This window comes from Natrarchaeobius chitinivorans (assembly GCF_003841505.1).
GTDB classification, from domain to species: Archaea; Halobacteriota; Halobacteria; order Halobacteriales; family Natrialbaceae; genus Natrarchaeobius; species Natrarchaeobius chitinivorans.
This window is the reverse complement of the sequence record NZ_REGA01000004.1, coordinates 168,685-281,556: the sequence shown is the minus strand read 5'-3', so window position 1 is coordinate 281,556 and position 112,872 is coordinate 168,685. Positions and strand designations below refer to the sequence as shown.

Below are 112,872 nucleotides of genomic sequence, written 5' to 3'. Positions count from 1 at the left end.
CGATGTCCCAGCAGTCAAGTGGCGGAGAGTTCTCGATCGACGAGAATAGCCCCTTTACGCTGCAGGCGGATTACGATAGCACGGATGCGGCTACCGTTGTAGAAAACCAGGATATTCTGCTCGATATCGTTGGAACACCGGACTCCCTCGAACGAGAGTACGTCGGTGTGTTCAACTCAGGAGGGACCGTTCCGCTGGTCTTCGACGAAGAGTTATCGAACCACGACGAAGACGACGATCTCGAGGTCGTGGTCGGGACGTTGGACCCGAACCAATCCTCGCTCGAGGGGGGTAACCTGATGGGATTGCTTGATGATCCAAACGAGTCGCTCAACGACAACGTGGATTTCACTGAGTCGCTGGACCTGAACGGGGACAACGTGGCTCACTACGACGACGCGGATACCGGACAGTACGTCGCGTTAGTCGTCGGGACCGCAGACGGGGACGACCTGAAACTCGAGGATGGCGACATTCACCCACCAGCCAGTGACGCGACCATTCACGGCGTCGATTCATTTGCCGTACAGGACCAACCATCCGACGTGACGGATTCCGGCACGGTTGAACCTGGCAACGACGCCGATTTCACTGCCGATACGGACATCACTGGTGACGTACACCACGCCATCGTTCTGTACGATAGTGAAACCTTCAGTGACCAGGAAACCACGATCGGGGTCGAGGGGACCGACATAGACGACATCGACTCTGATGATATCGAGATCTCGACGACGATCGAGGAGGTCAACGGCGTGGCTATCCTCGAGGACGACTTCGAGATCCTCGGCACCTCCGTTTCCGCTGACCAAGTCGATGGTTCGGTATCTCTCGAAGCCATCTTCTCGCTCGTCGCCGCCGAGCACAGTGACCTCGAGGACGTCGACTTCGATGCAGACGGCGTCACGCTCGACGCGTCGGCGACCGGTCTCGTGGGCGGCAGTGAGGAGACGATCACCGTCGAAACGCTCGGTGACTGGGACGACGGTGACTACCAGTGGATCCACTTCGCCACCAACGATGCAGGCGAGTTCGAGACGAGCGAAGGGACGATCACGCTCGAGACGGATACCGGGACTGCACCGTCCCCAAGCCCGTCGCCATCTCCACCATCGGATGACGACGATGATGATCCTGACGAGAAGGACGACGACCCTGACGAGAAGGACGACGATGACGACCCTGACGAGAAGGACGACGACCCCGACAAAACGGACGACGATCCAGCCACTGACGATGATGCACCGACCGACGACGAACCGACTGACGACGGCGAACCGGTCGCCGATGACGACGAACCCGTGACCGACGACGATGAGCCGACCGAAGACGACGACACCATCCCAGGATTCGGCGTGACCGCAGCGCTGGTCGCGTTCCTCTCCGTCGTCGTGTTCGGCATCCGCCGACTGGACTAAGCGGCGTTCGACGGTTCTGACCCGTTTTTCTACCGCTTTCTCGGAACGACCTTCGAACCAGCCCATGGGTAATTCTGTCGGACAGAACTATTCGACGGTCAGTCGCTCCTGCGGCCGTCTCCGATGGCGACGGCCGCGAATTCGCGATCAACGCCTCACCGACTGCCGTCCGACAGTATAAAAACGCTGCCCAAGAGGAGTTTCTCGGCAGACGATCAACGCGTGCCCACCGCGAGGTGTTTCGACGGACTGGCCGCTGGTATCCCGTGAAACCCATCCGTTGTGAGTTCGTGCGAGCGGAGGGAGCACCGCATTTGCGACCTCGAGGAGCGGACAAAACGCTTCGATAGCGAGCCTGTGGTATGGGCTCGTGTCCGTCGGTAGGATGTGCGCTTCGTCTTTCTACGAGAGGCTGAACCCGACACGAGACTGGCGAAACACCCGGTCGAACTCGATACCGGCCCCAGCAGTGACGACCAACCGCCCGTCTCACACGAACTGTCGTCGTTTTTCACCGGTGATCGCCACCCTGGGATCACCGATAACACGCGACACCAGTCCGTCTTAGAGGTACTCGAGAGGCGGTGTGCGACTGATCCGCCAGCCGGCGATCGCAGCTGCAACCGTACCGATGGCGATCGCGAGCACGATCGAGCCGGCGATGAGGCGTGGCTCGAGCTGGACCAGTCCGTCGAACCCAACCACGGCAACCGTCATCCGGTTGAGCAGAGAGACGCTGGGTGGGGTAAGAAGGCCGCCCAGGAGACCACCGATCACGCCGATCGCCAGCCCCTGCCCGACGACGGATAGCACCAGGAGACTCGAGGACAGCCCCTGGGCCCTGAGCACTGCGAACGCGTGTCGTTGCTGGTAGATGACGAGCGCAAGCAGATTGACCGTCAGGGCGATCCCCGCACCGATAGCGAGCACGACGAGCGTAAAGCCTGCAGCGAGGACCAGCACCTGTTCCTGTAACACCGCCTCGAGTTGTTCCTGATTCGATCGAATCTCGTACTCGGGGTACTGGGCTTGCAGGTCCCGCTGGACGGCGTCTAGATCCGCGTCGTCCTCGAGCGTGATCGTGATGAACGTTGCCGGTTCGGTCTGTGTCGATCCGGTCGCCTGGTGGAGTTCACTGAGTGGCATGACCACCGTCGGAGCCCCGAGCATTTGCTCGAACGTGGGCGAGATGCCGACTACGGTTACCTCGTTTTCCCTGGCAGCAGCGTAGGAGCCGCCAACGTAGAGCGTATCGCCGATTTCGACGTCGAGACGCTGTGCCGTTTCCCGATCGATCAACACCTCGCCCGTTCGCTCACCGTCGTACGTTCCGCCTGCGTAGTGTGGATCACCGCCGAACGACTCTCCGTCGATCACCTGAACACTCGAGCCGCTTGCGGGGGTCCCGCTTCCGACGAACGTCCGAAACTCCTCTTTGTCCTCCGTCGTGACGTACACCGTCTGGAAGGCGAGGGGAACCGCGTTGCGAACGCCGTCGTGTTGAGACACGTTCTCGGAGACGGAACGCGAATCGTACAACGTGTTCTGGAATCCGCCTCCACCGGTCGGCGTAAGCCGCGTCTCGCCGGCGGTCATCCACAGGTCGCGGTCTGCGGTGTCGAACTGCTGTTCCCCGGTCTCGATCACGCCGACGCCGGTTCCGACGAGCAGCGTCATCGCGAGAACCGCCAGGCTGATCCCGATAATCGCGAGGCCGAGTCGGAGCTTTTGATGGCGAAGCTGGGTGAACGTGATGGCGCCTGCGGTCCGGATGCGGGCGATCCATCGGCGGACCCAGCGTCCGATCTCGCTCACGACGGTACACCTCCGGTGACGCGGCGAGTGAGAACCAGGAGATACGGCATCGACAGAACGCCCATGAGCAGTGCCACGCCGACGCCGTAGGCGACGAAAAGCGGATGGGCTACTGCGATTGGCTCGGTCGTCAGCGTCTCCATTGCGACGGCGTTCGTAAGCCAGATCAATCCGAGGCCGCCAATCGAACCGACGAGACCCCCGATACCCGTCAGTAGGATCGTCTGGACACCGGTCAGTACCAGTTGACTTCGGGTCGTGATTCCGATCGCAGACATCGTTGCCAGTTGCGTGCGGTCCGCGACGATCTCCAGACCGGCCGTCGTCAACACGAACAGCGTGCCGATGACGAGCGCAACGACGAACGCCGCAAGCGACAGTGCAAGCGAGATGTCCGAATCGACGACCGACGTCGCAGTCATCTCACCGCGCGTGAGGACGTTCGACTCCGGATACACCCCCTCGAGCTCCGACTGAACCCCGGGTGTGGTGGCTCCGACGACGAACTGATCCGCCTGGTCGTACCCGTCCGCTCCAGTGAGTTCCTGAAGCTCGCTCAGCTGGACCAGCGCGATCGGGATATCAGCCCCGGCCGTCTCGCCGGCAGCAGTTTGTTCGACGGTAAACTCCGCGTTCGAGATCGTAATCCGGTCGCCGGGTTGACTCTCGAGTACGTTCGCCGCGCTCTGTGAGAGGACGACTTCTCCCGTCCGCTCACCCCCGGCGGTTCCGCCGTCGTAGTAGGGGTCATCGTTCGTGAGCCCCGCCGTCGAAACCCCTGCGACCTGATCGAGGCCGTCCGAGTTGATAACGCCGACGACGAGTACGAACTCGGTGTGATCGCCGTGTTCCGCCCGTAAAACCTCGGCCAGAATCGGAGACGAGAACGTCACGTCGTCGTGATCGCGAATTCGATCGTTGGTGTCGTGAACCGATCCAAACTGCGGCTGATCGGTTGCGACCAGCAGCGAGCGGTCACCGTCCGTGTCGGGGATGATCCAGTAATCGACGTCGTCGTCGTAAACGGTCGTGCTCGTCGCGAGCCCAACGCCGATCCCGGTGACGACGACCAGGAGGGCAATCGTCGCAGCGACACCGAGGACGGTAAACTGGATACGCTGCTGGTTCGTATCGGTCGCCCGGGAAAGGGTGCGTCGGACGCCGGTCGAGAGCAGTCCGCTCCACCGAGCGAGACGGTTTCGGAGGCTCATGCGTCGGCGCTGTCGACGATCGTTCCATCCTGTAACCGAACGATACGGTCAGCGATTGCCAGCGTTTCGCGGTCGTGGGAGGCGAGGACCACGGCCCGATCTTCTGCAACCCGCGTGAACTCCTCGAGCACCCGTCGTCCGGTTTCCGTATCGAGTTCTCCCGTCGGTTCGTCCGCCACCACGAGCGTTGGGTCGGTTACGAGCGCTCGCGCGATGGCGACACGCTGTTGTTCACCGCCGCTGAGTTCGCCGGGCCGGTGGGAGATCCGATCGCCGAGTCCAACCCGCTCGAGGAGCTCCGACGCACGCTGTCGGCGCTTCCGACGGCCCACTCCCAGTTCGACCAGCGGAAGCGCGACGTTTGCCCGGGCTGAAAGCGAGTCGAGGAGGTGAAACTGTTGAAAGACGATTCCGATCTCCTCGAGACGAAGCCGCGTTCGGCGTCGGTTCGACAGCGACGCGAGATCGGTATCCTGATACTGCACTGCGCCTTCGGTCGGGACCTCGAGGCCGGCCAGAAGGTGCAAGAGCGTCGATTTGCCGCTTCCGCTCGGACCGGCGAGCCCGACGATTTCACCGGGCCGAATGGTAAGCGAGACGTCAGACACCGCCTCGACTGTCGCCGGTTCGGAACGCCCGATCAATCGGCCGAACCGCCCCGGCTCTGATCCCCGGGTATAGACCTTCGTGACGCTGGCTGCGTTCACGACTGGAGGGACTGTCGTTCGTTGTTCGAGCGTGGGGACCGCCATGTGGATGCCAACTAATCTCTAGATAAGTAACTGTCTCGGTTTGCGGGGAGACCGAACGGAGTCACCCGTCGACGTCGACCCAGAGATGGACGGTGTACTCGGTGTCGTCCATCGACGGGTTTTCGGGGACGTCGCCGTCGGGAAACAGCAACCACACGACGCGCGTGTTTTCACCTGGTATCGTCGGTTCGAATTCGTGGCTGTGATGCCAGGATTCGTTGTGCTCGAGTCGCGTATTGAACCGGTCGAGTTCGTTTTGCTCGGTAACGACCGTCTCGTTTTCCTGTAGCGTTTCCGGATCGGTGGATGTTTCGTTCGGCACGAATTCGACGTGTTGCTCGAGGACGACGATCGTATACTCGACGGTTCGGTGTTCGTTGTTGTCGACACCGACGACGATTTCGGCCGAATCGCCGGCGGTGACTGACGTCGGATAGCCGTCTGCGACGAGGTCGCCGTCGTCGTCTTCGGTCAAGATATACACCGCTGAGAACTGTTCTCCCTGGGGCGGAACGACGACCGCGAACGTGACGGTGCCGACCGCCAGCAGAATCGAGAGGACGAGTACGACGTTTAGCAAGCCGTCTACCCGGGACTCGGGCTCGAGCATCTCGGATCGGCCCGTCTCGTACCACGCACGATACGGGACGGAAAATCGGTCCTCCGGTGGCAACTGCCACCGTCGTATCGCAGCGACGGCCGCTGTAAGGACGGTAAATCCAGTCGCGGCGATCATGATGGGCACGAGCCGAATTCCCCACGGTGTGAAATTGAGGACGAGACCGATCAGCGGAACGATCGCTATGCTGAGCCCGAACGACAGCGCAACCCGTTCGATTCCGTCGATGCCCTCCCGGACCGCCAGCTCCCCCTGTTCGACTAGACCTGCGTCTTCGGCCGTCTCCGAGTTCGCGTCTCCCCACCCGGATTCCGTTCCCCAGTCGTCGGTGGGCCGGTCTTCGGATTCGCCACCTTTAGTTTCACTTCGGTGGTCTGAACCGGCCGTCGGCGACTCACCGGCTTCGGGAAACAACGCGGCGATGAAAACGTAGCCAGGGACGAAGAGGACGAAAATCAACCCCAGAACGATACGTAACGGCGTCTCACGAACGATCGGTACGAACACGGCGATGTTGACCAGCAGCGTCACCGCGAGGACGCCCACGAGATCGGCTGGGAGAGCCCGAAGTGGCTCGGGGAGGAGCAATCGGAGTGACCGGCGGTCGACCATTCATCTACTGATGAGAACGACGGTACCAAAAGTCGGTCGGTGTGTTCGAGGCACTCGAGCGAACACGGGGTTTCCCGTCGTCGCCTCTCGGTTCGTCCGGATCAATCGTCCGTTGTTGCCGCAGGTTCTGAGTCGTCCTCGAACGAAACACTCTCCGGGAAACAGAGCCGGTGGGCCGCCTCGAGCACGGCTTTAGCCTCCTGGCGGGAGACCGAATCGGTAGTGAACGCTGCTCGTTCGTATGCCTCCATTACGGTTTGGAGCGACGTTGCATCGTCGACGTTCGCTCGGTACCGGTGATAGAACTCCCAGTGTGTCAACGCCGAGACGTGATCGGTCTCGAGAATCGATTGCTGTGCATCCCTCACTGCCGTATAACAGTTTCGTACAGCGGCATCCGTGCGATCATCGGTGAGCTGATCCGTCGCCCTTTCGAGCGTTGAATTGACGCGTGTCTGAGCGACCGCGGTCGAATCAGCGGGCGATGAAACCGCTGGATCCCGAAATCGGTCGCCCCGTTCGTCGGTCTCGTCTGGTTTCCGCCGCCGGATCCACCAGACGAGCCCCACAGCGAGGGCGAAAACGGTCCCCCCGAGTCCGACGAGAACCGGCGTTGACGGGAATTCCACCCCATCCTCGTCCGTGCCAGCTGGTGCAACCGTGGCTTCATCCCGAGCGTGGTCCAGATTCGTATCCGAGCCATCGTACGTTCCACTCACTGTCACCGACTGCGTGGGATCGGACGGAGAGACCGTCGTCGCGATCGCTCCGTCCTCGTCAGTGGACACCGTTTCACCGGTGATGCCATCGATCTCGAGGTCGATCGATTGCCCCTCGATTCCGACGCCGTCGGTAGTCACGAGGCGCCCATCGATTCGAATATCGGACTGGTTCGTCCACTCGGCTTCGAGGTCGAGTTCGGTTGCCGTCTCCTCGATCGTGACGGACCCATTGGCTGTGGCTGTCGACAGGGCTCGGTCTGTGGGTTCGAACGAAACGCTGACCGGTTGGTCCCCGTCGGGGACGGTTGCGGGGACGGCTATCTGCTTCGAGAACGAACCGTTTTCGACGGTCGTCGTCCCGACCGGTTCCCCACCGAGTCTGACCGTAACCGGGAGCTCGTCGACCGACTGATTCGCTGCAGTGGCCGTTCCTGACACCGAGAGCGTCTCGTTGTACGCAGCAGTCGACGTCTGCTCGGTGATCGCCACGTCGAGTTCCGTCTGCTCGAGTGAAATCGGTATCGACGTCTCCGTCCCGACGTAGCGTGTCTCGATGGCGGGCGTGTACTGGACGGACAGGGAATCCGCAGCGACGGGTTCGACCGTCGGTCGATACTCGAACGTAAACGTCCCGTTCTCGTACGTCTGAACTGGGACGGGGTGATCCTCGACCGTGATATTTAGTCCATCGTACGAGGGGGTCGAATCGTCAGCAGCACGTATCTCACCGCGAACGCGAAGTGGGTTCTCGAACGACGCCCTTTCGGTCGCTGGATCCAGTACCAGTTCAGTGTCAACGAACTGCTCCGATCGAACACCTGCTTGCTCCTCCTGAATGGCCGCTTTCGTATTGTCGATCGAATCGATCGTGTCCGTGTAGTCGGATCCCGTCTCTTCGGTGAGAAACTCGTACTGTTCGATGGCTCTCGTACTCGTCTCTTCGATTTCGCCGGTCAGTGATTCGAGTTCACGAGCGAGATCGTGTGCGCGTTCCGGTTCGCTTCCGTCTCGTGCCGTTTCGTACTCGCTTTTCGTTTCGTTGTACTGTCCGACGAGCGAAGTGAGCGTATCCTGTTCCTCGGCGGCCGTGAGATAGGCACTCCGTGTTTCCGAGTCGGGTTCGTCCTCGGTCGCGATATCGTCGATTCCGTCGGTATCACCGGTAATCTCGACGTACTGTTCGACGCGTTCGTAGTACTCGTCGTCGAGATACTCGCTCGCCATTTCGTACTCGCCTTCCTCGAGCGCGACTGAACTGTCACCGAGACGATTGTCGAGGTGTTCTGTAAGCCACTTTGCGAGTTCGTCATCGTCACCCGCAGAGCTGTACTCGTCCGGATTCTGATGTCGAGGCGTCACGTTTTCGGACGAATTATCGGCCTGCGCTAGAACGAGGCCCTCGGTGCTCGAGGTACTCACCGCCGGAACTGCGCCGGTAACACCGGCTAACAGAACGAATGAGACGACCAAAACGACGGTGATACACCGAACAACGACGTCGTTCACAGTTACTGATACGGGAGTCGAGACAAAAAACTGTCTGCCCGTCCCTGTCCTGATATGGATTGCTGTACCTGTGTACCGGAACGACCGGGCGCCGTCCCGCGGTCGCTCCGGTAATGACTCACAGCAGTCCGTATGAAGCGGGGTAACCAACAGGTTCAACACGGTACCGTGGTTCCACAGGAATATGCGCCCGACGCGCCGCACGTGGGGAGTGGGGTTGCTTGCGCTGTCCACCGCAGTCTTGGCAGTTGTGGTCTCTCACCCACTGCTGTTGGGCGCAACGGTGATGATCGGCGTCTGGATACTGGTTCGCCAGTACCGGTTTTACCAGGAGCTGTCCCGGATGTGCCGGACACTTACGTTCGAGCAAACGCCCGAACGGTCGGTACTTCGAACAGGGGAGACGACGACCGTCACTGTCAGGGCAGCGCTCGAGCCATCACAGCTTGCACTGACGTTCACCGCCGGATTGCCCACGGCGACTGTCAATCAGTCGGGCCCGTCGTCGACGGTCCTCGAACTCGAGCCGGAATCGACGGCTGGATCGAAGACGATCCGATTCGAGTGTCCCGTCGCCGGGCGTCATCAGTTCGACCGGGCGACAGTAACGGCAACCGACGGCTGGTTTCGTGAAACGCTCGACGTCGGACCGGCACCGACGATAACGGTCGACGCACGCGGACCGCGAGAGGTCCACGTCGGCTCCGGTGGTGACCGCGTTTCGATAGTTCAGGGCCAACACAGCAGTGACCAGTCCGGTTCGGGCCTGACGCCCGCAGAGCTGCGCGAATACGTCCCCGGAGATAACACCGATCGCATCGACTGGAAAGCAACAGCGCGATTGGCGACGCCACATATCCGCACGTACGAAGCGAACACGGATCGACCGACGATACTCGTCGTCGACCACCGGTCGACACTCGATACGGGACCCGCTGGCGAGACGAAACTCGATTACCTCCGTGACGTTGCGCTTTCGATCGTAGCGAGTGCTCGGCAACTCGACGACCCGGTCGGGCTAGTCGCGGTTGGAAACAGCGGAATTACGGTCCAAACGGATCTAACGACGGACCTGACGCAGTATCGACGGATCCGCCAGCAGCTCTTTGATCTCGAGGCGACCATCGAATCACCACCGGATCACGGCAGACGGAAACCCGGGCCGGGTACGGACACGTCCGAACCGCCCCGATCGACGACACAGACGCCAGTCGAGGGACCGAGACGATGGAAAAACGCACCTCCAACCAGGGCTCGAGTGGCCGTCCGCAAACTCGAACACGGCGACCGAGACGTGTTCAGTCGCACGCTCGGTCCGTTCTATCGACAGCGCCAGACGTACCAGACCCGATTAGAATCGGAGCCGTTACGCAGCGCGCTTCGAACGACGTTACGCACGCAACAACGCAAGCCGTGGACGATACTGTTCACCGACGACTCGGATCCCGTTGCACTCAGAGAAGCCGTTCAAATCGCCCGTACGAACGGGTCATACGTACTCGTATTGATTACGCCGTCGGTGCTGTTCGAACCGGGGTCACTGGCAACCGTAGAGGAGTCGTACGATCGATACGTTGCGTTCGAGGAACTCCGACGGGACCTCGATCGACTCGAGGGAGTCACGGCCCTGGAGGTCGCACCGAGAGAGCAACTGGCAACTGTACTTGCTGCTGGGCATACTCACTCCACAGCGATGCCAGGGAGTAGGTCTGATAAGCCAACAGGAGGTCGCTCTGATGAGCCAACGGAAGGTCGTTCTGATATACCGACAGGAGCTGATTCTAATGGGTGAGAAACTGAATCTACCGGATATCGCGCTCGAGACAGCGACGTACCACTGGATGGAGCTCGTGGCAGTTCCTGGCATCTGTCTCTGCTTCGGGCTCGTATTCGGGCCACTGGGCATTGTAGCCGGTGCGGTAGTGGCTGGTATGTGGGCTCTGTTCGGCGTCCCGTACGCGCTCGCTCTGGGCCACGTTTTCCTCGTCGCGTTGCTCCCGGGTACCGGAATAGGCTCTGAGATCGTTGCCATCGGAATCATCGAACTCGGATTTGGAACGTTGTTGCTTGGGAGCCTCCTGCGTCGCTCCGCGGAGTTGACTATCGGGTTCGTCGCCATCGGGAGCCTGATTGCACTGGGAGGTCTCGTCTGGGCGGTACAGTCACGGTCGCTTGGTCTTGGTGCTGGTGTGACCGTCGTCGTGCTTGCCGTCGCGAGTTACGGTATCCACCGGTACGAACTCGTTGCGCTTGGATTGGTATCTGAGACAGTAGCGCAATCACCATCGAATTCACCGACCTCGCCTCGAGATCCGAAATGAATACTGAAACACACACGTCACGTTCGGAGTCCGAAGATACCGGGTCCGTCTCGCCACAGAGCGCCGGTGTCGATGCAACGACACGGGCAAAACTACTCGAAGCCGAAAACCGTCGACTACGTGAAGAATATGCACGGGCTAAACGCTCGTCTTACCGCAAGACTGCGGTCGCTCTGGCGGTGGTCGGGTGTTTGGCTATCGGTGGCGGCGTACTCTTCGAATCCACTCGCACCGTGTTGGTCGTCCTCGGACTGACGGGCCTGTTCGGTGGCGTGCTTACGTATTACCTCACACCGGGTCAGTTCGTCGCCGCGGATATCGGTGAGCGACTGTATGCGACGTATGCGATAAACGGCGGTGCGATCTGTGAGGAACTCGGAGTCCAGGATGAGCGATTGTATATTCCCGCCGAAACCGGAGGCGCACAGCTGTATATCCCTGCGCACACGTCTGCTGACCAACTTGCCCCGGGTGAACTTCCCGACTCGTTACCGATGCCGTTCGTCCTCGACGACAGCGACCGAGGACTGGTGTTCGAACCGACCGGGTCGCTGCTACTCGAGGAGTTCGAACACGGCCTCCGTGGTGAACTCGGCTCTCATCCCCGAACGATTACGGCTCAGTTATGTGATGGACTCGTCGAACACCTGGAACTCGCCTCGAGTGCCGATCCGGACGTCGAACCTGCCGATGGCCGAGTCACGGTCGGAATCTCTGGAAGCGCTGTGGGGCCGCTCGATAGATTCGACCACCCGATCCCCTCGTTTGTCGCGACCGGACTCGCCGTCGGACTCGAGCGTCCAGTTCGAGTAGAAGTAACTCAGGGCGATCAGAGAAGTGACTGGCTTGTTACAGTCCACTTTCAGCCGAGAGGTGGCACAGATAAGGGTTCTCGAAAGGAAGAATAATCAATACGAGCATACTGTCTAAGTCTCTCTCTTTCGGTTGCGTTTTCGGTGAGGACTCGAGGTTCCGCGGCCACTTTAGTAGTGCATGGAATGCCCAATATAAGCCAGGCAGACTCCTGGAACTCGCATAAAATATAACAAATAAACCCGAACTTGTGAACGAATTCCTGCATATAGAGTATATTAGTGCCCTACCACCGACAACACGTTTGCGAGAATAAACGCGATTCGGGGGGTATTTGACTCAGTAACAATACTGGTGGCCATTATTTTGACCCAGCATCGGTCACAGCGACTCGTGACGGACTCACCGCGCTCCAACCGATTCGCGTTCTAAGGGGTTACTCGAGAGCAAAACTGTCGTTAGTCCCGATCAACTCAAACTCTATTCAACTGATTGGTTGGGGAAACTATCGGCTTTTATACTATTGGTTGCGAATATTGACCAGCAAATTGATCGTCCGCCTGAAGTGATCAATCAGTCGTGGGATGCTGAACGACGACTACCTCAAGAACATCGCCACCGGCGAGGTGCCCCTCTCGAGAAATCAGTGCTCGAGATCGGATTTGAACCGAAGGAAGACGGTCGCTCACTACGTTCGCGCTGCGACTTTCAGGGTTCAATTCCGTATCTTGCATTCTCCGCTCACGAAATTGTTCGCGGAGAATGCGCGGGACCGGATTTGAACCGCGAGGACATCGCTTCGCTCGTCCTCTGGGCTGCAAATCCGCTCCTGCTCTCTCGCTCACTCCGTTCGCTCGATGCGCGGGACCGGATTTGAACCGGCGGACCCCTACGGGACAGCGTCCTAAGCGCTGCGCCGTTTCCTGGCTTGGCTACCCGCGCTCACGTCCGGGTTTTATCGAATCGGGTAAGAACCTGTCGATCCGGATTACGGGGAATTGAGGAGAAAGCCCCGTGTTTTAGCGCGGGGATGAATCCGACACTACCTTTCACAAACCACCGACGATAGTACGGCCTGGTATTGCAGCAGATATTTAACCTATCTCGTCTTATTACATTTGTAATGGTCACGGTGACTGTCACCGCGAAGTTCCACAACCCATCCCTCTCACGGCGCAAAGAGTGGCAACACGCCTCTCGCCTCTACCGTGATACCAAACAGTTCTGTATTGATGGATGGGAAAACGGCGACTTCGACAAGTCCGTGACCACAGCCAGTATCGACAACGACCTCTACTCGGCTATTCAGAACCAAGCCATCCGAGAGGCGAAATCCGACCACACCAAGGACGGAGAGGTTCGATACCGAGAGAGTCAACCGTTCGCCATCAACAACCAGAACTGGGAAATCGACACCACCGAGAACGGCACGGTCGTCGTCGGTTTCCCGTGTGTCTCCCAATGGTGGTACACTCCGATAGAGGTGTACGACGACATTGCGGACCCTGTAGACCGACTGGTCAAAGGTGACGCCGACAAAACCCGTCTACAGGTCTACCGTCGGGGAGACGACTGGTACTGTACGTTCAACGTCGAGTACGACGCCGACACATCGGGCGAGACGCCCATCGGTGTCGATATTGGTGAACGCCACATCCTCGCTGCGACGGCCTATGGTGAGGACGAGTCAATGTTGGTGTCGGGTGGTGAGGCGAAGTACGTTCGACGTAAATATCGTTCCCTACGCGATTCGCTTTCAAAAGCGGGTGCGCTTCGTGCACGGAACCGTGTGGGTGACAAAGAACAGCGTCGAATCAAAGACCTGAATCACAAACTTTCCCGTCGCCTCATCACGTTCGCGGAACAGTTCGAGAATCCCGTCATTCGGATGGAAGACCTCGAAGGAATCCGCAAGAACAGTTCGTGGTCGGGAGTCCACTCGTGGCATTTCCACCAACTCCAACAGTTCATCACATACAAAGCCGAGCGCGCTGGTATTCGTGTCGAAAAAGTAGACGCCTACCACACCAGTCAGGAGTGTTCGGCCTGTGGTTCGATGGGAACCCGTGATGGGGACTACTTTTCGTGTCCGGAGTGTGGTCGTGGACGCCATGCTGACCTGAACGCTTCGGAGAATATCGCGCAACTGGAGGGAGAACCATGCACGGCGTAGCAGTTCGGCTGACGCGAACCGTGCTACCTCGCTGGTTGAACAGCCAGCCGTCGTTGACGCTCGCTGTATGCGGGGAGGAAGGCCCCATTGACAGGGCTGTACGCGCTGGAAAGCACACCGTTGGTCACAACCCGGTGGCGACCTTCGACGTTCCACGCGAAAGCGTACTTGAAAACCGAGGAAACGCGCAACCTGAATATCCCCTTCGGGGAATCCTCGCCCGTTAGGGCGGGGAGGATGTCAATCGTGTTTTACCGGCTCTTCGGGGGACCAGTCCGGTGGGACGATATACGTGACGTGTTCCGGATCTCGAAGTTGATGTAACTCAGCGGCCTGCTCGGCCAGCGAACGGTCCCGGTAGGGCATCTCGAGCCCGCAGCCGGTACAGACGAGTTTGCAGGTTGGTTCCTTCATGACGGACGCGGAAACCCGACGGGGGTGAAGGCGTCTGCTCGTCCTTGGCTAGGCTCCCGCTTTAGTAGTTATCTCCTAGCCCAGATCACCGAGAACAGCCACTCTGCCTATCAATTCGTAGCCGAACGTTGGCTCGAGTAGCGACCTATTGCTAATCCTCGTGGATATTACCCTCGGAAATCCGATCAGCACAGATCTGGACACGGGATTTATTTCCGGGGAGGCGAAACGGTTGGGCATGCACAGCGCTCGCGATCGGATCGAGTACGAGCCGTGGCTCGAGGAACTCGAGGGAGTAGCCGATCGCCTCGAGTTGTCGGGCGACGCGCGGTCGTGTGCGATCGATCTCTTTCTCGCCGACGTCCCCGAGGACGACCGATCGAAGCGGGCCGTCCTCGCGGCGAGCATCTACGCAGGCGCTCTGATTGCGGGAGACGGTCGAACTCAGGGGACGGTCGCCGACGCAGCGGAGGTCTCTCGGCTCTCGATCCAGACGCGGTGGAAAGACCTCCTCGAGGACGCCGGTCTCGAACCGCCGCGCTGGTAACTCGGTGACCGTTTCGTCGGGTCAGTCCACCGATTAGTCGATCTAACGGTGTATTATGCAATCAAAACTCAGCTCGGGAGTCGCCAGCTCACTCTCGGGTCATACGGTTTACTGTAAGTCATTTCCGGCGCAACCGCGACCTGGGCGACGGTTGCGCCGGTAAATCGTTACAGTAATCCGTATCAGGAATCGTCGTTCCCGCCCTCGAGAACGCGTCCGTGTTCGTCGATTTCCCCGCGAACGATTCGGGTACTCGAGATGATGTCACCGTCGTCGGCGCGGACGTGGGGAACGACGACGACCTCGAGCGGATCGTGGCCGCGCTCACGGCGGATCTCGTTGATTCGCTCGCCACCGTCGCGGGTTTCCGGCGAGACGACGAGGTAGTCGAACTGCGGTTCCGTCGCGATCCCGGTGGGCGCTTCGAGCGGCCTGATTTCGAACTCGCGACCGTACTCGGCGGCGATCGATTCGAGGGCGGACTCGAGGGCGTCCTTTCGCTCGTCGTAGCAGTTGACGTGTCGTTCGACGTGTCGCGTCTTCGGTGCGAGTTCGTCGCTCGTCAATCCGATCGTCACGTCACCCAGTTCGAACGCCCGTTCGAACAGCCGTCGGTGGCCGTCGTGAACGGGGTCGAACGTCCCACCAAGCGCGACGTCCATACCCCACCCCAATTGGGCAGTCCGTATAAAACGGTCGAATGCGTGGATGGCGATCCCCGCTCGAGCGGTCATAGTTCGACAATCGTCGAGTGTCACCTTCACATTGTTTTTAGTAATCGCCCGCTGTGTCCCCGGTATGGGATTAGACGAGGACGCACTGGAGTACCACCGGACGGACCCGCCAGGAAAGATCGAGATTTCGACGACGAAACCGACGAACACACAGCGCGATCTCTCACTGGCCTACTCGCCCGGGGTCGCGACCCCGTGTATGGAGATCGCAGCGGACGAAACCGATGCCTACACGTACACGGCAAAGGGGAATCTCGTCGGCGTCGTCTCGAACGGGTCCGCCGTACTGGGTCTCGGCGATATCGGCGCACAAGCATCGAAACCGGTAATGGAAGGAAAAGGGGTGCTGTTCAAGCGGTTCGCGGACATCGACGTCTTCGACATCGAACTCGACGAGGCCGACCCGGACAAACTCGTCGAGGCGGTGAAGATGATGGAACCGACGTTCGGCGGCGTCAACTTAGAGGACATCAAAGCGCCAGAGTGTTTCACCGTCGAAGAACGGTTGCGCGAGGAGATCGATATTCCCGTCTTTCACGACGACCAGCACGGAACCGCGATCATCTCCGGCGCGGCGCTTCTCAACGCGGCCGATATCGCGGGAAAAGATCTCGAGGACCTCGAAATCGTCTTCTCCGGCGCGGGTGCGAGTGCGATCGCGACGGCCCGGTTTTACGTTTCGCTCGGCTGCCGGTCCGAGAACATCACGATGTGTGACTCCTCGGGGATCATCACTGAAGCCCGGGCAAACGACGACGACGTCAACGAGTACAAACGCCAGTTCGCTCGGGACGTTCCGGAGGGTGACCTCGCGGACGCGATGGAGGGGGCGGACGTTTTCGTCGGCCTCTCCGTCGCCGGGGTCGTCTCCCAGGAGATGGTCCGGTCCATGGCCGGCGATCCGATCGTCTTCGCGATGGCCAACCCCGATCCGGAGATCAACTACGAGGAGGCCAAAGCGGCGCGCGAGGATACCGTCATCATGGCTACCGGCCGCTCCGATTACCCGAATCAGGTCAACAACGTCCTCGGTTTCCCGTTTATCTTCCGCGGTGCGCTCGACGTGCGCGCGACCGAGATCAACGAAGAGATGAAAGTCGCCTGTGCCCAGGCGCTTGCCGATCTCGCCCGGCAGGACGTCCCCGACGCGGTCGTCAAAGCCTACGGCGAGGATCCGATCCAGTACGGTCCCGACTACATCATTCCGAAACCGGTCGATCCGCGGGTTCTCTTTCGGGTCGCACCGTCGATTGCAGAGGCAGCCATGGAGTCCGGAGCGGCCAGAACCGAAATCGACCTCGAGGAGTACGAAGAGGAACTCGAGGCTCGGCTCGGCAAGTCCCGCGAGATGATGCGTGTCGTCCTCAACAAGGCAAAGAGCGATCCGAAGACGGTCGCGCTCGCGGAGGGAGAAAACGAGAAGATGATTCGGGCGGCCTACCAGATTCAAGAACAGGGGATCGCGACGCCGGTCCTCATCGGCGACGAGACCGAAATCCGGACGGCGGCCGCCAACCTCGGGCTGGATTTCGACCCGCAGGTTGCCGATCCCACTGTCGGTGATTACGAGGAGTACGCGGATCGGCTCCACGAACTCCGTCAACGAAAGGGGATCACCCGGACGGAGGCCGGGGAACTCGTCGAACGCGACTCGAATTACTTCGGGAGCGTAATGGTCGAACAGGGCGACGCAGACGCGCTTCTGACGGGTCTTTCCCACCACTATCCGTCGGCGCTTCGGCCGCCGCTGCAGGTGATCGGCACCGCCGACGACGTCGACTACGCGGCTGGGGTCTACATGCTGACGTTCAAAAACCGCGTGATCTTCATCGCCGACGCGACCGTCAACCAGACGCTCGACGAGGAGGTTCTCGCGGAGGTGACGAAACAGACCGGCAAACTCGCGCGGCGGTTCAACGTCGAACCGCGCGCCGCGTTGCTCTCGTACTCGAACTTCGGCAGCGTCGACAACGAGGGGACCCGGAAACCGCGCCGGGCAGCGCGGATGCTCCAGGACGACCCCGAGGTCGACTTTCCCGTCGACGGGGAGATGCAAGCCGACACCGCCGTCGTAGAAGACATCCTCGAGGGAACGTACGGCTTCTCGGAGCTCGAGGAGCCGGCGAACGTTCTCGTCTTTCCGAACCTCGAGTCGGGCAACATCGGCTACAAGCTGCTCCAGCGACTCGGCGGTGCGGACGCCATCGGCCCGATGCTCGTCGGCATGGACGAACCCGTCCACGTCCTCCAGCGGGGGGACGAGGTCAAAGATATCGTCAATTTGGCTGGCGTTGCGGTCGTCGACGCCCAAAAAGAGTAACGCGGTTCGGAGCGTACGCGGTTCGGAGCGAACGGAGTGAGCGAGAACCGCGGAACGGCGAACGGGGAACGCAGTGACCCGTGAGCGAACGGAGTGAGCGAGAACCGCGGAACGGCGAACGGGGAACGCAGTGACCCGTGAGCGAGCGAAGCGAGCGAGAACCGCGGAACAGCGAACGGGGAACGCAGTGACCCGTGAGCAAGCGGGAAACGCGAAACGCAAAAAGACGAACAGCGGCCTCGAGCCCACGAAACCCCCTGTCCAGTGTAGACGAGAGAGACGTCACTACCGACGCAGCGTCGAAAGAAATCGGCGTTGCTCGAGTCGTCGCGTCGCGACTTAGCCGAAGAGTTCGCCGAGGCCCTCGCCGCCGGCGTCGTCGTCTTCGTCGTCTTCGTCGTCGTCCGTCGTGTCCGGGACGTCGCTCGTCTCTTCTGCGTCCTCGTCGTCGCCACCGTCGTCAGCCGCTGCGGCGGCGCCGCCTGCGGCGGCTCCACCGGCGGGGACGGCTGCGGCCTCGGAGACCGCTTCGTCGATGTCGACGTCCTCGAGTGCGGCGACGAGCGCCTTGACTCGGGACTCTTCGACGTCGACGCCAGCGGCGTCGAGCACGTCGGTAAGGTTGTCTTCGTTGATCTCTTCGCCCGTTTCGTTCAGGATGAGTGCAGCGTAAACGTATTCCATTGTTGAATCCTCCGTTGATTATCCGAACATCGCGCCGAGGCCTTCCGCGCCGTCGCCGTCGTCTTCGTCATCGTCGTCGTCGGCGGCGTCGCCGGCCTCGGTTTCGTCTTGGTCGTCAGTCGATTCGTCTTCGTCCTCTCCCTCGTCGGCGTCGGCCGCCGCTGGCGCAGGTGCCTCGAGGTCCTGGAGCTCTTCGGGGAGTGCCTCCTCGTCGTCGATCTGGGCTGCCAGCGCACGCAGCTGTGCGTCGGCCTTGCTGACGAGGTCGGGCATGAGCTCTTCGTCTTCGATCGCGGCGTGGAGGCCGAGGCTCTTGGCCTCGCCCGTCGCCTTGGCGATGAGCGTCGGTGCCGTCGTCGCGGTCGGGAAGCTCGCGTTGACCGAGAGGTTCCGGGCGCGAGCGGCCGCCGTCGACACGTCGCTCTGGTAGGCATCGACGTCGATGTCGAGGTCCTCGGGATCGAAGAGGACGCCGTCTGCGACGACGGCGCGAAGGTCGAGTCCGACCTCCTTTGGCTCGATGCCGAGTTCGTTGAGGACGTTCGCCAGATCCGCAGAGACTTCCTCGCCGGCCTCCAGGACCGTCGAGTCCTCCATGACCTGAATCGAACCGTCCTCGATTCGCGCGTTGGCTCCGATGCCCTGGAGTTCGCCGACGAACGGCCCCGGGTCGACGCCCGTGTCACCCTCGGGGATGACGATGTCGTTGGGCGCGACTTCCCCCTCGTTGATCGGAGCGGGCGTCTTCGACGCCTCGAGTTCCTTGTAGAGGGTAAAGGGGTTGTCGTTCGTGGCGACCAGTCCGACCTGTCCCTCGACGTGGGTGACGAGGTCGTCGAGGCCGGCGTCCTCGAGTGCCCGGACCTGCAGCGTGTTGCGGCTCACTCGCACCACGGCGGTGCCGTGGAGTCCGCGACGCATGTCCTGAAGCTGTTTGCTCGGAATGCCGGTGATGCCGACGATGCCGACGCTCTCGTAGTCCTCGATGAGCTGCTCGAGTTCGCCGACTTCCTCTTTTTTCCACTGTGGGAGGTTCTCGGTCTTTCGCTCGGCTTCTGCGCTCACGTTAGACCACCTCCACGGACGGCCCCATCGTGGTCTTCACGTAGACCCCGTCGATGTTCTGTGGGCCTTTCTCGAGGTCGGCGTGCAGTCGACGCAGGATGACGTCGATGTTGTCGGCGATGTCCTCAGCGTCCATGTCCTCGGCACCGACGAGCGTGTGGAACGTTCGTCGGTCGCCGGAACGAAGCTGCACGGTACTTTTGAGTCGATTGACGGTCTCGACGACGTCGTCGTCGGGCGCGAGCGGGTCCGGCATCTTCCCCCGGGGACCGAGGATGGTACCCAGGTGCCGGGCGATATCTTGCATCATCGCCTCTTCGGCGATGAAGAAGTCCGTCTCGTCCGCCATATCCTTGGCGTCGTCGTCGTCCAGATCGGCCACGTCGTCCTCCGAGAGGACCTCGTCCGCCGCCTCCTCGGCGCGGACTGCGGTTTCGCCCTCGGCGATGACGACGATTCGCGTTTCCTGGCCGGTTCCGGACGGCAGGACGATAGACTCATCGACACGGTTCGACGGTTCGTTCAAATCAAGGTCGCGCAAGTTGATCGCGAGGTCGACCGTCTCGGTAAAGTTCCGGTCCGGTGAATCCTCGAGTGCGCGAGCCACTGCGGTTTCGATATCCTCTGCCATCGTTCACCTCCGTAGTACGCAGGTTTGCTCCTACGGGTCAGTGAAACAGGCAATGCCTGTCTCCATTGAGAGAAGTAGCATGGCGAACTTAAACCCGTCGAACCCGGCTCTCGTGTGCGTCCGGTTGTCGATCACTGATACGGTCTGCCCAAATGCAGTTCCGTTTTTCAGATCATCCTCGTGACCGAAAGTAATATCTTTGATGACAGTGTATCGTTCGTGTATGTGGCCAATAGATTTATATCCTATCACTGGGGCAACCGGTCTCGAGTTGACCGGAGAGTTCGCTCACGCGTGGGTACTCGAGTACTATCGCTCGCTCGCACCGATCGAGCGAGCGGGGATCCAGTTCGCTGCAACGCTCGTCTTCGCATCGGTGTTGCTCGGTACGCTCCAGGGACGCGGATCGCAAGCGGTCACCAAATCCCGCCGGAGTCCGATCATCTCGACCTGTATCGGGTTTCCGTCCCTGCTCGTCGTCCTCGCTCTCACGAGTACCGGCTACTTCATCGTGGGCTCGAGCCTCGGGACGTTTTTTGGCGTCATCCTCGTGACGGTCGGACTGGCGCTGCTTCCGACGTCCGCTGCGGTCGGAATCGTCGCGATGGGGCAGGCGATCACGGCCCGACTCGGACGGGACAAACGCTGGCTCGGCGTTTTCACTGGCAGTCTCGTCTTCGGCCTCGCCGGGCTGTCGGTTCCCGTGGCGCTCGCCGTCGCCGGGATCACGACGATGCTCGGACTGGGAACGGTTATCCGCCTTTTGATCGGACCAGGCGGAGCCACGAGCCCCGAAGAGCGAAGCGTCCCACCGGCGAACAAAATCTGAGACGAGTTCGATTGGCCACGGCACAACGGGTTTTTCTCTCGGCGTTGACGCCACCGTATGGTCTCCCTCGAGAATCGCCTCACACTCGAGTCACTGTCCCCGCTTCACTGGGTCGGGATCGGGTTGGCCGCCGTCACCGCGGGCGTTCACCTCGTTCTCGGGGTCGGGTTCTTGCCACACTGGATGGGACTCGCCTTCCTCGTCGCGACTGCCGGGTTCGTCCTCGGCATCGTGCTCGTCCTCGTCGACTACCGACGGCGGCTGCTCTACCTCCTCGGGATCCCGTTTACCGCCGGTCAGGTGATCCTCTGGTATGCGGTCAATCGACCCGAGGCCCTCGATGCGGTCTCGCCGGTCGAGATCGTCGACAAACTCGCACAACTCCTGTTGATCGTCGTACTCCTCGCACTCTCTCGCCGTGACTGACGAGTCGGTCGCGGTATCATCAGGGCGCGTCGGCTGGCGGTGGGGGTGGGCTACGGCTGCGCTCTGGATCGTCGCTTCTCTCGGGACGATCGCACTCGAGGTGGTGTGGTCGGGCGGCCCATCGCTTGCCTTTCTCGCCCTCGTCGGGTCCGCGCTCGTCCTCGAGTCGGTCCTCGTCTTTCTGACGATCGACCGAATACAGGAACGCGGTTCGCGGCCGTTTACACTCGCGACCGGGGTGACGCTCGGGCGCGGAGCGGCAGCCGCGGTACTCGCCGGGTTCGTGGTAGCGCCCTCGCCGACCGGCGTTCTCGCCTGGGTTCCGGCCCTCCTGTTCGCCGTTGCGGCCGCGCTCGACGCGGTCGATGGAATGGTCGCCCGTCGGCTGGACGAGGTGACGGACATCGGGGCTCGACTGGACGTGGAGATGGACGCCCTCGTCGTGCTGGTCGGCTCGCTCGTCGCCGTTGCGGGCGACGGGGCTGCGCTCGCGTTTCTCGCGGTCGGGATCGCACGGTACCTGTTCGTCGCCGGACTCTGGTGGCGGCGCAGACGTGGTCTGGTCGTTTCCGAACTCCCGTCGAACCGACTCCGCCGCCCGCTCGGTGCGCTCGTGATGGTCTGCATCTGGCTTGCAATCCTCCCCGTTCTGTCTGCGACCCTCACGCGCCCGCTCTCGATACTCGTGGCGGTACCGTTTCTCGCTAATTTCTGCTGGGACTGGCTCGCGGTGAGCGGTCGCCGGTGAGTGGCTCACGCCGGAGGTGGTCGATCGGGTGAAGAGCGAAGAAAGTCGTCAAAAAATATCACCGAGACCGTCCGTTCTCACCATCGATACCGACAGTTCTCAGGAACTGTCACTCGAGCGAACTGCCAAGTGGGCACTGATCGAACGGTTCACCGTGAGCGATCTCCGACCCGGGCCACCGACCGGCCGTGATCGTCGATGACGGCGAACGCGGCCGTCGACGGCCGGACGCTTTACTTTACGGATCCCTCTACCGTCGAGATTCGGTCTCGAGCGGTTCCGGAACCGGGCCCCGACGCGGTTCGCGTCCGAACGACGATCTCGGCGATCAGCGCCGGAACCGAAGGCATGATCTATCGCGGCGACGCCCCGGCCTCGCTCCCGGCCGACGAGTGTCTCGAGGCGTTCGACGAAGATCTCTCCTTCCCGCTGTCCTACGGCTACGCAGCGGTCGGAACGGTCACCGAGGTCGGTGAGAACGTCTCCGAATCGTGGCTGGATCGGCGCGTGTTCGCCTACAACCCCCACGAGAGTGACTTCCTCGCCCACCCGGAGGACCTGCTGGTCGTCCCCGACGACGTCTCGTCCCGCGAGGCTGCGCTGTTCGCGAACCTCGAAACTGCCGTCAACCTCGTCCTCGACGGCGGTGCGTTGCTCGGCGAGCGCGTCGTCGTCGTCGGACAGGGTGTCGTCGGTCTGTTGACGACCGCGCTGCTGTCCGAACTCCCCCTCGAGACGCTCGTGACGGTCGAACCCCGCGAAAACCGCCGTCGGCTCTCCGAGGCGGTCGGTGCCGACCGGACGATCGATCCGGCGGCGAAGTGTCCAGTCGAACGGCTCGAATCGATCCTCGGCGAGGACGCGCGTGCCGATCTAACCTACGAATTGTCGGGGAATCCGGACGCGCTCGACGACGCGATTGCGGTAACCGGGTTCGACGGTCGTGTTCTCGTCGGATCCTGGTACGGAACCGAACAGACCACGCTCGACCTCGGCGGGCGGTTCCACCGCGACCGGATCGAGATCGAGAGCACGCAGGTGAGCACGATCGATCCCGAGTTAGCCGGCCGCTGGTCCCGCGAGCGTCGCCATCGAACCGCCTGGAACTGGCTCCGGCGACTCGATCTCTCGGCGCTTTTCACGCACGAAATCCCGTTCGAAAATGCCGCTGATGCGTACGAACTGATAGAGGAGCGTCCCGAGGACGCGGTGCAGGTTCTGTTGGCATACGACTGATCCAGTCCGTCGACGGCCCCGCAGACGGAGTATCAGTACTCGCGACCGAACGGAGGTGTTTACCCGCCGTCCGTGGTACCGGCGCGCATGTACTCCGTCACCGTCTCGCAGTGCCTCGTGGCCCAGCATTACCTGACGGTTCCGGATCCGGGGCCGGAAGGGGAGCTTCACTCCCATCACTTTACCGTGGCGGCGACGATCCGAAACGCCGAACTGAACGAACACGGATACGTCCACGACATCGACGACGTACGTCGGGCGATGGACGCCGTCTGCGGGTTTTACGCCGATCGAACGCTCAACGACTGTCCTGGCTTCGAAGACCGGAACCCGAGCGTCGAGCGGTTCGCACGCCTGTTCGGCGACCGACTGCTCGAGCACCTCGAGCCCGACGGAGTGTCCGAGCTTCGGATCGAGATCGAAGAGGACGACGTCGCCAGCGTCGCCCACGAACGCACCTGCTGACGATGGAGGTCGGACTCGTCGTCCCCGACGACCTCGAGACGACGTCCGGCGGCTATCGGTACGACCGAAAGCTGGTGTCGATTCTCGAGGAGCGAGGCGACGACGTCGAGGTGATTTCACTGGCTGGTCGATCCGAACGCGCCGTTCGTGACCAACTCGACCGATCGTTCGACGTCCTGCTGCAGGACGAACTCTGCTACCGAGAGCTGGTCGGTCACAACTGCCGCCTCGAGCGTCCGGGGACGATCGTCGCGCTCGTTCACCTGCTACAGTCGGCTGCCCCTGGATTGACTCCTTCCGCAACGGTCGATTCCGCGTTCGAACCGGTCAGTGGCGGTCAAATCTGCGGCGGCGATCGAAACGGCGGTGGCGGGCGGGATTACGGAGACGATCAGAACGGGGGCGACGACCGGGGCCACGGTGACGACGCGAGCGACCACTCCCGTGAGCGAGCACGCGAACTCGAGAAACGGTATCTCTCCTCCGTCGACGCGGCGATCTGTACGAGCGAGTACACTCGCGATCGAACGGCGGAACTGACCTCGGTGCCGACGCTCGTCGCACCGCCGGCGGGCCGACGCGAGGGGGCTGCGATCTCGGCCGAAGCGGTCGACCGGCGGGCGACCGACGACGGTCCCCTCCGCGTCACGTTCGTCGGAAATCTGACTCCCCGAAAGAATCCCACGGCGGTCCTCGAGGCACTCGAGAGGGCGGAACGAAACTGGAACCTGACCGTCGTCGGCAGCCACGAGGCCGAACCGGCCTACGCGCGGACGGTTCGCGACCGGATCGTCGAACTCGGCGTTGGGAGCCGCGTGTCGGTTGCCGGCGAAGTCGACGACGATCGTCTGGCGTCGGTCCTCGAGCGATCGCACGTTCTCGCCGTGCCGTCTCGCTACGAGGGATTCGGCATGGTCTACCTCGAGGCGATGGAGTTCGGCGTCGTGCCAGTCGCGAGCGCGGTCGGCGGCGCGGACGAAATCGTCGCGGACGGCCGGAACGGCGTACTGATCGATCCGTCGGACACGGCCGGTCTGGCGGCGGTGATCGACGGTCTCGCTGCCGATCGGGAGCGGCTCGCGGCGCTCGGAAAGAAAGCTCTCGAGACGGCCGCCGCTCATCCCTCGTGGTCGGAGACGATGGCCGACGTGCGAGCATTCCTGGCCGGACTCGAGGCGGGTGAGTCCGGATGACGCTTGCGGGAAAGCTGCGGGGTGAGTCCGAATGACGCCTGCGAGCAATCCGTGGGGTGAGTCCGGATGACTCCCTCGATGCAGTCGTATCTCGAGGCCAAACGCACCGTGGACGACCGCGCGTTGAACCGCCGCGTCTTCGAGCAGTTTACGGCGGAACTTGCGGAGATCGACGAACCGGTTCGGGTGACCGAATTCGGGTGCGGCGTCGGTACGATGGTGTCCCGGCTCGTCGAGTGGGAGTGTTTGCCAACCCGAACCCGGTACCACGCGATCGATCGCGACCCCGAGAGCGTCGTCGCCGCTCGGAAGCGATTGCCGGACAGGCTCGAGGCGGCTGGCTATCGGATCGTAGATGGTTCCGACGTGCCCGAAGCCGAACGCCGCGAGGACGGACTCGAGACGACCGTCGACGCCCGCTCCCGAGACCGGCGGATCGATCTCTCCCTCGAGGTGGCCGATGCGCTCTCGACGGCGACGGGCGACGACGGTGATCGGTCGACGGGGCCCGAACCCGACGACGCTCGCTCGAGGGTGTCCGGGTCCGACGACGCTCGCTCGAGGGGGACCGGGACGGCGGACGCCGTGATCGCCGCCGCGTTCCTCGACGTGGTCGACCTCGATCGCGCGTTAGACGCTGCGTCGACTCGTCTCGAGCCCGGGGGCCTCCTCTACGCACCGATCACGTTCGACGGGGCGACGGGGTTCGCGCCGCCGCATCCGCTCGACGAGCGGATCGAGCGGCTCTACCACCGGCACATGGACGACGTCCGCGACCGGGACGGCGGAAGCACGACCGGCCGGCAACTCCTCTCGGCGCTTCCGGCGAACGGGTTCGAACTGCTCGCGACCGGCGGGTCCGACTGGATCGTCAGACCGCGGTCTGGCGAGTCCGGCGGCTATCCAGCCACAGAACAGGTCTTTCTCGAGGCCATCCTCGAGACGATCGACGACGCGCTCGCGGCGTATCCGGCGACGGTTCTCGACCCCTCGGATCGGACGACGTGGGTCTCGACGCGACGGCGACAGCTCGAAGCGGCGGAGCTCTCGTTCGTAAGCCACCATCTCGACGTGCTCGCACGTCTCGAGAAACGCCGAACGAAAAAATGAACCGACGGGTCCGCTGATTAGGCGAGGGCGTCGTCGTACTCGCCGGAGTCGACTTTCTCTTTGAACTCGCGAGCGTCGGTGCCCTCGATGGTGACGCCCATGGATGCGCAGGTGCCGACGACTTCCTTCGCGGCGTTTATCGTGTCGTAGGCGAGCAGGTCCGGATGTTTCTGCTCTGCGATCGTTTTGACCTGGTCGATCGAGAGGTCGGCGACGAAGTCCTCCTGGGGTTCGCCGCTACCGGTGTCGAAGCCGGCTTCGTCTTTGATGAGCGCCGCCGTCGGCGGAACACCGACGTCGATGTCGAACGAGCCGTCCTCGTCGTATTCGACGGTTACCGGCACTTCGGTGCCGTCGAACGCTTCTGTCTGGTCGTTGATCTCCTGTACGACCGCCTGTACGTCGACGGGCGTCGGTCCGAGCTCGGGACCGAGCGGTGGGCCTGGATTGGCCTGGCCACCCGGAACGAGCACTTCGATGGTTCCAGCCATACCCGTCACAACCCGTGCGCGAGTTTTAAGGGTTGCTTTTTCGGCTAGTCGAGGCCTGTGACGAGCTATCGTATCTCAGATTTTCGACGACGAGCGACGAGGGTTCGACCAGCAGCGGTCGTCGACGAAACGCGGACCGCCGCCGTCACCTGACGCTGTCCGCACGCCACTGCGCGAAGGAGTCGAGGACGTCGTTCTCGTCGAATCGCTCGATACACGGCACGTCGTGGGGATGGACCTCGAGGACGCGCTCCTCGAGATCGGCGTACGCGTCGTCGGTCGTCTTCGCCAGCAAGATCGCCTCCTCGTCGTGGTGGATCTCCCCCTCCCAGCGGTAGGTCGAGGTCGTCGACAGTCGGTTGACGCAGGCGGCCAGACGTTCCTCGACTACCGTCTCGGCGATTCGGTCGGCCGCGTCCGGCGGTGCCGTGATGTAGACGGTCGGCATCGTAGTGGGTGATGTCGCCGGGAGGTGAAAAGCCTGCTCCCGGTCACTTCCGTCGAGCGGTCCGGTTCGAAGCGATTTCCAGAGAGAACTGCGGTGGCACCGTCGGTTACTCGCCGACGACGGGATTGAACGTCCCGTTGATGTCCCACTCGTGGAGACAGTGTGGGTTCCCGACCTGCTTTTCGCCGTCTTCGCGATCGATCTGCCACGATCCGAGTTCGTCGTCCCAGTACTCCGCCCGATTGCACCGTTCGCAGACCCGGGCCGTTGGCGTTCGTACCTGTGTGCTCATTGCCGGGTGTGGGAACTGGACCCATATAACGGTATTCCTTCCCACGATGCAATTCCGGCTGAGCCGGACGACCTTCGGCCGCCCATCTCGTCACGGATCGTTTCGATACCGGGCGTTCACACCGGTGCGAACCGTCCCGATATCTCGCCCAGCAATACTGATACGAACCGTTTCGGTCCACGCTCGTCGCGCAGAGAGAGCCATGGGCAGTATATTTCACGTCGGTTGTGGTATTCTCGAGCGTGAATTGCCCTGTCGGACGACTCTCGAGAGCGGCCGTCGGTCACGCGGTACTGGTCGTCGTGACGGTCCTCTCGGTTGGAGTCGGAACGGCGACCGGCCACGAGGAGTACGTCGTCGACGAGACGCGGGACGTCGAGGTCGGCGAGTTCCTCGCGCAGGCGCTTTCCGATCCGTTCGTCGTCGGACCGCTTCTCGGTGGTGGGGCCCTCGTCATCGCCGCGCTCGGCGGCTATCTCGCATTTCGCCCGCTCCAGCACGATCTGGCTGCGTTCCAGTTCGCGATGACCGAGTACGACGAGTACGTCCCCTGGCTCCTGCGGATCTCGCTTGGCATTCCGCTGATCGGCGCGGGCTTTAGCGGCTACTTCGTCAGCCCCGCACTCGAGGTCGACCTGCGACTGCTCCAGGTGACACTCGGGTTCTTGCTGTTGTTCGGGGTCGCGACGCGCGTCGTGGCGATGTTCGGACTCGCCGTCTACCTCGTGGGCGCGGCGATCTGGCCGACGCTGCTATTGCAACTCGAGTTCGTCGGCGGGTTCGCGGCGATCGCACTGATCGGTGGCGGGCGACCCAGTGCGGATCACGTCCTCGGACGGATCGCGGGTTCCCGGGGAACGGTCTACCGGCGTCTCGATCCGATTCACGACCGTGCGGACGCGTTCGGCGAGCACATCGCCGGAGTCGACCGGTTCCTGCCGACGGTCGTCCGTCTCGGACTCGGCGCGACGTTCGTCTACCTCGGGTCCACCCAGAAGATCCTCCAGCCAGACCTCGCGCTCGCGGTCGTCGACCGGTACGACCTCACCGCGGTCGTGCCGGCCAGCCCGGAACTCTGGGTGCTCGGTGCGGGTCTGGCGGAGATCTGTCTCGGGCTCGCACTGATCGCCGGCTTTTTCACCCGCGCCAGCGCGGCCACGGCGATCGCCATGTTCACGCTCACGCTCTTCGCCCTGCCCGATGACCCCGTCCTCGCCCACGTCGCCCTGTTCGGCATGGCCTCAGTGTTGCTCATCACCGGCGGCGGCCCGTACGCGATCGACGGCCGACTCGAGCGGCTCGCTCCCGATATCGATCGTCTCGAGGGGGACCCGGCCGGCGTCGACTCGAGTGAGGATTGATACGGCATCGACTCGAGTGAGGACTGATGCGGCATCGACTCGAGTGAGGACTGATGGGGCATCAGCACGAGTAGGGACTGATACGGCGGCGACGAGAGTGGCGGACACCGTGGGTGGCCTTTCCCGTCGGCGGCCGTCGTTCTCGGGCGGAGAGACGAACACCTTTCATCGTCCGGGTCGGAGTATCGGCTATGAGTCAGCCCACCTTCGACGCCGACGGTATCACGCTCGAGAAAGTGCGTGAGTACGTCTGGGAGATTCCACAGGAAGGGGATATGCGCGCGCCCGCGAGAGTACTCGCGAGTGAGCCCCTCCTCGAGGAGATCAAAGAGGACAAGACGCTCGAGCAGATCAAAAACACGACCCACCTGCCGGGGATCACGAAGTACGCGATCTGTATGCCCGACGGCCACCAGGGCTACGGCTTCCCGGTCGGCGGCGTCGGCGCACTCGACGCCGAAGACGGCTGTATTTCGCCCGGGTCGGTCGGCTACGACATCAATTGCGGCGTCCGAATGATGCGGACGAACCTGACGTACGACGAGCTACGAGGCAACGAAAGAGAGCTCGTCGACTCGCTGTTCGCCAACGTTCCGTCGGGACTCGGCGGCGGCGGCATCGTCGAATCCGGCGTCGACACCGTCGACGAAATTCTCGCCCGCGGGGTCGACTGGGCGCTCGAGCACGGCCACGCCATCGAGTCGGACCTGTTACACTGCGAGGACGAGGGGATGCGCGAGGGCGCGGATCCCTCGAAGGTGAGCCAGAAGGCCAAAGACCGCGGCAAGAACCAGATCGGCTCGCTGGGATCGGGCAACCACTTCCTCGAGGTCCAGCGCGTGACGGACGTCTTCGACGACGACGTGGGTGAGGCGTTCGGACTCGAGGAAGACCAGATCGTCGTCCTGATCCACTGTGGCTCGCGGGGGCTGGGCCACCAGACGTGCAACGATTACCTTCGCAAGATCGAGAAACAACACAAGGGGCTGTTAGACCGGCTCCCGGACAAGGAACTGGCGGCCGCGCCCGCCGGCTCGCAACTCGCCGAGGACTACTACGGCGCGATGAACGCGGCGATCAACTTCGCGTGGGTCAACCGGCAACTGATCATGCACCGCACGCGAGAGGTCTTCGAACGCGTCTTCGAGCGGCCGTGGGAGGAGATGGAGATGGAGTTGCTGTACGACGTGGCCCACAACATCGCGAAGAAAGAGGTTCACGAAGTCGACGGGGAAAACCGAGAGCTGTACGTCCACCGCAAAGGCGCAACGCGAGCCTTCCCCGCGGGCCATCCCGAGGTCCCGAAGGCCTACCGCGACGTCGGCCAGCCGGTCATCATCCCCGGAAGCATGGGTGCCGGCAGTTACGTTCTCCGAGGGGGCGAGCAGTCGATGGACCTCACGTTCGGCTCGACCGCCCACGGGGCCGGCCGCCTGATGAGCCGCACCCAGGCGAAAAACGAGTACTGGGGCGGGGACGTCAGGGACGAACTCGAGGATCAGCAGGGAATCTACGTGAAAGCCCAGTCGGGCGCGACGGTCGCCGAGGAAGCCCCGGGCGTCTACAAGGACGTCGACGAGGTGGTCCGCGTCTCCGACGCGCTTGGAATCGGCGACAAGGTGGCGCGGACGTTCCCGGTGTGTAACATCAAAGGTTGAGGCGGATCGGTAAATCGAACGCGGGGGATCGACTGCCGGAACCGCCGCGTTTTCGTTCCGGTTGCCGACGATCCCCTCGAGGACACAGCCGGCGATCCCCTCGAGAACCACACCCAACGATTCACCCAAGAACTACACCCGACGGCCGCCGTCATTTCAGCCGAAACGGGTTTTCGTCGTCCTCGCCGTCTCCCTCTTCCTCGTCGTCCTCGCTGTCGTAGGGTTTTCGCGCCGTGATCGTCACGGTCGCTTCGGGGTCGTCCTCGTCGGCCCACGGGCTGTCGTACGCGGAAATTTCGAGGTCCGTGACGTCCCATCCCTCGGATTCGACGAGTTCGACGAGTCGGCGCTGATCCTCGAGCATGTCCTCGTCCATGAGAACGTCTTCGAGACTCGAGCGGGTAGCTCTTGTGCCGCCGGTTGAACGATCGCGTCGGCCTCGGCCCGATCGACTCGGCGGTGACGAAACCAGATATGGTTACGATGTCGGAAAATACCCGGCGAGTTTAAGCGGATCCGTCTGCAACCGGAGCACATGCTCACCGACGAGTTCGGACGCGAGGTGTCAGGCGTCCGCGTCTCGCTCACCGATCGGTGTAACTTCGATTGTATCTACTGTCACAACGAGGGGCTCGGGGATACCCGCGGACCGATGGACCCGCAGGACGACGAGATGGGGACCGACGACGTCGTCCGATTTCTCGAGGTCGCCGCCGAGTTCGACGTCGATGCAGTCAAGTTCACCGGCGGCGAGCCGATGTTGCGACAGGACCTCGAGGAGATCATCGAACGAACCCCCGAGGGGATGGAAGTCTCGCTGACGACCAACGGAACCTTCCTCCCCGGCCGAGCGGAGGACCTCGTCGACGCCGGACTCGAGCGGGTCAACGTCTCACAGGACGCGCTCGATCCGGAGGACTTCGCTGCCGTGACGAAAAGCGGGGCGTACGACAAGGTGCTCGAGGGCGTGGACGCGGCGCTCGAGGCCGGGCTGGACCCGGTCAAGCTCAACATGGTCGTCTTCGAGCACACGGCGGGGTACGTCCCGGAGATGGTCGACCACGTCGCGGAAAACGACGGGCTCCAGTTGCAACTGATCGAGTACATGCCGGAGTTGACGGGCAAGCCCGAGTGGAACATCGACATCCAGCGGGTTCACGACTGGCTCGCCGAACAGGCGGACGAGATCGAACACCGCGAGATGCACGACCGGAAGCGCTACTGGATCGGCGGCGGTGACGGTACCGACGGGGACCGATCCGATTCGAACGCCGGCAGAGGGATGGTCGAAATCGTCGATCCCGTCGAAAACCCGACGTTCTGTGCGAACTGCCACCGCGTTCGCGTGACTCACGAAGGGTACCTGAAGGGCTGTCTCAACCGGAACGACGACCTCAGACCGATGGGCGAGATGACGAAACCCGAGATCCGCGAGGCGTTTCGCGAGGTCGTCGCGAACCGCGTTCCCTACTACGGTGAGTACATGGTCCGCAACGGCGACGGCGAGTGGGAACTGAACGACGAGTATCTCGATCTTCCGGCCTAATACGGTCTGCCGTCCGTCGGTGCCGTATGGTTGCTCCCATTTGTGCCCGCCACCCAATCCGTATCAGCTCCACCGTCACCGAGTCCCGCCCCAGCTTCGCTTGACGCCGAGCGCCATCGTCGCGACCGTCCCGGCGAGCAACAACAACACCAGCGCCGAAATCGGCTGGCCGCCCCGTGCCAGCGTGAACGTCCCGTAGCCGACGGCCATCGCGATCAGTCCCACGAGCGCGCTCGAGACCGCGTGGACCCCCTCCAGACGCCGGGTGTCGGCGTCGCGACCGAGTTGCTCTCCCAGATCGATCGCGCTGCCGGCGAGGTCCCAGGCGACGACGAGACTCACCGTCGCCACGAGCGTCGGTTCGACCGCTGCCCCCTCGAGTCCGGAGAGGACGACGCCGGCGAACGCCGTGAGCGAGCCGATGTCGACGAGAAGTCGCCGCCAGCGCGCGCGTCTCGAGAGCAATCCGCCGGCCAGCAGGAGGCCACCGAGGAGTGTGACAGCCCCGCCTGCGGCCGTCGCCGTCGAGACGATCACGGTACAGAGACCGACAGCGACGGTAGCGACCGAACTGGCGACGACCGTCGGCCGCCGGTCGACCTCGGCCCGTTCTTCGAAGCGGTGTTCGGACCGGTCGATAGGCTCCTCGTCCTCGGCTGATCGATCCTGGCTGGCCGGAACGGTCATCGGCGACCACCGCCGGTCGCCGCGTCGTACCGGGTGAATACCTCCTCGAGCGACTCGTCGGTCCCCCAGTCGACGACCGGGATGCCGACGCGCTGGAGGTCGAACCGTCGGACCCGTCTGGCGACCCGCGCGAGTTGTTGGCCGGTCGTTCGTTCGGCGGTCGGATCGGGACTCACGACGGTGACCGCGTGGCCGTGAGACGCGAGTCGGCGGGCGATGACGACGCTTGCATGGTCGGTCAGCGGGGTCAACAGGACGATCTGCGTCTCGGCGGAGAGTCGTCGTCGCAGGGTTCGCATCTGGGAGAGCCACCTGGCTTCCTGTGGCGGCTCGAGCGTGGAAAACTGCGGATGGGTCGCGAGCGCCTCGCGCAACCGAATTCGATGACGACTCCCCGATGCGGGCGGCAGCCAGCAGACGCCGCGGTCGCCGTCCTCGTCGGACCGCGTCGTCGGACCGAGCCCCGCAAGCCCCACCGTGTCACCCGACTCGAGCAGCGTCGCGGCGATCCGCACCGCAGCGCCGGTCGATCGCTCGACGGCGTGGATCGCGTCCGGTGACGGAGCGACGTAGGCGGCTTTCCGCGCGTCGACGAGGACGAGGACGCGTGCGGCCCGTTCCTGGTGGAACTCGATCGTCGCGAGTTCGCCGGTTCGGGCGTGCCGGTTCCAGTCGATGCGGTTGAGCGGGTCGTTGCGCCGGTACTCGCGGACGGAGTGGAACTCGGTTCCGGAACCCCCGCTCGAGGTCGTCAGTCGGCCGGTAAACTGCGTGGTCGCGGCCTGCAGGGGGACCGGAGCGTCGATCGGGTGCAACATCGGTTCGCAGACGAGTTCGGTCGGACAGCCGACGTAGTGGGTGCGTTCGACCGACCGCGAGAGATCGCGGGTTACGACGAGCGCGGGGTCGAACTCGTGCGTGCCGGCCGTGACGGTGAGGCTGTACTCGAGGGAAACGGTTTCGCCGGGGCGCATCGCCGTTCCGATTCTGGCCGTTCCGTCGGTGACGGCCAGGTCAGCGGGGACGCCATCGATGTACCGGAGGTCGGGAATCGGGCGCGAGCCGGCGTTCGTCACCGAAACCGTGACGTCTACCTCGTCTCCCGGATCGGGATCGTCGTCGCTCACCGTTCGGTCTATCTCGAGCGTCGGCGATGCGGGCCGTCCGAGGTACGCGAAGCCGGCGTAACCGATGCCGACGACGCCCGTCAGAACGACGGCGGGTAACTCTGCGAACGCGCCGATTCCGATGGCAGCAAGCGCTACGACGCCGATCCCCGTCCAGTGTCCGGTCGCCCGTGACGGCAGTTCGTACAGTTCGGACGCCGCGAGCCGTCTGTCCGTGGTTCGCGTCTCGACGGACTCGTCGCTCGTTTCCAGCCCCCGGTCCGGAACGTCGTCGGGCGTGGTTCGGTCCCCCAGGCCGCCGTATCCGATCTCCGCGATCGCGGCCGCCGTTCGTCGGATCCCGCGCCGATACGGATCGTCGCGGGCGATCCGGTCGACGAGTCGGTCGCGGATCGACCGCGAGGGGGGCGTGACGTCTTCGGAGAGGAACGCGCTCGCGACCGGATCGTCCGTCCACGAGCCGTCGTCGATGGCAGCGGTTGCGGCCTCCTCCGTGAGCCCCTCGAAGCGCGTGAGGACGTCGATCGCGGCGACCCGGAGCCCCTTGACGCTGCGGCGTGTCACGTACGTGCGGTGGGAAGGGCGTGAACTGAACTGGGCGATTGCGTCGGTGAGAGTCGCGCCGGGAACGGACGAGGGATCGCTTCGCTCGGGATCCGGCGTCGAGCGGTACTTCCGGGCGTCTCGACGCTGCGAGAGGCTAACAGCAGCGGCCAGTAACGCCGCGAGTCCGACGATGCCGACGAACGCCTGGGCTATCGTTACCGCCCCGATCCCCGCCAGAATTCCGACCGCGGCCACGAACGCCCCGATAGCGACCACGACGAGAAGCGGGCTGATTTCGACGTCGCCGCCTCGTCCGCTCACGTCCGTTCACCCGGCTCGTCGCCGTCGGTCGGGGCTTCCTCGGTGTCGGCGTACTCGGCTTCGATCCGGCGCAAGACGGCGGTCGCTCGAGTCTCCATCTGGCCGGTGGTTTCCTCGTCGCCGTATCTGACGTCCTCGAACAGCGACGTGAGTTCGGCGACGTCCTCTCGCGCGAGACCGGCGTCGACGGCGGCCGCCGCGAACTCGCCGGGCGTACTCGTTTCGGGGCGGTCGACCTCGAGCGGGCGCGTCATCTCGAGCCAGGCGCGGTATACCTCGTTGTCGACGTCGTCGCTCGATTCGATCCGATCCGCCGCCCGCCCGGCCGCCGCCGCGACCGCCGCGTGGCTTCCGTCAGGGTCCTCGCCGTCGACTCCAGCGGACCCGCTCGAGTTCGACGACGATCCGACTCCGCCGGTGCTCCAGGCCACCGCGACGGCCAGCACGAAGGCCAACGCGGTGAGCAAGAGGAGCAACGGGCCGATAGAGAACGGCTGTTGGTCGTTCTCGCCATCGCCTGGATCGCCGTCGCCGGGCGTTCCCTCCGGCGGTGGCGGCGGTGGCTCCTCCAGCGCGCTCGGATCGATCACTCCGAACCGGAGCAGGACCCAGAAGACGGCGGCGATGAGCAACAACAGCGCGAGGGCGACGCCGAGCTGTGTGAAAAATTCCCGGGGATGGGTGAGCAGGTACCAGACGATGACGAGTGCTGCCAGAACCAGAAGGAGGAACACGAGTACCTCGAGGAAAAACGGCACCTCGAACGCTGTTTCGCCTGATTCCTGTGCCGGCATACCGATCGGACCGTCTCCGCCGAGTTCGCCGTCTCCGCCGCGTTCGACGGGCGAGGAGATCGTCGCCGCGGCCATCGCGACCGCCGCGATACCGACGAGGGCGACCGCGATTCGGGTGACGGTTCGAGTCCGGGACATCGCCGATCTGTTGTACTGCCGAACATAAGTCTGTGAAGGTTTTCCCGACGGTCGGTCGGTTCTCGAGTTTCGTTGCGCTTAAGTACCCGACGGGGGTAGGTTCTGGTGCGATACGTGCAGGGGGCGCAGTCCCCGAGTCCGGAAGGGCGACGATACAGACACGGTGTCGTGGTAGCCAAGCGGCCCAAGGCGCATGGTTGCTAACCATGTGGCGTCAAGCCTCCGGGGTTCAAATCCCCGCCGCGACGTCGGATACACGTTGCTGTCGGACAGACCGGTTTACGGCCGATCGGATGCGATCGGGCGATCACTGACCGTTGTCCGCCAGCAAGACTGGCGTTTTCCGTCAGTCGATAATGCAACGCGCACAGACCAGACACACACACACCACACATGAGCGAGGAAGACTCTCAAGAACAACAGGACGACGAAGACCTTCGGTACTTCGTTCGCATCGGTCAGACCGACCTCGATGGGACGAAGTCCGTCGAGCGCTCGCTCTCGGAGATGAACGGGATCGGTCGACGAACCGCCCGCATCATCGCCGACGAGGCTGACGTCGACCGGACGGCAACGTTCGGTCGGCTCGACGACGACGTGATCGACGAGGTCGTTTCGATCGTAGAGAACTACGCCGGGAACGTTCCGGACTGGCTCAACAACCGCCAGGCGGACTTCTACACCGGCGAGACGACTCACGAGACCGGAAACGATCTCCAGTTGACTCGTCAACACGACATCAACCGGATGAAGATGATCGACTCCTACAAAGGGGTTCGCCACAAGCGCGGCCAGAAGGTTCGCGGACAGCGAACCAAGTCCACCGGTCGTACGGAGGGGACTATCGGAGTCAACGTCGAAGAGATCCGCGAAGAACAGGCTGAAGAGGCGGCGGAGGACGACGAATAATGCCACTGGGAACGAACACCAAGCTGTACGAGACGCCGAATCATCCGTACCAGGGTGAACGGATCGCCAACGAGCACTCGCTGGTCGACCGGTACGGCCTCTCGAACAAAGAAGAGCTCTGGCGTGCACAGTCCGAGCTCCGTTCGTACCGACGCGAGGCACGAGAGCTGCTCGGTCAGCCACAGGGCGACGAAACCGTCGTCCGTCGCTCCGAGGAATTCCTCGGACGACTCAAACGCGTCGGAGTCCTCGACGAGGAAGACGACCTCGGCGACATCCTCGGTCTCGAGATCGAGGACGTCTTGGAGCGGCGACTGCAGACGGTCGTCTACCGAAAAGGACTCGCGAACACGACCCAGCAGGCCAGGCAGTTCATCTCGCACGGACACATCGTCGTCGACGGTCAGCGCCACCGAATCCCGTCGTACGTCGTCGACGTCGACGAGGAAGACCGCATCGAGTTCGACGAGAACAGTCCACTCGCGGACGAACTCCACCCAGAACGAGCGGAGGGACAGTAACATGGCAGACGACGACAAGTGGGGAGTCGCCCACGTGCACGCATCGTTCAACAACACCGTCATGACCGTGACCGATCTCACGGGCGCCGAGACGATCGCGAAGTCCTCCGGCGGGACGGCAGTGAAACAGAACCGCGACGAAGCGTCGCCGTACGCGGCCATGCAGATGGCCGAGTCCGTCGCCGAAGAAGTGAAAGCAGCAGGAATCACTGGCCTGCACGTTCGCGTCCGAGGTCCCGGCGGAAACCTGCAGAAATCCCCTGGGCCCGGCGCACAGGCGACGATCCGTGCGCTCGCACGCTCCGGGATCGAAATCGGTCGTATCGAAGACGTGACCCCGATCCCACACGACGGATCGCGCGCACCGAAAGGCAAGGGCGGCTACTAGATCCATGACAGAGGAGTACGACGTCGAGTTCGTCGAACGCGAGGATCGCGACGCGCGGTTTCTCGTCCGCGGCGTAACGCCCGCGTTTGCAAACGGCATCCGTCGAGCGATGGTCGCCGACGTGCCGACGATGGCGATCGACACCGTCCGGTTCATCGAGAACTCGTCGGTCATGTTCGACGAACAGCTCGCGCTCCGGCTGGGACTCGTTCCGCTTACAACCCCGCCGGAAGGCGAATTCGTCGAGGACGACACCGTCACGCTCTCGATCGACGTCGAAGGGCCGGCCACCGCTTACTCGGGCAATCTCGTCTCGAGTGACAGTCTCGTCCAGCCCGCAGACGAGAACGTTCCGATCATCGAGCTCAAAGACGGCCAGCGCCTCGAAGCCGAGGCGGAGGCCGCTCTCGATCGCGGGAAGAACCACGCCAAACACCAGGGCGGCGTGGCGGTCGGCTACCGACACCTCCAGCGCGTCGAGGTCGTCGGCGAGCTTCCCGAGTTCGAACAACAGGAAGAACGGATCGTCCGCGGCGTCATCGAAGACGACGGCGAACTCGTTCCAACCAGCGAGTTCGACCACGACCTCACGAACCGCTATCCCGATCAGCAAGTGGAGATCGAAGACGTTCCGAACGCCTTCGTCTTCCACGTGGAGACGGACGGTTCCGTCTCGGTCGAAGAGCTGGTCACGCGAGCCGCGGACACGATCGAGACGCGTGCGACCGAACTCGAAGACGCAGTACAGTTGTAAACTATGACCCGACGCCCTCGACCCGACCGACGCGATCCGCTCGCCGGCGCCGTGAGCGACGAGACCGCCGACGGATCGAACACTGGAATCGAAAGGGGTTTGAAGGGGCGACGGATAGGTAGAAGCGCGAGCAGGGATAGCCAAGTCTGGCCAACGGCGCAGCGTTCAGGGCGCTGTCTCGTAGGAGTCCGCAGGTTCAAATCCTGCTCCCTGCATTTTTCCGGCTCGATCGACCGAAGAGCCGTGAAAATGGAACGGACAGGTTTGAGCCACGGGAGTCACAGCGGTCGAGCACACGCGAGACCGACTGTCTCCCGGCGGTTCAAATCCTGCTCCCTGCATGCTTCTGTCGGACCGATTCCAACGACGCTCGAGGGACGTTTCACGTCCGCGAGCGATTGCAGCTATTTGGAGGAAACTAATGAGTAGCAAGACTAACCCGAGGCTTACCGATCTCATCGCCGAGTTGAAGTCGACGTCCCGTAACTCGGACGCCGACGTCTGGCGAGATGTCGCGGATCGTCTCGAGAAGCCCCGACGAACCCACGCAGAGGTGAACCTGGGCCGAATCGAGCGATACGCACGCGAAGAAGAGACCGTCGTCGTTCCCGGTAAAGTACTGGGATCCGGCGCACTACAGAAGAACGTCACGGTTGCGGCCGTCGACTTCTCTTCGTCCGCAGAGACGAAGATCGAACAGGTCGGCGACCCGGTACCGCTCGAGCAAGCGCTCGAAGAGAACCCCGACGGATCCGGCGTACGGGTGATCCGATGAGCGTCGCCGAGTTCGACGCGGACGTCGTCGTCGACGCCCGCGACTGCATTCTCGGTCGCGTCGCAAGCGAGGTCGCACAGCGCGCCCTCGAGGGCGACACCATCGCCATCGTCAACGCCGAAGACGCCGTCATCACCGGCGACAAAGAGGACGTCTTCGAGACCTATCGCAAGCGTCTGCAACTCGGTTCCGACAACGGACCGTACTACCCGCGTCGACCGGACACGATCTTCAAGCGCTCGGTCCGGGGCATGCTTCCGTACAAGAAGCCCCGCGGCCGCGAGGCGCTCGAGAACGTCCGCGTTTACGTCGGCAATCCCTACGAGGACGACGACGATCGCGAGGCGGAGATCATCGAAGACACGTCGCTGGATCGCCTGTCGAACATTCGCTTCGTCCACCTGGGCGAAGTCTCCGAACAACTCGGTGCTAACGTCAGATGGTAACGAACACGAGTGGAAAGAAGAAGACGGCCGTCGCTCGCGCCACCGTACGCGAGGGGGAAGGCCGCGTACGAATCGACTCCAAACCGGTCGAACTGGTCGAACCCGAGATGTCCCGTCTCAAGATGCTCGAGCCGTTTCGCATCGCCGGCGACGAGCTTCGAAGCGAGATGGACATCGACGTCAGCGTCGAGGGCGGCGGTATCAGCGGACAGGCCGACGCCGTCCGCACCGCCATCGCTCGCGGCATCGTCCAGCACACGAACGACGCCGAACTCCGCGACGCGTTCATGGAGTTCGATCGCTCGCTGCTGGTCAACGACGTTCGCCAGTCCGAACCGAAAAAGTGGGGCGGCCCCGGCGCTCGGGCTCGCTACCAGAAATCGTACCGCTGAGGTGATTCAGGTATGATGGTACCGGTTCGGTGTTTCACCTGTGGTAACGTCGTCGGCGAACACTGGGAAGAGTTCGACGAGCGAGCAAACGAGGGCGACGAGGATCCACAGCAGGTCCTCGACGAACTCGCCGTCGACCGCTACTGCTGTCGACGCATGCTCGTCAGTCACACCGACCTGGTCGACGTCGTCTCTCCGTACCAGTAACATGCAACAACAACACCACAATCGCTACGAGAAAGCACGGATTCTCGGCGCTCGAGCACTGCAGGTGTCCTACGGGGCACCGGTGTTGATCGAGACCGATCAGACCCAGCCGATCCTGATCGCCGCCGAAGAGTACGACGCCGGCGTGTTGCCCTTTACCGTCGACCGAGGGGAACGGTTTCAATGACGCTGATCACCGACGTTCGGCTCAGACGGATCCTCGACTCCCGCGGAAACCCGACGGTCGAGGCGGACGTGTTGACCGAAAGTGGCGGATTCGGCCGCGCAGCAGCTCCAAGCGGGGCGAGCACGGGCGAATACGAGGCGATCGAGCGACCGCCGACCGAGGCGATCGCTGCCGCCCGCGAACACGCCGTTTCGCGCCTCGTCGGTGAGGCTTATGCCGGTAATCAACGCGAGGTCGACGCCATCTTGCGCGCCGCGGACGGTACCGACGACTTCTCGAAGATCGGCGCGAACAGCGCTGTCGCGATCTCGATGGCCGCTGCGAAGGCGGGTGCCGACGTGCTCGGCGCGCCGCTGTTCCAGCACCTCGGCGGGACGTTCCGCGGCGAGAACTTCCCGATCCCGCTCGGAAACGTCGTCGGCGGGGGCGAGCACGCCGCCGACGCGACCGACATCCAGGAGTTTCTCTCCGCGCCCGTCGGCGCGCCGAGCGTCGAAGACGCCGTCTTCGCGAACGCGGACGTCCACGCCACCGTCGCGGATCTACTCGAGGAACGCGGCGTTCCCTCGGGGAAAGGCGACGAAGGCGCGTGGGCCCCGTCGATCGACGACGAGACCGCCTTCGAGATCGTCGACGAGGCGGTCTCGCAGGTCGAAGCCGAGGTCGGCTTCGAGATTCGGTTCGGACTCGACGTCGCAGCCGCCGAGATGTACGACGCCGACTCGGAGACCTACGAGTACGAGTCCGCGGGAATCAGTCGCGATCCCGACGAACAGATCGACTACATCGCCGAGCTGATCGACGAGTACGATCTCGTCTACGTCGAGGATCCGCTCGACGAGAACGATTACGACGGGTTCGCCGAACTCACCGATCGAGTTGGCGACGCGGGAGCTGCAAGCGGCCACGACTCGCGAGCGGACCGAACGCTGATCTGTGGCGACGACCTGTTCGTCACCAACACGGTCCGACTCGAGGAGGGAATCGACGTCGGAGCGGCGAACAGCATCCTGATCAAGCCCAACCAGATCGGGACGCTGACCGACGCCTTCGACGCGATCGAACTCGCGACCGAGAACGGCTACGATTCGGTCGTCTCCCATCGCTCGGGCGAAACCGAGGACGCGACGATCGCACACCTCGCCGTTGGGACCGACGCCCCGTTCATCAAGACGGGTGCCGTCGGCGGCGAGCGAACCGCAAAACTGAACGAGCTCATCAGAATCGCAGACGACGCGACATGACAGACAACGACGCAACCCACGAAGGGCTCGACGCCGCCGAGGAGGAGATCGACGAGGAGCCAGCCGAAGGGGCTGGCCCCGCCGCCGACCCTGCCGAGGACGTCGAGCCAGCCGACGAACAACCCGCGGACGCGGAGGTCGACGAGGCCGACGCGGACGCCGAACCAGCGGTCGACGACGAGGACGAGTCCGACGTCGAAGACGCAGGACCGACCCTCGACGACGACGTAATGAGCGACGAGGAGGCCGACCTTCTCATCCCCGTCGAGGACTATCTCGGTGCCGGTGTCCACATCGGCACTCAGCAAAAGACCAAGGACATGGAGCGGTTCATCCACCGCGTCCGAACCGACGGTCTCTACGTCCTCGACGTCTCGAAGACCGACGGCCGTATCCGAACGGCTGCGAACTTCCTCGCGAACTACTCCCCCGAACAGATCCTCGTGACCTCGAGTCGCCAGTACGGTCGCTTCCCGGCCGAGAAGTTCGCGGAAGCGGTCGGCGCTCGAGCCCGAACGGGGCGATTCATTCCGGGAACGCTCACGAATCCGAAGTACGACGGCTACATCGAACCGGACGTCGTCGTCGTTACGGACCCGATCGGCGACGCCCAGGCCGTCAAAGAGGCGATCACGGTGGGCATCCCGGTCATCGCGATGTGTGACTCGAACAACCAGGTCAGCAACGTCGATCTCGTCGTTCCGACGAACAACAAGGGTCGAAAGGCTCTCTCCGTCGTCTACTGGCTGCTCGCAAACGAGGTTCTCGATCGTCGCGGTGCCGAACCGTCGTACTCGCTCGAGGACTTCGAGAGCGTCGTATAACTCCGTTCGATTTCGAAGCCGACGTTTTCGCGGTTTTCGATACTGGTCTGCGAGTCGCGACGCTGGTCGCCAGCGGAGCTGGAACGAAGGAGTTAGGTGAGTGCCATCGGTAACGCCCGTATGGTCGATATCCTGTTCGAGTTCGAAGAAGGGGTGTTGCCGCCCGTCGTCGTCTTCGCGACGGCGGCCCTGATCGCGATCTTCGCGATTGGAATCCCGCTCCGATTGCTCCTCGGACTGTTCTGAAACTCTCGAGACGATTCGCGGTCTCACCGTTTTCGAGGCGACGATCTCACCCGCCAGGAGAGCGGACCAGTCGACCTCGAGCGAGGGAGGGCGGGTGGTTTAGCGTTCCATCGACGACCCCTCGAGCAACGCGTCGAGGAGATCCGCCGCGTCGCTGGCCGACGACCCGAACACGTAGGTCGTCGGTTCGATCCCGAACGCGCCGCGGTGGAAGGCGACGCGGGGCACGGTATCGCGTTCGTCGAACCGATCCCGGAGGTGTTCGCCGCGGTCCTCGTAATCGGCGTCGAACTCGAGCGGATCGATCCCGCGTTCTCGCGCGGCCTCGAGCAGCGTGTCGTCGGTGGCGACGTTGATCGCGGCCCGAATGTCGGGATCGACGTCGGTGGCGGCGAGGACGGCCGTCGCGACGTGTTTCGATGCGCCGAACTCCGGATTCGCGGGGATCTCGATCCGGCCGCTCATGGCGTAGATCCGGCCGGGAATCGCCGCGACGTCGGTTTCGTCGCGGGCGTCGGGCAGAGCCATCCCGACGTTCGTGCCGACGTTGGGGATGATCTCGGCCATCCCTGGCGTCGACGCAAGGGTCCGCGCCGCCGTCCGGACGTTGGTCAGGACGTCCCGCTCCGCTCGGACGTCGGGATCGAGTCCCCGAACGCACAGGTCACAACCCAGTCCCCTGAGTTCGGGCATCTCCTCCTCGTGGAGTTCACAGATCGGTCCGCGATCCTCGAGGCTGCGCACGAGCGAGAGCAGTTCCGCCAGCGCGTCGTAGCCGTCCATCTCCCCGCTCGTGAGTCCGTCGGCGATGCGGTCGACCGTCGCGACGGTTTCGGGATCGTCTCGGAATCGATCGTCGCCGCCGCCGTCGCCGCTTACGTACTTGCTCACTGCCGCCTGCGTGACGCCGAGGTTCGCGGCGATCTCCTGTTGGGTCATGCCGCGGTCGGTGAGTCGCGCCGCGAGCATCGCACGTACCGTCGGCAAAAATCGGTCGACGACGAGTTCGCTCGGCAGGACGAGGGACATACTGCCGGATTCGAACGTCGCCGGTATAAGTCCGACTACCGCGGAACGACTCGAGTCACCGTATCATACGGTTTACTGTAAGTCATTACCGGAGCGACCGCGGGACGTCGCCCGGTCGCTCCGGTACACAGTGACAGCAATCCGTATCAGGGCCGGCGGTGAAGCGCGTATGCGATCAGCGCCAGTCCGGTGAACTGGGCGGCGTGGACGACGAGCCAGAACCAGTCCTGCTGTGGAAGCGAGAGCAGGCGCAGGTGGATGAGGACCGTCCCGACGAACGACGTCGAGTACGTGACGGCCGTCAGGAGGATCAGTCCGACGGCGAGATACCGCATCGACGGATCGCGATGGCGGCCCCAGGCCCGAAACGCCTGATAGCCGATGTACAGCCCGATCAGGGTCGCGCCGGCCGCGAGCAGCCCGACGACCAGTTCGATCGGGCGAATCGCCTCGAGCATTCAGAGGTCACCCCACAGCCGCCGGAGTCGGTCGGCCGCGTCCTCCTCGCGCTGGCGAAGGTCGAACGTGAATCCGTCGGGCTCGAGGCGGAGCCGAACCTCCTCGAGCGTCGCGGCGTAGACCGTGTCGTGGTGGCCGTCCGATCGAGGACGGGTTCGTTCGCGGACGAGGTTCGCCGCTTCGAGTTGCTCCAGTCGACGACAGACGGTCGAGAGCGAGGCGTCACAGCGGTCGGTCAGTTCGTTTGCGGACATGGGTTCGGTACGCGTGGCTTCGAGGATCGTGCGGGCGTACTCGTCGTCGAGCAGGCCGACGACGGTCTCGAGAGACGGATCCTCACTCACGGCTACTCGATCGGAGATTCGCCTTATAATCACTTCGACCGACGGTCCGACTCTGCGTCGGGCGGCCAGTGTGGGGAACGCGGCGGCCGGATCGACACTCGAGAGACACAGCTCACTCACCGTCCAGCGACCCGGTCGGGGACGAACCGCACCATCACGGTTCCGTCGTTCGTCTCCGGTGGACTGTACAGAAGCGCGACGGATTCGCCTCGGTTCCCTTCGAGACCGGCGACGGTCAACGAGTCGCCAGGTTCGACGACGTCGAACTCGTCGGCGAACTGGGGCTCGATTCCCGGCTGAACTCGACTCTGTGAGTCGAAATACAGCGTCAGGAGGTCCGCGTCGACCGGATCGCCGCCGTCGTGACGGACGGTGAACCCCGCGACGTCGTCCGCCACGTCGATCCCCCACGTGATCTGGGGATACCGTCTTGCGGCGTCGGTACCGACACGGGACCGGAACTTTTCGTGTGTCTCCCGGATGTCGACCCACAGGTACGGCTCGTCGACCGTGACCTCGACGCCGTGGGCCTCGACGGCAGTATTTCGCTCGACAAGTACGTCTTCGACCTCTCGAGGCGTGAGCGGTGCCTCCGCTTCGAAGAGGCAGACGGTCCGGTGGTAGACGTACTCCCCGTCGTAGGCGTAGACCATCGACGAGTTCCGGGCCGAGAACCCCTCGGAGAGTTCCCGCACGATCGGCCCCCAGCCGTCGAACAGCTGTACGGTGGGTTGTGATCCGGTCGCTCGAGCGACGGCATCGAAGCCGTCGTCTTCGTCCGCGCGGCGCGGAACCCGTCCGCCTTCGGCGTCGATCACCGTCTCGAGGTCCGGTGACTCGAGGGGGCCAGACCCGTCCGCACGGTGTCGGAACAGAACCGCTCCGTCGCGGACCGCGACGCCACGCGTGAGGTCGGTTCGTTCGAACAGATCGTACCCTTCGTAGGATCCGATTTCCTCGTAATCGCTCGCCAGTACGGTTTCGCGGACCGTCCCCGAGTCGAACGAACCCAGGCAAACGGTGACCGGCCCGACGCTCACGACGTGATCGTAGTTCTCGTAGCCAACCCCGAGGTAGTCGAGACGCGCTCTCACGGTCTGTTCCGGGAGCGGATCGATAGCCCCCACGACGTTTTCGCCCGCGTCGTTCGGCCTCGCGTACCGAACGGTTCGCCACCCGCCGTCGGCGTGTTCTATCGCGGATCGCGCGGGAATCCACTCCCCATACACGGGATCGCCGGCTTCCGGAACGTCGACGTCGGCGTACCTGATCTGCTGGCCGAGCGTCGGCATCGACGCGAGACAGCCGGCCATCGAAACACTCGCTCCGGCCCCGAGTCCGGTTCCGATAGTATGGAGCACGCGTCGTCTGTCGCAGTTCTCGAATCGTTCGTTCGCTCTCCGTCGCATTCGTCTCGAGCATCGAACCCCGGGAAGATATACCGGGGTATCGGCTGCGCCGACCAGCAAGCCACCGAAACGCTCTTGTATTCCGATCGGTCGGAAACGAATCGATCGAATGTCACGAGAGGACAGCTATTAATCGTCGTCGTGCGAACGGCCGGCTATGACACTCTCGAGCGCCCCCGGGAAGGTCTACCTCTTCGGGGAGCACGCGGTCGTCTACGGCGAACCCGCCGTTCCGTGTGCGATCGAGCGACGGGCACGGGTCGGCGTCGAGCCGCGCGAAGACGGCAAGCTACGAGTTCACGCGGAGGATCTGAGTCTCGACGGATTTACCGTCGAGTACGGCGCGGCGGCCGACGACAGACCCGACGTGGACGTTTCCGAATCGCTGGTGACAGCGGCGACGCAGTACGTCGACAGCGCGATCGAACAGGTGCGAGACGCGACTGGCGAAGACGACGTCGGATTCGACGTGACGATAGAGAGCGACATCCCCCTCGGGGCGGGCCTCGGCTCGTCGGCTGCGGTCGCGGTCGCCGCCATCGACGCCGGAACCCGGGCGGTGGGGACCACACTCGAGTCCGGCGAACTCGCCGAGCGAGCCTACCGAACGGAGTACGACGTCCAGGAGGGACAGGCCTCGCGCGCGGACACGTTCTGTTCGGCGACTGGCGGAGCGGTCCGCGTCGAAGGCGACGACTGCCGATCGATCGAAGCACCCGATCTGCCGATCGTCGTCGGGTTCGACGGCGGTGCAGGCGATACGGGCGAACTCGTCGCGGGGGTCCGAACGCTGCGCGAGGAGTACGCGTTCGCCGCCGACACGGTCGAAGCGATCGGCGACGTCGTCAGAAACGGCGAGGAGGCACTCGCCGACGGCGACCTCGCGGAAGTCGGTCGGCTGATGGACTTCAACCACGGGCTGCTCTCGGCTCTCGGCGTCTCGTCGCGGTCGCTCGATTCGATGGTCTGGGCGGCCCGTGACGCCGGCGCGATCGGTGCGAAGCTGACGGGAGCCGGCGGCGGCGGCTGTATCGTCGCGCTGGATCCGACGCCCGAGACGGAGACTGCCCTCTCGTTTACGCCGGGCTGTGAGGAGGCGTTCCGCGCCGAATTGGCCGAGACGGGGGTGAAACGACTCGAATGATCGTCCTCAAACTCGGCGGCAGCGTCGTCACCCACAAAGACCGCGCCGAGACGGTCGACGGCGAGGCCCTCGACCGGGCGGCCGACGCCGTCGCCGCCGCACTCGAGTCGCCCGACGACGCGCTCGCGGACGGCCTCGTCGTCGTCCACGGTGGCGGGAGCTTCGGCCACCACAACGCGAGCGACCACGGCGTCACCACGACTGCGGGAACCCACGATGCGCTCGCAGTTCAGGACGTCCACGGCGCGATGAAGACGCTGAACGCGTTCGTGCTCTCGCGGCTGCTCGAGCGCGACGTTCCGGCGGTTCCAGTGCATCCGCTCTCCGCGGCCCATCGCGACGAAGCGGGCGACCTGCAGCTTCCGACGGGACAGGTCGAGACACTGCTCGGGGAGGGGTTCGTCCCCGTCGTTCACGGCGACCTCGTCGCTCACGCGGGCGAGGGGGCGACCGTCGTCAGCGGCGACGAACTCGTCGTGGAACTCGCCGCAGACCTCGAGGCAGACCGGATCGGGCTCTGTTCGACCGTTCCGGGCGTCCTCGACGACGAAGGAGCCGTGATCGACGACATCTCGTCGTTCGATTCGGTCGCGGACGTTCTGGGCGAGAGCGACGCGACGGACGTGACCGGCGGGATGGCCGCGAAGGTCCGGGCGCTGCTCGACCTCGAGGCCGGAGCGTCCGTCTTCGGCCTCGAGGATCTCGAGGCGTTTCTCGCGGGCGAGGAGCCGGGAACGACCGTCAGGTAGCGACCGAGTGAAACCGATTCGAGAACGTCGAAGCGGGTCGTGGAACACGTGAGACCGGTTCGGGATGTCGAAACGATCCGCGAATCAATCGAACAGCACGCGATCGAGGATCGGCCGCAAGAACGATCCCCGGCGCGTCTTCTTGGAGTGGACGAGTAACACCGGCTGCTCGATCGCGGCGGCGATCCGATCGGAGCGCTGTTCGACGACAAGGTCCGGAAGCCGTCGGTGGGTTACGGTGCTCAACATGACGAGGTCCGAGGACTCGAGCTCTCTCGAGAGTTCGCCGACCTCGTCGGTGGAGCGAACGATCGTCGAGTCGACGGGAACGGTACAGAGGTCGTCGAGTTCGTCGTGGTACTCCTCGATCGTCTCGACGAGTTCCTCGGGTGCGTCCTCCGAGACGGCAAAGAGGAACCGAAGACGAGCACCGAGCACGCTTGCCATCGCGTCGGCGAGTTCGACCTTGAGCGGATCGTTGAACGGGCTTCTGTCGGTGACGACCGCGATCTCGTCGACGTCGGTGGCTCGCTCGCCCTGGACGAAGACGACGTCACACGGGGCGTGTTCCATGATCCAGTCCGTGTCGCGGCCGAACAGGGTTCCGAGTCGGCTGGTCGCCTGCTGGCGCGCCAGGACGAGGTCGGCACCGGTTCTCTCGGCGAAGTTGACGACCGCGTGGCGGGTGTTGTGGCTGACGATCTCGCCGACCTCGACGGGGACCTCGAGGTAGCGGATGAGTTCGTCGGTCCGCTCTTCGAACTCGACGTCCGCCTCGGAGAGTTCGGACGCAGCTCGGTCGAGCGGAACCTGGTCCGGGACTTCGTCGAATCGAACGACGCGGATGCGTCCCCCTCGCTGCCGGACGATCGGAGCGGCGAGCTGTATGAGGGCGTCTTCCTGTTCGCGGGTGACGTCCTGACGGAGCGGGACGAGGATCTCGTAGGTGTCGTCGCGCTCGAGTTGCTCTTCGGTGTCGCTGACGAACTGACGGCCGGCTTCCCGGCGGGCAAGCCCCTTCGCGACGCCCTCGCGGTCGATGCGATCCTGTGCGTACAGTTTGAACCAGACGAAGCCGATGATCACGATACCGATCGATCCGACGATCTCGCGGAGTTCCATCTGGGAGATGATGAACACGCCCGAGACGATGCCGAACAGTTGCACCCAGGGGTACCCCGGCGTGTCGAAGTCGGGATCGTACCACTCGAGGTCTCGTTCGCGAAAGGCGATCAGCGCACCGCAGACGAGGATGTAGACGAGGATCTGGAACGCGCCGGCCATCTTGGCGATCTCGTCGACTTCCTGGGTGGCGACGATGAAGACGATGACCGCACCGGTCGTGAGGATCGCGACCGACGGCGTGTTGAACCGCGGGTGGATGTACTCGAACTTCTCCAGGAAGAGTTTGTCCCGGCTCAGCGCAAGCGGGTACCGCGAAGCGGTCAGGATCCCCGCGTTAGCGGTGCTGACGAGCGCAAGCAACGCGGCGAAGATTATCGTCACGACGGCCAGAAAGCCGACTGGAACGCCGCTGCCGAGTCCGGGAACGGCCATCGTCACGTGGCCGAAAAGCAGACTGGTCGCTTCGGCCATTGGTTCTTCGGTATCGGCCAGTTCGCCGCCTTCCATCACGCCGACCAGCACGAACACGAGCAGCGCGTAGAGGAAGCTGGTCGCGATCAGCGAACCGAGCAATCCGAGCGGGAGATTTCGACCCGGGTTCTCGATCTCTTCGGCGACGGCAGCGACTTTCGTCACGCCGGCGTAGGAGACGAGGACGAGCGCCGTCGCGGTGAGAATGCCGTCGATCCCCTCGTCGAAAAAGCCCTCGAAGTTAGCGCCCTCCACCTGGATGATGGAGGCGGCGACGAATCCCGAGAGGATGATCAGCATGACGATGACCATGATGAGCTGGAGACCTCCCGTCTGTTTCACGCCGATGAGGTTGACCGCGATGAGGACGATCGCGAACGTGATCCCGAGTGCCCGGACGCCGGGAATCGCCACCGTCGCCTCGAGGATGGGGACCGCGAGATCCCACGTCGGAAGCTGATAGATGAAGTTGATGTAAAACATACCGCCGTACAGCGCGAGAGACCCCTTGAGCATCAACATGAGCCAGGTCCCGAGCCCCGCGATCGTCCCGAACGACGGCCCCAGTCCGCGTTCGATGAAGACGTAATCCCCGCCGGCCTCGGGCATCGCCGTCCCGAGTTCGGCGATCGAAAGCGCCGCCGGAACCACGAGGATCGCGGCGATGACGAACGCGAGAATTACCGCCGGCCCGGCTTCGGCCATCGCGATCCCCGGGAGGATGAAGATACCGCTCCCGATCATCGCTCCCATACTGATCGCGATAACGGCGAGCAATCCCAGGTCTCGCTCGAGGTCTTTCGTCATTGGAAGGTGCTTTCGAACGAGAGTTTAGAAAACTTCGCATTTCGGAACCGATTGTCATCTATATTCATCGAGAATTAAATTCCGACACATATGGCGTTGTTTTGGTGTGCATTTGTTTCGTTTTGATGGCGGTCGCCGGACACCGGCTGTCGGGTCGAGCGGCCGGGTAGCTGATAAACTCGTTGTAGGCGGCCAACCCACTGTGTTTTTAACACCCGGGCGTGTAGGGAACTAGTAGCGAAACCCGCGGGCAAGTGCGTTCGTGTCTCACGGCGGTGTCGTGTGGCTGATGGGGGAGATCTCCCCCGCGATCGCATAGCGGGATGGCCGACGTGCTGTAAGACGCCGGGGCCGCACAACCGGGAGTCCGCGGACCGTTTCGATGAGAGTCCATCACGCGGCTTTCAGTGCTACAGAACCATGGAAATCGAAATTGCAACGATAGGCGGATACGAAGAAGTCGGGCGGCAGATGACTGCCGTTCGCGCCGGTGACGACGTCGTCATCTTCGACATGGGACTGAACCTCTCGCAGGTTCTGATCCACGACAACGTCGAAACCGAACGAATGCACAGCCTCGACCTGATCGACATGGGCGCGATTCCGGACGACCGGATCATGTCCGACCTCGAGGGCGACGTTCAGGCGATCGTCCCGACACACGGGCACCTGGACCACATCGGCGCTATCTCGAAACTGGCCCACCGGTACAACGCGCCGGTCGTCGCGACGCCGTTTACGATCGAGCTCGTCAAACAGCAGATCGAGGGCGAACAGAAATTCGGCGTCGAGAACGACCTGATCAAGATGGATCCCGGCGAGACGATGTCCATCGGCGACAGCGGCAAGGTCGAACTCGAGTTCGTCAACGTCACCCACTCGATCATCGACGCGATCAATCCGGTTCTCCACACGCCCGAGGGCGCGGTCGTCTACGGTCTGGACAAGCGGATGGATCACACGCCGGTTATCGGCGATCCGATCGACATGGATCGGTTCCGCGAGATCGGCCGCGAGGGCGAAGGCGTCCTCTGTTACATCGAAGACTGTACCAACGCGAACAAGAAAGGCCGAACGCCGAGTGAGAACGTCGCCCGCGAACACCTCCGGGACGTCCTCTACAGCATGGAGGACTACGACGGCGGCATCGTCGCAACCACGTTCTCGAGTCACATCGCCCGTGTGACCTCGCTCGTCGAATTCGCGAAGGACATCGGCCGCCAGCCCGTCTTGCTCGGCCGCTCGATGGAGAAGTACTCCGGAACCGCGGAACGTCTCGACTTCGTCGACTTCCCGAGCGACCTCGGCATGTTCGGCCACCGAAAATCCGTCGACCGAACGTTCAAACGGATCATGAACGAGGGCAAGGAGAACTTCCTGCCCGTCGTCACCGGCCACCAGGGAGAGCCGCGTGCGATGCTCACCCGGATGGCTCGCGGCGAAACGCCGTACGAACTGGACGACGGCGACAAGGTCGTCTTCTCGGCCCGCGTCATTCCGGAGCCGACCAACGAGGGCCAACGCTACCAGGCCGAGAAGCTCCTCGGAATGCAGGGTGCACGAATCTACGACGACATCCACGTCTCCGGGCACATGAACCAAGAGGGCCACTACGCGATGCTCGACGCGCTTCAGCCCCAGCACATCATTCCGGCCCACCAGGATCTGAAAGGGCTGTCAGGATACGTCAACCTCTGTGAGAGTGAGGGATACCAGATGGGCCGGGACGTCCACGTCTCGCGAAACGGGAACCTCATCCAGATCGTCGACTGATATGACCAGTCCCAAGGCACGGGAAGAGGCAGTACTCGAGGCGGTCCGGAAGCGTCGCGAGCGAGTCAACGAGGCGATTCCCGAAGAGTTGCCGATCCAGCGGCCCGAACGCCTCTACGAAGCATCACGCTATCTGCTCGACGCGGGTGGAAAGCGGCTTCGACCGACCGTCCTGTTGACCACTGCGGAAGCGCTCGCGGACGTCGATCCACTCGCCACCGACTACCGATCGTTTCCGACGCTCGACGGAGCGAACGGGCGGATACACGGGGGCGACCCGATCGACGTGATGAACGCGGCAGTCAGCGTCGAAGTCATCCAGTCGTTTACGCTGATCCACGACGACATCATGGACGACGACGATCTGCGACGCGGCGTTCCCGCCGTCCACAGGGAGTACGACCTCGAGACGGCGATCCTCGCGGGCGATACCCTCTACTCGAAGGCGTTCGAGATCATGCTCCAGACGGGCGCGAAACCGAGTCGAACCGTCGGCGCACTCGAGATTCTCGCGACGACCTGTACAAAGATCTGTGAAGGCCAGTCCCTCGACGTCACCTTCGAGGAACGCGAGAACGTCTCCCCCGAGGAGTACCTCGAGATGGTCGAACAGAAGACCGCCGTCCTCTATGCGGCCTCCGCGTGTCTGCCGGCCGTTTTGATGGGGGCAGACGACGAAACCGCTGACGCCCTCTACGGCTACGGCCTCGACATCGGCCGTGCGTTCCAGATCCAGGACGACGTCCTCGATCTGACGGTCCCGAGCGAGAAACTCGGCAAGCAACGCGGCAGCGATCTCGTCGAGAACAAACAGACACTGATCACCGTCCACGCGCGCAATCAGGGCGTCGACGTCGGATCGTTAGTCGATACGACCGACGTCGACTCCGTCACCGAAGCCGAAATCGACGACGCGGTCGCCGCCCTCGAGGAGACCGGTTCGATCGACTACGCCAACGGAATGGCACGGGATCTGGTCGAACAGGGCAAGGACCGACTCGAGGTGGTTCCCGACAACGAAGCGCGAGACCTGTTGTTCGAGATTGGCGACTATCTGATCGAACGCGGGTACTGAACGCCCGTCGATCGGTTTTTTCGGCCCGCCGTCTCTCGAGCGGCGGCGAACGTACACAGGGGTCACGTCGACCGTCGGCGGTTTATCGATTGCTCCGTTTTCCCCGTTTGTCTTCGCCCGCGTCAGTCCGTCCTCGTCGAAGTGTGCCCTCGAGTCCCCACAGAAAACGAGAGCATTCCGATGCCTGCGACGCAGTCGGGACAGTACGGCTCCGTGACGGAGCCGTATCGATCTGCGAGTTCCACACAGGGCACCGCCGAGAGGATGAACAGCCGGCCGTCGCCGATCGGATCGCCACAGCGAGCGCAGACGCGATCCGGCCGTTCGCTCAATTTTGCCGTGTCGGCGGGAACGCGGCTGGCGGTCATCGGGACCGCCCCCACTGTCGTCGGCTCGAGGCCCCGCTTGGTGAGTGGTGACGACGGAAGAAACGGCTATCGTCGTAGCTTCGATCCCGCGGGTGTTCGCTCACCAGTTGCGAATCGAACCGCCGGCGCTCGAGGCGGAATCGCGGGTGCTCGAGACGACGTTCGGTGTTACAATACGTTCCCGAAAGCGCGTGCTGATCGGACGCGATACTGTACCGTCGTGCGAGACCTTTTTGTCTCGGTGGCAGTAACGAAAGCATGGCAGCCAAACTGTCGCGGTTTGGAAGCCACCCGTCTCGGGTGCTACTACACCCGGGGCATTTCGTACGCATGCCCCCGCGTCCAGTTTTGGAGCGGATGGCTTCCGTCGTGATAGATGCACTGAATGTTAATATAATTACTGGTGTTTGGCGTCGGAAATAGAACGTCGGCCGGAAGGCGTTAGAGTAGTCGTTCGACAAAATTGATTCCGAACACCAGCCAAGCGCGCACTGATTTCGACGATTACGTCGCTTTCCGAGTGACGGGTATGAGAAGTGAGTAATACTCATAAAGTATTACGACGTACTGAAGATATGCCGCGCGTTACCACCAAAGGCCAGGTCACAATCCCGAAGGAGATCAGGGATTCTCTCGGGATCGAACCCGGTGACGAGATCGTCTTCGAAGAGGTTTCGTCCGGCTACAAGATCGAGAAGAAAGAGCCCACTACGGCAGACGGCGAGGACCCCTTCGAAAAGTACCGCGGGAGTGCCGAAAGCGACGAGACGATGCCGGATCGGATGCGTCGGCTCCGCGGGGAGTTCCCTCGAGACGGTGGCAACGAAGACGATGACGAGCCGGGGTCACAGACGTGATTACGGCAGTCGATACGAACGCGCTGCTCGCGCTGTTGTACGAAGACGAGCACGCCAACGAGAGTGAGGCTGAACTGCGACGCGTCTACCGGGAGGGGCGAGTCGTTATCACGCCGATCGTATACGCGGAACTCGCAGCGGACGGTCACTTCGATACCGAATCGGAACTCGATCGGTTTCTCGAGGACCTCAGTATTCAACTCGTCGAACCGTCACGAGCGGCGTTGTTCCGAGCGGGTGAACGGTTCCAGCAGTATACGACCCGACGCCCGGATGGGCTTCAGTGCCCGACGTGTGGGGCGAAACAGACGGTCTCGTGTGAAGCGTGTACTGAAAGTCTCACACCACGTCAGCATATCGCCGCGGACTTCCTCATCGGTGGACACGCAACCGTAGACGCTGATGCGTTGGTCAGTTTCGACGGCGGATTCTACGAAACGTACTTCCCGTCACTGACCGTCTACCCCGACTGACTTCTCGCGCTCACATCGACGAACCGCTCGCCGGGATTGGTCCTGCGAAGAACTTCGGCGGGGAAGTGTACTATAGTAGCCACCGAACGTCATTGCACACCGAATCGCGGGACGAGAGCGTGGTTCGGAGCGTACGCGGTTCGGAGCGAGTGAAACGAGCGAGAACCGCGGAACAGCGAACGGCGACCACAGGGAGCCGTGAGCGACCGAAGGAAGCGAGAACCGCGAAACAGCAAACGGGGAGGAACGACCCGTGAGCAGAACGAAGTGAGCGAGAACCCCTCGAGTCCCGGCCGACACCGCGGGGGTTTTGGTCCGGGCACGAATATCCACGACCAATGAACGACGATCTCCGCGAGCGCGTCGAGCGCGAGGCCGAGAAACACGCGCTGTTGAACGCCGTCAAACACGAAAGCGACGCCGACGTCGGTGCGATCATGGGGCCGCTGATGGGCGAAAACCCCGACTTTCGTCCCCACGGGGACGAGATTCCGGGCGTTATCGGCGGCGTCATCGGCCGAGTCAACGACCTCGCTTACGAGGAAAAACGCGAGCGCCTCGAGGACCTCGCACCCGACGAACTCGCCGAAATCGAGGCCGAAGACGAAGAAGACGAACACGACCTGCCCTCGCTGCCGAACCCAGACGACTACGACGAGGTCCGGATGCGCTGTGCACCCAACCCCAACGGCCCGTGGCACGTCGGCCACGCCCGGATGCCCGCCGTCATCGGCACCTACCGCGACCGGTACGACGGCTGGTTCTGCGTCAGATTCGACGACACCGACCCCGAGACGAAGCGACCGGATCTCGAGGCCTACGACGCCATCCTCGAGGACCTCGAGTTTCTGGGCTTCGAACCGAACGAGGTCTTCCGGGCGAGCGACCGACTCGAGACGTACTACGACTACGCCCGTGAACTGATCGAAGTAGGCGGTGCCTACACCTGCTCGTGTACGGGTGAGGAGTTCTCGGAGCTGAAAAACGCGGGTGAGCCGTGTCCTCATCGCGACAAGGACACCGACACGGTGCTCGCCGAGTTCGAGGACATGGTCGCCGGCGAGTACGAGAGCGGCGAGATGGTCCTGCGCGTGAAGACCGACATCGAGCACAAGAACCCGGCGCTGCGTGACTGGGTCGCGTTCCGGATGATCGATACGCCACACCCGCGCGAGGAGGCAAGCGAGTTCCGGTGCTGGCCGATGCTCGACTTCCAGTCGGGGATCGACGACCACCTGATCGGCATCACCCACATCATCAGGGGGATCGACCTGCAGGATTCGGCGAAACGCCAGCAGTTCGTCTACGACTACTTCGACTGGGAGTACCCCGAGGTCGTCCACTGGGGCCACGTACAAATCGACGCCTACGACGTGAAGATGAGCACCTCGACCATCTCGGAGCGTATCGAGGCGGGCGAACTCGACGGCTGGGACGACCCGCGCGCCCCGACGCTCCAGAGCCTTCGGCGGCGGGGCATCCGCGGCGAGGCGATCGTCGACGCGATGGTCGGGCTTGGGACCTCGACCAGCGACGTCGACCTCGCCATGAGTTCGATCTACGCCACCAACCGCGAACTGATCGACGACGAGACCGACCGCAGATTCCTCGTCCGCGACGGCAACCAGGTACCACTCGGCGGGAGTCCGCCCGCGGAGGCGAACCCGCCGCTGCACCCGGACCACGAAGACCGCGGGGTTCGGGAGATTCCCGTCGGCGACTCCGTCCTCCTCGAGCCAGCGGACCTCCCCGGGCGCGAGGAACGCATCTGGCTCAAGGGACTGGGCTGTTTCCAGTTCACTCGCGATACTCTCCAGTACACCGGCGAAGAAATCGACGTGGTGCGTGAGGGTGACGTCGACGTCGTCCACTGGGTGCCCGCACGCGAGAGCGTTCCCGTCCGGATGCGAACGATCGAGGGGGACGTGACCGGCCGCGCCGAACCGGGCGTGGCGGAACTCGAGGCCGACGAAATGGTCCAGTTCGAACGGGTCGGATTCGTCCGGATCGATCGTAGCGGGGACGAAGACGAGGAGACTGTCGTCTACTACGCACACGACTGATACGGTTTACTGTAAGTCATTGCCGGCGCACCCGCCGCCCGGGTCGCGGGTGCGCCGGTACACAGTTACAGTAATCCGTATGACGGGAAAACGGATCACGCCGGAAAACGGATCACGCTTTCGGAGCGGTTCCCGTTTCCGGAGACGTTCACAGCCACCGAACGCGAGACACTCGAGCGGGACGGTTCGACGGCGGCGGACGAATCCCCGTTGTGGATACCCACAACACCTTTCTCCGTCAGGGAAATCTGTGAGACTATGATCGACGAGACGGTCGAAGAGATCCAGGAGATGCAGACCCACAGCTCTTCTGTGGTCGCGATCCGTGCGACCAGGGCCCTAGAGGAGCTAACCGATCGCGAGTTCGCCACCGTCGAGGAGTACGTCCGCTCGCTCGAGCAAAACGGCGCGATACTCCGTCAGGCGAACCCTTCTCACGCTTCCCTACAGAACGCAGTCCGGGCCGTCGTCCAGGACGTCACCGCGGCAGAACCGGGAACCGTAGAAGAGGCCCAGGAACTCACGCTCGAGCGGATCGACGCGGTCGTCTCCCGTATCGAGTCCGCGAAGGAACGTGCCGCCGAGAACGCCGTTTCGCTCCTCGCGGACGACGCGACGCTTTTGACCCACGACTACTCGTCGACGGTGATCGAAGCCCTCGAGCGGGCGACCGCTGCCGGCAACTCTTTCGACGTCTACGTCACGGAGGCCCGACCGCGATACATCGGTAGGAAGACGGCCCGGACGCTCGCGGAAATGGACGGCGTGCGTCCGACGCTCGTGACCGACAGCGCCAACGGAGTCGTCCTCGAGGACTGTGACCGGGTCGTCGTCGGCATGGACTGTATCGTCGGCGAGACGCTGTACAACCGGGTTGGAACCTTCCCGATCGCGGCGACGGCCGCGCAACTCGACGTTCCCGTCACCGTCCTCGGCTCGGTGACGAAGATCGTCGACGAGGGGTTCGTCTTCGAGAACGACTTCCGCTCGAGCGTCGAGGTCATGCCCGAACCCGCGGAGGGGTTCGACGTCGAGAATCCAGCGTACGACGCGACGCCGACGTCGCTGCTCGAGAGTGTGATCACCGACGAGGGCCGCCGGGAGTTTTAACCGGCAACGGCTACCGGGAGTTTTAACCGGCAACGGAGGCCGGTTACCGTCCCCTCGAGTATCCGAACACTCACTCGGCCGTGAGGACAGCCTAACCCCGTCACCGTCGTACGTGGGCTATGCGCCTCGTGCAGGTGTTCGTTCCGGAGGGTGATCTGAATCTGGTCCTCGAGACGGCGGAGGCGACGGGCGTCGATTACGCCGTCTCCGAGGAGACGAGCCGCGGGGAGTTCGAGGCGGTCGTCTCGATCCCCGTCCCGCCGGCCGCCGTCGAACCGTTGCTCGCCGAACTTCGAGATGCGGGATTCGACGACGATTCGTACACGGTCGTCACGGCGGCCGAAACCGTCGTCTCGAGCAGAACCGAGGACCTGATTGGGGAGTTTTCCGGGGTCAGGATCTCCCGAGAGGAACTGCAGTCTCGAGCCGAGGATCTCGCGCCAGCGGCGTCGACGTACTTTACGCTGCTCGTGGTGAGTACGGCGATCGCGACCGCCGGATTGTTACTCGATTCGGCGGCGACGATCATCGGCGCGATGGTGGTCGCCCCGCTCATGGGCCCGGCGCTGTCTGCGAGCGTCGGCGTGGTCGTCGACGACGACGCACTCGCGACTCGCGGGATAGCATTTCAGGCACTCGGGCTCCTCGCAGCCGTCGCGACTGCGGCGGCTATCGGCTGGCTACTCAGGGGGACCGTGTTGCTTCCGCCCGGATTCGACGTCGCGACGGTTCCGCAGGTTAGAGAACGGATCACGCCGGACGTTCTCGCGGTGTTTCTCGCGCTCGGCTCCGGTATCGCCGGCGTGATCAGCCTCGTCCGAAACGTCGGTTCGGTGCTGGTCGGTGTGGCGATCGCCGTCGCCCTCGTGCCGCCGGCCGCGACCGTCGGACTCGGTATCGCCTGGGGTCACCCGACGATGATCGTCACCGCCGGCGCGCTCGTCCTCGTGAACATACTCTCGATCAACCTCACCGCGTTGATCTTCCTGTGGGTCTCGGGCTACCGTCCACACCACGCGGCGAACGTCGACCGCGTCTACGGTCGAATCCGTTCGCGCGTCGCAGTCCTGCTGGTTGGGATCGTCCTCCTCTCGGTCGTCCTCGGCGGCGTGACGTTCGGAACCTACCAGACCGCTGCGGTCGAACACGACGTCCAGACCGAACTCGAGGCGATGAGCGACGACCCCGCGTTCGGCGACCTCGCGTTCAGGGAGCTGTCGGTCGAGTACGAACTGATCGACGTCTATGCGGACAACCGGCCGGTGGTGACGGTTCTCGTCGAACGGCCGCCCGGCGAGGAGGAACCCGACGGGTTCGCCGACGACGTACGCGAGCGCCTCGAGGTCGCGACGGGTGTCGACCTCGAGGTCGTCGTCGAACTGGTCGACACCCGACGAAGCGGGTGACGGTCGAGTGAGAGGGGAGAAGCAGACGCACGTAACCGGCGAATCGGACGCACGTGACGGGCGAAGCGTGTCTGCCCGCCGACGACCCTCCGCTATTTCCGCTCGCCGAACGACCGGACTCCGCCCTCGGTGGGGGCCGCCCACTCGACGGCGTTTGAAAGCACCTGCTGGATCTCCTCGTTCTCGTAGATCGGATACGTCTCGTGGCCGGGTCGGAAGTAGAAGATCCGGCCGCTCCCTCGACGGTAACAACAGCCGCTTCTGAACACTTCCCCGCCTTCGAACCAGCTGGTAAACACCAACCGGTCCGGTTCGGGGACGTCGAACGGCTCGCCGTACATCTCGGTTTCCGGGAGTTCGATCGACTCTCCGATCCCGTCCACGATCGGGTGACCGGGGTCGACGACCCACAGTCGCTCCGTTCCGCCGTCTTCGCGCCACTGGAGGCTACAGCTCGTTCCCATGAGCCGCTTGAAGGGTTTCGAGTAGTGACCCGAGTGGAGGACGATCAGGCCCATCCCCTCGAGAACGCGCTCCTGGACGCGGTCGACGATCTCGTCTTCGACCTCGTCGTGGGCTTCGTGTCCCCACCACAGTAACACGTCAGTCCGCTCGAGGCGGTCCTCCGTGAGGCCGTGTTCGGGCTGTTCGAGGGTCGCGGTTTCGACCTCGTGGTCGTCGGCGAAGACGTCGGCGAGCGCGGCGTGGATGCCGTCCGGATAGATCGCAGCGACGTCCTCGTCCTCCCGTTCGTGTCGGTACTCGTTCCAGACCGTGACGTCCATGGTGACTGTCGTCCATCGGCCACGCCCTTAGGTCGGCTGGTTCGAGAATTGAACCGATCAACCATCTGGACAACGTTTCGAAAACTCGTAGTAGAAACAGATTGTTTATACTGAATGTGTTGTAAAATGAGGTTATTAAGCAGTCACAACCCTTATTTTGATCGCCGACTGCGTACTCACATGGAAATCTGGACTCACGGACAACCAACGGCGAAACGGCTCATTTCTCACCGCTCGCTCACTCTCACACCCGAGAAATCAGGTGTTTCTCCATGATCGGCGCGGGGATCGGGGTGGGAATCGTCGGGCTCGGAGGCATGGGAACCCTCCACGCTCGAAGCCTCGAGGAACTCGGGGCCGACGTCGTCGCCGGAGCCGACCTCGTCGAGGCCCAGCGGCGGCGCTTCGCCGACGAGTTCTCCGCGAGCACCTACGAAACCCACGAGGGGCTCGTCGTCGACGACGCCGTCGACGCAGTCGTCATCGCGACTCCGAACCGGTTTCACGAACCGATCGCCGTCGACGCGCTGGAGGCCGGCTGTCACGTCCTCGTTGAAAAACCCCTCGCCCACACGCTCGAGAGCGCAGAACGGATCGAAACCGCCGCGAAGAAGGCGGACGGAACCTGTATGGTTGGCTTTCACAACCGTCACGCGGCGTCGATGGCGATGTTCGAGGAGTACGCTGCGCGCGGCCGGTTCGGCGAGTTGACGCACGTCGAGGCGAATTACGTTCGGCGACGTGGCGTCCCCGGGCCGGGTTCGTGGTTTACCGATCCGGATCTATCCGGTGGCGGCGCGTTGCTCGACATTGGCGTCCACGCGCTCGACCTCGCGCTCTACGCCCTCGATTTCCCCGAGATAACCGAGGTCTCGGGCACGACCCGCACCACGTTCGGAAGTCAGGAGGAGTACGCCGACCCCGACGGGTTCGGCGACAACTGGAACGCAGAAAGCGAAACGTACGAGGTCGACGACTCCGTCACCGCGTTGATCCGATGCGAGAGCGGACAGACGATTTCACTCGAGGCGGCGTGGGCGACCAACCGCGAGGAGAGCATGGACTTTCGCGTCCGCGGCACGCAGGCGGGTGCGCAGTTCGACATCGGCGGAACCGAACTGAAGATTCTCGAGGCCGGCACGGCAGGTTGTGACCATTACGCGGACGTCGCTCTCGACGGTGACCCGACGGTCACGGGGTACTCAGAACAGGACGAGGAGTTCCTCCGTGCGATCGCGAACGACGCCGACCCGGAGACGAACACGCTCGACGAAGCGTTGCTCGTCCAGCGGGTTATCGACGCGATCTACCGGTCGGGTGAACTCGGCCGCTCGGTACAACTCGAAGCGCCCTCGCTCGAAACCGAACCAGCACCACGGATCGACCACCACTCGGACTGACGTTATTCCACCGGAGTCCCTCTCGACATCAAACTCTTTATGGTGAACATATACCCCCAGGAGCGGTGCAAACTAGGCTGCTATGAGACGCCGAACGGCGCTCGAGGCGATCGGTGCATCGATACTCGCAGGAACGGCGGTCGCGACCACGGCGTCGGCTACCGGCGGCCCCCGGATCGTCGAACTCGAATCGGAGATCGACACGGGCGACCCCGACGCCGGTGACAAATACGCGGTCGAATATCTCGGCGACGGACGGGTCGAACTCACCGGCTCGACGACCGTTCCCAAATCGTGTTACGAAGCCGAGGTCGTGGGTATCGAGTCCACACAGTACGGCGACGTCGTTCGAGTCAAGCCTGTCCAGACCGGTGACCTGTGTCTCGACGTCGTGTCGCGCCTGCAGTTTCGCATCGAACTCGCGTACGACGACGACGCCGAGGACGTCTTTCTCGAGTTCCTCGAGGAAGGCGGTCGGTGACGACCGACGCGACGAACATTCCGGTAGTCGGTGCGGACGGTCGGTCGCTTGTTGTGGACGGCTGGTCGGTGGCTGTGGACGGTCGACCCCGGTTTCACCCCGTCGTCGCGTTCCGACAGGGGTGAACCGCATCCGCGACGAGAACCTATTTCACGTCCGGCCGGCCACACTCACCCGATGGTTTCAGCGCTCTTCGACGAAAGTCAGTGGGAACCGGTCGAGGACCTAGACGCGGAGTTTCGGGACATCACGTACCACCGTGCGGTCGATTCCGGAACGGTGCGAATCGCGTTCGACCGCCCCGAACTCCGGAACGCGTTCCGCCCGGGGACGGTCGACGAACTATACGACGCACTCGATCACGCGAAACGACAGACTGACGTCGGCTGTATCCTGCTGACGGGAAACGGCCCGTCGTCGAAAGACGGCGGCTGGGCGTTTTGCTCCGGCGGTGACCAGACGGTTCGTGGCGACGACGGCTACCAGTACGAGGGCGACGGGGAAAACGAGTCCCAGCGCGCGTCGAAACAGGGCAGGCTCCACATCCTCGAGGTACAGCGACTGATCCGCCACGTGCCGAAGGTGGTCGTCTGTGTCGTCCCCGGCTGGGCGGTCGGCGGTGGGCACTCGCTGCACGTCGTCTGTGACCTGACGCTTGCAAGCGCCGAGCACGCGAAGTTCCTCCAGACCGATCCGGACGTCGCGAGTTACGACGCCGGCTTCGGCTCGGCGTTCCTCGCGAAACAGATCGGCCAGAAGAAAGCCCGCGAGGTGTTTTTCCTCGGAAAGACCTACTCGGCAGCGGAGGCCGCCGAGATGGGAATGGTCAACGAGGCGGTCCCACACGACGAACTCGAGGAGACGGCCCTCGAGTGGGGCGAGCGCATCAACTCGAAGAGCCCGACTGCGATGCGGATGCTCAAGTACGCGTTCAACATGACCGACGACGGCATGGTCGGCCAGCAGGTGTTCGCCGGTGAGGCAACTCGCCTCGGCTACATGACGGACGAGGCAAAAGAAGGGCGGGACGCCTTCGTCGAGGGCCGAGAGCCGGAGTTCGACGAGTTTCCCTGGCACTACTGATACGGTTTGCTGTACGTCCTTGTCGGAGCGAGCGGGACGGCGTCCGGTCGCGCCGGCAAACAGTGACAGCAATCCGTCTGATACGTCGGCCAGCATGACTCGAGTGGCTGACTGCGGTTGTTCTCGCAATACCTGCCGCTATCTGTGTGTCCGGTAGCGCTCGGTGACCCGGCCGTTCCATCTCGAGATCAGGGTTTGGCGTCTTCTGGCGTCGAGTCTGGGTGTCCGTGGCCGTCGCCAGCCGCGGTAGTTTCGACGCGAAGCGCAACGCTTTGGGCGTTCCGTCCCCGAACTCCTGTCAGTGATGGCACCCGATCGGTCCTCGCTGTCGCGCCGTGAGTACGTCCGAGCGCTCGTAGCCGCGGGTGGCGCGAGCGCCCTCTCGGCGTGTCTGGACGCAGTCGGTGGCGGTGACGAGAGGTCGGGTGTCGACGCGCCGCCTGGAACGGACGATCCCGACTCACTCCCCGGACGCCAACACGCCTGGAACGGCGCGCTCTCGAGCGACGACGACGGAAACGTCCAGTTGCCGGCCCACCACGTTCTACTCGCACTCTCGTTGCACGAAGGACCGGACGAGGACGCCCGTGAGACGACGGAAGCAGCGCTGCGAACCCTCGAGCGGGCCTACGAGTGGAGCAACGACGGATTGGTCTTTACGATCGGGTACACGCCGGCGTACTTCCGGCGGTACCACGGATCGATCCCGGACTCGGTCGACCTCCCCGAACCGGTCGCGCTGACCGATCGGGAGAATCCGACGTTCGACGAGTTCGACGCCGTCGTCCACCTCGCGAGCGACCGTCCCGAGGTCGTCCTCGAGGCGGAGGAAGGGCTGGTCGGCGACCGAGAGACGGTAAACGGCGTCGACGTCGAAACGGACCTCGGGAGCGTCTTCGACCGGCTGGACGATCGGCGGCGGACGGGGTTCGTCGGCGAGGGGCTTCCCGCCGACCGGACGGACCTCTCGGGCGTCCCCGACTCGGTTCCCGAGGAGGCACCGTTTTTCATGGGCTTTCGCTCGGGGTTTCGGGAGAGTCAGGCGACGGAAGACCGGGTGACGATCGAGGACGGTCCCTTCGCCGGCGGCACGACCCAGCACGTCTCGTCGATGGATCTGCAACTCGAGGTCTGGTTCGAACAGGACAACCACTACCAGCGCGTCTCGAAGATGTTCAGCCCCGAACACGCCGAGGGGGACCTCGTCGGATCGGTCGGCGAGCGACTCGAGACGACGAACGGGTTGAGCGACGAACGCATCGAGGCGACCGCGGCCGACGCCCGGGAGCGCGGCGTCGTCGGACACGCACAGAAAGCGGCTCGAGCCCGGGAAGACGGTGAACCGCTGCTTTTGCGGCGGGACTTCAACACCGGCGACGGGGACCGACCTGGTCTGCACTTTCTGTCGATCCAGCGGGAAATCGGCGAGTTCGTCCGCGTCCGGGAGGCGATGACCGGCGCGGACCTCGACGTTCCGTCCGCGAACAACGGAATCCTCCACTACATCTTCGTGAACCGCCGCGGAAACTACCTGATTCCGCCCCGTTCGCTCCGGTCGCTGCCGCCGGCCGACCCGGATTCGGAACGTGAACCAATCGACTAACACGACGCCCTGACCAATCGACTATCACGACGACACGAATACGACACATGCAGGAACGCGACACCATCGACCGACGAACCTTCACACGACGGACGGCTGCCGTGACAGGGATGCTCGCACTCGCGGGCTGTCAGCGTACCGACGGCGAGAGCGGTGACGGATCCGAACCCGATCCCGAAGACGGCGACGACAGCGACGACGACGTGATGGCAGTCCCCGAGGTCGTCGAAGTCGAGGACCCGCCGGACGCCGTCTACGTGCCGACCCACAGGGAAGCGATGCGGATGCTCGAGCCCATCGCGGCCGGCGACCTTCGGCTCGCGCCGATGCTCTCGTACCCCCACCCGTTCTGGGTGATCGCGGGTGGCGGTGGGAGCGACGACGAGGTCCAACGAGTCGACCCCGACGACGGCCGCGGCGTCCACATGATGTTTACCCTCTGGGACGACGAATCCGGCGTCGTCCTCCCGATCGACGACGGGACCCAACTGCGGATCTCTCGAGACGGTGAGCAAGTCGGACAGCCGCGCTCGCCGTGGCCGATGATCTCCCAGGAGATGGGCTTTCACTTCGGTGACAACGTCTCGCTGCCGGAGGACGGAACCTATTCCGTCGAGGTCACGATCCCGCCAGTATCGACCCGCAAGACCGGTGATCTCGCCGGCCGACTCGAGGAGGGCGTGACGGCGACGTTCGAGTTCGTCTACGACGACGAGTTCCGCCACGAGGTCGTCGGCGGCGTCGAGTATCTGGACGAAGAGGACTGGGGGCGCCGCGGTGCGCTCGCACCGATGGATCACGGCGGGGGCATGGAAGACGGGGACCACGGAGACGACATGGGTGGTGATGAACACGGAGACGGACACGGTCACGTTGACGACGGTCATCACGACGATCACGCTGACGACAGTCATCACGACGATCACGAGGGCCACCATCACGTTCCCTACTCGGCCCTGCCGGATGTCGAGGCGTACCCCGGAACGCTCCTCCTCGAGTCCCGGGCTGACGACCGGCCGGAGGAAACGGCGGATCTCCCGCGAAGCGGTGACGCCGCGTTTCTGTCAACCGTTACCGAACCGGGATTCCGGCTGGCGGACGGCGACGAGCGGTATCTGCTCGTCTCGCCGCGGACGCCGTACAACCGCGTTCCGCTCGCGGATATGTCCATGACTGTAACGATCGAACGCGACGGCGAGGTCGTCGCCGAACCGACCCTCGAGCAGATCCTCGATAGCGAGTACGGGCTCCACTACGGCGCGTCGATCGCCGACGTCCGGGCCGACGATACGGTGACGATCACGATCGAGTCGCCACCCCAGGTCGCCCGCCACCGGGGCTACGAAACCGCGTTTCTCGAGATGGAGCCGGTCGAACTGACGGTTCCAGAGGTGCAGTGATGACGCGAGACGGCGGGGCAATTCATAGTCGTTCCACGGCGGGGGTTGCGCTCGCGGTCGGTATCGTGTGTTGTCTCGCCGTCACCGTTCTCCTCTCGGCTCCGGCCCTCGCGGGGGACAACACGACGATCTTCTACTTCGAACCGGACGAGACCGACGCCGATCCCGGCGAGACGATCACGCTCGACCTTCTGGTGAGTAGTCACGGCGATTACAACGCGAACGGGATCGACGACATCTCGTTCGAACTCGCGTACGACGCCGACGTGCTCACGGTGACCGAGGTCGAACACCGCGAGATGCTCGCGGCGGGTGATCCGGACGCCGAGGTCGTCGGGACGGCCGAAATTGACGACGACGCGGGGACGGTGACGGTCGAACAGGAACGTGCTCCATCCGGCGACGGTGCGACGGCGACCGAACCCGCGGCGACGCTCACCGTCGAGATCGCAGACGACGCGTCGGCGACGACGGAGACGATCGAAATCGTCGACGCGTCCGCGATCCTCGTGACCGATTACCCGCAGGCGATCATCGACCGTGACGCGACCGTTCACGTCGACGGGGGAGCCGAACCGTCGAGCGATGGAGACGAACGGAACGGAGACGACGAAACCGAAGGCGTGACGTTTGCGGACGATGGAGCCGACGATCACGCGGCAAACGACGACTCGAGTGACGACGTAAGCGACGGAGTGGCGGACGAATCCGACGTCGCGACCACCGAGGAGAGTGGAGACTCCGACGATGATGACGCCGGCGGGGGCGGGGCGGTGTCCGAAGACCCAATTTCAGGGTTCATCGGACTGGCCGCTATCCTCGCGATCGCCGCGGCGCTGTTGCTTTCACGGGCCGGAAACTGAGACGGATTCCTGTACCGATCTCCCGGCACACCCGCCGCCCGTGTCGCCGGTGTGCCGGAACTGACGGAGGAGAAACCGTCTGAGCCGTCCCCTTTGAGTATGTCCCCAGTCGTCCCATTCGGGAGTGTCCTCAGCCATCCCCTCCGAGAGTGTCCCCAGCCATCCCCTCGGAGAGTGTCCCCAGCCATCCCCTCCGAGAGTGTCCCCAGCCATCCCCTCGGAGAGTGTCCCCAGCCATCCCCTCCGAGAGTGTCCCCAGCCATCCCCTCGGAGAGTGTCCCCAGCCGTACCCTTCGAGAGTGTCCCCACACGTGCGGTGGCAATGCCAACGTTGACACTCTCTCGAGTGGGACACTCGAGCAAATGAGCACGGCCGACGTCGAAATGTCACGGACGAAGGCGTGGGTGATGGCCGCCCGCCCGCAGACGCTGCCGGCGGCTGCCGCACCGGTGATCGTGGGAACTGGGCTCGCGATGTACGAGGGCGTATTCGCGCCGTTACCGGCGCTGATGGCGTTCGTGGGGGCGGCGCTGATCCAGGTCGGAACCAACTTCGCGAACGACTACTACGACGCGATCAAGGGAGCCGATACGGAGGACAGAGACGGGTTTACACGGGTTACACAGGCGGGAATCATCCCGCCAGAGCAGGTCAAACTCGCAACGATCGTGACGTTCGGACTCGCGATCGTCACCGGGACGTACCTCGTCTTCGTCGGCGGGTTGCCGATCCTCGTGATCGGTCTCGTGAGCGTCTTCTGTGGGTGGGCCTACACCGGCGGTCCGTACCCGCTTGGGTATCACGGCCTCGGCGACCTGTTCGTCTTCGTCTTCTTCGGCCTCGTGGCCGTCGTCGGCACCTACTACGTGCAGGCGGTCGCCGCCCTCCCGATTTCGGGAGTCCCGACGACGGTTCCGCCGGGGACGGTCACTCGCGAAGCAGTCCTCGCCAGCCTCCCCGTCGCGGGGCTCTCGACAGCTATCCTCGTGGTGAACAACGTCCGCGACAGGGAGACCGACGCCGAGACCGGCAAACGAACCCTCGCGGTCCGATTCGGCTACCGTATCAGTCGCCTCGAGTACACCGCGATGATCGCCCTCGCCTACGTGATTCCGGTCTGGTTCTGGCTGGGCGAAGGCGTCGGTCCCGGCGTCTTGCTGCCGCTCGCGACGCTGCCGTACGCCGCGTTGACGGCACGGACCGTCTGGACCCGCACCGACGGCGACGCGCTCAACCCGGCGCTCGAGGCGACCGGGAAACTGCTCGCACTCTATGCGATACTGTTCGCGGCGGGACTGGTGATCGTATGACCGACGATTCGACGCACTCTCTCGAGTACCGGTCGTTCTCGCTGTCGCTTTCGAGCCCCCTCGAGACAGCCGACGGAACGATCGAGAGTCGCGACGGCTTTCTGGTCCGGATCAGCGACGGTCCCGGGCCGGGCGAGCGGGGCGACGGCGGCGAAGCGACCGACGAAAAAGCGACGAATATCGGTGCTACCGTCGGCCGTTCGGCGGCTGTCGGCTACGGCGAGGCGACCCCGCTTGCGGGCTGGACCGAATCCCGCGAGGACTGTGAGGCGGCCCTCGAGCGAGCGGCCGACGCGCTTCGGAGTGGCGGGCCGCGCGACGCGCTCGAGGCGGTCGACCGCCAGGTTGCGGCCCGGCACGCGGTGTCGCTCGCGCTGACGGACCTGCAAGCGACGAAAGAGGCGACGCCGCTGTACCGATATCTCGGTCAGGGACCGATGATCGGTCGGGTTCCGGTGAACGCGACGATCGGCGACGGCACCCCGTCCGATTCGGCGGTGAACGCACGCGAGGCGGTCGACCGCGGGTTCGGGTCCTGTAAGCTGAAAGTCGGACTGCGAAGCGTCGACGAGGACGTCGAACGCGTCCGGCGGGTCCGCGAGGCAGCCGGCGAGGACATCGAACTCCGCGCGGACGCGAACGAGGCCTGGACGTACGAACAGGCCGAAACCGCCCTCGAGGCGTTCGACGAGGTCGGCCTCTCGATCCTCGAGCAGCCGCTTCCGGCCGGTGCGCTCGAGGGCCACGCGGCGCTTCGGGAGCGAAGCGAGGACGTTCGGATCGCACTGGACGAGGGACTGCTCGAGCACGGCGTCGACGCGATCTGCGAAGCCGGAGCGGCCGACGCGGTCGTTTTGAAACCGATGGCGCTGGGCGGGATCGACGTCGCGCGCAAGATCGCGATCTGGGTCAGGGAACTCGAGATGACGCCGATCGTGACGACGACGATCGACGGCGTCGTCGCGCGGACGGCCGCCGTCCACCTCGCGGCGTCGATCCCGGACGTGCCACCCTGTGGCCTCGCGACGGCCGAGTTGCTCGCCGAGGACCTGGGGCGCGATCCGGTCTTTCTCGATCGCGGATCAGCGGTCGTCCCGCAGGCGAAGGGACTGGGCGTCGAGGGGGTGTGGGAGGAGTGACGATCGGTCCGCTCGAGTGGCCGACCCGGGATCTCCTCGCTCACCGCGCGTCGACGTCGCCCGACGAACTGGCAGTCGTCGACGCCGACAGTGGCGAGGAGTGGACCTACGCCGAGTTCGACAGGTGCGTCGATGGCGTCGCACGGCGTCTCGAGGCGCTGGTCCGCGAGGAGTCCGATATCGCCGGTCACGAGGGCGAAATCGCAGCCGGCGGCGCCGACCGCCGTCTCGGTATCGTGATGGACACGCGGCCCGCGTTCGCAGCGACCTACTTCGCCGCGATGCGCCGCGGGATCGTCGTCGTCGCGCTGAACGTCCGGGAGACGGTGGCGGAACTCGAGTCGAAAGCCGAACGAACGGGCCTGGACGCGATCGTCTGCGAGGCGGCGACGGAGGAGCGCGCACTCGAGATCTCGGTCGCCGCGGACTGCCCGATCGCGTCCGTCGACGAACCGAGCCGCGACGGCGTATCGTCGGTTCGGCCGTTCACCGACTCCGGCCCCCGGTCGAATCCGGCCGCCGATCTCGAGTCGGACTCGCTCGCCGATCTCGAGCCGATTTCACTCGAGTCGGATCGAACCCACCTGCTCGTGTGGACGTCGGGAACGACGGGAGAGCCGAAGGTCGTCCGCCTGACGCTCGGCAACGTCGTCGCCAGCGCGACCGCCTCCGCGTTCCGCCTCGGCGTTTCGCCCGATGATCGGTGGCTGTGCTGTCTCCCGATGTACCACATGGGCGGGCTAGCACCGGTCGTTCGCTCGGTGCTGTACGGGACGACCGTCGTGATCCAGCGGGAGTTCTCCGCCGGGGATACCGGCCGCGTCATCGAGGAGTACGGGGTGACCGGCGTCTCGCTCGTCCCGACGATGTGCAAACGGCTGCTCGAGGCCGGCTGGCGGCCGCCCGAGGCGCTTCGATTCGTCTTGCTCGGCGGTGCACCGGCCTCGAGCGACCTTCTCGAGCGCTGTCTCGAGGCCGGCGTGCCGGTTTACCCGACCTACGGGATGACCGAGACGGCCTCGCAGGTCGCGACCGCGACGCCGGCGGAGACGCGAGAGTACGAGGGGACCGTCGGCCGGCCGCTGGTGGTGACCGACGTCTCGATCGTCGACGACGGTGGAGAGCCGGTTGCACCGGGTGAACCGGGCGAACTCGTCGTCTCCGGGCCGACGGTAACGCCGGGATATCTCGACGCGGATCACACCGCAGACGCCGTCTCCGAACTCGGATTTCACACGGGCGACGTCGGCTACAGGGACGACGGCGGCCGGCTGTGGATTCTCAACCGACGGAGCGACCGGATCGTCACCGGCGGCGAGAACGTCGATCCGGGCGAGGTGATCGCCACCCTGCGTTCCCATCCGGCCATCGACGACGCCGCGGTCGTCGGTCTCGAAGACGAACGCTGGGGAGAACGCGTCTCCGCGCTCGTGGTACCGGTGGTCGACGGCGACGATTCGTCGGAGAATGCCGACGACTCGGCAGAGGACGGCGACGACTCGACGGAGGATGGCGGCGACTTCGAAACGCGACAGCGGGAACTCGAGCCGTCGGGGGTTCTCGAGCACTGCCGGGATCGACTCGCCGGATTCAAACACCCGAAGACGATCGCCGTCGTCGACTCCCTCCCGCGGACGGCTTCGGGAACCGTCGATCGGGAGGCGGTCCGCGAGCGGTTGCGCGAAGACGGTGCTGACGTGTCGGGCCCGACGTGACGATGACGGATCCGGCCTGACGATGACGGATCCGAGTGAGACGGCGAGGACGCTCGCGAGTCATGACGCAAGGCCTATCCCGCTGTCTGCCGTACCGGGATCCATGGACTTCCCACCGAATCAGGGCCTCGATCAGGAGGAGGTCGACGAGCAGGTCGAAACGGTCATCGTAGAGAACGACGTCGTCCTCTTCATGAAGGGGACGGAACTGATGCCCCAGTGTGGGTTCTCGCGACGGGCGCTCGGACTGATCGACCAGTACCGCGACGAGTACGAGACGGTCGACGTCCTCGAGTCCTTAGACGAGTACCGCGTCGCACTCGAGGAACACAGCGGCTGGGAGACGATCCCGCAGACGTTCGTCGACGGCGAGTTCGTCGGCGGGTCGGATATCCTCGCCGAACTCGAGGAGCGAGACGAACTGGGCGAAACGCTTCGAACCGAGTAATCGACGATCGAACCGATATCCCTCCCCGAACGCCGGAGTTGAATTTATCCGGAGGCATCCGTCACGTAGTTAATAGCAGATCATATAAGTCACGCCCTCGTACGTAGACGTACGAAAGCTGTCGTCGTACACCTTCCCACTATGTCAACAGAGGAATCCAGACACGTATATCGGCTGCACTCGACGCTCGAACTACCCCTCGAAGACCTTCGCGAACACATCGACGAGGTGACCTACCCCGACGGAATCGACGACGTGGAGATCACGCGACGAAACAACACGCTCATTCTCAAGGCGGTCGGCGAGGACGAATCGGTAAGCAAGTACACGCCAAGCGCCCAACTGAAAGCGAGCGTCACCGAAAACCGGGTCTACGAGGAAGACCCCGACGAACGGCGTAACTCCTTTCGCTGGGACGAAGAGGAAGAAGACGAGATCGAGTCCGAACTCGTCGAGTTCGCGGCGTTCAAAGGCGACCGCGAGACGGTCCTCCAGAACTCGCTGCTCCAGTACGAGATGTTCCTCGTCCTCTGTGGGATCGCCGAAGCCGCCGAAAAAGGGACGCTGACCGCGATCTCCGAGCACGACGGCGACCTCGAGGCGACCCGGATCGTCGAAGGCGAACCCCGGCCCGCGAACATCGAGGTCGTGGAAGGGCCTCGAGATCACGGCTCCGGCGAGTCGGGCGTCAACTGGCGGGATAACAAGTTCATCACCGACTGATACGGGTTGTCATCACCGGCTGATACGGAATGCTGTCCCAGTGTACCAGAAACCGCGGGACGGCGCACGGTCTTCGGTAATGGCTGACAGCGGTCCGTATGGGGACTCCGTTTTCTGCGGCTTTCACCGCGCGGAAGTCACCGTCGGTGACGAGCCGTGAGAAGCGATCGAATGTTTGCGGACTTTTGCCCGACAGTAAAATTGACTCGAGCGAAGCCCCCGAATTCGGCGCCCCTTCACTTCGATCTTCGAAGTGAATTACTTTGACTTTCGAAGTAATGGGAGAACGCTATCGTTCGAGCACAAAGCCGCCGGTAGCCGCCGCCTACTGTATCCGGGGGACATTGGTGAGAAACTGGAGAGCGTCGGTCGCGTTTGCGACCGGGGAAAACGGCGAGGAGGGTCGTATTCACACTTCGTCTCCGGGCTCGACGGTCGTGGCACGCTTCGTTTCCGGGTTCACTCGAGTTAGCCGCGAACGACGGCGATTGGGGCCGTCAGACGTCCTCGGCCGAGAGCCACAGTGACCGGCTTCGATCCGGTAACGCCACGATAACGAAATGATGCGTTCTAGAAGGGGAGACTGCCATGATTTCCGAAGTGATCCGCGTATGCCGCTTTTCCATCAGGTCGTCGGTGGCCAGTCCGTGGATTGGACGGTCCGGTGGCGACTCCGGGGGCGAAGGCAACCGGTGCGCGTTCGGACGGATGGGCGAGTACACTAATACTGTCCGACAGTATGACGACCCGGGGGTGAACTGATGCGGGTCTGTTCCGTCGTCGGCGCTCGCCCGCAGTTCGTCAAGGCCGCGGTCGTCTCTCGAAAACTTCGTGACGTCGGCGAGGAGGTTCTGGTTCACACCGGTCAACACTACGACGAAGCGTTGTCCGACGTCTTCTTCGAGGAACTCGACATCCCCGAACCCGAGTACAACCTCGGCGTCGAGTCGGATACCCACGGTCGCCAGACGGCGAAGATGATCGCGGCGTTAGAGCCCGTCGTCGAGGAGACCGACCCCGACGTGCTCTTGCTCTACGGCGACACCAACTCGACGCTGGCGGGCGCGATCGTCGGCTCGAAGCGGGACCTCACCGTCGCACACGTCGAAGCAGGGCTGCGAAGCGACAACTGGGAGATGCCCGAGGAAGTCAATCGGGTGCTGACCGACCACGCCTCCGAACTCTGTTTCGCGCCGAGTCAGGCCGCGGTAACCAACCTCGCCGAGGAAGGAATCACCGACGGCGTCCACTGGACCGGCGACGTGATGTACGACGCGATTCTCGACGCGCGCGAGCGCTCGAGACGGCGGTCGACGATCCTCGAGCAACTCGAGGTTCGCGAGGAGGAGTTCGTCCTGGCGACCGTCCACCGGGCCGGAAACACGGACGACCGCTCGAGGCTCGCCTCGATACTCGACGGACTCGCGTCGGCACCGCTCCCGGTGGTCCTTCCGGCACACCCGCGGACGGTCTCTCGACTCGAGGAGTACGACCTCTGGGACCGTGCGACGGACGAACTCGAGGTGATCGAACCGCTCGGCTATCTCGATTTCGTCCGGTTGCTCGACGCCGCCGAGCGCGTCGCGACGGATTCCGGCGGCGTACAGAAGGAGGCGTTTTTCCTCGGGACACGCTGTCTCACGCTCCGTGAGGAAACCGAGTGGGTCGAAACCATCGACTGCGGGTGGAACAGACTCGTCGGGTCGGACGCGGACGCGATACGCGACGGCCTTCGCGACGGGTGGGAACCGGAGTCGAATCCACATCCCTACGGGGACGGGACCGCCGCCCGTCGGATCGTCCGGTTGCTCGAGACGCAGTTCGACGCGGAGGGTTCGGAACGACAGTTCGAAGTACCCTCGCTCGATTGAGCTCCGGGCTGTCGATCGGCCGGCGTGGCGGTGCCGTATCCCATCGCGAGCTGTCGGCCCCACATCGGTTTGTGGTACTGGCAAGTGTTTCCCCATCCGGCGGCGGCGGTTCGGCAACGAGGTGGGCCGTCACGCTGCCCGAACGACACGGGAAAGGGCCGTTCAACCAGTGCACGCGGCGCACGAGACGGTCAGCCACTCCGATCGTGGGACGGGGCCTGCGGTCTCAGTTTCCGTCAGAGGTTTCCGGACTCCCAAACGGTTTAAGTGTGGTAATTATATCTAATTACAGACGATGCAAACGAACTTCCCCGAGTACGTCGATGTCGATTACGACGACGGAGACGGCGAAGACCCGGCGGACTACTCGCACATCAACGACAAGATCGAGAAGGCGATCGAGGTCACCCGACAGGGCCTCGAGGAGTACGAGAATCCGGCGGTCATGTGGACCGGCGGCAAGGACTCCACGCTCGTGCTCTACTTCGTCAAAGAGGTCGCCGAGCAGTACGACCTCGAGGTGCCGCCGGCGATCTTCATCGACCACTACCAGCACTTCGACGAGATCCACGACTTCGTCGACCGCTGGGCCGACGAGTGGGATCTCGAGGTCATCTACGCGCGCAACGAGGACATCGGCGGGTACGTCGAGGAGAACGACCTCGAACCCGGCGACGAGATCCCCGTTTCCGACCTCTCCGAGCACAACCGCCACCACGTCGAGAACATCCTCGAGTACGACGAGGAGACGTTCCCGTTCCTGCTCGACACCTACGCGGGCAACCACCTGCTGAAGACCGTCGCGCTCAACGACGCCTTAGAGGAGTACGACGTCGACGGCGTCATCTCGGGCGTCCGCTGGGACGAACAGGAAGCCCGCGCCGACGAGACGTTCTTCTCGCCGCGACACGATCCGGATATCTACCCGCCACACGACCGCGTCCAGCCCATCCTGCAGTTCGACGAGGCTGCCGTCTGGGAGGCGTTCTGGAACTTCGTCGTCCCCGACACCGTCGCCGAGTTCCCCGACGACGGCTACGTCCCCCAGAGCGACGACGACCTGCCGAACGACCTCACCCAGGACGATATCCCCGTCTCGCCCAAGTACTTCGCCGGCTTCCGCTCGCTCGGCAGCGAGATCAGCACCGAAAAGAGCGACGAAGATCCGGCCTGGCTCCAGGACCTCGAGACGACGACCGAACGCGCCGGTCGTGCACAGGACAAAGAAGACCTGATGGAACGGCTTCGCGATCTCGGCTACATGTGACGCCCGCGCCGTAGTGCGTCTCGGTCTGTGACCGTTCTCCCCGCTGTGACCGTTCTCTCTGCTGTGACCGTTCTCCCCGCTGTGACCGATTTCGGTCGGCCTCGCACGACTCCAGTGTCCCACCCCGTGTCGCTCGTCGATGCGGGCCGGCGTCGCTGCTCACCGCGTCGCGCGGTACTCGCCGTGTTTGACTCCGATGGCGAGTACGATCGCGCCGAAGACGATCATCGACGGGACGACCATCGTCACCACGGTATCGGTCGCCATCATCGGGGAAACGAGCAATCCGGCGGCCCCGAGAGCAACGATCAGTGCGAACGCCCCGACTGTTTTCGCTATAGTAACAACTGAAACGGGTTACACACCGATCGCCGATCCATCTGGCGATCGGGTGTGCAATGACTTTCAGTGGCTACTATAGATCGAACTCCATACGCGACGGAAGGATGCGAGCGACCGAGTATCGTCGGGAACCGGAAAATCGTCCCGGCAAAACGGCCACCTCTCGAGATCAGTCGTCCGATGGTCGCACGAGATCGGCCAGTGCGATCGGGATCCCGAGGAACCAGCCGAGCGGGAACGAGATACCGATCCACATCGCGGCGTACGCCGCCCCCTCGAGCGTGAAGTTCGCCCGGAGCCACTCGTTGAGTCCGCCGACGTGGAGGATGGTGTCGAGGATCCAGACGGCGAAGTCGTAGCTCGGATCGAGCACGTACGGTTGCAGCGCCGGCGTCACGAGCGCGGCGACGACCGGCGGGAGGAAGATCGCGGTCATCGCGAAGGGGTACGCGAACAGCACCGACGTGAGTCTGCCGCCGACCTTCGAAAAGCCCGCCGCGAGTGCTGCCGATACGATACCCACACCGCTTGCGGCCGCGACCGCGAGGAAGGCGTCGAAAGGCAATCGCAAGTGTGCGATAACGGTCAGCGTCCCCCACGCGACGACGGCGATACCCGTGATGCCGACGATGCCGAGACGCGTCCGCGTCGAGTCGAGTTTCACCGCGTAGTAGCGAGTTGCAAAGCCGAGAACCGTGAGAGGATAGAGGACGAGCAAGCCGATCGTTCCGAGGACGCTCCAACCGTGATAGCCGATCTTTTGCGGAAGCGTCTCCGGTTTCCACTTGCCCATGACGGAGTGGCCACGGCCGCGCTGACGCGGAAAGATGATCTCCATCCACGCTCCGTGTAACCGCCCGAGGTCGGCTCTAACCGCGCCGACGACCCCACCTCCACCACCTCTCCGAGAGCGGGTTGACATACGGAAGCCAAACTACCGACGTACCGTAAACTTTCCTTCTCTTTCCGGCCGCTCGACAGGTCCGCGGATCATACTGTTGGACAGAAGTCAGTGAGGTCGCGAATTCGCGGCCGGCACCGTTGGAGACGGCCGCAGGAGGGCGACCGATCTTCAAATAGTTCTGTCCAACAGTATCAGTTCCAGGGGCCGAACTCCGGATCGACCTGCCGGTCGACCTCGTCGATCGCGTCGATCGCGTCGATCTCTTCCGGCTCGAGGTCGAGCGACAGCGACTCGAAGTTGTCCCGAATGTGCTCTTCGCCCGTCGCTTTCGGGATCGCGACGACGCCCTTCTCCCGAAGCCAGGCGAGACTGACCTGTGCCTCGCTGACGTCGTGTTCGGCCGCGATCTCTCGGATTTCCGGCCGATCGAAGACCTCGCCTCGTGCCAGCGGCGAGTACGCGACGACGGCAACGTCGTTGGCTGCACAGGCCGCCCGAATATCCGACTGCTGGAGCATCGGATGCAGTTCCACCTGATTCGCCAGAATCGGGGCGTCACAGATATCGATCGCTTCCTCGAGTTGTTCGGGGAGGAAGTTACTCACGCCGACGCCCTCGATCAGGCCCTCGTCGTAGAGGTGGGAAAACGCGTCGAGCGTCTCCGCGGGGTCGTACGTCCGTGCCGGCCAGTGGACGTAAAGCAGGTCGACCGAGTCGACGCCGAGTCGATCGAGACTCTCGCGAGCCGTCTCGAGGACGTCCTCTCGAGCCAGATTCGAAAGCCAGACTTTCGTCGCCAGAAAGACCTCCTCGCGGTCGACGGTCGCTCGTTCGATCCCCTCGCCGACGGCGGCTTCGTTTTCGTAGGCCTGCGCGGTGTCGACGTGGCGATACCCCATCTCGAGGGCCGTCCGGACGCTTTCTGCACACTGGTCCGGATCCTCGTTCTGCCAGGTTCCGATTCCGAGCATCGGGACGCCGTTTACGGTCGGATTCGGTGCTGATTCGTCTTCGCCGGCGTCTTCGGATACCATACGAACGCAACGGACAGCGCGAGAAAATGGGTTGCGGTTGCGGAACGGTCGTCGGGCTTGGGAGTGCTAGTACTTGGGCTCTGCACCGGTGATCTCGTAGACCTGCTCGAGGACCGCATCGCGTTCGCTTTGCCAGGCGTCGAAGTGATCGGGGGCGGCGGGGTAGCTGTCGTAGACGTCTTTGAGCGAGGTCGCGGCCTTCTGGACCTTGTACAGTTCGTAGAGGACGTCCCAGTGGCCGACGGTCTTCACCAGCGTCTTGAGTTTGAGGCCGAGGCTCATGTCCGCGGTTCCTTTCTTGCCGATCGCGTCGACGAGTTGCTGGCCGGGCACGGCGGTGACGATCGAGACGAGTTCGTCGAGTTCGTGTGCGGTTCCGAAGATGTTGTAGAGGTCCATCGCCGCAAAGCGCTTGCCGAAGTCCGTCTGGACGCGTTCGTTGTACTCCCACAGCGCGGCCTCGCTCGTGTCGCCGTCGGCGATGGCGTCGATCGCGACCTGGGCGGCCCAGTGGCCGGCTTTCGCCGCTCCGGGGATTCCGCCGCCGGTACAGGGATTGACGTGGCCGGCTGCGTCGCCGACGGCCACGTACCCGGAGTGGACTGCCGAATCGTACGGCCGCCGAGTCGGCAACGCCGCACCGAGTTTGTTCTTGACCGTCGCGCCCGAAAACTCCGCCCTGTTGGCGATGTCGTCTTTGAGCACGTCGACTAACTCCATGGGCTCCTGGCACATCTGGAAGCCAAGCCCCGCGTTGATCTCCGTCGACGAGCGCGGGAAGTACCAGAGGTATCCCAGTTCAGCCGTCGGTTTGAACACCAGCGCGTCGTCCCATTCGACCGGCTCCGGTATCTCGAGGACCTCGCGATAGGCCGAGCAAAACTGCGAGTAGTTGACGTTCGTGTCGAACGACGACGACGCGAAGTCGGCCTTGTCCTGGAGCACCGACAGCGCTCCCGCGCCGTCGACGACGACGTCCGCCTCGTACTCGAGTGGGTCACCCTCGCGAACCGCGGTGACGCCCGTCACCGCACCGTTTTGCTGGACGACGTCGTTGACGACCGTGTCGTAGTGGATGTCGACACCAGCGCGGTCGGTCTCGTCGAGCAACACCTGCCCGTACCGCCATCGGTCGACGACCGCTCCCGTCTGGCCGAACGGAATCTCGATCGACTCCCCGGTCCGGGGGTTCTCGAAGATGCCGCGGCTGATTTCCCGGTTGGTGAACGACTCCGATTTGAGCCGCTCTCGGTCGACGACGTCGGGGAACGAACTCTTCCCCTTGATTCCGTCACCGCAGGCGATCTTCCCCGCTTCGTCCTCGTCTTTGCGCTCGAGAAGCGCGACGTCGAGGCCCCCTCGAGCCGCGGTCGCGGCGGCGAAACAGCCGCCGGTCCCGCCACCGACGACGACGATATCGTACGATTCCGTGGACGCTGGCATCTCTGTTCTTCGACGACGTAATGGAGAATAAAAAACACGTGGGAATTGTTCTGACGCCGATAGGACGACGAAACGTGGTTCGCGTTCGATCCGCCGACTCGATCGGCGATCCTCGAGTTGGCTGTGCTCCCGCCGGCAAATCGAGACGACGATCGGTCTGACTACTGGTACATCCGGAGCGGCTGGGGCTGGGCCTGCGTGCTCTCGTCCTGGGCCATCGCCTGCATCTGCTGGGCGAGTTGCTCGCGCTTTCGTCGGATCTCTTCGGCTCGATCGACGAGTTCGCTCACGTCGACCGATAGCTCCGCGATCGGCGCGACGCCGTCCTCGAGCAGGACGCTCGCGGCCTCCGGATCGGGGAACTGGGGGCTGCACTCGACGACGAGGCCCATGCTGTCGTAGTCGATCTGTGCGGCGCGGTTGATCAGCGCGCCCGTCGGACCGGTGACGACGCCGTCCTCGGGCGGGACGTCCACGCCGTGATCCTCGAGGCGCTCGCCGGCGTCGCCGGTCGCGATCCCGTACAGATCGGGCCGCTCCTCGTCGCGCTCGGCGGGAAGCCCGCTCAGATAGATCGGCGTCGCCTCGCGGTCGACGATCCAGCTGGTGACGCAGCCGGCGACCTCCTCGACGGCGCGGGCGCTCACCGGCGCGTCGCTCTGGAGGGCGAGCAGGTCTTCCTCCTCGCTAACGTAGAGGCGAACCGGCGGCCGCGCGGCTCGATCGCCGCCGCGGTAGACGCCGATCCGAGGCAGCCCCTCGCAGTGGACGCTCGCGTAGTAGCGCATGTCGAGTTCGCTGACGAGGTGGTCGGTCGCGATCTTTCCAACCAGTCCGACGCCCGGGAACCCCTCGACGATCGTCGGCTCCTCGAGGTCGACCTCCGGACCCTGCACGCGGATCTGTGCCATACGCGAGAAGAGATTCGGCGAACCCATAAAACGATGGCACGATATCCGGTTTCCGCGTCGAACCGCCTGCAATCAGTGCAACCGACACACTTATAGAAGATTATTGAAGAGAGTTGCGTGTGCCTTCTCCACCGGTGGCGAACGCTGAGATGCAACCAGTTGACACCGGTGATGACGGGCGGTGGATCGAGACGAGCAGACCGTCAACTCACGTCGATCCGTGCGACGAACGGAGGCGGACGGGGCCAGCGTACTCGGTCGTCGAATCGATCCGCGAGAGTATCGAGAGCAATTCCCGCGGAGATCCGTCACGGTCTCCGTCGTCGAACCGATCGGCTGGTTGCGACTGTCACACCAGCCACGCCTCTGCTCCATGATCGGGACGTTCGGAACGGATCTCTCGACGGGTGCGATCGTCGTATTCGCTCTCATCGCCGTTGCGCTCGCGCTGTTCGTCACTGAAGCGATCTCGACCGACGTAACTGCGATCGGCATTATCGTCTCGTTAGCCGCGCTCGAGCCGCTGACCGGCGTCGGTCATCGAACGGCTATCTCCGGGTTCGCCAGCACCGCGACGATAACGATTGTCGCCATGTACATGCTCAGCGCGGGTATCCAGCGGACCGGGCTGGTACAGCGACTCGGAGCGTCCCTCGCGAAGGTGACGAGAGGGAGCGAGCGGCGAGCGCTGGCAGCCACGATCGCGACGACGGGTCCGATCGCGGGCTTCATCAACAACACACCAGTCGTGGCGATCTTCATTCCGATGATCTCCGAACTCGCCGAGAAGATCGGAATTTCGCCGTCGAAACTCCTCCTTCCGCTCTCGTACGCCGCGATATTGGGCGGGACGCTGACGCTTATCGGGACGTCGACCAACCTCCTCGCCAGCGAGTTCGCCGTGGAGTTACTCGGTCGCAGCCCGCTCGGAATGTTCGAGTTCGCCGGGCTCGGGCTCGTGATCCTGATAGTTGGCCTCACGTACCTGATGACCGTCGGCCGATGGCTCACGCCCGCTCGAGTGCCGGTCGATGCGGATCTGGTCGAAGAGTTTGACCTCGAGGATTACCTCACTCACGTCCGAGTCAGATCGACGTCGACGCCGGTTGGACTTACGGTCCGCGAACTGGAAGATCGTATCGAGGCGAAGGTTCGTATTCTCCAGCTTCGCCGGGAGGCCGACCTTCGTTCTACGGATGAGGGCCGGAGCGGAGAGACGGTCGCGTCGGAATCGAATCCGACCGGCGCGCCGGATCGTCTCCTCGAATACGACGGTGACGTTCTCGACGAGCCGTCGACGGTAACGGAACGCGATCGAGAGGACGGACCAATCGAGCCCGAACTATCGTCCGAGGCGGTCCAGTCTCTCGAGCCGACGACCGAAGAAACCGAGTCGGTCGTCTCCGTCGACCCCGATCAGCAGATCCGTGAGGGGGACGTTCTTACCGTACACGGCAATCTACAAGCGGTCAACCGCTTCGTCGGAACGCACGGCCTCCGCCAACTCGTGCGGAATCCGGTGACCGAAGATACCTTCGACGAGTCGGCGGGGAACGACCTGCTCGCAAAAGTCGTCGTCTCCACCGAGTCGGCGTTCGTCGGGGATCGGATCGCCGACACACACCTCCGGAAAATCTATCGCACGACGGTACTCGCGGTCCGTCGCGAAGGTGAGTTGCTCCGTACCGACCTCGCCAACCTCCGATTACAACCGGGTGACCTTCTCCTGGTTCAAACGGTTCCAGAGGCGATCGAGTACTTCGCCGGCACGAACGACCTCATCGTCGTCGATGAGGACGCGTTTGATCGACTGCTCGAGCAGGACGTCGACGAAGTGGCGCCGTTATCGCCGAAAACCCCGCTCACGATCGCGATCATGGCCGGCGTTGTCGGAACCGCTGCGCTCGGGCTCGTCTCGATCGTCATTGCGGCACTCGCCGGCGTCTTTGCCATGATCGTCACCGGCTGTCTCTCGACGAGCGACGCGTACGATGCCGTCTCCTGGAACGTCATATTCCTGCTCGCGGGTGTTATCCCGCTCGGAATCGCCCTCGAGGAAACCGGGGGCTCTCAGTTCATCGCTAGCTCTCTGGTCGCGACCGGCGACGTCCTCCCGTTGGTGCTGGTCCTGTTACTGTTTTATATCGTTACGGGACTGCTCGCGAACGTCATCACCCCCGTCGCAACGATCGTGTTGATGATTCCGATTGCGGTCGACGCCGCGTCGAGACTGGGTGTCTCAGAATTTTCGTTCCTGATCGCGGTCATGTTCGCTTCCGCAACCTCGTTCATGACGCCGGTAGGCTATCAGACCAACCTCATGGTGTACGGTCCCGGCGGATACGAGTTCACCGACTTCCTGAAGGTCGGTGCCCCGCTACAGTTTCTGCTTGCGCTCGTCACGACGGCCGGAATCGTCCTCATCTGGGGACTGTGATCGAGCGGTTTCGATCGTCACCGAAGTCCGTCCCCGAACGGACGAAACGCGCTCGAGGCCGTTCTCGTATCCGGGTGCGTCGTGGTTGGTCCGCCGTACTGACGGCTCTGCGTGTTGATCAGGCGCAACTCGGTTCTGACTCTGTCTTCGTTTCGTTGCTCGAATCGACCGGACGAGTCGGTTCGATGCTGTGCTTCGAAACCCACAAGCGCCGCGCCTCCCAATCGACGATCGATGGAGCCACTCGAGCGGTACCGGCCGATCGTCGACGAGTTCGAGGCGTTTCTCGCCGCCTGCGACCGACCGCTCGGAAACGCGGTCCGCGTGAACACCATCAAGGCGTCCGTCGAGCGGGCGACGGCCGCGCTCGAGGAAGACGGAGTCGCGTTCGAACAGGCGGCGTGGAACCCGCGCGTGCTTCGCCTCGAGACCGATTCACCGGGGTCGACGTGGTCGTCCGTCCACGGCTTTACGCACGGCCAGGAGGAAGTCTCGGCCGTGCCGCCGGTCGTCCTCGATCCCGAACCGGGCGAACGGGTGTGGGACTGCTGTGCCGCGCCCGGCGGGAAGGCGACCCAGATAGCGTCCCTGATGGACGACCGGGGCACCGTCGTCGCCAACGACAACAACCTCGGTCGAATCTCGGCGCTGCGGTTCAACGCCGAACGGCTGGGGGCGACGAGCCTCGCGGTTACGAACGCCGACGCCAGGAACTACTCGCTGAAGCCGTTCCCGTTCGACGCGTTCGACCGGACGCTCGTCGACGCCCCCTGTTCCTGCGAAGGGACGATCCGGAAGAACCCCGACGCACTGGACAACTGGTCCGAAGGTCACCTCCACTCGGTCGCCGGAATCCAGAAGGGCATCCTCCGACGAGCGATTCAGACGACCCGGGAGGGCGGCACCGTCGTCTACTCGACCTGTACGTTCGCGCCGGAGGAGAACGAAGCCGTCGTCCAGCACGCTATCGAGAACGAACCCTGTCGCGTCGTCGACTTCGATCTCGACCTCGAGTACGCGCCCGGCCTCCGGGAGTGGAACGACGAGACGTTCGATCCGACGCTCGAGCGGGCCGCACGCATCTATCCCCACCACAACGACACCGGCGGCTTCTTCGTCGCGAAACTCGAGGTGACCGCCGAATGACCGACGGTGACGGGACTGCCGCCGAGGATCGAGACACCGGGCTGGAGTCGAACGTCGGCCAGCGGTTCGATCGACTGCCGGCGACGGCGGCCGAACGAACCGTCGAGGGACGCGCCAGCCGACGCGAGGTCCTCGAGTACTTCGAGGACCGGTTCGGAATTCCGCCCGAGACGTTCGACGACTACTCGTTCTGGGAGAAGGGAGCGGGGAAGATCTGGATCTACGCCGGCGAGGCGTCCTCGCCGGTCGAGATCGAAGCCATCGGCATGACTTGCCTGCGCACGCGCCAGGAACACTGGAAGCCGACGACCGATTTCGTCCAGCGCTTCGGCCGTCACGCAAGCGAGTGCGTGATCGAACTCGATCCCGAGGCGGCACGCCGGTTCGTCGCCGGCGAAGACCAGGAACTCGAGTGGGACGGCGACTGGGGGTATCTGATCGCGGCCCACGAGATTGCCGGCGACCTCGAGCCGATCGGGGTCGGACTGTACGTCCACGGCGAACTTCGTTCGATGGTTCCGAAAGGACGGCAGCGAGAACTTTAACTCTTGCAGGCTACTGCTGGCGCACTCGAGTCGTCTCTCCGTCGAGAAACCGCCTCGTCCAGTTATCGAACGCGGCTTTTCGCTCGAGGAAGACGCCGTGGCTGGCGTTTCGAAACATCGCAAGCTGTGCGTCCGAGAGTCCGGCGTGTGTCTCCCGCAGGATCTCCTCGGGGTAGAACGGATCGTCGTCGCCGCCGATCACGAGGGTTCTGGGGTCGATCCCCTCGAGTCGGTCCGAGCCATCGTACGCGAGGATCGCGTCGATGGAGACGACGACGTCGCTTCCGAAGGCGGGCGTCGGTGGGCGAAGCCGGCCGACGGTTCCCGAGAGAAACGGGTAGAACCGTCGGCGCATCCCCGTGAACATCTCGTCGTACAGCCGGGAGCGGATCGCCGTCCACTCGCGCTCGAGGGCGTGTCCCCGCAGGTCCCGGAGAATGGGGCGACTGCCCGCAGCGACCCGACAGCCGGAGACGCCCACGACCAGGCGTTCGACGAGGTCGGGTCGAAGTCGAGCCAGTTCCTGCGCGATCAGCCCGCCCATCGAGAGGCCGAGCACCGACGCGGTTCCGACGTCCCTCTCGAGGACGCCCGCGTACTCACGCGCCATCCGCTCGATGGACTTGTCCTTCGCCAGCCCTCGAGGCCGGCTCACGACGTACACCGTGTACTCCCCGACGAAGCGATCGAAGTTCCGCCGAGTGAGTGCCGTCCCGATCCGACCGTACTCGCCGTCGAACATCGCGTCTCCGAGTCCGGGTATCACGAGCAACGTCTCCGGACCGGTGCCGACTCGTACGTACGGAAACGCCTCCGCGAACCGTCCGGTTTCGGAAGGGAGAGAGGTGATCATCGTGTTCTCGAACGCTCCACCCGGCCACGCAAAACGGTTGCACGTGGTGGTGCCTGTTTTGTCCGTGATGGTGCTGTGCCGTGTACGTGCTGGTGCCGTGTTTCGGACGCGGAGCGGACGATCCCACGACACCTCACGTCTGGGCCGGATTTTCCGATCCGTTACGGCTCCCGCTCATCAGATGGCACCGACGAGCGAACGAACCGTTTTCGGGCCGTTCTCGAGGACGGCGCGGGGGAACCGCCGCCGCCCACCAGCCAGTGCATTCTCGAGCGCCCGCGTCGCGTCCTCGAAGACGCCGTCGCCGTGGCCGACGATGATTCGCTCCGGCTCGAACCGCCGAAGAGACCGCGGCGGGGCGAGTCGCCGAAGCACCTCCAGCCCGATCCGCTCGTCGCCGACGACGAACGAACCGACCGTCCCCATCGAGTCGGGAACGTAGAGGGTGTCGTGGGAGTCCCAGTAGATGATCGCCTCCTCCCACATCGGCATCGGCTCACAGCGAACGACGTGGGTCGAGGCGTCGAGCGTGCCGTCGTAGCGACGGACCGGCGCGTCGGTTCGCTCCTCGACGCGTCCCATCCACTCGGGCACGAAGACGGGCACGTCGTATTCCCGCGCGAACCAGTCGGCGTCCCGAGCGTGCCAGCACGAACAGACCGCGACGCCGACGACGTCGTCCTCGAGCGTCCCAATCAACTCGTCGACGTCGACGGACCGAACCGGATCGATCAACCAGACTCCGTCCTGGCCGCGAACGGCGTGGCTCGCACGACGACCGAGTTCGTCGGGGTGTGCGATCCAGCCGACACCGTCGTCCCAGCGGTCGACCGTTCGGTACTCCGTCGAGAGTGATCGGACGTACGCCATATCGACGTGTCAGCGCGTACTGAGATATAGTAATCGTTGAAACGATTCTCCACGCGATTGGTCCGAGCAGAAGCCTGATATAGGCGTTTTCACGACTGCAGACCGTGAAGCGGTGCTCACCCCGTTTTTTATCCGGGGGCCGTTCGGTCGGACGTGATGGCGCTGAATATCGGCGAACGAACGGGGACTCGATTCCGACCGACCGCGGGCGGCGGATTGATCGTGGTCCTCTCGAGTATCGCGGTGAGTCTCGTCGCCCTGCAGTTCCTCGGATCGCAACTGCGAATCCACTGGAGCGTCGGGACCCACTACCAACTCGGCCCGGAGTACGCACCGACCCTCGCGGTTCTCGCCGCGTTCCCGATTATCGTGACGGCGCTCTTCGCGGGTCTGTCACTGTTGGGGCGTCGTCTCGAGCGCGTCGAGTCGTTCGAGGATGGTCGGGCGTACTACGAACTCGTCGCGTTCGGAACGATGACCGCCGTCGTAATCTTCCAGGTGACGCTCGTCGGGGCCAATCTCGTGGTGTGATCCAGCTGCACGGACTGTCGTCTCTGCGTATCGAGTGCAACCGCATCCCGTCCGCGGTCCCACCGATATTGGCCGATAGCTGTCCGTGTAGATCCCTGATAAGAGAGGCGTCTCTTCGCTTTCGGTTGTCGGAAAATTTCGCTCAGTGTCACCGTCAGGCGACGATCTGACCGGAATTAGTTGCGGACGACGTTCGTCGCGCGTGGGCCTTTGGGGGCCTGTTCGATGTCGAATTCGATCTCTGTGCCTTCTTCGAGGTCCGGGCCGCCGACGTCTTCCATGTGGAAGAATACGTCATCGTCCGCGTCGTCCGTCGAAATGAAACCGTAGCCGCCTGTGTCGTTGAAGAAATCAACGTTACCTTTCGCCATTACGAACAAACGTACGCCCACTGCACGGATAACAGTTGCGAGGGTCGTGGTACCACGACGGACGCGGCGGGTATCATCGCCGCCAACAGACTGTCAGATCCGATCGGCGCGAACTGTGACACGACCGTTTCGGTCCGTGTGTGAACGACTGCCGCTGTCACTCTTCGCGTTCGACGATCGTTCCCCCGGCGAGGCCCTCCCACTCCACGCGATAGCCGAGTTCGGCGAGCATCGCACTCGAGTCGCTGATCTCGTACCCCTCGAGGACGTCTTCCGCAGCCGAGAGGGTCATGCCGACGTCGATCTCGCTAGCCAGCGCCTCGAGCACCGCCGGTCGAACCAGCGTCCGGCCGACCAGTTCGTGGTCGGGAAACGCGATCCCGTCCAGCGCGTCCTCGCTGACGCCGCGATCTGTGGCGACCGACTCGAGCGAGACGACGTCCGCCTCCGGGCGAAGCGTCTCGGGGAGGTCGGCCGCGCTCTCCGCGACGAGTTGGCGCTCGTACTGCCGGAGGACGTCCGCGACGTCCTTTACGCGGACGGTATCCGAGTAGGGGATCGCACGGAAGTCCTGAGCGGCGATCTCTTCGCCGACGCCGAGGGAGTCGTCGACGGCGACGACCAGTTCGACGTCCTCTAAGTCCTCGAGCTGGCCGAGTTTCTTCTCGACGTACTCCGGGGTCCAGAAACCCATGATCTCGAAGAACACCCGGAAATCGTCGTACCGGTAGTCGAACGCGAAATCGGGGATCATCACCCGGTGTCCCGTCGCAAGGGGTTCGGGCTCGCGGACGAGGTCCCACTCGAGATCGAGAGCGGAAAAGCGCGCCGCGAAGTCGGCTTCGACGCCGCTGTCGAAGCTGACGTCGGCGACCGGGTCGGCGTCGGGCACGGCGACCGGATCGTCGTCCGAGAGTTCCAGGCGTCGTTCGGTTCCGCGGTCGTCGATCGTCGCCTCGAGTGACCACGCGTCGGCGCTCGCGACCGTCCGCAGGAGGCGGGCGAACCGGGTTCCGTACCGACGACTCGCCCGGAAGAGGTGCGTGGGTCCGGTGACGACGACCTCCCGATCGCTGATTCCGCTGGTCCGACTCCCGCCGTCGTCGCTCCGGCGAATCTCGTACATCAGCCGGAGGCGCTTGACCGCCGACACGAGCGCTTTCGGATCGCTCGAGCGGACGCGCAGTTCGGTCGCGTCGAACAGCGCGGTCTGGGCGAGCGAGAGGTTGTACTGCGCGATCAGCCCGTCGGGATCCCAGCGGAGGTCGACGTCGACGAGGACCTGTCGCTCCTCGAGATCGGCGTACAGCGACCGCTCGACGTCGTCCGTCGTGAGGGCGAGCGAGTCGCCGGCGCGGGCGAGCGCCGTTGCTCGCTCGTCTTCGGTGACGACGCCCACGGCCTCTGCGGCCTCGAACGCCTTTCGGCGCGCGCGTTCGGGGTCGACCGCGGCCTCGGTTTCGAACGCCGCGTCGCGTTCGAGCAACGCGGCGAATCCCCGGACGAGTTTGAAGTCGTCGCTGTCGCGCTCGAGCGACGTCAGGGAGTCCTCGAGTTCCGCACGCGATTCGCCGACGTGACCCTGGTACGTCCCGATCACGCGCGCCGCGAGCGGTCGGTGTTCGCGGCCGGCGAACCGGGGGTGGTAGCCGCCGCCGGCGCGCGAGACGCGAAGCAGGTCCTTCGTCAGCATTCGTCCACCTCTCGAGGCCCGAAAATCAAAAGTCGTCCGGACGGGTGGCGCGGTCGTCGGACTACGCCGGTTGCGGATCGCCGGCCATAGGTTCGAATGCACCGGCGACGTTGTGAGACCCGTTTCCCACCGGTTCGAATTCACCGGCGACGTTGTGAGACCCGTTCCTCGCCGGTCTCGCGGCTGATCACTTCGTACAGCAGCGCGCGGCTCCCGTCCGATTTCGGCCGCAAGATCCGACCGAGTCGCTGGGTAAACTCCCGCTCGCTCCCGCTTCCCGAGAGCACGACCGCGACGGAGGCGTCGGGAACGTCGACTCCTTCGTCGAGTACGTTCGACGTCGCGATTCGACTGTAGGTTCCCTCGCGGAATCGCTCGAGGATCTCCCGGCGTTCGGCGGTCCCCGTCTGGTGGGTGATCGTCGGAATTAAAAAGCGCTCGCTGACGTCGTACGCGAGGTCGTTGTGGGCCGTGAAGACGATCGTCCGCTCTTCGCGGTGGTCTGCGAGGATTCCCTCGAGAGTCTCGAGTTTGGCCTCGCTCCCGAGCATGATCTCTCGGGCGCGCTGGCGCGCGAGGAGGGCTTCTCGCGCCTCGGGGTCGTTCCCGGACCGTTTGACGAGTTCCTGGTAGTCCGAGCCGCTTTGCATCCGGACGTTCGACCGCGCCAGATAGGTCGTAAAGATCTCCTGTTTTCGCTCGTACTCCTCGCGCTCGTCGGGCGTCAGCGCCACCTCGAGCCGTTTGACGTCGTAGGGAGCGAGGTGATCGCCGGCCAGTTCCTCGGGATCGACCCGGTAGACGACCGGTCCGACGAGCTCCTCGACGATCTCGTGGGCGTCGTCGGGTCGCTCGAACGTCGCGGTCAGCCCGAGTCGCGCCGGCGCGGCGAGCAGACGAGCGATCTCCCGGTAGCCCTCGCCACCGAGGTGATGAACCTCGTCGAAGACGACGAGCCCGAACCGATCGCCGACGGCGTCGGATTTCAGGTACGCCGAGTCGTACGTCGAAACCGTGATCGGCTCGAGGCGCTGCTCGCCGCCGCCAAAACGCCCGATCGTGACCCCGTCGGACGACGCCGCTGCCCGATTCCGTGCCGAATCGACCGCCGATTCGGAACCGGAAAACTCCGTCTCGAGTTCGCGGATCCACTGCTCTAGAAGGTCGATCGTCGGCACGACGACTAGCGTCGCCACGCCGAGGCGGGCGATCGCCTCGAGTGCGACGACGGTCTTGCCGCTGCCGGTCGGAAGCTCGAGGACTCCAGCCGGTGCGCTGTCGGGACGACCTGAAGCGCCACCGGCGTCAGCCCAGCGATCCGTCTCGAGCCACGCCGACAGCGCCTCCTGCTGGTACTCGCGGAGTTCGTACGCCGACTGGAGGGCGGGGACGGACTCGAGGGACAGGGCGTGATCGTCGACGTCGATCTCGGCGTCTGCGAGCGCCTCGCGAACGGCGGCGTAGTGAACTGCCGGGATGCGCCAGCCTCCCGACCGGTGGTCCGCCTGGAAGTCGGCGGTTACGGCTTCGAGGACGTCCTCGAGCGTGTCACCGGTTTCGAAGCTATCGATCCGGATCGTACCGTCCTCGTACCGAAGTTCGACCGTCGCATCGTCGTCCGGTGGCCGCGTCACGTTCGGTGTACGGTGACGATCGGACATATACTACCGGGATCACCGGACGGGGAAAACCGACAGGTCAACTCTGTGAGAACCTCTCGGAAGCGGCGACCTCAACCCTTTTATTTCCGCTGTTCGTTGAGCCGAACATGAGCGAAGACGAGGGCACGAATTCGGCCGCCCAGGGAGTCCCGTCCGGAGACGAACCGGACGAGGACGAGGCGACAGTCGCGGAACAGCAGCAAAGCGAGGAGTGCGAAGAGACTGAATCGAGCGAGCACTCGGAGGCGTCCGACCCCGCCGACGGAGAGCCGATGGACGCGAACTCGGCCGCGGACGGGTCGGACCCGATCGGCGATGCGGGCGAGGACGCCCAGGAACTCCTCGAGCGGGTTACAGCCTACGACGACGAACTGGCCGAGAACATTAGTTCGATCATCGAGGAGGTACGGGAGCTCTCGGCGACGGTCGACCACCAGCGCGAGGAACTCGAGGATCTCTCCGAGCGCGTCGAGGCACAGGCCGAGACCATCGGCGACCTCCAGGACGACCTCGAGAGTCGAGAGCAGGCGCTGTCAGAACGCGAGGAGCAACTCGAGGAGTACGAATCGGAGATCGAGGACCTCAAGAGTCGGCTCAAGCGCAAGCAAGCCGACTTCCAGAACTACAAAAAGCGTGCAAAAAAGCGCCAACAGCAGATCAAAGATCGGGCCACCGAGGATCTGGTCGAACGGCTCGTCGGCGTCCGGGACAACCTGAAACGAGCTCTCGGGGAGGAAAGCGGGGACGCCGAGGACCTTCGTGAGGGCGTCGAGATGACCCTCCGGGAGTTCGACCGGGTCCTCGAGGACGAGAACGTCTCCGAGATCGATCCCGAACCCGGGGCCGAGGCCGACCCGCAGCGCCACGAGGTTATGATGCGCGTCGACAGCGATCAACCCGAGGGGACCATTGCGGACGTCTACACGCCCGGATACGAGATGAGCGAGAAGGTCATCCAGAACGCACAGGTGACGGTCTCCAACGGCGAACTCGCGGACTCGAGCGACGGCTCCGAAGGGGACGAGACAGCGAGCGAGCAACAGCCCTCCGACGATCCGGCGGCGGCCGAGACGGGGACGGGGTCCGGAGACGGAGCGAGCGAGTCGGACGACGGGGTGAGGGATGGTTCCGACGGCAGCGACGTAGCCGGGATGGACGACGGCGAGGGTAGCGACGGCGCGAACGGTGCTGAGGGAGACCAGGACGGCGACGGCGAACCGATCGAACTCGGCGGGGAGGTCTCGACGGGGACGGACCCGAGCGACGACTCAGCTGCCGACGCTGACGACTCGGGCGCCGACGCTGACGAGACGTAACGAGCCACATCCGGGAGGTGTTTTTCCACGCTCGACGGTGACTGATTTTGGACACGGCTCCTCGAGATCCCCCGACAGCGGTGCGACTCGAGTTTTATTCGAATCGGCAGACCAGCTAGTAACGTTTAAAACAAAGTGCGCACAATACCCGTCACGACAATGGCGAGCAACAAGATTCTCGGTATCGACCTCGGGACGACGAACAGCGCTTTCGCCGTCATGGAAGGTGGCGATCCGGAGATCATCGTCAACGCTGAAGGGGACCGGACGACGCCGTCGGTCGTCGCCTTTACAGACGACGACGAGCGACTCGTCGGCAAGCCGGCGAAGAACCAGGCGATTCAGAACCCCGAAAAGACGATCGCCTCGATCAAACGCCACATCGGGGAGGACGACTACACCGTCGAAATCGAAGACGAGGAGTACTCCCCGGAGGAGATTTCGGCGATGATCCTCCAGAAGATCAAACGCGACGCCGAGGAGTATCTCGGCGACGACGTCGAACGGGCCGTCATCACGGTCCCCGCGTACTTCTCGGACAAACAGCGTCAGGCGACGAAAGATGCAGGAGAGATCGCCGGTTTCGACGTCGAACGGATCATCAACGAGCCGACGGCGGCGTCGATGGCCTACGGACTCGACGACGACTCCGACCAGACCGTTCTCGTCTACGACCTCGGGGGCGGGACGTTCGACGTCTCTATTCTCGATCTCGGCGGCGGCGTCTACGAGGTCGTCGCGACCAACGGTGACAACGACCTCGGCGGCGACGACTGGGACCACGCCATCATCGACTGGCTCGCCGATCGCTTCGAGGACGACCACGGCATCGACTTGCGAGAGGACCGCCAGGCGCTCCAGCGGCTCAAAGACGCCGCCGAGGAGGCGAAGATCGAACTCAGCAGCCGAAAAGAGACCGAGATCAACCTCCCGTTTATCACGGCGACCGACGACGGCCCCATCCACGTCGAGGAGTCGCTGACTCGAGCCAAGTTCGAGTCGCTGACCCAGGATCTGATCGATCGGACCGTCGGCCCGACCGAACAGGCACTCGAAGACGCTGATTACGACAAAGACGACATCGACGAGGTACTGCTCGTCGGCGGGTCGACCCGGATGCCACAGGTCGCCGAAAAGGTCGAGAGCTTGACCGGCCAGGCGCCCCAGAAGAACGTCAATCCGGACGAGGCCGTCGCGCTGGGCGCGGCGATCCAGGGCGGGGTCCTCGGCGGCGAGGTCGACGACATCGTTCTGCTCGACGTGACGCCGCTGTCGCTGGGTATCGAAGTCAAAGGTGGCCTCTTCGAACGGCTCATCGAGAAGAACACGACGATTCCGACCGAAGCCTCGAAGATTTTCACCACCGCGGCCGACAACCAGACCTCGGTGCAGGTACGGGTCTTCCAGGGAGAGCGTGAACTCGCCGAGAAAAACGAGTTGCTGGGCGAGTTCCACCTGACCGGAATCCCGCCGGCTCCCGCCGGGACGCCGAAGATCGAAGTGACGTTCTCGATCGACGAGAACGGGATCGTCAACGTCTCCGCCGAGGATCAGGGAACCGGCGAGAGCGAGGAGATCACGATCGAAGGCGGTGCCGGCCTCTCCGACGAGGAGATCGACCGCCTGCAGGAGGAAGCCGAGAAACACGCCGAGGAAGACGAGAAAAAGCGCGAGCGCATCGAGGCCAGAAACACCGCCGAGGCGACGATTCAACGCGCCGAGACGCTGCTCGAGGAGAACGACGAACAGATCGACGACGACCTGCGCGAGACGATCGACGCCTCCGTCGAGGAGCTCGAGGCGGTCATCGACGACGACGAGGCCGAAGCCGAAGACATAGCGGAGGCTACCGAAGCGCTGAGTTCGGAGCTACAGGAGATCGGCAAGCAGGTCTACCAGCAAGAAGCCGGCGCGGCCGGCGGTGCCGGCGCAGGTGGTCCCGAAGGAGCCGGTGCAGGCGCAGGACCCGGTGGAATGGGCGGCATGGGTGGCATGGGCGGCGGCCCGAACCCCGGTGGCGACGGCGGTGCTGGCGGTGACGGCGAGGAGTTCGTCGACGCGGACTTCGAGGACGTCAGCTTCGACGAAGACGAGGACGAAGACGACGAGTAACGCCGCTGTAGCAGACTCGAGACGACGAGCAGGGCCACCGTCGGAGACTCGAGACGGCGTGGTCGCCCGTTGCGGTTTTTTCGATTCGACCGCTCGTCGTGTGACGCGACGATTCACGGTCGAGCGACGCCCGACCGAGTGGCTGGTGAGAGTCGATCGCTGTCCGATTGCGCTGTGTCTTTTTGTACGCTCCGTCGAAACGACTGTGTATGCGAGCTGCCGTACTCGAAGAACACGGAGAGCCCCTCGTGATCGAGGATGTCGAGTATCCCGAACCCGATCGAGGTGAGGTCGTCGTCGAAACGGAGGCGTGTGGCGTCTGCCGGAGCGACTGGCACGCCTGGCAGGGCGACTGGAGCTGGATCGGAGCGTCGGTGTCGCCGGGGCAGATCCTCGGCCACGAGCCCGCGGGCGTCGTCGCGGCGGTCGGCGACGGCGTCGAAACGCTCGAGGAAGGTGATCGGGTGACGGTCCCGTTTCACCTCGGCGACGGCACGTGTCCCCACTGCCGTGACGGTCGGTCGAACAACTGCGAATCGGTCGTTCCGCTCGGGCTATCGAGCGCCGCTCCGGGTGCGTTCGCGGAGGCGTTTCCCGTTCGGGAAGCGGACCTCAACTGCGTCGAACTTCCAGACGGGGTCGGGTTCACCGAGATGGCCGGTCTCGGCTGTCGGTTCGTGACGGCCTACCACGCGCTGGTCAACCGGGGACGACTCCAGCCCGACCAGTGGGTCGCGATCCACGGCTGTGGCGGGGTCGGTCTCTCGGCGATCCACGTCGCGAGCGCGCTCGGGGCGCGTCCCGTCGCCGTCGACGTCCGGCCGGAACCCCTCGAGCGCGCGCGGGAACTTGGGGCCGCGGAGACGATCGACGCGACGGCGGTCGAAGACGTCGGTCGGGAGGTCCTCGCGATCACCGACGGGGGAGCCGACCTCTCGGTCGACGCACTCGGGATCGCGGACACCTGTCGGAACTCGATCCGAAGCCTGGGAACCAGAGGGACCCACGTTCAGGTGGGTCTTACGACCGACGACGAAGCGGGATCGATCGAGCTTCCGGTGGACGTGATGACGCTTCGCGAGATCGATTTCCACGGATCTCACGGCATGCCCCCCGTCACATACGAAGAGCTGTTCGAGTTGATCCAGCAGGGTACCCTCGAGCCGGGCAAGATCGTCGGCGAGACGCTTTCGCTCGAGGAATTACCGGGGACGCTCGCCGCGATGAACGACTACGAAACGGTCGGCATTCCCGTCGTCACGGAGTTCTGATCGACGGTAATATCTGGGGTCTGAAACCCGGGCGGGGGCGGGGCCCGCCCCGGTATGAGAGACATGAGCTAACTCGAAGCGGGGGCGAGTCCACTTCCGAGCGATCCGGGCACGAACGCACGCAATCGGCTGGTCAACGCGGTGATGTCTGGGCCGAACGCATACCCGGCGGGGCGTTTCATCCCCGCACGTGGTTCGAAGGGCAACGTCCCACATTGTTATGAGGTCGATTGGACTCGAGTAGCACGCGTCTCTCGTTGACAGGGTGGTTGTAACGCCGCTATAGCACCGAACTACGGATTCGTTGCCCCTGCTTTCGAGACGATATCGTCCACCTGAATCACCGTATACTGATCGTACACTCGCCGGTGACCTCCCGGGGAACTCCACTGTCACCGGCTGTCTCTACCAGCGACCGGCGGTCGGTGTGACGGCTTTGCCGGACGGCCAGTTCCCGAGGGGGAAATCGCCACCACCGTCCGGTCGGTCGTCGTCTCCAACCGTCCAGTCGGTCGTCGTCCCACCGTCCAGACGGAAATCGTCACCGCCGTGAGTCTCCCGGCTCCCACGTTCAGTCGGCGGCAGATGCATACGGACGGCCGTCGTGGCGTACGCATGAGTGAATCCCACCCCACCGTTCGATCGCCGCTGCGAATCGGTGTCGTCGGACTCGGATACATCGGGACGACCGTGGGCGGACAGTTTTTTCGACGTCCGGACTCGGCGGTGAGCGCGATCTGTGATCCGGACGACGGTCGCCTCGCCGAGATCGGCCGCGAGTTCGACGTGCCGGCCGAGAGACGGTATCGGGAGTATTCGACGATGCTCGAGCGGCGGGCGGACGACCTGGACGCAGTACTGATCGGGACGCCACACACGCTTCACTACGAGCAGGTTTCGGCGGCGCTCGAGCGTGACCTCCACGTCTACTGTGACAAGCCCCTGACGACGGATCTCGAGCACGCACGCGATCTCGTGGAGCGATCCGACCGGAGCGAGCGAACGCTGATGGTCGGCTACCAGCGCCACCTTCAGGCGGCGTTTCGAACGGCACGCGAGCGTTTCGGGGACGACGGACCGAACTGGTTGACCGCCTCGATCACGCAAGACTGGATCGACGACTCGAGGGGGACGTGGCGACTCGATCCCGCACTCTCCGGCGGCGGATTCCTCTACGATACCGGCAGTCACGTTCTCGACGGCGTCCTCTGGACGACTGGGCTCGAACCCGAGTCCGTCACCGCGAGCATGGAGTTTCACGACGACGAGCGCCGGATCGACCGACGGGCACACCTCGACGTCCGCTTTTCGAACGGGGCGACCGGCACGTTCTCGTTCAACGGCGACGCACCGTCGGTTCGCGAACACGTCCACTTCTGGGACGACGGCGGTGCCGTTTACCTCGAGGGGACCCAGTGGGGATCGCGGGAGATACTCGAGATCGATTCCGATGCCGGCGAACACGTTCCGTACCTTGACCCGCGCCGTGAACCGTCGCGGGCGGAGGCGTTCATCGAGAGCGTCCGGGACGGGACGGAACCGCCGGCGACGGCCCGGGACGCCCTCGCGGTGACGGCGCTTTCCGAAGCGGCGTACGAAGCGGCCCGAACCGGCCACAGCGTCACCGTTGATCAGTAGCTCGAGCCGGTAAACTGGTCCTTACGGTCCGTATGAGGGACTCTCGAGCCCATTTGCGGAGGATGTGCCGACTCGATCGAGCAAGCGGTTTCGCGACCGACGCCTGGCGGTAGTCGGCGGTTACTTCCCGATCTGACCGCAATCAGGCGACGTATCACGGGTGAGTGTGGGTTACGTTCTCATGGTGGATGAAACGCCGGTAATACCGGCGTAGAGCCGGTTCGCTTTCGGTTACAAGCCGGATAACTACAACCGGTGGAACCTAGCCGTCTGGTATGATCACCTGCACAAACTGCGATACCCCACAGTTCCTGCAGATCACCCAGAGCCGGATTTACTTCGAAAACGGCGAAATAATAAACGAGATATCCGAATCCTACGAGTGTACGCTCTGTGGATCGACCGGCCAGTACGTCTACGACGACGACCGCGACGAAGAGGCCGTCACCGGCGACGTCGAACTCACCACGGAACGCCCGAAGTTCGCTTGACCGCAGGCCCCAGGTGAGGGTATCGACCATCGCGTTTCGCGACTGTGGGATATCGTCCGCCGTGTACCGGCCGCTTACGAATCGATCGATTTCGACGCGCCGTTCGATTCTTCTCTCGCGTTCCCGGATTCGGATTCTCCCCTCGCGTTCCAGGACCTGGATTCTCCCCTCGAATTCACGCGGCTCGTTTCTCCCCTCGAGCGTCTGGGGCTGTGCTGGCGGCGAGTGATGGCCGACCGTCTGCGTTCGACGTCCCACTCCTCGAAGAGCCCGTACTCGGTCATCGTGTTCATTCCGGCAACCGCCGCGGTGAGTTTGATTCCGACGAGCGGGACGTCAGCGACCGAAACGATCACGTCGGCGCGAAGGATCGCACCGTCTCTGAGCACCACGTCGAGAACGTCGACGAGCGCCTCGTCGTCTTTTCTCGGTCTCATGGATTCGGGTCGGCCGGTCGGGTATCGGTCGAATCGTCGTCTCCGAGTGCCGGCGTGAACGTGTACGGTGGCCACGGGCCCGTGAACCTGACCTCGAGGCCGTCGGTCGACGCCACGTCCTCGAGAATCGATCCGATCTCGCCCTCCTCGTCCTCGTGTGCGAGCAGGGTGAGTCGACAGAGAGTTTCGCCGTCGCCGGTGGTCCCGTCGGTCGCGTCCGATCCGCCGCCGGTCGCCAGATCGTCCGACAGCGACGCGGTCGGGGACCGTTCGAGCGCGTGGACCTCCCGCGCCACGTCGTCGAGCCGGTCCGTCAGATCGTTCGTCAGTGACTCCCGACGGGCCGCTCGCAGTTCCGCGATGCGTTGGTCGTACTGCTTTTCGAGCAGGAAGGCTGTCCCCTCTCCGGCGTCGTCGATCCGTCGATCGAGGTCCCGAAGCTCGTCGTCGTGCTCGAGTAGACGGTCGTCACCGATGGGTTCGGTTTCGACGACTTCGACCCGGTACTCCCAGTGAGCTGCGAGTTCCGAGAGCGTCCGCTCGAGGAGGTCGTACTCCTCGCGAAGCCACGTCCGCACGTCGTCGTCGTCCCCGCGGAGGATCGTATCGAACTGGAACGGAACCGGCGTTCCGAACGCCTCACCCGCCTCGTCGACCGTCACCTGATGGCGGACGAGCCAGCGTTTGATCTGCTCGAGATCGGACGAGTCGTAGAGACCGTCGCAGTCGTGGACGACCGCACCGATCCCGTCTTCCGTGACGACCGAGACGGGTTCGTCGTCGACGCCGGTCGCGTCGAAGGTGGCGTCGTCGTCGGCACGGACGAGACAGTAGAGATACCGCCCCTCGTCGATCTCCGGAGTCTCGGCCCCGTCAGCGCCAGCGGGCGGTCGCTCGACCGCATCCGGATCCTCGAGGCGGTCGTCCGACCGGTCGGCAGTCACTCGTCTTCACCCCCGAACACGGAGTAGCCGGGGCCGGACACGACGCCGGGGTCCTCGTGGAGCTGGTCGATCGCGTCCGTGACGAGCCCGTCGAGGTCCCCGCGGAGGTCGTCGACGCCGTCCTCGACCCCTTCGTCGCGTTTGAGCTGGTCGATTTCGGCTTCGATCCTCGCGAGTTGGCCGCCGAGCCGTTCGATCTCCTCGTCGGAGAGCTCTCCCGAATCCATGCGCCGGACCGCCTCGCGCTCTAACGTGTCGATTAGGATCTCGACGACCGTAACGACGAGCGTGACCAGTCCCTGACGTGCGTCCTCACCGTCACCGACGTCGATCCGGGTCACGTTAGCTCTCCTCCGTTTCCGCCGCCATTCCCTCGTCGTCAGCTTCCTCCGAAGAGTCGGTTTCCGCGGAACCCTCCGGGCCGTCCTCGGACTCCTCGCCGTCGCCGCCGCCATCGTCGGTTCCGATCATGTCGAATCCGCCGCTCGTCGGCCGCTCCGGGTCCGGCCGCGCGCCGAGTCGTTCGGTCCCACGATCCGGCGGCTCGAACGTTCCGCCGTCTTCGCTCGAGTCGTCGTCTCCTCTATCGGTCCCGCTCGAGGTCTCTCCCTCGCCCGTATCGCCGTCGGCTCCCTCACGCGTCTCGTCCGCGTACCGATCGTCGGGCGTAACGTTGACGCCCCGAGTCGGATCGATCGCGGGGTTGGGTCGCTCCATTTCCGCGAGTTCGGGTTCGCCGGCCGCCTCGGCCACCCGTCGCATGTCCGTTCCCTCCGGGAACTCGAGGCCGTACTTCGCCGCGGTCTCGAACGACGCGATCGCGGCCCGGACCTGTACGCCGAGCAGTTGCGTGTCACCGATCGAGACGGCGATGTCGGCGTTGATGACGATCCCTTTGTCGAGTAACATCTCGACGACTTCGGCGAGATCGGTCTTCTGGCGGCTGGGCTGGAAGTCATCGACCATCGCACTCACCTCCGACGCTGAATCGCCTCCCCGGGTGGGGCCCGCCGGGACGTCGTCCGTCCGGTGCTCGCCGCGTCCGTCGTCGGACGGAAACGGTCGGCCGCCAGTTCACGCGTGCGGTTTCGTCGTGTTGTCTTCGGATTTCAGTCATTCTCGTTCCTCCGTTTCTGTCGCTCCCGCTCGAACCGCCCGCCGTAGATCCGCTTGCGGCTTGGTGCCGTCGAGAGTTTGACCGACTGGGGTACCGTCGAGTGTTTGACGCCGCTGCCGATCGCCGCCCGTTCGGTCGGCATCGTCGACGATGCAGTCGGATTGCGGGAATTCGCGCTCGTGTCCCGCCGCCGCATCTTCTCCCGGTTGAACTCGTAGAGGCGTTCGAACTTCGCGTGGGTCTCGAGTAACGCCGCGCGGAAGGCGTCGATTCCCTCGATCGCCCCCTGCTGGATCGCGACCTGGTAGGCCTCCGGATCCTCCATCACGTCGATGTCGCCGAGCGCTCCCGTGAGGTCGGCGTCTTCGAACATCTCGTCGTCGCCGCCGACGAGTCCGTCGCCGTCGTCGCCGATGATCGCCTCGTCGTCGATCAGTCCCTCCTCACCGATCAACCCATCCTCGTCGTCGCCCAACGCGTCGGTCGCGTCGTCGAGCTCTCGTTTCGCCTCCCAGAGCGAACCGAGGTCCGACGCGTTCCAGGCGGACAGCAAATCGATCGCGTGGACCAGTTCGTCGAACGCGACGAGGTCGGTGACCCCGGCGTCCTCGTCGGTAAGCACGTCGGGAACCTCGCCGAACTCGATCGCCTCGACGAGATCCTCCCCGTCGACGGCCTCCGGTAACTCGCCGAGATCGGCGGTTTCGATCAGTTCCACGGCTTCGGTGAGGACCTTCGCGAGGGCGTCGAGATCGCCGAGGACGGACTCGATCGTCCCGTCGTCGAGCTCCTCGAGACTGTCGACGTCGCCGAGATAGTCCTCCACCGCCTCGAGGGTTTCCGTCGCGTCCTCGAGGCTCGCGTCGACCGTCTCCGACGCGTCGGACTCCTCACCCATCGTTGCCCTCCGGCTCGACCCGAACGGTGAGCACGCCGTTTCTGATCCCCGCTTCCGTCGTTCGTTCGTCCCACGGGACGTCGAGTCGTCCGATCTCGCGTCCCGAGACGCGGACGACGAGCGTCGAGCCGTCGAACCCGACGGTGACGTCGTCGGGGTCGGCGTCGGCGACGTCGGCGGTAAGCAGCAGTTCGTCGTCGTAACGACGGGTCGCCAACCGTGCGGAGTTCGACGACCGACGTCGTTTGCGCCGGGACTGGTGGGAGTCACTCCCTCGCTGGTCTCGGTTTTCGCTACCCGACCGCCGATCGGCGAAGGGATCTCCGCTGGTCCGTCCACCGCCATCTAACAGGTCGTCGACGGATCGAACGGAGAGGTCGACGTCGAACACGGATCGACCGCTCCGACGGCGTCTCGACGTCGACGCGTCCTCGAGGCCCTCGAGTGCCGACAGCAAACTCGAGAGCCAGTGGTCGTCCTCCTCGTCTCCGGCGTTGGGATCACGCACGTCTCCGACGTCCGGGTTTCCCCCGTCCCCGACGTCGGGGTCGGGAGCCGGTACGTCGTCGAACGGGTCGTCGTTCGGTTCGTCGCGTCGGTCGTCCGGATCGTCGTTGCTCATCAGGATTTCACCTCTACGCGGCCGCTGGCGAGGCGTTCGTGAACCTCGCGGGCGATCTCGAGTTCGGCCTCGAGTTCCGCTTTCCGCCGTCGGTACTCCGCCTCGGATCGCTCGCCGAGTTCGTACAGCAACTGGTTCTCCTTGAGGTCGTCCTCGAGTCCCTCCACGTCGTACAGTTCGTCGAGTGCGATCGTGTGAATCGCGTCGACGATGCCGACGAACGGCCGGAACAACAGGTCGTCGAGAACGAACATCGTTACTGGCTGGCCCCGATCGTGACGTCTACGAAGCTGTACGGCGCGAACGGTCCCGTGTACCTGACCATGAAGCCCTCGGCCTCCTCCTCGAGGCGAGCGATCGCCTCGTCGAACTCCTCGCGCTCCTCGCGGTCGACCAGATAGGAGCGGTTCAGGAGGAGTCGGTCGCTGAACAGGTCGTTCGCGACGGACTGTGCGGCGATCGGCTCGAGTTCGTCGGCGACGCGTTCGCGGACGGCGTCGGCGTCGACGTCGGCGTCCTCCTCGCTGACTACCTTGACGCCGAGTTCGACGCGGCCCTCGACGTCGTTCAACGCTCGTCTGAACGCCGGCAACGCGCCCCGGAGGACGTTCTTCAGCGCGCGGTCGCTCTCGAATGCCATGCCGAACTGCATCGGGACGACCGCTCGACCGCCGTCGTGGTTCATGATCTCTCGGAGGACCTCGTCGTGACGCTTCGCGTCCTCGTCGGTCTCCTCGGGCTCGGTCGTGTCGATGTCGGAGACGACCGCGCCGAGTCGGCGATGCGAGATCGTGTAGACGTCGGTCGCACCGGCGACGGCCTCCCCCTCGAACTCGACGGGGTCGCCGTCGATAATCCCGTAGACGTACCGGTTGTTCATCGGGAGATCACCCGCTCGGTGCGTCCGTCGCCGGTCGCCGCGAGGCGTATCGATGGAACGGATATCATGGCGTGGCTGTGTCGTCGACCCGGGGACACCCGCGGGTCTCGGAGCGCTCGTCGGGCGGACTTCCACCGCTCGAGGGGAGACCGTGATGCTTGCAGTCGCAGCCTTCGTATCACAACCGTCGAGCGGTGTATTATCGGCCGTCAGGTCCGGGAGGACGTCCCAGTTCCCGTCGCAGCCGACTCACGCCGGGAGCCGTAGACGCTCGCGACGGCGAGAATCGTCACGAGCACCCCGAGAACGACGTTACTCCAGATCAGTATCCCCTCGACGCCGAGGACGAACGGCGCTGCGATCGTCCACAGTCCGAAGAGCACAACGACCGCCGGTGGAACGATCCCCGGCAGCCGGCCGCCGGAGGGCACCGCCGCAGCGTACGCCGCGCTGGCTGCGAGGACTGCTCCGACGACGACGTTGTTCACGATGATGAGTCCGAACCCGGTGAAGAACACGCCCGAAATCAGGATCAGGAAGCCGAACCCGGCTGCGAGTCCGGCTGTTCGCTGTGCCATCGGCGAGGACCGGTCGGACGACGCTCGTTCCATACCGTGAGTACGGCGTCCAGCGGACTAAAGATGGTGCAAGCAGGTATCGGGTACTCACGGACGACCCACCCATCGAGTACACGTTCGAACCGGCTTGCAGTCGCAGTGCAAGCCGTGTTACGAGCAGGTCGTGAACGATCGGACGTCTTATGGCACAACCACAGCGCAGACCGGATTCATCGAGCCTCGCGGAAGTGCTCGACCGAATCCTCGATAAGGGCGTCGTTATCGACATCTGGGCGAGAGTATCGGTCGTCGGGATCGAACTCCTGACGGTCGAAGCCAGGGTCGTCGTCGCGAGCGTCGACACCTTCCTGCACTACGCGGAGGAGATCGCAAAAATTGAGCAAGCCACCGCCGAAGGCGAACTCGAGGAACTCGAGGAACTCGAGGTCGAACGGCGGCCAGAATCGTCCCCACAGTCCACCTCGGAGTAACAACTGATGGCCGACGACTCCTCGCGAAAGCGGAAAGTCCGCGGCCGGAAGATCAGGAGCGACCGCAAACCGAAGGAGGGTCGGCGGGCGAAGAAAGAACTCGCGCGGACCGCCTCGAGCGTCGGCGAGCGAAACGGCGACAGTCCACTGGCGGACCCGGAAGCGATCGCTCCGGACCCGTTCGTCGAAACCGACGCCGTCACGTCGCTTCGAGACAGGATCACCGGCTGGCTCGATGCGGACCAGCCGGTCCACCTGATCGGGCCGACCGGTTGTGGCAAGACGGCGCTTGCGCTCTCGGCGGCCGCCAGGCGAGGTCGGCCGGTCGTCTGGCTCAACGGCGACGAGGCCGTCGACACGGCGGCGCTCGTGGGTGCACACGCCGGCGGGGAACGCTACGAGGAACACGACCGGTTCGTCAGCGGCGTCGACAAGAAGACCCAGATCGTCCGCGAGCGATGGGTCGACAACCCGCTTTCCGTCGCCGTTCGCGAGGGTGCGACGCTCGTCTACAACGAGTTCTCCCGGAGCGATCCGGCCGCCCACAACGTGTTGCTCTCGGTGTTCGAGGAGGGCGTCCTCGAGCGGCCGGGGAAACGCGGCGAGGACAGATCGATCGACGTCCACCCCGAGTTTCGGGCGATCTTCACGTCGAACGACGTCGAGTACGCGGGCGTCCACGAACAACAGGACGCGTTGCTCGATCGATTCGTCGGCGTCCACGTCGAGTACTACGACGACGAGACCGAACGCGAGATCGTTCGAACGCACGTCGATCTGTCGGAGGACGACGTCGAGACGATCGTCGACGCGACGCGATCGCTCCGGGAGGACCTCGATATCGTCGTCGGAACGCGGGCGGCGATCACGGCGGCGAAGGGCGTATCGGTCTTCGACGGCGAGAACGGGACGGACGACGACGAGTTGCTGACGGACGTCTTCACGGACGTCCTCTCGCCGAAGATCGCCGGCGAGGGAGACGGCATCGACGACCTGCGATCGAAAATCAGCGAAACGATCTGAAACAGCTATGGCCGAAGCCGACACGAAGGCATCGACGGACCAGTGCAAGGCGCTCACTGCGGACGGCGAGCGCTGTTCGCGGCCGGCCCAGGACGACGGCTTTTGCTACCAGCACGACGAGAGTGATTCGACCGTGAGTGATAGTCAAACAGTCGAGGAAGGCGAACAGGAACAGCAAAACGAACGCCAGGACGAGCGAAGCAAGGATCTCGGGGCCGACATGACCGCCGAGGAGAAGACCGATCCCGAATCGGTCGACGCCGACGACGTCGATGCAGGCGAGAAGATCGAGGGAGTACTCGCCGTTCGCCGGACCGTCCAGTCGACGGCGAGCGACCTCATCGGCCGGGAGTTCGACGCCGTCAGCGAGATCGTCCCGACCGACGACGGCTGGCTGGCGACCGTCGAAGTCGTCGAACGGCGCGCGATCCCCGACACGCAGGACATCATCGGCCGGTACGAGATCGAACTCGACGGCAACGCGACCGTCCACGGCTACCGGCGACTCGACCGCTACCGGCGAGGCGACACCGCCGCGTTCGAGTAGCGAGCGACACCGCTGCGTTCGCGTAGGGATCTCGATTCGGACCGTCGGTCGGCCGCCCGTGGCGGATCTCGAGCCGTCGAATAGCACGAGCAGCGTCTCGAGTCGTGTCCCGGGCCTGCACTGGCGAGTCGGACTCGAGAACGAGAACGGATTCGAGCCTGCAGTCGCCGACGAGTTCGGTCCGTGGAACGGTGAAGGCGTCAGGTATTCGTTTCCCCGCCCGAATCACACGTCGTACCGATGGATCCCCTCTCCCGGGTCCGGAACAGCGTCGAGCCGCTGTGGACCGACGGTCGGGGATGGATCCTGTTTTTCGTATCCGTCGGCTGGCTGTTGACGTTAGGGACCAGATACGCGTTTCCCGCGCTGTTCCCACAGATTCAGACTGCACTCGAACTCGATCTGTCGACGCTGGGTGCCCTGTATACGCTCCTGTGGGCCACGTACGCGCTCGGTCAGTTTCCCGCCGGGTACGTCAGCGACCTCATCGGGATCAGACGGACGCTCGGTTACAGCACGTTCCTCTCCGCTGTCGCGTTGCTCGTTATCGGATTCGTGAGCAGTCTCGAGTTGCTGGCTATCGGGATGTTCCTGTTCGGGGTGACGAGCGCCCTGTACGGCCCGAGTCGGATCACGATCGCGACGCGAATCTACGACGACCGCGCCGGCACTGCCATCGGACTGACCCAGGCGTCCGGCCAGATCGGGAACATGACACTCCCCGCGCTGTCGGGATTCGTCGCGACCGTCTTCGTCTGGCAGGCCGGCTTCCTCTACATCATCCCGCTGTTCGTGATCGCCGGCGTCGGAATCTGGGTCGTCGTCCCCTCGTTCGACGATGTCGGCGACGGTGTCGACGAACCCGCCGCCTCGACCGACTCGATCCGCGAGATCGTCGCGGCGACCTGTTTTCCCCTTTCGCTCGTCCTCACTGCTATTCTGGCGCTCTCGATGTTTCTCATCCAGGGGGTGACCGGCTTCTACACGGTCTATCTCGTGGAGGTGAAAGGGCTCGCGCCGACGACTGCGGCGACCGTGTTCGCGTTCCTGTTTGCGGTCGCGACGGCTGTCCAGCCCCTGGCGGGGGCGTTGAAAGACCAGATCGGAACGCGATCGGCGCTGTTTATCGTCGTCGGGGTTCTGTCCGTAACGCTCCCCCTCGTCACCGTCGCAACGACGTTTCCACAGATCGTCTTCGTGACCGTGCTGTTGGGCAGTATGTTCGGTGCCTCTCCGATCGCGCTCACTCGCCTGACCAACGCCCTCCCATCGGAGATACGAGGGTCGGGACTCGGTCTCTTGCGAACCGGCTACTTCCTGTTTGCGTCCGCGGGATCGTTCGTCGTCGGGACGCTCGCAGACCGAGGCCTGTTCGACGAGTCGTTTTTCCTCCTGACGATTCTCGCGGTGGTCGTCCTCGTCCTGGCGCTGTTTCTCGACCGTCTCTCTCGGTAACCCCTCGAAACCGCACCGATCGAACCGCAACCTCGAAGTCTCGCCGGTGTCTCTGGCCGAACACGTACCGTGTCCGAACCGATCGTCCGCGGCGTCGACGTCGATCACGCTACTCGGTGTCGTCACTACCGCAACGACCGCGACGTCGTCGCCTTCAAGTTCGATTGCTGCGAGGAGTACTTCCCCTGTTTTCGCTGTCACCAGGAGGTGACGGACCACCGCGCGGTGCCGTGGCCTCGAGACCGGTTCGACGAGCCGTCGGTCCTGTGTGGGGTCTGTCTGGCCGAACTCACCGTACCCGCCTATCTCGAGGCCGACTACCGCTGCCCGTCCTGTGACGCGGCGTTCAACCCCGGCTGTGAGGCACACGCGAACCTGTACTTCGAGACCGGTTCGAACGAGAACTGACGGCCTCGAAATCCGTCCGACAGAACGAACGGCTCGAACCCCGTCCGACAGAACGAACGGCTCGAAATCCGTCCGACAGAACGAACGGCTCGAAATCCGTCCGACAGAACGAACGGCTCGAAATCCGTCCGACGAGCGACGACCGGAGAACGGCCTCGAAATCGCGACGATCCAGCGCGGCCCCTATTCGGAGAGCCCGTCTACCGCTCGTTTCGCCCGCTCGCGAACCATCGGATTCGGGTCCCTCGACGCGAGGTCACCGAGCCGGGATCGTACGTTCTCGAGGGCTGCGTCGGTTTCGGCGGCGACGTGACCGAGCGTGGCTGCAGCGCCGGCACGCACCTGCGGATCGTCGTTCTCGAGATGCGTCGAAATCCCGTCGACGTGATCGACGAGAACGTCCGGTCTGACGGCGGCGACTTCCTCGAGACAGCGGAGCAACGCCGGCGTCGCGTCCTCGGGCGGATCGTCTGCGACGAACGTGGCGATTTCGTCGGCCGAGGGAGCGACGTCGACCGGGGACTCCGCTGCCAGCTCCGCGAGACAGTAGGCGACCTCGTCGTGACACTCGAGCGACGGCTGCTCGAGCAGCCCTCGAAGCTTCGGGACGACCGGGAGACACTCTCTCGGCCGCTCTTCGACCTCGTTTCTGATCGTTCGAACGGCGTCTCGCTGTACCGTCGGCGTTCGATCGTCGAGCTGTACGAGCACTGCCGGCAGATCGAACGTCGTGGAGTCTCGTCGCTCGTGGACGGACTCACCCCCATCCCTATCCATGCTACCCGCTGGATTCATGTTTGATAGAAGGGAAAAGCCTTCCGGCAGTTTAATCCGAAATTTCTAGACGGAAACGAGAGTCACGCGAGCCACTCGTCGGGTTTCGTGTCGTAATCGACGTCGTCGGCCGCGAGGTGTTCGACCTCGTCCCACGGGACGTCCTCGATCGTTACCTCGCTCCCGTCGTATCGGATCAGCTTTCCTCGCTCTTCCGGTTCGGGTTCGCGGTTTCGCCGCTTTGCAACCTCGACGTCGTGTTCGTCGACCTCCTTGACGATCGTCAGCAGGTTCACCGGTCGACCCCACAGTTCGAAGATCCGCTTGAGCGTCTCCCGGGCTTTCCCGAGATCGAGCATGATGCCGTTGTACTGATGGCCCAACAGGAGTTCGTTCGCGTTGTTGTAGTTGCCGTCGTAGACGGCGATCGTCGGCTTCCCGAAGTTGGTAAACTGCAACAATAGTTTCTTTTTCACGTCGTCGGCCGCGTCGCTCGCGACGTGGAACTGGCCGGTCGCCTGGGAGTGTTCGTACGTGAAGTAATCGTTCTCGGTGATGAACTCGTGGGTGAGAAACTCGTCCAGGAACGTCACGTCGTTGTGCCCTTCTCGGACGTCGAACATTCGGTCCCAGCCCGCCGAGAAGTCCACCTCGGCGAGTGCCTCCTCGATCGACGAGTAACGGGCGTCGTCGAAGAGGTAGCGGCCGATCCGCTCGAGTTCGTTCTGGTTCACCCGCGACAGGAACCCGCGATTTTGCCGTTTGACGAGCGAGTAGTGTCGCCGGGCAAGCCCCTCGAACGTGAGCACTTTCCAGGGATACCGCTCCACGTCGATCTCACCCTCTCGGGCTCGCTCGAGCGCGTCGTGATCGATCCACTCGTCGGGAACCGCCTCGAGGTCGTCGAGCGAGTCGGGCGTGACGGTCCCGATCGCCGCCGGCGGCTCGAGGTGATCGATCACCTCGTCGAAGTCCACGACGTCGGTGAGGTTTCGCCAGGAGACGCCCTCGACGCGCAACAGTTGTTCGAGCACTTCCCGGCGATTCGTCGTGTTCTCGACGTACTCCCACAGTTCCATCCCGAGGCTGTAGGGGTTGAGCCCGCCGGAGCCGAGCACTTTGGCCATGTGATCGGCGTAGTCGACGACCTCGTCCTCGTCGGCGAACCCTTCGTCCGTCATCATCGTCGACTCCCAGTAGGCGGCCCATCCCTCGTTCATCACCTTCGTCATCTTCTGGGCGGCGAAGTAGTACGCCTCCGCGCGCATCATATCGAGGATGTCCCGCTGCCACTCCGTCATCTCGACCGCCCGCTGTGACTCCGCGTCGTACTGTTTGCCGTGTTCGCGGACGAACGCGAGTACGTCTTTCTGTGGTTCCTCGGGGAACGTTATCTGGCCGTCTTCGGCTTCGAGTTTCTCGAGCCACTCCTCGTCGAACACCTCGCCTTTGATCTCCTCGGAGAGGTCGAGTTCGTCGAGTTTCTCCGCGAGGTCCTCGTCGATCTCTTCGGTCGGTCCGTCGACGTCGAGGCGGCGTTCGAACACCCGGTGCTGGTCGATGTTGTCCTCGAGTGAGAGACAGTGATCGATCCACTTTTCGACCTCCGCGCGGTCGATCTCCGGATCGGACATGTACTCGTCGATCGCCCGGGCGTGGCGCTCTAGCATCGCGGCGGCGTTGACCTGGTCGTCGGCGCGTCCGCTCGTAAAGAGACCGAACCACTCGTTGTTCGCGAAGAAGTCGGAGTGAGCCTCGACGTGGGTGATGACCGCTTTCTGGTCTGCGGTCGTATTCGACTCCTGTAAGAACGCGTGGGCGGGGTTGTCGTTGTTGACGATCTCGAAGGCCTTTCCGCCGCCGTACTGGCCCTGTTTCTGTTGCTTGTCGTATTGCATTCCCCACCGCCAGTGAGGGTATCGCGACTGGAACCCGCCGTAGGCGATGAGTTCGTTCATCTCGTCGTAGTCGATGATCCAGTAGTTGACCGGGTACGGCTCGAGGCCGAGTTTCTCGGCCAGGTTTCTGGCTTCGGTCACCGGTTCCTCGAGTTCGGTCGCGATCGCCTGTTTGCGGAATCGATCGGCGTTGGAGTTCGTCTTACTCATTTTCCTCACCTTCCGTGCTGAGAATCTCGTAGATCGCGTCGGTGACGTCGCCTTCGCCGTTGACGTACGCGACCGCCACCTCGTCGTCGTCCGGCCCGAAGTGACGCTCGAGCTCTTCGGCGTGAGTCGCGTTGATCGCGTTCCCCGAGGGCTGGGTTTCGACGTAGGCGTGGAGGTTTGCGTCGATCTTCTCCATCATCGGGATCACGCGCTCTTCGGTGTCGTTCGAGGAGTTCTCGGAGTCGCCCGCGGCGAAGACGTACCGGTTCCAGTCGCTCCAGGGGTACTCCTCTAACAACTCGGCCGCGAGTTCGTACGCACTCGAGATCTTCGTCCCGCCGCCGCTACGGATGCCGAAGAAGTCCTCGCGTTCGATTTCCCAGGCGTCGGCGTCGTGGGCGATGTAGACGAACTCGGCGTTGTCGTACTTGCCGGTGAGATACCAGTCCAGTGGCGTAAACGTCCGCTCGACGAGTTCGCGTTTCTTCTCGCGCATCGAGCCGGAGACGTCCCGGATGTTGACGACGACGACGTTCTTCTCTTTCTCCTCGATGATCTCGGGATAGCGGTAGCGTTCGTCCTCGCGGCGGAAGGGGACGTGCTTGATTCCCTCGCGACGGATCTTCTGCTGGACCGGTTCGCGTTCGACGTTCGCTTCGACCTCCGCGATCGACGACCACGCTCCGCGTTCGTCCGCCACGTCGGCGTGGGCTTCTTCGATCCAGGCCATCGATACCGGCAGGTTCTCGCCGCGCGCCCACTCGAAGACCTCCCGCGGGGAAATCCCCTCTACCTTGCACAGTTCGCGCAGGAACTCCTCGTCGAAGTCCATCGCGAGCTTTCGTTTCAGCCCTTCCTTGAACATCCGCTCGAAGTCGAGCGTGCTGTCGGGACCGGTTCTGGTCAGGTCCGTAAACGGCCCCTCTTTCTCCTCGATGACCTTCTTGCCCTTCGGCTCGAGGTCGAGTCCGAGTTCCTCGTCGAGTTCCTGTGCGAACTCTTCGGGATCCATCTCGTAGTACTCGTGTTCGCCGCCTTCCTCGCCCGGTTCGCCGTCCTCGTCGCCGTCGCCGGGCTGGGGCTGTGGCTGGCCGACGGGCTGGCCGACGTCCGGGGTGTCGCCGTCCCCCTGACCGACGCCACCCTTGTCGCGCTGATCGTACTCGAACTCGGGGAGCGAGACGATCTTGACCGGAATGTTGATCTCGCCCGGCCGGCTCGAGCCCAGGTCGCCGTACTGGATGAAATCGGCCAGATCCTCGCGGCGCTGTTCGCCAACTTCGCGGAATCGGTCGAGGTCGTCTCTCAGTCCCATGATCGTCCCTCGCTGGTCAGTCCCATCGGTAGCTCACCTGTCCCATGACGTGTCTGCTGGTCAGTTCGGCCGACGCCTCGGAGTAATCGAAGCGCTCGACCATCGCCTCGATCGTGCTCTCTTTGACCGTCTCGGTCTCCGTCCCGGTCGGCGGGTCGTCCCACTGCCGGGGATCGAAGTCCTCGAACGTTCGCCTGACGTCGTCCCAGTCGTGGCTCTCGAGGACGCTCTTGATCACCGGAATCGCGGTGAGGTCGACGTTGCCGACGGCGAAGTCCTCGTCGCGGTGTTCCCAGGCGTGGCGGTTCAACGACGTGATCACCTTCTCCCGGCGGAACTCCCGAACGCTTTCTCTGGGCAGGTTGCCCTGGTACTCCTCCTCGGAGAACCGTCCGAGGTGTTCGATCTCGAACAGTTTCATCTTCAGCGGGTCCGGTTCGACGCGCTCGCCCCGGTCGTTGTACAGCGGTTCGTCCGTCTCCCACGCGTAGACGTGTTCGACGTACTCCCCGACGGTCTCCTCGTCGGCGCGTTTCTCGTGCATGATCGCCTCGATGACGTCGGACTCCTGCTGGTCGAAGACGTAGTTTTTCACCGGGACGACGCGGTTCTCGAACTCCGAGCGCTCGCCCGTCGAGAACACCGGCGCGTCGGCCATCCCCTCGGCTATCCCGTTTAACACGTCCCGTGGCATCACGACGTCCTCGACCGGCAACTCGGCGTGGTGACGGTCGCGGTCGCTCTGGAGGAGTTCTGCGAGGGTATCCCGCGTGTACGTCACCGGAATTCCGTGGTCGCCGTCGTGGCCGTCGTCGGCGAAGTCGAACTCCTCTTTCTCCCGGCGACTGTCGCCTTCCTGCAGGTAGCCCTGATCGTAGATCAACGCCTTGTCGACGAGGTCGAGTCCGTTCGGGAGGTCCTCCTCGTCCAGCCGGGTGACGACCGCGTACAGCGCCGCCGCCTCGATGGCGTGGGGTGCGAACTCCTCGGTTCGCGTTTCGCCGCCGCTGTCTTTGACCGTGACAGTCACCGGTTCGCGAATCCGCTCGGCCAGTTCGTCGTAGCCGTCGGCCTCCCAGACGGCCATCTCGTTCGTCAGCTCCCGACGGATCAGTTCGCACTCGAGACTCAGGTTCGTCAGGTAGCCAAAGCGGTGTTTGTCCAGCCGGCGCTTGAGCGCCTTCAGCGGGTCCATCCCGTTGCGGTCGGCGTGCTGGTTGAGCTGTGCCTCGAGATCCGGGTTCGAGATGATCAACAGCTGCGTGTCGACGTCCATCCCGATTCCCTTGTCGAGTTTCACCGACTGCTCGTCGGGAACGTTGAGCAGCTTCTGGAGCAAGTCGGCGTGCTGGGCGGCGTCTTCGACGATCGTCAGGACGCTGTTTCCCTGCGAGAGGACGCCGTCGTAGCTGAAGGCCTGCGGGTTTTTCCGCCCGCGCGAATCGAGTTCCTGGAGCATTCCGTGCATCCACGATCCCACGAGTCGCTCCTTTGGCGGGCCGTCGTCCTCGCTGTGGAGAACGCCGACGCCCTGACCGACGTCGACGACGTAGTTTTTCACCCGGAGGTGGCTCTCGTCGGTGATCGCCGAGAACAGTTCTGCCTTCCCTTCCCGGCGATAGCGCTCCTCGAGGAAGTCGTAGGCTTCCCGCGAAAACGGGTCGAGTTGCGTGTCCACCCGGACGGGGACGTGGTCTTCGATCCCGTCGTTGAGATCCGTCAGTATCCGCTCGCGGACGTTCTCGGGGAACACCGAGAGCGGATGTGCCTGCACCGGGCTCTCGTACCAGTGCTGGTCGTCCGAGGCGGTCGGATCGCCGCCGTAACTCAGGCTGCGCTCGCCGGCGTCGGCCGTCGTGACGTTCCACTCGACGGTGTACCGGCGACCCTCGGGCGTCTTCGAGTACTCCCGAAGGCCGTTGACCAGACAGCGTTTGAGCTCCGATTTCCCCGTCGCGGTCGGGCCTTCGAACCAGACGATCTTCTCGTCTTTCGCGCGACCCGCGGCGATCGATCGAAGGTCGTCGACGAAGCTGTTCAACACCTCCGTATTGCCGAGGATCGCGTGTTCGCCGCCGTTGTGCGGGTCGTCGAAAAAGCGGTATCGCTCTTTCTCTTCGCCCTCCTCGACCACCGAACGCGTTCCCGCGGCTTCGATCGCCTCGAGGAGGTACTTCGACGCGTGGGAGGCGACGGTCGGCTTCTCGAAGATCCGATCGACGTACGCCGCGAGGCTCATCGGCTCCTCGTAGGTTTCCTCCAGCGCACGGTCGGCCTCGGTGACGTAGTCGTTGTCGGTCATGTTAGTCT

At 63.8% G+C, this 112,872-nt stretch carries 115 protein-coding genes and 3 tRNA genes (2 of these 118 cut by a window edge); 68 read left to right on the top strand and 50 right to left on the bottom strand.

The features are described from left to right. Positions 1-1,418, top strand: the 3' portion of a protein-coding gene (locus EA473_RS07375) for a PGF-CTERM sorting domain-containing protein (RefSeq protein ID WP_124195016.1). The gene continues 91 nt to the left of window position 1, outside the view; only the last 1,418 of its 1,509 coding nucleotides appear in the window; the start codon falls outside the window, past its left edge; it ends in the stop codon at positions 1,416-1,418. Positions 1,419-1,982: 564 nt separating this feature from the next. Here the strand turns inward: EA473_RS07375 and EA473_RS07370 are convergent. The 5 genes from EA473_RS07370 to EA473_RS07350 all read right to left on the bottom strand — a co-directional run bounded on the left by EA473_RS07370 (position 1,983) and on the right by EA473_RS07350 (position 8,655). Further along, the gene (locus EA473_RS07370) at positions 1,983-3,224 is read right to left on the bottom strand and encodes an ABC transporter permease (RefSeq protein ID WP_124195056.1); all 1,242 of its coding nucleotides are present in this window, start codon (positions 3,222-3,224) and stop codon (positions 1,983-1,985) included. Positions 3,225-3,229: 5 nt separating this feature from the next. Then, positions 3,230-4,444: an ABC transporter permease gene (locus EA473_RS07365; protein WP_124195015.1), complete on the bottom strand. Its 1,215-nt coding sequence runs from the start codon at positions 4,442-4,444 to the stop codon at positions 3,230-3,232. After that, on the bottom strand, positions 4,441-5,196 hold the full coding sequence (locus tag EA473_RS07360) for an ABC transporter ATP-binding protein (RefSeq protein ID WP_124195014.1): 756 nt from the start codon (positions 5,194-5,196) through the stop codon (positions 4,441-4,443). Before EA473_RS07360 ends, EA473_RS07365 begins: the two co-directional genes overlap by 4 nt. 61 nt (positions 5,197-5,257) lie before the next feature. After that, positions 5,258-6,427, bottom strand: coding sequence for a DUF1616 domain-containing protein (locus EA473_RS07355; protein ID WP_124195013.1), 1,170 nt, complete (start codon positions 6,425-6,427; stop codon positions 5,258-5,260). A 101-nt stretch (positions 6,428-6,528) separates the two neighbouring features. Beyond that, positions 6,529-8,655, bottom strand: a complete 2,127-nt coding sequence (locus tag EA473_RS07350) for a hypothetical protein (protein ID WP_124195012.1) — start codon at positions 8,653-8,655, stop codon at positions 6,529-6,531. A 184-nt stretch (positions 8,656-8,839) separates the two neighbouring features. On the opposite strand from EA473_RS07350, the gene EA473_RS07345 reads away from it, so the two are divergent. From EA473_RS07345 to EA473_RS07335, 3 genes are all read left to right on the top strand, one after another. Continuing rightward, the gene (locus EA473_RS07345) at positions 8,840-10,447 is read left to right on the top strand and encodes a DUF58 domain-containing protein (RefSeq protein ID WP_124195011.1); all 1,608 of its coding nucleotides are present in this window, start codon (positions 8,840-8,842) and stop codon (positions 10,445-10,447) included. After that, the gene (locus tag EA473_RS07340; RefSeq protein WP_124195010.1) at positions 10,392-10,976 is read left to right on the top strand and encodes a hypothetical protein; all 585 of its coding nucleotides are present in this window, start codon (positions 10,392-10,394) and stop codon (positions 10,974-10,976) included. Before EA473_RS07345 ends, EA473_RS07340 begins: the two co-directional genes overlap by 56 nt. Positions 10,977-11,167: 191 nt before the next feature. Continuing rightward, positions 11,168-11,884 (top strand): hypothetical protein, encoded by a 717-nt coding sequence (locus tag EA473_RS07335; protein WP_243645204.1) that lies wholly within the window; start codon positions 11,168-11,170, stop codon positions 11,882-11,884. Between the two features lie 763 nt (positions 11,885-12,647). On the opposite strand, the gene EA473_RS07330 is transcribed toward EA473_RS07335, so the two are convergent. Beyond that, positions 12,648-12,731 (bottom strand) — tRNA-Leu (locus tag EA473_RS07330). A 181-nt stretch (positions 12,732-12,912) separates the two neighbouring features. Between EA473_RS07330 and EA473_RS07325 the strand changes: the two genes are divergently transcribed. After that, positions 12,913-13,962, top strand: coding sequence for an RNA-guided endonuclease InsQ/TnpB family protein (locus tag EA473_RS07325; protein WP_124195008.1), 1,050 nt, complete (start codon positions 12,913-12,915; stop codon positions 13,960-13,962). Between the two features lie 240 nt (positions 13,963-14,202). Here EA473_RS07325 and EA473_RS22220 read toward each other — a convergent pair whose 3' ends face one another. Next, positions 14,203-14,376 carry a hypothetical protein gene (locus tag EA473_RS22220; RefSeq protein WP_165875219.1) on the bottom strand — a complete coding sequence of 58 codons (174 nt, stop codon included), beginning with the start codon at positions 14,374-14,376 and terminating at the stop codon, positions 14,203-14,205. A 238-nt stretch (positions 14,377-14,614) separates the two neighbouring features. On the opposite strand from EA473_RS22220, the gene EA473_RS07315 reads away from it, so the two are divergent. Then, positions 14,615-14,923: a transcription initiation factor IIB family protein gene (locus tag EA473_RS07315; RefSeq protein WP_124195007.1), complete on the top strand. Its 309-nt coding sequence runs from the start codon at positions 14,615-14,617 to the stop codon at positions 14,921-14,923. Positions 14,924-15,105: 182 nt separating this feature from the next. Here the strand turns inward: EA473_RS07315 and EA473_RS07310 are convergent, their stop codons facing one another. Further along, positions 15,106-15,585, bottom strand: a complete 480-nt coding sequence (locus tag EA473_RS07310) for a phosphopantetheine adenylyltransferase (protein WP_124195006.1) — start codon at positions 15,583-15,585, stop codon at positions 15,106-15,108. A 136-nt stretch (positions 15,586-15,721) separates the two neighbouring features. On the opposite strand from EA473_RS07310, the gene EA473_RS07305 reads away from it, so the two are divergent. Continuing rightward, the gene (locus EA473_RS07305; RefSeq protein WP_124195005.1) at positions 15,722-17,977 is read left to right on the top strand and encodes an NADP-dependent malic enzyme; all 2,256 of its coding nucleotides are present in this window, start codon (positions 15,722-15,724) and stop codon (positions 17,975-17,977) included. 339 nt (positions 17,978-18,316) lie between these two features. On the opposite strand, the gene rpl12p is transcribed toward EA473_RS07305, so the two are convergent. From rpl12p to EA473_RS07290, 3 genes are read right to left on the bottom strand one after another with little or no spacing between them, the layout of a single operon-like run. Continuing rightward, on the bottom strand, positions 18,317-18,661 hold the full coding sequence (gene rpl12p, locus EA473_RS07300; protein ID WP_124195004.1) for a 50S ribosomal protein P1: 345 nt from the start codon (positions 18,659-18,661) through the stop codon (positions 18,317-18,319). An 18-nt stretch (positions 18,662-18,679) separates the two neighbouring features. Next, positions 18,680-19,726, bottom strand: a complete 1,047-nt coding sequence (locus tag EA473_RS07295; RefSeq protein WP_124195003.1) for a 50S ribosomal protein L10 — start codon at positions 19,724-19,726, stop codon at positions 18,680-18,682. Between the two features lies 1 nt (position 19,727). Further along, the gene (locus EA473_RS07290; RefSeq protein WP_124195002.1) at positions 19,728-20,357 is read right to left on the bottom strand and encodes a 50S ribosomal protein L1; all 630 of its coding nucleotides are present in this window, start codon (positions 20,355-20,357) and stop codon (positions 19,728-19,730) included. Between the two features lie 271 nt (positions 20,358-20,628). Here EA473_RS07290 and EA473_RS07285 point away from each other — a divergent pair, with 271 nt between their 5' ends. The 7 genes from EA473_RS07285 (at position 20,629) to EA473_RS07255 (ending at position 26,364) form a co-directional block, all read left to right on the top strand. Then, positions 20,629-21,186: a hypothetical protein gene (locus EA473_RS07285; RefSeq protein ID WP_124195001.1), complete on the top strand. Its 558-nt coding sequence runs from the start codon at positions 20,629-20,631 to the stop codon at positions 21,184-21,186. A 57-nt stretch (positions 21,187-21,243) separates the two neighbouring features. Further along, positions 21,244-21,612, top strand: coding sequence for a DUF7475 family protein (locus tag EA473_RS07280; RefSeq protein WP_124195000.1), 369 nt, complete (start codon positions 21,244-21,246; stop codon positions 21,610-21,612). After that, positions 21,605-22,360: a CDP-alcohol phosphatidyltransferase family protein gene (locus EA473_RS07275; RefSeq protein ID WP_124194999.1), complete on the top strand. Its 756-nt coding sequence runs from the start codon at positions 21,605-21,607 to the stop codon at positions 22,358-22,360. Before EA473_RS07280 ends, EA473_RS07275 begins: the two co-directional genes overlap by 8 nt. Before the next feature lie 198 nt (positions 22,361-22,558). Continuing rightward, complete coding sequence (locus tag EA473_RS07270; protein ID WP_124194998.1) at positions 22,559-23,596, top strand: zinc-dependent alcohol dehydrogenase; 1,038 nt, start codon at positions 22,559-22,561, stop codon at positions 23,594-23,596. Positions 23,597-23,683: 87 nt separating this feature from the next. Next, the gene (locus tag EA473_RS07265; protein ID WP_124194997.1) at positions 23,684-24,061 is read left to right on the top strand and encodes a 6-pyruvoyl trahydropterin synthase family protein; all 378 of its coding nucleotides are present in this window, start codon (positions 23,684-23,686) and stop codon (positions 24,059-24,061) included. Between the two features lie 2 nt (positions 24,062-24,063). Next, positions 24,064-25,254, top strand: a complete 1,191-nt coding sequence (locus EA473_RS07260) for a glycosyltransferase family 4 protein (RefSeq protein ID WP_243645203.1) — start codon at positions 24,064-24,066, stop codon at positions 25,252-25,254. Positions 25,255-25,320: 66 nt separating this feature from the next. Next, entirely contained in the window at positions 25,321-26,364 is a 1,044-nt protein-coding gene (locus EA473_RS07255) for a class I SAM-dependent methyltransferase (protein ID WP_124194996.1), read from the top strand. 17 nt (positions 26,365-26,381) lie between these two features. On the opposite strand, the gene EA473_RS07250 is transcribed toward EA473_RS07255, so the two are convergent. The 3 genes from EA473_RS07250 to EA473_RS07240 form a co-directional block, all read right to left on the bottom strand. After that, a complete protein-coding gene (locus EA473_RS07250) occupies positions 26,382-26,855 on the bottom strand; it encodes a 50S ribosomal protein L11 (RefSeq protein WP_124194995.1) in 474 nt (157 codons plus the stop codon). A 145-nt stretch (positions 26,856-27,000) separates the two neighbouring features. Next, entirely contained in the window at positions 27,001-27,303 is a 303-nt protein-coding gene (gene cutA, locus EA473_RS07245; protein WP_124194994.1) for a divalent-cation tolerance protein CutA, read from the bottom strand. Between the two features lie 106 nt (positions 27,304-27,409). Beyond that, complete coding sequence (locus EA473_RS07240; protein WP_124194993.1) at positions 27,410-27,595, bottom strand: HEWD family protein; 186 nt, start codon at positions 27,593-27,595, stop codon at positions 27,410-27,412. 293 nt (positions 27,596-27,888) lie between these two features. Between EA473_RS07240 and EA473_RS07235 the strand changes: the two genes are divergently transcribed. Continuing rightward, positions 27,889-28,956, top strand: a complete 1,068-nt coding sequence (locus tag EA473_RS07235) for a DoxX family protein (protein ID WP_243645207.1) — start codon at positions 27,889-27,891, stop codon at positions 28,954-28,956. A 191-nt stretch (positions 28,957-29,147) separates the two neighbouring features. Beyond that, positions 29,148-30,614: an RtcB family protein gene (locus EA473_RS07230; RefSeq protein ID WP_124194991.1), complete on the top strand. Its 1,467-nt coding sequence runs from the start codon at positions 29,148-29,150 to the stop codon at positions 30,612-30,614. Between the two features lie 151 nt (positions 30,615-30,765). Here EA473_RS07230 and EA473_RS07225 read toward each other — a convergent pair whose 3' ends face one another. Then, positions 30,766-30,990, bottom strand: coding sequence for a hypothetical protein (locus tag EA473_RS07225; protein ID WP_124194990.1), 225 nt, complete (start codon positions 30,988-30,990; stop codon positions 30,766-30,768). Between the two features lie 159 nt (positions 30,991-31,149). Here EA473_RS07225 and moaA point away from each other — a divergent pair, with 159 nt between their 5' ends. After that, positions 31,150-32,160, top strand: a complete 1,011-nt coding sequence (gene moaA, locus EA473_RS07220; RefSeq protein ID WP_124194989.1) for a GTP 3',8-cyclase MoaA — start codon at positions 31,150-31,152, stop codon at positions 32,158-32,160. Positions 32,161-32,235: 75 nt separating this feature from the next. Here moaA and EA473_RS07215 read toward each other — a convergent pair whose 3' ends face one another. Genes EA473_RS07215 through EA473_RS07205 form a run of 3 tightly spaced genes read right to left on the bottom strand, consistent with a single transcriptional unit; the run spans position 32,236 to position 35,773 of the window. Continuing rightward, the gene (locus EA473_RS07215) at positions 32,236-32,847 is read right to left on the bottom strand and encodes a DUF7519 family protein (protein ID WP_124194988.1); all 612 of its coding nucleotides are present in this window, start codon (positions 32,845-32,847) and stop codon (positions 32,236-32,238) included. Then, positions 32,844-34,841 (bottom strand): DUF58 domain-containing protein, encoded by a 1,998-nt coding sequence (locus EA473_RS07210; RefSeq protein WP_243645202.1) that lies wholly within the window; start codon positions 34,839-34,841, stop codon positions 32,844-32,846. The genes EA473_RS07215 and EA473_RS07210 overlap by 4 nt, the downstream gene beginning before the upstream one ends. Continuing rightward, positions 34,838-35,773 (bottom strand): DUF4129 domain-containing protein, encoded by a 936-nt coding sequence (locus EA473_RS07205; protein ID WP_124194987.1) that lies wholly within the window; start codon positions 35,771-35,773, stop codon positions 34,838-34,840. The genes EA473_RS07210 and EA473_RS07205 overlap by 4 nt, the downstream gene beginning before the upstream one ends. A 165-nt stretch (positions 35,774-35,938) precedes the next feature. Here EA473_RS07205 and EA473_RS07200 point away from each other — a divergent pair. From EA473_RS07200 to EA473_RS23040, 14 genes are all read left to right on the top strand, one after another. Further along, positions 35,939-36,021 (top strand) — tRNA-Ser (locus EA473_RS07200). A gap of 145 nt (positions 36,022-36,166) precedes the next feature. Then, the gene (locus EA473_RS07195) at positions 36,167-36,682 is read left to right on the top strand and encodes a 30S ribosomal protein S13 (protein WP_124194986.1); all 516 of its coding nucleotides are present in this window, start codon (positions 36,167-36,169) and stop codon (positions 36,680-36,682) included. Next, positions 36,682-37,203 (top strand): 30S ribosomal protein S4, encoded by a 522-nt coding sequence (locus tag EA473_RS07190; RefSeq protein ID WP_124194985.1) that lies wholly within the window; start codon positions 36,682-36,684, stop codon positions 37,201-37,203. Before EA473_RS07195 ends, EA473_RS07190 begins: the two co-directional genes overlap by 1 nt. Position 37,204: 1 nt before the next feature. Then, positions 37,205-37,591 (top strand): 30S ribosomal protein S11, encoded by a 387-nt coding sequence (locus tag EA473_RS07185; RefSeq protein ID WP_124194984.1) that lies wholly within the window; start codon positions 37,205-37,207, stop codon positions 37,589-37,591. A 4-nt stretch (positions 37,592-37,595) separates the two neighbouring features. Further along, on the top strand, positions 37,596-38,345 hold the full coding sequence (locus EA473_RS07180; RefSeq protein ID WP_124194983.1) for a DNA-directed RNA polymerase subunit D: 750 nt from the start codon (positions 37,596-37,598) through the stop codon (positions 38,343-38,345). A 130-nt stretch (positions 38,346-38,475) separates the two neighbouring features. Beyond that, positions 38,476-38,560 (top strand) — tRNA-Leu (locus EA473_RS07175). A 206-nt stretch (positions 38,561-38,766) separates the two neighbouring features. Next, positions 38,767-39,120 carry a 50S ribosomal protein L18e gene (locus tag EA473_RS07170; RefSeq protein ID WP_124194982.1) on the top strand — a complete coding sequence of 118 codons (354 nt, stop codon included), beginning with the start codon at positions 38,767-38,769 and terminating at the stop codon, positions 39,118-39,120. Further along, complete coding sequence (locus tag EA473_RS07165) at positions 39,117-39,566, top strand: 50S ribosomal protein L13 (RefSeq protein ID WP_124194981.1); 450 nt, start codon at positions 39,117-39,119, stop codon at positions 39,564-39,566. Before EA473_RS07170 ends, EA473_RS07165 begins: the two co-directional genes overlap by 4 nt. Beyond that, positions 39,560-39,958, top strand: coding sequence for a 30S ribosomal protein S9 (locus EA473_RS07160; RefSeq protein WP_124194980.1), 399 nt, complete (start codon positions 39,560-39,562; stop codon positions 39,956-39,958). Before EA473_RS07165 ends, EA473_RS07160 begins: the two co-directional genes overlap by 7 nt. Positions 39,959-39,970: 12 nt before the next feature. After that, entirely contained in the window at positions 39,971-40,165 is a 195-nt protein-coding gene (locus EA473_RS07155) for a DNA-directed RNA polymerase subunit N (protein WP_124194979.1), read from the top strand. Between the two features lies 1 nt (position 40,166). After that, the gene (locus EA473_RS07150) at positions 40,167-40,352 is read left to right on the top strand and encodes a DNA-directed RNA polymerase subunit K (RefSeq protein ID WP_124194978.1); all 186 of its coding nucleotides are present in this window, start codon (positions 40,167-40,169) and stop codon (positions 40,350-40,352) included. Then, the gene (eno, locus tag EA473_RS07145) at positions 40,349-41,596 is read left to right on the top strand and encodes a phosphopyruvate hydratase (RefSeq protein ID WP_124194977.1); all 1,248 of its coding nucleotides are present in this window, start codon (positions 40,349-40,351) and stop codon (positions 41,594-41,596) included. Before EA473_RS07150 ends, eno begins: the two co-directional genes overlap by 4 nt. Further along, entirely contained in the window at positions 41,593-42,420 is an 828-nt protein-coding gene (gene rpsB, locus EA473_RS07140) for a 30S ribosomal protein S2 (RefSeq protein WP_124194976.1), read from the top strand. The genes eno and rpsB overlap by 4 nt, the downstream gene beginning before the upstream one ends. Positions 42,421-42,540: 120 nt before the next feature. Continuing rightward, a complete protein-coding gene (locus EA473_RS23040) occupies positions 42,541-42,666 on the top strand; it encodes a hypothetical protein (RefSeq protein ID WP_279387651.1) in 126 nt (41 codons plus the stop codon). A 99-nt stretch (positions 42,667-42,765) separates the two neighbouring features. Here EA473_RS23040 and EA473_RS07135 read toward each other — a convergent pair whose 3' ends face one another. From EA473_RS07135 to EA473_RS07120, 4 genes are all read right to left on the bottom strand, one after another. Then, entirely contained in the window at positions 42,766-43,695 is a 930-nt protein-coding gene (locus EA473_RS07135) for a thiamine-phosphate synthase family protein (protein ID WP_124194975.1), read from the bottom strand. Between the two features lie 146 nt (positions 43,696-43,841). Continuing rightward, positions 43,842-44,153, bottom strand: a complete 312-nt coding sequence (locus EA473_RS07130; protein ID WP_124194974.1) for a DUF7521 family protein — start codon at positions 44,151-44,153, stop codon at positions 43,842-43,844. Then, complete coding sequence (locus EA473_RS07125; RefSeq protein WP_124194973.1) at positions 44,154-44,498, bottom strand: winged helix-turn-helix domain-containing protein; 345 nt, start codon at positions 44,496-44,498, stop codon at positions 44,154-44,156. Positions 44,499-44,614: 116 nt separating this feature from the next. Further along, positions 44,615-45,811, bottom strand: a complete 1,197-nt coding sequence (locus tag EA473_RS07120; protein WP_124194972.1) for a hypothetical protein — start codon at positions 45,809-45,811, stop codon at positions 44,615-44,617. Positions 45,812-46,064: 253 nt separating this feature from the next. Here EA473_RS07120 and mvk point away from each other — a divergent pair, with 253 nt between their 5' ends. Continuing rightward, on the top strand, positions 46,065-47,051 hold the full coding sequence (mvk, locus tag EA473_RS07115) for a mevalonate kinase (RefSeq protein WP_124194971.1): 987 nt from the start codon (positions 46,065-46,067) through the stop codon (positions 47,049-47,051). Further along, a complete protein-coding gene (locus EA473_RS07110) occupies positions 47,048-47,800 on the top strand; it encodes an isopentenyl phosphate kinase (RefSeq protein WP_124194970.1) in 753 nt (250 codons plus the stop codon). Before mvk ends, EA473_RS07110 begins: the two co-directional genes overlap by 4 nt. An 84-nt stretch (positions 47,801-47,884) precedes the next feature. On the opposite strand, the gene EA473_RS07105 is transcribed toward EA473_RS07110, so the two are convergent. Continuing rightward, positions 47,885-50,203, bottom strand: a complete 2,319-nt coding sequence (locus EA473_RS07105; RefSeq protein ID WP_124194969.1) for an amino acid permease — start codon at positions 50,201-50,203, stop codon at positions 47,885-47,887. Between the two features lie 420 nt (positions 50,204-50,623). Here EA473_RS07105 and EA473_RS07100 point away from each other — a divergent pair, with 420 nt between their 5' ends. Further along, the gene (locus EA473_RS07100) at positions 50,624-51,976 is read left to right on the top strand and encodes a ribonuclease J (RefSeq protein WP_124194968.1); all 1,353 of its coding nucleotides are present in this window, start codon (positions 50,624-50,626) and stop codon (positions 51,974-51,976) included. 1 nt (position 51,977) lies between these two features. Next, positions 51,978-53,051: a geranylfarnesyl diphosphate synthase gene (gene idsA3 / locus EA473_RS07095; protein ID WP_124194967.1), complete on the top strand. Its 1,074-nt coding sequence runs from the start codon at positions 51,978-51,980 to the stop codon at positions 53,049-53,051. Positions 53,052-53,173: 122 nt separating this feature from the next. Here idsA3 and EA473_RS07090 read toward each other — a convergent pair whose 3' ends face one another. Further along, the gene (locus EA473_RS07090) at positions 53,174-53,419 is read right to left on the bottom strand and encodes a hypothetical protein (RefSeq protein WP_124194966.1); all 246 of its coding nucleotides are present in this window, start codon (positions 53,417-53,419) and stop codon (positions 53,174-53,176) included. A gap of 575 nt (positions 53,420-53,994) precedes the next feature. Between EA473_RS07090 and EA473_RS07085 the strand changes: the two genes are divergently transcribed. The 5 genes from EA473_RS07085 to EA473_RS07065 all read left to right on the top strand — a co-directional run bounded on the left by EA473_RS07085 (position 53,995) and on the right by EA473_RS07065 (position 59,328). Further along, positions 53,995-54,276, top strand: a complete 282-nt coding sequence (locus EA473_RS07085; RefSeq protein ID WP_124194965.1) for an AbrB/MazE/SpoVT family DNA-binding domain-containing protein — start codon at positions 53,995-53,997, stop codon at positions 54,274-54,276. Further along, positions 54,273-54,749: a type II toxin-antitoxin system VapC family toxin gene (locus tag EA473_RS07080; protein ID WP_124194964.1), complete on the top strand. Its 477-nt coding sequence runs from the start codon at positions 54,273-54,275 to the stop codon at positions 54,747-54,749. The genes EA473_RS07085 and EA473_RS07080 overlap by 4 nt, the downstream gene beginning before the upstream one ends. Positions 54,750-55,087: 338 nt before the next feature. Then, a complete protein-coding gene (locus EA473_RS07075; protein ID WP_124194963.1) occupies positions 55,088-56,812 on the top strand; it encodes a glutamate--tRNA ligase in 1,725 nt (574 codons plus the stop codon). Positions 56,813-57,070: 258 nt separating this feature from the next. Beyond that, positions 57,071-57,922: a translation initiation factor eIF-2B gene (locus tag EA473_RS07070; protein WP_124194962.1), complete on the top strand. Its 852-nt coding sequence runs from the start codon at positions 57,071-57,073 to the stop codon at positions 57,920-57,922. A 119-nt stretch (positions 57,923-58,041) separates the two neighbouring features. Then, positions 58,042-59,328 (top strand): TIGR00341 family protein, encoded by a 1,287-nt coding sequence (locus EA473_RS07065; protein ID WP_124194961.1) that lies wholly within the window; start codon positions 58,042-58,044, stop codon positions 59,326-59,328. A 92-nt stretch (positions 59,329-59,420) separates the two neighbouring features. Here the strand turns inward: EA473_RS07065 and EA473_RS07060 are convergent, their stop codons facing one another. Beyond that, positions 59,421-60,113 (bottom strand): ThuA domain-containing protein, encoded by a 693-nt coding sequence (locus EA473_RS07060; RefSeq protein WP_124194960.1) that lies wholly within the window; start codon positions 60,111-60,113, stop codon positions 59,421-59,423. A gap of 272 nt (positions 60,114-60,385) precedes the next feature. Here EA473_RS07060 and EA473_RS07055 point away from each other — a divergent pair, with 272 nt between their 5' ends. From EA473_RS07055 to EA473_RS06995, 14 genes are all read left to right on the top strand, one after another. Further along, positions 60,386-61,513: a Gfo/Idh/MocA family protein gene (locus EA473_RS07055; protein WP_124194959.1), complete on the top strand. Its 1,128-nt coding sequence runs from the start codon at positions 60,386-60,388 to the stop codon at positions 61,511-61,513. 82 nt (positions 61,514-61,595) lie between these two features. Continuing rightward, a complete protein-coding gene (locus tag EA473_RS07050) occupies positions 61,596-61,994 on the top strand; it encodes a hypothetical protein (RefSeq protein WP_124194958.1) in 399 nt (132 codons plus the stop codon). Beyond that, positions 61,991-62,119 carry a hypothetical protein gene (locus tag EA473_RS23035; RefSeq protein ID WP_279387650.1) on the top strand — a complete coding sequence of 43 codons (129 nt, stop codon included), beginning with the start codon at positions 61,991-61,993 and terminating at the stop codon, positions 62,117-62,119. Before EA473_RS07050 ends, EA473_RS23035 begins: the two co-directional genes overlap by 4 nt. Positions 62,120-62,171: 52 nt before the next feature. Further along, positions 62,172-63,077 (top strand): 1,4-dihydroxy-2-naphthoyl-CoA synthase, encoded by a 906-nt coding sequence (locus tag EA473_RS07045; RefSeq protein WP_124194957.1) that lies wholly within the window; start codon positions 62,172-62,174, stop codon positions 63,075-63,077. Between the two features lie 301 nt (positions 63,078-63,378). Beyond that, complete coding sequence (locus EA473_RS07040; RefSeq protein WP_124194956.1) at positions 63,379-64,680, top strand: DUF7405 family protein; 1,302 nt, start codon at positions 63,379-63,381, stop codon at positions 64,678-64,680. Between the two features lie 47 nt (positions 64,681-64,727). Then, the gene (locus EA473_RS07035; protein ID WP_124194955.1) at positions 64,728-66,080 is read left to right on the top strand and encodes a DUF7350 domain-containing protein; all 1,353 of its coding nucleotides are present in this window, start codon (positions 64,728-64,730) and stop codon (positions 66,078-66,080) included. Beyond that, the gene (locus EA473_RS07030; protein ID WP_124194954.1) at positions 66,080-66,943 is read left to right on the top strand and encodes a cohesin domain-containing protein; all 864 of its coding nucleotides are present in this window, start codon (positions 66,080-66,082) and stop codon (positions 66,941-66,943) included. The genes EA473_RS07035 and EA473_RS07030 overlap by 1 nt, the downstream gene beginning before the upstream one ends. A 363-nt stretch (positions 66,944-67,306) precedes the next feature. Then, a complete protein-coding gene (locus tag EA473_RS07025; RefSeq protein ID WP_124194953.1) occupies positions 67,307-68,254 on the top strand; it encodes a 1,4-dihydroxy-2-naphthoate polyprenyltransferase in 948 nt (315 codons plus the stop codon). Beyond that, positions 68,251-69,393 carry a mandelate racemase/muconate lactonizing enzyme family protein gene (locus tag EA473_RS07020; RefSeq protein ID WP_124194952.1) on the top strand — a complete coding sequence of 381 codons (1,143 nt, stop codon included), beginning with the start codon at positions 68,251-68,253 and terminating at the stop codon, positions 69,391-69,393. Before EA473_RS07025 ends, EA473_RS07020 begins: the two co-directional genes overlap by 4 nt. Then, positions 69,390-71,108 carry a class I adenylate-forming enzyme family protein gene (locus EA473_RS07015; RefSeq protein WP_124195053.1) on the top strand — a complete coding sequence of 573 codons (1,719 nt, stop codon included), beginning with the start codon at positions 69,390-69,392 and terminating at the stop codon, positions 71,106-71,108. The genes EA473_RS07020 and EA473_RS07015 overlap by 4 nt, the downstream gene beginning before the upstream one ends. Positions 71,109-71,211: 103 nt before the next feature. Further along, the gene (locus EA473_RS07010; protein WP_124194951.1) at positions 71,212-71,556 is read left to right on the top strand and encodes a glutaredoxin family protein; all 345 of its coding nucleotides are present in this window, start codon (positions 71,212-71,214) and stop codon (positions 71,554-71,556) included. Between the two features lie 141 nt (positions 71,557-71,697). After that, positions 71,698-72,279: a DUF7110 family protein gene (locus tag EA473_RS07005; RefSeq protein WP_124194950.1), complete on the top strand. Its 582-nt coding sequence runs from the start codon at positions 71,698-71,700 to the stop codon at positions 72,277-72,279. Between the two features lie 761 nt (positions 72,280-73,040). Next, positions 73,041-74,150, top strand: coding sequence for a non-hydrolyzing UDP-N-acetylglucosamine 2-epimerase (wecB, locus tag EA473_RS07000; RefSeq protein ID WP_124194949.1), 1,110 nt, complete (start codon positions 73,041-73,043; stop codon positions 74,148-74,150). A gap of 295 nt (positions 74,151-74,445) precedes the next feature. After that, positions 74,446-75,417 (top strand): phosphoadenosine phosphosulfate reductase family protein, encoded by a 972-nt coding sequence (locus EA473_RS06995; protein ID WP_124194948.1) that lies wholly within the window; start codon positions 74,446-74,448, stop codon positions 75,415-75,417. Between the two features lie 159 nt (positions 75,418-75,576). On the opposite strand, the gene EA473_RS06990 is transcribed toward EA473_RS06995, so the two are convergent. The 5 genes from EA473_RS06990 to EA473_RS06970 all read right to left on the bottom strand — a co-directional run bounded on the left by EA473_RS06990 (position 75,577) and on the right by EA473_RS06970 (position 80,051). Beyond that, positions 75,577-75,756 carry a DUF7333 family protein gene (locus EA473_RS06990; RefSeq protein ID WP_124194947.1) on the bottom strand — a complete coding sequence of 60 codons (180 nt, stop codon included), beginning with the start codon at positions 75,754-75,756 and terminating at the stop codon, positions 75,577-75,579. A 172-nt stretch (positions 75,757-75,928) separates the two neighbouring features. Then, entirely contained in the window at positions 75,929-76,681 is a 753-nt protein-coding gene (locus tag EA473_RS06985) for a hypothetical protein (RefSeq protein ID WP_124194946.1), read from the bottom strand. 173 nt (positions 76,682-76,854) lie between these two features. Then, positions 76,855-77,697: an aldo/keto reductase gene (locus EA473_RS06980; RefSeq protein WP_124194945.1), complete on the bottom strand. Its 843-nt coding sequence runs from the start codon at positions 77,695-77,697 to the stop codon at positions 76,855-76,857. A gap of 66 nt (positions 77,698-77,763) precedes the next feature. Next, entirely contained in the window at positions 77,764-79,140 is a 1,377-nt protein-coding gene (locus tag EA473_RS06975; RefSeq protein WP_124194944.1) for a geranylgeranyl reductase family protein, read from the bottom strand. 161 nt (positions 79,141-79,301) lie between these two features. Next, a complete protein-coding gene (locus EA473_RS06970) occupies positions 79,302-80,051 on the bottom strand; it encodes a proteasome assembly chaperone family protein (protein ID WP_124194943.1) in 750 nt (249 codons plus the stop codon). Between the two features lie 373 nt (positions 80,052-80,424). On the opposite strand from EA473_RS06970, the gene EA473_RS06965 reads away from it, so the two are divergent. The 3 genes from EA473_RS06965 (at position 80,425) to EA473_RS06955 (ending at position 84,179) form a co-directional block, all read left to right on the top strand. Beyond that, a complete protein-coding gene (locus EA473_RS06965; RefSeq protein ID WP_124195052.1) occupies positions 80,425-82,488 on the top strand; it encodes an SLC13 family permease in 2,064 nt (687 codons plus the stop codon). 234 nt (positions 82,489-82,722) lie between these two features. After that, entirely contained in the window at positions 82,723-83,634 is a 912-nt protein-coding gene (locus EA473_RS06960) for an RsmB/NOP family class I SAM-dependent RNA methyltransferase (RefSeq protein WP_124194942.1), read from the top strand. After that, positions 83,631-84,179, top strand: coding sequence for a DUF7122 family protein (locus EA473_RS06955; protein WP_124194941.1), 549 nt, complete (start codon positions 83,631-83,633; stop codon positions 84,177-84,179). The genes EA473_RS06960 and EA473_RS06955 overlap by 4 nt, the downstream gene beginning before the upstream one ends. Positions 84,180-84,189: 10 nt before the next feature. On the opposite strand, the gene EA473_RS06950 is transcribed toward EA473_RS06955, so the two are convergent. Together EA473_RS06950 and EA473_RS06945 are read right to left on the bottom strand one after the other, a co-directional pair. Beyond that, positions 84,190-85,032, bottom strand: a complete 843-nt coding sequence (locus EA473_RS06950; protein ID WP_124194940.1) for an alpha/beta fold hydrolase — start codon at positions 85,030-85,032, stop codon at positions 84,190-84,192. A 177-nt stretch (positions 85,033-85,209) separates the two neighbouring features. Next, positions 85,210-85,902, bottom strand: coding sequence for a hypothetical protein (locus EA473_RS06945; protein WP_124194939.1), 693 nt, complete (start codon positions 85,900-85,902; stop codon positions 85,210-85,212). 156 nt (positions 85,903-86,058) lie between these two features. Here EA473_RS06945 and EA473_RS06940 point away from each other — a divergent pair, with 156 nt between their 5' ends. Beyond that, a complete protein-coding gene (locus EA473_RS06940) occupies positions 86,059-86,433 on the top strand; it encodes a hypothetical protein (protein WP_124194938.1) in 375 nt (124 codons plus the stop codon). A 176-nt stretch (positions 86,434-86,609) separates the two neighbouring features. Here EA473_RS06940 and EA473_RS06935 read toward each other — a convergent pair whose 3' ends face one another. The 3 genes from EA473_RS06935 to EA473_RS06925 form a co-directional block, all read right to left on the bottom strand. Continuing rightward, entirely contained in the window at positions 86,610-86,804 is a 195-nt protein-coding gene (locus EA473_RS06935) for a cold-shock protein (protein WP_097009945.1), read from the bottom strand. Positions 86,805-86,961: 157 nt separating this feature from the next. Then, the gene (locus EA473_RS06930; RefSeq protein WP_124194937.1) at positions 86,962-88,497 is read right to left on the bottom strand and encodes a DUF790 family protein; all 1,536 of its coding nucleotides are present in this window, start codon (positions 88,495-88,497) and stop codon (positions 86,962-86,964) included. Positions 88,498-88,637: 140 nt separating this feature from the next. Beyond that, complete coding sequence (locus EA473_RS06925; RefSeq protein WP_124194936.1) at positions 88,638-90,158, bottom strand: DEAD/DEAH box helicase family protein; 1,521 nt, start codon at positions 90,156-90,158, stop codon at positions 88,638-88,640. 107 nt (positions 90,159-90,265) lie between these two features. Between EA473_RS06925 and grpE the strand changes: the two genes are divergently transcribed. The 3 genes from grpE to EA473_RS06910 all read left to right on the top strand — a co-directional run bounded on the left by grpE (position 90,266) and on the right by EA473_RS06910 (position 94,857). After that, entirely contained in the window at positions 90,266-91,474 is a 1,209-nt protein-coding gene (gene grpE, locus EA473_RS06920) for a nucleotide exchange factor GrpE (protein ID WP_124194935.1), read from the top strand. 159 nt (positions 91,475-91,633) lie between these two features. Beyond that, positions 91,634-93,586, top strand: coding sequence for a molecular chaperone DnaK (gene dnaK / locus EA473_RS06915; RefSeq protein ID WP_124194934.1), 1,953 nt, complete (start codon positions 91,634-91,636; stop codon positions 93,584-93,586). Between the two features lie 209 nt (positions 93,587-93,795). Then, positions 93,796-94,857 carry a zinc-dependent alcohol dehydrogenase family protein gene (locus tag EA473_RS06910; protein WP_124194933.1) on the top strand — a complete coding sequence of 354 codons (1,062 nt, stop codon included), beginning with the start codon at positions 93,796-93,798 and terminating at the stop codon, positions 94,855-94,857. A gap of 405 nt (positions 94,858-95,262) precedes the next feature. Here the strand turns inward: EA473_RS06910 and EA473_RS06905 are convergent, their stop codons facing one another. After that, positions 95,263-95,448 (bottom strand): hypothetical protein, encoded by a 186-nt coding sequence (locus EA473_RS06905; protein ID WP_124194932.1) that lies wholly within the window; start codon positions 95,446-95,448, stop codon positions 95,263-95,265. Between the two features lie 24 nt (positions 95,449-95,472). On the opposite strand from EA473_RS06905, the gene EA473_RS06900 reads away from it, so the two are divergent. Then, entirely contained in the window at positions 95,473-96,495 is a 1,023-nt protein-coding gene (locus EA473_RS06900; protein WP_124194931.1) for a Gfo/Idh/MocA family protein, read from the top strand. Positions 96,496-96,770: 275 nt separating this feature from the next. Beyond that, complete coding sequence (locus EA473_RS06895) at positions 96,771-96,986, top strand: hypothetical protein (RefSeq protein ID WP_124194930.1); 216 nt, start codon at positions 96,771-96,773, stop codon at positions 96,984-96,986. Between the two features lie 74 nt (positions 96,987-97,060). Here EA473_RS06895 and gvpM read toward each other — a convergent pair whose 3' ends face one another. The 9 genes from gvpM to EA473_RS06850 form a co-directional block, all read right to left on the bottom strand. Next, positions 97,061-97,423, bottom strand: a complete 363-nt coding sequence (gene gvpM, locus EA473_RS06890; RefSeq protein ID WP_124194929.1) for a gas vesicle protein GvpM — start codon at positions 97,421-97,423, stop codon at positions 97,061-97,063. Continuing rightward, complete coding sequence (gvpL, locus tag EA473_RS06885; protein WP_124194928.1) at positions 97,420-98,367, bottom strand: gas vesicle protein GvpL; 948 nt, start codon at positions 98,365-98,367, stop codon at positions 97,420-97,422. The genes gvpM and gvpL overlap by 4 nt, the downstream gene beginning before the upstream one ends. Next, positions 98,364-98,708 (bottom strand): gas vesicle protein K, encoded by a 345-nt coding sequence (locus tag EA473_RS06880; RefSeq protein ID WP_124194927.1) that lies wholly within the window; start codon positions 98,706-98,708, stop codon positions 98,364-98,366. The genes gvpL and EA473_RS06880 overlap by 4 nt, the downstream gene beginning before the upstream one ends. A gap of 1 nt (position 98,709) precedes the next feature. Beyond that, positions 98,710-99,333, bottom strand: coding sequence for a gas vesicle protein GvpJ (gene gvpJ, locus EA473_RS06875; RefSeq protein WP_124194926.1), 624 nt, complete (start codon positions 99,331-99,333; stop codon positions 98,710-98,712). A 143-nt stretch (positions 99,334-99,476) separates the two neighbouring features. Next, positions 99,477-100,382, bottom strand: coding sequence for a hypothetical protein (locus EA473_RS06870; RefSeq protein ID WP_124194925.1), 906 nt, complete (start codon positions 100,380-100,382; stop codon positions 99,477-99,479). Further along, positions 100,375-101,004, bottom strand: a complete 630-nt coding sequence (locus tag EA473_RS06865; RefSeq protein WP_124194924.1) for an Hsp20/alpha crystallin family protein — start codon at positions 101,002-101,004, stop codon at positions 100,375-100,377. Before EA473_RS06865 ends, EA473_RS06870 begins: the two co-directional genes overlap by 8 nt. Next, the gene (gene gvpF, locus EA473_RS06860; protein ID WP_124194923.1) at positions 101,004-101,258 is read right to left on the bottom strand and encodes a gas vesicle protein GvpF; all 255 of its coding nucleotides are present in this window, start codon (positions 101,256-101,258) and stop codon (positions 101,004-101,006) included. The genes EA473_RS06865 and gvpF overlap by 1 nt, the downstream gene beginning before the upstream one ends. Before the next feature lie 2 nt (positions 101,259-101,260). Beyond that, positions 101,261-101,884 carry a GvpL/GvpF family gas vesicle protein gene (locus tag EA473_RS06855; protein WP_124194922.1) on the bottom strand — a complete coding sequence of 208 codons (624 nt, stop codon included), beginning with the start codon at positions 101,882-101,884 and terminating at the stop codon, positions 101,261-101,263. 209 nt (positions 101,885-102,093) lie between these two features. Next, positions 102,094-102,495 carry an SPW repeat protein gene (locus EA473_RS06850; protein WP_124194921.1) on the bottom strand — a complete coding sequence of 134 codons (402 nt, stop codon included), beginning with the start codon at positions 102,493-102,495 and terminating at the stop codon, positions 102,094-102,096. Between the two features lie 149 nt (positions 102,496-102,644). Here EA473_RS06850 and gvpA point away from each other — a divergent pair, with 149 nt between their 5' ends. From gvpA to EA473_RS06825, 5 genes are all read left to right on the top strand, one after another. Beyond that, complete coding sequence (gvpA, locus tag EA473_RS06845) at positions 102,645-102,932, top strand: gas vesicle protein GvpA (RefSeq protein ID WP_124194920.1); 288 nt, start codon at positions 102,645-102,647, stop codon at positions 102,930-102,932. Between the two features lie 6 nt (positions 102,933-102,938). Further along, positions 102,939-103,955 carry a gas vesicle protein GvpN gene (gene gvpN, locus EA473_RS06840; protein ID WP_124194919.1) on the top strand — a complete coding sequence of 339 codons (1,017 nt, stop codon included), beginning with the start codon at positions 102,939-102,941 and terminating at the stop codon, positions 103,953-103,955. Between the two features lie 7 nt (positions 103,956-103,962). Then, complete coding sequence (gvpO, locus tag EA473_RS23030) at positions 103,963-104,502, top strand: gas vesicle protein GvpO, halophile-type (protein WP_124194918.1); 540 nt, start codon at positions 103,963-103,965, stop codon at positions 104,500-104,502. Between the two features lie 240 nt (positions 104,503-104,742). Further along, complete coding sequence (locus EA473_RS06830; protein ID WP_124194917.1) at positions 104,743-105,957, top strand: MFS transporter; 1,215 nt, start codon at positions 104,743-104,745, stop codon at positions 105,955-105,957. Between the two features lie 69 nt (positions 105,958-106,026). Continuing rightward, positions 106,027-106,365 (top strand): CHY zinc finger protein, encoded by a 339-nt coding sequence (locus tag EA473_RS06825; protein ID WP_124194916.1) that lies wholly within the window; start codon positions 106,027-106,029, stop codon positions 106,363-106,365. A 183-nt stretch (positions 106,366-106,548) separates the two neighbouring features. Here EA473_RS06825 and EA473_RS06820 read toward each other — a convergent pair whose 3' ends face one another. From EA473_RS06820 to EA473_RS06800, 5 genes are all read right to left on the bottom strand, one after another. After that, on the bottom strand, positions 106,549-107,160 hold the full coding sequence (locus EA473_RS06820; protein WP_243645201.1) for a hypothetical protein: 612 nt from the start codon (positions 107,158-107,160) through the stop codon (positions 106,549-106,551). Between the two features lie 62 nt (positions 107,161-107,222). Continuing rightward, positions 107,223-109,247 (bottom strand): SpoVR family protein, encoded by a 2,025-nt coding sequence (locus EA473_RS06815; RefSeq protein ID WP_124194915.1) that lies wholly within the window; start codon positions 109,245-109,247, stop codon positions 107,223-107,225. Further along, positions 109,240-110,562, bottom strand: coding sequence for a YeaH/YhbH family protein (locus tag EA473_RS06810; protein WP_124194914.1), 1,323 nt, complete (start codon positions 110,560-110,562; stop codon positions 109,240-109,242). The genes EA473_RS06815 and EA473_RS06810 overlap by 8 nt, the downstream gene beginning before the upstream one ends. A 16-nt stretch (positions 110,563-110,578) precedes the next feature. Next, entirely contained in the window at positions 110,579-112,864 is a 2,286-nt protein-coding gene (locus EA473_RS06805) for a PrkA family serine protein kinase (RefSeq protein ID WP_124194913.1), read from the bottom strand. A 1-nt stretch (position 112,865) separates the two neighbouring features. Continuing rightward, a protein-coding gene (locus tag EA473_RS06800) for a PrkA family serine protein kinase (RefSeq protein WP_124194912.1) crosses the window boundary here: on the bottom strand, positions 112,866-112,872 show its final stretch. It continues 2,066 nt past the right edge of the window; the window shows 7 of its 2,073 coding nt (coding positions 2,067-2,073); its start codon lies off the right edge, out of view — the gene reads right to left on this strand; the stop codon is at positions 112,866-112,868.

Excerpts from the sequence above, each read along its gene's own strand:
- EA473_RS07365 (WP_124195015.1), bottom strand. The coding sequence starts at position 4,444 with ATGAGCCTCCGAAACCGTCTCGCTCGGTGGAGCGGACTGCTCTCGACC.
- EA473_RS07360 (WP_124195014.1), bottom strand. The coding sequence starts at position 5,196 with ATGGCGGTCCCCACGCTCGAACAACGAACGACAGTCCCTCCAGTCGTG.
- EA473_RS07355 (WP_124195013.1), bottom strand. The coding sequence starts at position 6,427 with ATGGTCGACCGCCGGTCACTCCGATTGCTCCTCCCCGAGCCACTTCGG.
- EA473_RS07345 (WP_124195011.1), top strand. The coding sequence starts at position 8,840 with ATGCGCCCGACGCGCCGCACGTGGGGAGTGGGGTTGCTTGCGCTGTCC.
- EA473_RS07340 (WP_124195010.1), top strand. The coding sequence starts at position 10,392 with ATGAGCCAACGGAAGGTCGTTCTGATATACCGACAGGAGCTGATTCTA.
- EA473_RS07325 (WP_124195008.1), top strand. The coding sequence starts at position 12,913 with ATGGTCACGGTGACTGTCACCGCGAAGTTCCACAACCCATCCCTCTCA.
- EA473_RS22220 (WP_165875219.1), bottom strand. The coding sequence starts at position 14,376 with ATGAAGGAACCAACCTGCAAACTCGTCTGTACCGGCTGCGGGCTCGAG.
- EA473_RS07315 (WP_124195007.1), top strand. The coding sequence starts at position 14,615 with ATGCACAGCGCTCGCGATCGGATCGAGTACGAGCCGTGGCTCGAGGAA.
- EA473_RS07310 (WP_124195006.1), bottom strand. The coding sequence starts at position 15,585 with ATGGACGTCGCGCTTGGTGGGACGTTCGACCCCGTTCACGACGGCCAC.
- EA473_RS07305 (WP_124195005.1), top strand. The coding sequence starts at position 15,722 with ATGGGATTAGACGAGGACGCACTGGAGTACCACCGGACGGACCCGCCA.
- rpl12p (WP_124195004.1), bottom strand. The coding sequence starts at position 18,661 with ATGGAATACGTTTACGCTGCACTCATCCTGAACGAAACGGGCGAAGAG.
- EA473_RS07290 (WP_124195002.1), bottom strand. The coding sequence starts at position 20,357 with ATGGCAGAGGATATCGAAACCGCAGTGGCTCGCGCACTCGAGGATTCA.
- EA473_RS07280 (WP_124195000.1), top strand. The coding sequence starts at position 21,244 with ATGGTCTCCCTCGAGAATCGCCTCACACTCGAGTCACTGTCCCCGCTT.
- EA473_RS07270 (WP_124194998.1), top strand. The coding sequence starts at position 22,559 with ATGACGGCGAACGCGGCCGTCGACGGCCGGACGCTTTACTTTACGGAT.
- EA473_RS07265 (WP_124194997.1), top strand. The coding sequence starts at position 23,684 with ATGTACTCCGTCACCGTCTCGCAGTGCCTCGTGGCCCAGCATTACCTG.
- EA473_RS07260 (WP_243645203.1), top strand. The coding sequence starts at position 24,064 with ATGGAGGTCGGACTCGTCGTCCCCGACGACCTCGAGACGACGTCCGGC.
- EA473_RS07255 (WP_124194996.1), top strand. The coding sequence starts at position 25,321 with ATGACTCCCTCGATGCAGTCGTATCTCGAGGCCAAACGCACCGTGGAC.
- EA473_RS07250 (WP_124194995.1), bottom strand. The coding sequence starts at position 26,855 with ATGGCTGGAACCATCGAAGTGCTCGTTCCGGGTGGCCAGGCCAATCCA.
- cutA (WP_124194994.1), bottom strand. The coding sequence starts at position 27,303 with ATGCCGACCGTCTACATCACGGCACCGCCGGACGCGGCCGACCGAATC.
- EA473_RS07240 (WP_124194993.1), bottom strand. The coding sequence starts at position 27,595 with ATGAGCACACAGGTACGAACGCCAACGGCCCGGGTCTGCGAACGGTGC.
- EA473_RS07230 (WP_124194991.1), top strand. The coding sequence starts at position 29,148 with ATGAGTCAGCCCACCTTCGACGCCGACGGTATCACGCTCGAGAAAGTG.
- EA473_RS07225 (WP_124194990.1), bottom strand. The coding sequence starts at position 30,990 with ATGGACGAGGACATGCTCGAGGATCAGCGCCGACTCGTCGAACTCGTC.
- moaA (WP_124194989.1), top strand. The coding sequence starts at position 31,150 with ATGCTCACCGACGAGTTCGGACGCGAGGTGTCAGGCGTCCGCGTCTCG.
- EA473_RS07215 (WP_124194988.1), bottom strand. The coding sequence starts at position 32,847 with ATGACCGTTCCGGCCAGCCAGGATCGATCAGCCGAGGACGAGGAGCCT.
- EA473_RS07205 (WP_124194987.1), bottom strand. The coding sequence starts at position 35,773 with ATGTCCCGGACTCGAACCGTCACCCGAATCGCGGTCGCCCTCGTCGGT.
- EA473_RS07195 (WP_124194986.1), top strand. The coding sequence starts at position 36,167 with ATGAGCGAGGAAGACTCTCAAGAACAACAGGACGACGAAGACCTTCGG.
- EA473_RS07190 (WP_124194985.1), top strand. The coding sequence starts at position 36,682 with ATGCCACTGGGAACGAACACCAAGCTGTACGAGACGCCGAATCATCCG.
- EA473_RS07185 (WP_124194984.1), top strand. The coding sequence starts at position 37,205 with ATGGCAGACGACGACAAGTGGGGAGTCGCCCACGTGCACGCATCGTTC.
- EA473_RS07180 (WP_124194983.1), top strand. The coding sequence starts at position 37,596 with ATGACAGAGGAGTACGACGTCGAGTTCGTCGAACGCGAGGATCGCGAC.
- EA473_RS07170 (WP_124194982.1), top strand. The coding sequence starts at position 38,767 with ATGAGTAGCAAGACTAACCCGAGGCTTACCGATCTCATCGCCGAGTTG.
- EA473_RS07165 (WP_124194981.1), top strand. The coding sequence starts at position 39,117 with ATGAGCGTCGCCGAGTTCGACGCGGACGTCGTCGTCGACGCCCGCGAC.
- EA473_RS07160 (WP_124194980.1), top strand. The coding sequence starts at position 39,560 with ATGGTAACGAACACGAGTGGAAAGAAGAAGACGGCCGTCGCTCGCGCC.
- EA473_RS07155 (WP_124194979.1), top strand. The coding sequence starts at position 39,971 with ATGATGGTACCGGTTCGGTGTTTCACCTGTGGTAACGTCGTCGGCGAA.
- EA473_RS07150 (WP_124194978.1), top strand. The coding sequence starts at position 40,167 with ATGCAACAACAACACCACAATCGCTACGAGAAAGCACGGATTCTCGGC.
- eno (WP_124194977.1), top strand. The coding sequence starts at position 40,349 with ATGACGCTGATCACCGACGTTCGGCTCAGACGGATCCTCGACTCCCGC.
- rpsB (WP_124194976.1), top strand. The coding sequence starts at position 41,593 with ATGACAGACAACGACGCAACCCACGAAGGGCTCGACGCCGCCGAGGAG.
- EA473_RS23040 (WP_279387651.1), top strand. The coding sequence starts at position 42,541 with ATGGTCGATATCCTGTTCGAGTTCGAAGAAGGGGTGTTGCCGCCCGTC.
- EA473_RS07135 (WP_124194975.1), bottom strand. The coding sequence starts at position 43,695 with ATGTCCCTCGTCCTGCCGAGCGAACTCGTCGTCGACCGATTTTTGCCG.
- EA473_RS07130 (WP_124194974.1), bottom strand. The coding sequence starts at position 44,153 with ATGCTCGAGGCGATTCGCCCGATCGAACTGGTCGTCGGGCTGCTCGCG.
- EA473_RS07120 (WP_124194972.1), bottom strand. The coding sequence starts at position 45,811 with ATGGCCGGCTGTCTCGCGTCGATGCCGACGCTCGGCCAGCAGATCAGG.
- mvk (WP_124194971.1), top strand. The coding sequence starts at position 46,065 with ATGACACTCTCGAGCGCCCCCGGGAAGGTCTACCTCTTCGGGGAGCAC.
- EA473_RS07110 (WP_124194970.1), top strand. The coding sequence starts at position 47,048 with ATGATCGTCCTCAAACTCGGCGGCAGCGTCGTCACCCACAAAGACCGC.
- EA473_RS07105 (WP_124194969.1), bottom strand. The coding sequence starts at position 50,203 with ATGACGAAAGACCTCGAGCGAGACCTGGGATTGCTCGCCGTTATCGCG.
- EA473_RS07100 (WP_124194968.1), top strand. The coding sequence starts at position 50,624 with ATGGAAATCGAAATTGCAACGATAGGCGGATACGAAGAAGTCGGGCGG.
- idsA3 (WP_124194967.1), top strand. The coding sequence starts at position 51,978 with ATGACCAGTCCCAAGGCACGGGAAGAGGCAGTACTCGAGGCGGTCCGG.
- EA473_RS07090 (WP_124194966.1), bottom strand. The coding sequence starts at position 53,419 with ATGACCGCCAGCCGCGTTCCCGCCGACACGGCAAAATTGAGCGAACGG.
- EA473_RS07085 (WP_124194965.1), top strand. The coding sequence starts at position 53,995 with ATGCCGCGCGTTACCACCAAAGGCCAGGTCACAATCCCGAAGGAGATC.
- EA473_RS07075 (WP_124194963.1), top strand. The coding sequence starts at position 55,088 with ATGAACGACGATCTCCGCGAGCGCGTCGAGCGCGAGGCCGAGAAACAC.
- EA473_RS07070 (WP_124194962.1), top strand. The coding sequence starts at position 57,071 with ATGATCGACGAGACGGTCGAAGAGATCCAGGAGATGCAGACCCACAGC.
- EA473_RS07065 (WP_124194961.1), top strand. The coding sequence starts at position 58,042 with ATGCGCCTCGTGCAGGTGTTCGTTCCGGAGGGTGATCTGAATCTGGTC.
- EA473_RS07060 (WP_124194960.1), bottom strand. The coding sequence starts at position 60,113 with ATGGACGTCACGGTCTGGAACGAGTACCGACACGAACGGGAGGACGAG.
- EA473_RS07055 (WP_124194959.1), top strand. The coding sequence starts at position 60,386 with ATGATCGGCGCGGGGATCGGGGTGGGAATCGTCGGGCTCGGAGGCATG.
- EA473_RS07050 (WP_124194958.1), top strand. The coding sequence starts at position 61,596 with ATGAGACGCCGAACGGCGCTCGAGGCGATCGGTGCATCGATACTCGCA.
- EA473_RS07045 (WP_124194957.1), top strand. The coding sequence starts at position 62,172 with ATGGTTTCAGCGCTCTTCGACGAAAGTCAGTGGGAACCGGTCGAGGAC.
- EA473_RS07035 (WP_124194955.1), top strand. The coding sequence starts at position 64,728 with ATGCAGGAACGCGACACCATCGACCGACGAACCTTCACACGACGGACG.
- EA473_RS07030 (WP_124194954.1), top strand. The coding sequence starts at position 66,080 with ATGACGCGAGACGGCGGGGCAATTCATAGTCGTTCCACGGCGGGGGTT.
- EA473_RS07025 (WP_124194953.1), top strand. The coding sequence starts at position 67,307 with ATGAGCACGGCCGACGTCGAAATGTCACGGACGAAGGCGTGGGTGATG.
- EA473_RS07020 (WP_124194952.1), top strand. The coding sequence starts at position 68,251 with ATGACCGACGATTCGACGCACTCTCTCGAGTACCGGTCGTTCTCGCTG.
- EA473_RS07010 (WP_124194951.1), top strand. The coding sequence starts at position 71,212 with ATGGACTTCCCACCGAATCAGGGCCTCGATCAGGAGGAGGTCGACGAG.
- EA473_RS07005 (WP_124194950.1), top strand. The coding sequence starts at position 71,698 with ATGTCAACAGAGGAATCCAGACACGTATATCGGCTGCACTCGACGCTC.
- wecB (WP_124194949.1), top strand. The coding sequence starts at position 73,041 with ATGCGGGTCTGTTCCGTCGTCGGCGCTCGCCCGCAGTTCGTCAAGGCC.
- EA473_RS06995 (WP_124194948.1), top strand. The coding sequence starts at position 74,446 with ATGCAAACGAACTTCCCCGAGTACGTCGATGTCGATTACGACGACGGA.
- EA473_RS06985 (WP_124194946.1), bottom strand. The coding sequence starts at position 76,681 with ATGTCAACCCGCTCTCGGAGAGGTGGTGGAGGTGGGGTCGTCGGCGCG.
- EA473_RS06980 (WP_124194945.1), bottom strand. The coding sequence starts at position 77,697 with ATGGTATCCGAAGACGCCGGCGAAGACGAATCAGCACCGAATCCGACC.
- EA473_RS06975 (WP_124194944.1), bottom strand. The coding sequence starts at position 79,140 with ATGCCAGCGTCCACGGAATCGTACGATATCGTCGTCGTCGGTGGCGGG.
- EA473_RS06970 (WP_124194943.1), bottom strand. The coding sequence starts at position 80,051 with ATGGCACAGATCCGCGTGCAGGGTCCGGAGGTCGACCTCGAGGAGCCG.
- EA473_RS06965 (WP_124195052.1), top strand. The coding sequence starts at position 80,425 with ATGATCGGGACGTTCGGAACGGATCTCTCGACGGGTGCGATCGTCGTA.
- EA473_RS06960 (WP_124194942.1), top strand. The coding sequence starts at position 82,723 with ATGGAGCCACTCGAGCGGTACCGGCCGATCGTCGACGAGTTCGAGGCG.
- EA473_RS06955 (WP_124194941.1), top strand. The coding sequence starts at position 83,631 with ATGACCGACGGTGACGGGACTGCCGCCGAGGATCGAGACACCGGGCTG.
- EA473_RS06950 (WP_124194940.1), bottom strand. The coding sequence starts at position 85,032 with ATGATCACCTCTCTCCCTTCCGAAACCGGACGGTTCGCGGAGGCGTTT.
- EA473_RS06945 (WP_124194939.1), bottom strand. The coding sequence starts at position 85,902 with ATGGCGTACGTCCGATCACTCTCGACGGAGTACCGAACGGTCGACCGC.
- EA473_RS06940 (WP_124194938.1), top strand. The coding sequence starts at position 86,059 with ATGGCGCTGAATATCGGCGAACGAACGGGGACTCGATTCCGACCGACC.
- EA473_RS06935 (WP_097009945.1), bottom strand. The coding sequence starts at position 86,804 with ATGGCGAAAGGTAACGTTGATTTCTTCAACGACACAGGCGGCTACGGT.
- EA473_RS06930 (WP_124194937.1), bottom strand. The coding sequence starts at position 88,497 with ATGCTGACGAAGGACCTGCTTCGCGTCTCGCGCGCCGGCGGCGGCTAC.
- EA473_RS06925 (WP_124194936.1), bottom strand. The coding sequence starts at position 90,158 with ATGTCCGATCGTCACCGTACACCGAACGTGACGCGGCCACCGGACGAC.
- grpE (WP_124194935.1), top strand. The coding sequence starts at position 90,266 with ATGAGCGAAGACGAGGGCACGAATTCGGCCGCCCAGGGAGTCCCGTCC.
- dnaK (WP_124194934.1), top strand. The coding sequence starts at position 91,634 with ATGGCGAGCAACAAGATTCTCGGTATCGACCTCGGGACGACGAACAGC.
- EA473_RS06910 (WP_124194933.1), top strand. The coding sequence starts at position 93,796 with ATGCGAGCTGCCGTACTCGAAGAACACGGAGAGCCCCTCGTGATCGAG.
- EA473_RS06905 (WP_124194932.1), bottom strand. The coding sequence starts at position 95,448 with ATGCATCTGCCGCCGACTGAACGTGGGAGCCGGGAGACTCACGGCGGT.
- EA473_RS06900 (WP_124194931.1), top strand. The coding sequence starts at position 95,473 with ATGAGTGAATCCCACCCCACCGTTCGATCGCCGCTGCGAATCGGTGTC.
- EA473_RS06895 (WP_124194930.1), top strand. The coding sequence starts at position 96,771 with ATGATCACCTGCACAAACTGCGATACCCCACAGTTCCTGCAGATCACC.
- gvpM (WP_124194929.1), bottom strand. The coding sequence starts at position 97,423 with ATGAGACCGAGAAAAGACGACGAGGCGCTCGTCGACGTTCTCGACGTG.
- gvpJ (WP_124194926.1), bottom strand. The coding sequence starts at position 99,333 with ATGGTCGATGACTTCCAGCCCAGCCGCCAGAAGACCGATCTCGCCGAA.
- EA473_RS06870 (WP_124194925.1), bottom strand. The coding sequence starts at position 100,382 with ATGGGTGAGGAGTCCGACGCGTCGGAGACGGTCGACGCGAGCCTCGAG.
- EA473_RS06865 (WP_124194924.1), bottom strand. The coding sequence starts at position 101,004 with ATGAGCAACGACGATCCGGACGACCGACGCGACGAACCGAACGACGAC.
- gvpF (WP_124194923.1), bottom strand. The coding sequence starts at position 101,258 with ATGTTCGTTCTCGACGACCTGTTGTTCCGGCCGTTCGTCGGCATCGTC.
- EA473_RS06855 (WP_124194922.1), bottom strand. The coding sequence starts at position 101,884 with ATGAACAACCGGTACGTCTACGGGATTATCGACGGCGACCCCGTCGAG.
- EA473_RS06850 (WP_124194921.1), bottom strand. The coding sequence starts at position 102,495 with ATGGAACGAGCGTCGTCCGACCGGTCCTCGCCGATGGCACAGCGAACA.
- gvpA (WP_124194920.1), top strand. The coding sequence starts at position 102,645 with ATGGCACAACCACAGCGCAGACCGGATTCATCGAGCCTCGCGGAAGTG.
- gvpN (WP_124194919.1), top strand. The coding sequence starts at position 102,939 with ATGGCCGACGACTCCTCGCGAAAGCGGAAAGTCCGCGGCCGGAAGATC.
- gvpO (WP_124194918.1), top strand. The coding sequence starts at position 103,963 with ATGGCCGAAGCCGACACGAAGGCATCGACGGACCAGTGCAAGGCGCTC.
- EA473_RS06830 (WP_124194917.1), top strand. The coding sequence starts at position 104,743 with ATGGATCCCCTCTCCCGGGTCCGGAACAGCGTCGAGCCGCTGTGGACC.
- EA473_RS06820 (WP_243645201.1), bottom strand. The coding sequence starts at position 107,160 with ATGAATCCAGCGGGTAGCATGGATAGGGATGGGGGTGAGTCCGTCCAC.
- EA473_RS06815 (WP_124194915.1), bottom strand. The coding sequence starts at position 109,247 with ATGAGTAAGACGAACTCCAACGCCGATCGATTCCGCAAACAGGCGATC.
- EA473_RS06810 (WP_124194914.1), bottom strand. The coding sequence starts at position 110,562 with ATGGGACTGAGAGACGACCTCGACCGATTCCGCGAAGTTGGCGAACAG.
- EA473_RS06805 (WP_124194913.1), bottom strand. The coding sequence starts at position 112,864 with ATGACCGACAACGACTACGTCACCGAGGCCGACCGTGCGCTGGAGGAA.